The 115343-nt window shown below is 53.8% G+C and carries 117 protein-coding genes and 1 pseudogene (1 of these 118 running past the window's edge); 77 read left to right on the forward strand and 41 right to left on the reverse strand.

All coding sequences use genetic code 11. The features are described 5' to 3' along the window. The 12 genes and pseudogenes from Q0X64_RS01135 to Q0X64_RS01190 all read left to right on the forward strand — a co-directional run. Positions 1-184: pseudogene (locus Q0X64_RS01135) on the forward strand (PQQ-dependent dehydrogenase, methanol/ethanol family); the annotation flags it as partial. A 464-nt stretch (positions 185-648) separates the two neighbouring features. Further along, on the forward strand, positions 649-720 hold the full coding sequence (pqqA, locus tag Q0X64_RS01140; protein ID WP_297808801.1) for a pyrroloquinoline quinone precursor peptide PqqA: 72 nt from the start codon (positions 649-651) through the stop codon (positions 718-720). A 106-nt stretch (positions 721-826) separates the two neighbouring features. Continuing rightward, a complete protein-coding gene (pqqB, locus tag Q0X64_RS01145) occupies positions 827-1741 on the forward strand; it encodes a pyrroloquinoline quinone biosynthesis protein PqqB (protein ID WP_297807891.1) in 915 nt (304 codons plus the stop codon). Positions 1742-1773: 32 nt separating this feature from the next. Further along, positions 1774-2511: a pyrroloquinoline-quinone synthase PqqC gene (gene pqqC / locus Q0X64_RS01150; RefSeq protein WP_297807894.1), complete on the forward strand. Its 738-nt coding sequence runs from the start codon at positions 1774-1776 to the stop codon at positions 2509-2511. Further along, positions 2508-2792 (forward strand): pyrroloquinoline quinone biosynthesis peptide chaperone PqqD, encoded by a 285-nt coding sequence (gene pqqD, locus Q0X64_RS01155; RefSeq protein WP_297807898.1) that lies wholly within the window; start codon positions 2508-2510, stop codon positions 2790-2792. The genes pqqC and pqqD overlap by 4 nt, the downstream gene beginning before the upstream one ends. Continuing rightward, entirely contained in the window at positions 2764-3957 is a 1194-nt protein-coding gene (gene pqqE / locus Q0X64_RS01160; protein WP_297807901.1) for a pyrroloquinoline quinone biosynthesis protein PqqE, read from the forward strand. Before pqqD ends, pqqE begins: the two co-directional genes overlap by 29 nt. Further along, positions 3947-4879: an ATP-binding cassette domain-containing protein gene (locus Q0X64_RS01165; RefSeq protein WP_297807903.1), complete on the forward strand. Its 933-nt coding sequence runs from the start codon at positions 3947-3949 to the stop codon at positions 4877-4879. The genes pqqE and Q0X64_RS01165 overlap by 11 nt, the downstream gene beginning before the upstream one ends. After that, positions 4876-5664, forward strand: a complete 789-nt coding sequence (locus tag Q0X64_RS01170) for an ABC transporter permease (protein ID WP_297807906.1) — start codon at positions 4876-4878, stop codon at positions 5662-5664. The genes Q0X64_RS01165 and Q0X64_RS01170 overlap by 4 nt, the downstream gene beginning before the upstream one ends. Before the next feature lie 162 nt (positions 5665-5826). Further along, a complete protein-coding gene (locus Q0X64_RS01175; protein WP_297807908.1) occupies positions 5827-6483 on the forward strand; it encodes a protein-L-isoaspartate O-methyltransferase in 657 nt (218 codons plus the stop codon). A gap of 15 nt (positions 6484-6498) precedes the next feature. Further along, a complete protein-coding gene (locus Q0X64_RS01180) occupies positions 6499-6822 on the forward strand; it encodes a rhodanese-like domain-containing protein (protein WP_297807910.1) in 324 nt (107 codons plus the stop codon). A 161-nt stretch (positions 6823-6983) separates the two neighbouring features. Continuing rightward, positions 6984-8309 carry a TolC family outer membrane protein gene (locus Q0X64_RS01185; RefSeq protein ID WP_297807913.1) on the forward strand — a complete coding sequence of 442 codons (1326 nt, stop codon included), beginning with the start codon at positions 6984-6986 and terminating at the stop codon, positions 8307-8309. Next, positions 8310-8876 (forward strand): hydrolase, encoded by a 567-nt coding sequence (locus tag Q0X64_RS01190; RefSeq protein ID WP_297807916.1) that lies wholly within the window; start codon positions 8310-8312, stop codon positions 8874-8876. A 2-nt stretch (positions 8877-8878) separates the two neighbouring features. Here the strand turns inward: Q0X64_RS01190 and Q0X64_RS01195 are convergent, their stop codons facing one another. From Q0X64_RS01195 to hemL, 5 genes are all read right to left on the reverse strand, one after another. After that, positions 8879-9067, reverse strand: a complete 189-nt coding sequence (locus Q0X64_RS01195; protein ID WP_297807919.1) for a DUF1289 domain-containing protein — start codon at positions 9065-9067, stop codon at positions 8879-8881. A gap of 573 nt (positions 9068-9640) precedes the next feature. After that, positions 9641-11164, reverse strand: a complete 1524-nt coding sequence (locus Q0X64_RS01200; protein WP_297807922.1) for a B12-binding domain-containing radical SAM protein — start codon at positions 11162-11164, stop codon at positions 9641-9643. A 104-nt stretch (positions 11165-11268) separates the two neighbouring features. Beyond that, entirely contained in the window at positions 11269-13392 is a 2124-nt protein-coding gene (locus Q0X64_RS01205; RefSeq protein WP_297807924.1) for a TonB-dependent receptor, read from the reverse strand. A gap of 124 nt (positions 13393-13516) precedes the next feature. After that, positions 13517-14959, reverse strand: a complete 1443-nt coding sequence (gene sbcB, locus Q0X64_RS01210) for an exodeoxyribonuclease I (protein ID WP_297807927.1) — start codon at positions 14957-14959, stop codon at positions 13517-13519. Between the two features lie 116 nt (positions 14960-15075). Then, on the reverse strand, positions 15076-16356 hold the full coding sequence (gene hemL / locus Q0X64_RS01215) for a glutamate-1-semialdehyde 2,1-aminomutase (RefSeq protein WP_297807930.1): 1281 nt from the start codon (positions 16354-16356) through the stop codon (positions 15076-15078). Between the two features lie 83 nt (positions 16357-16439). On the opposite strand from hemL, the gene Q0X64_RS01220 reads away from it, so the two are divergent. The 12 genes from Q0X64_RS01220 to Q0X64_RS01275 all read left to right on the forward strand — a co-directional run bounded on the left by Q0X64_RS01220 (position 16440) and on the right by Q0X64_RS01275 (position 28007). Further along, positions 16440-17864: a LapD/MoxY N-terminal periplasmic domain-containing protein gene (locus tag Q0X64_RS01220; protein ID WP_297807933.1), complete on the forward strand. Its 1425-nt coding sequence runs from the start codon at positions 16440-16442 to the stop codon at positions 17862-17864. Further along, positions 17773-18408, forward strand: a complete 636-nt coding sequence (locus Q0X64_RS01225) for a response regulator transcription factor (RefSeq protein WP_297807935.1) — start codon at positions 17773-17775, stop codon at positions 18406-18408. The genes Q0X64_RS01220 and Q0X64_RS01225 overlap by 92 nt, the downstream gene beginning before the upstream one ends. 333 nt (positions 18409-18741) lie before the next feature. Continuing rightward, positions 18742-19518, forward strand: a complete 777-nt coding sequence (locus tag Q0X64_RS01230) for a DUF3450 domain-containing protein (protein WP_297807937.1) — start codon at positions 18742-18744, stop codon at positions 19516-19518. Beyond that, positions 19515-20870, forward strand: coding sequence for a MotA/TolQ/ExbB proton channel family protein (locus Q0X64_RS01235; protein WP_297807940.1), 1356 nt, complete (start codon positions 19515-19517; stop codon positions 20868-20870). Before Q0X64_RS01230 ends, Q0X64_RS01235 begins: the two co-directional genes overlap by 4 nt. Further along, positions 20854-21378 (forward strand): MotA/TolQ/ExbB proton channel family protein, encoded by a 525-nt coding sequence (locus Q0X64_RS01240; protein ID WP_297807943.1) that lies wholly within the window; start codon positions 20854-20856, stop codon positions 21376-21378. The genes Q0X64_RS01235 and Q0X64_RS01240 overlap by 17 nt, the downstream gene beginning before the upstream one ends. Positions 21379-21387: 9 nt before the next feature. Beyond that, complete coding sequence (locus Q0X64_RS01245) at positions 21388-21795, forward strand: biopolymer transporter ExbD (protein ID WP_297807945.1); 408 nt, start codon at positions 21388-21390, stop codon at positions 21793-21795. A gap of 11 nt (positions 21796-21806) precedes the next feature. Continuing rightward, the gene (locus Q0X64_RS01250) at positions 21807-22472 is read left to right on the forward strand and encodes an energy transducer TonB (protein WP_297807948.1); all 666 of its coding nucleotides are present in this window, start codon (positions 21807-21809) and stop codon (positions 22470-22472) included. After that, complete coding sequence (locus Q0X64_RS01255) at positions 22469-23698, forward strand: tetratricopeptide repeat protein (RefSeq protein WP_297807951.1); 1230 nt, start codon at positions 22469-22471, stop codon at positions 23696-23698. The genes Q0X64_RS01250 and Q0X64_RS01255 overlap by 4 nt, the downstream gene beginning before the upstream one ends. Beyond that, on the forward strand, positions 23682-24257 hold the full coding sequence (locus tag Q0X64_RS01260) for a class II aldolase/adducin family protein (RefSeq protein ID WP_297807952.1): 576 nt from the start codon (positions 23682-23684) through the stop codon (positions 24255-24257). Before Q0X64_RS01255 ends, Q0X64_RS01260 begins: the two co-directional genes overlap by 17 nt. A gap of 94 nt (positions 24258-24351) precedes the next feature. Then, positions 24352-26487 (forward strand): 5-histidylcysteine sulfoxide synthase, encoded by a 2136-nt coding sequence (ovoA, locus tag Q0X64_RS01265; protein WP_297807955.1) that lies wholly within the window; start codon positions 24352-24354, stop codon positions 26485-26487. A 7-nt stretch (positions 26488-26494) separates the two neighbouring features. Beyond that, complete coding sequence (locus tag Q0X64_RS01270) at positions 26495-27664, forward strand: MalY/PatB family protein (protein WP_297807958.1); 1170 nt, start codon at positions 26495-26497, stop codon at positions 27662-27664. Positions 27665-27809: 145 nt separating this feature from the next. Next, the gene (locus Q0X64_RS01275; RefSeq protein WP_297807961.1) at positions 27810-28007 is read left to right on the forward strand and encodes a winged helix-turn-helix domain-containing protein; all 198 of its coding nucleotides are present in this window, start codon (positions 27810-27812) and stop codon (positions 28005-28007) included. A 6-nt stretch (positions 28008-28013) separates the two neighbouring features. Here the strand turns inward: Q0X64_RS01275 and Q0X64_RS01280 are convergent, their stop codons facing one another. After that, entirely contained in the window at positions 28014-28592 is a 579-nt protein-coding gene (locus Q0X64_RS01280) for a DUF3365 domain-containing protein (RefSeq protein ID WP_297807964.1), read from the reverse strand. A 198-nt stretch (positions 28593-28790) separates the two neighbouring features. Here Q0X64_RS01280 and parE point away from each other — a divergent pair, with 198 nt between their 5' ends. From parE to Q0X64_RS01385, 21 genes are all read left to right on the forward strand, one after another. Next, positions 28791-30692: a DNA topoisomerase IV subunit B gene (parE, locus tag Q0X64_RS01285; RefSeq protein ID WP_297807967.1), complete on the forward strand. Its 1902-nt coding sequence runs from the start codon at positions 28791-28793 to the stop codon at positions 30690-30692. An 18-nt stretch (positions 30693-30710) separates the two neighbouring features. After that, positions 30711-32954 carry a DNA topoisomerase IV subunit A gene (gene parC, locus Q0X64_RS01290; RefSeq protein WP_297807969.1) on the forward strand — a complete coding sequence of 748 codons (2244 nt, stop codon included), beginning with the start codon at positions 30711-30713 and terminating at the stop codon, positions 32952-32954. A 79-nt stretch (positions 32955-33033) separates the two neighbouring features. Next, entirely contained in the window at positions 33034-33468 is a 435-nt protein-coding gene (locus tag Q0X64_RS01295) for a DUF3305 domain-containing protein (protein WP_297807972.1), read from the forward strand. After that, on the forward strand, positions 33465-33902 hold the full coding sequence (locus Q0X64_RS01300; RefSeq protein ID WP_297807975.1) for a DUF3306 domain-containing protein: 438 nt from the start codon (positions 33465-33467) through the stop codon (positions 33900-33902). The genes Q0X64_RS01295 and Q0X64_RS01300 overlap by 4 nt, the downstream gene beginning before the upstream one ends. Beyond that, positions 33874-35445 carry a 4Fe-4S binding protein gene (locus Q0X64_RS01305; protein ID WP_297807978.1) on the forward strand — a complete coding sequence of 524 codons (1572 nt, stop codon included), beginning with the start codon at positions 33874-33876 and terminating at the stop codon, positions 35443-35445. The genes Q0X64_RS01300 and Q0X64_RS01305 overlap by 29 nt, the downstream gene beginning before the upstream one ends. Before the next feature lie 8 nt (positions 35446-35453). Beyond that, on the forward strand, positions 35454-36020 hold the full coding sequence (locus Q0X64_RS01310; protein ID WP_297807981.1) for a molecular chaperone TorD family protein: 567 nt from the start codon (positions 35454-35456) through the stop codon (positions 36018-36020). A gap of 162 nt (positions 36021-36182) precedes the next feature. Next, on the forward strand, positions 36183-36389 hold the full coding sequence (locus Q0X64_RS01315) for a Tat pathway signal protein (protein WP_297807983.1): 207 nt from the start codon (positions 36183-36185) through the stop codon (positions 36387-36389). A gap of 18 nt (positions 36390-36407) precedes the next feature. After that, positions 36408-39299 (forward strand): formate dehydrogenase subunit alpha, encoded by a 2892-nt coding sequence (locus Q0X64_RS01320; protein ID WP_297807985.1) that lies wholly within the window; start codon positions 36408-36410, stop codon positions 39297-39299. 18 nt (positions 39300-39317) lie between these two features. Next, positions 39318-39902, forward strand: a complete 585-nt coding sequence (fdh3B, locus tag Q0X64_RS01325; RefSeq protein WP_297807988.1) for a formate dehydrogenase FDH3 subunit beta — start codon at positions 39318-39320, stop codon at positions 39900-39902. A gap of 3 nt (positions 39903-39905) precedes the next feature. Then, on the forward strand, positions 39906-40085 hold the full coding sequence (locus Q0X64_RS01330; protein WP_297807992.1) for a hypothetical protein: 180 nt from the start codon (positions 39906-39908) through the stop codon (positions 40083-40085). A gap of 10 nt (positions 40086-40095) precedes the next feature. Then, positions 40096-41106 (forward strand): formate dehydrogenase subunit gamma, encoded by a 1011-nt coding sequence (locus Q0X64_RS01335; RefSeq protein WP_297807995.1) that lies wholly within the window; start codon positions 40096-40098, stop codon positions 41104-41106. Between the two features lie 380 nt (positions 41107-41486). Next, positions 41487-43187, forward strand: a complete 1701-nt coding sequence (locus Q0X64_RS01340; protein ID WP_297807998.1) for an NAD(P)H-dependent oxidoreductase subunit E — start codon at positions 41487-41489, stop codon at positions 43185-43187. After that, on the forward strand, positions 43187-45985 hold the full coding sequence (fdhF, locus tag Q0X64_RS01345; RefSeq protein WP_297808000.1) for a formate dehydrogenase subunit alpha: 2799 nt from the start codon (positions 43187-43189) through the stop codon (positions 45983-45985). The genes Q0X64_RS01340 and fdhF overlap by 1 nt, the downstream gene beginning before the upstream one ends. A 113-nt stretch (positions 45986-46098) precedes the next feature. Further along, on the forward strand, positions 46099-46845 hold the full coding sequence (gene surE, locus Q0X64_RS01350) for a 5'/3'-nucleotidase SurE (RefSeq protein WP_297808002.1): 747 nt from the start codon (positions 46099-46101) through the stop codon (positions 46843-46845). A gap of 1 nt (position 46846) precedes the next feature. Then, positions 46847-47506 carry a protein-L-isoaspartate(D-aspartate) O-methyltransferase gene (locus Q0X64_RS01355; RefSeq protein ID WP_297808005.1) on the forward strand — a complete coding sequence of 220 codons (660 nt, stop codon included), beginning with the start codon at positions 46847-46849 and terminating at the stop codon, positions 47504-47506. Further along, positions 47506-48081, forward strand: a complete 576-nt coding sequence (locus tag Q0X64_RS01360; RefSeq protein WP_297808008.1) for a VTT domain-containing protein — start codon at positions 47506-47508, stop codon at positions 48079-48081. The genes Q0X64_RS01355 and Q0X64_RS01360 overlap by 1 nt, the downstream gene beginning before the upstream one ends. Positions 48082-48084: 3 nt before the next feature. Beyond that, positions 48085-48885, forward strand: a complete 801-nt coding sequence (locus Q0X64_RS01365) for a peptidoglycan DD-metalloendopeptidase family protein (protein WP_297808011.1) — start codon at positions 48085-48087, stop codon at positions 48883-48885. A gap of 67 nt (positions 48886-48952) precedes the next feature. After that, a protein-coding gene (gene prfB, locus Q0X64_RS01370; protein WP_297808014.1) for a peptide chain release factor 2 occupies positions 48953-50048 on the forward strand; the annotation gives its coding sequence in 2 pieces (ribosomal slippage) (positions 48953-49024 and positions 49026-50048; 1095 coding nt in all). Between the two features lie 2 nt (positions 50049-50050). After that, on the forward strand, positions 50051-51550 hold the full coding sequence (lysS, locus tag Q0X64_RS01375) for a lysine--tRNA ligase (RefSeq protein WP_297808017.1): 1500 nt from the start codon (positions 50051-50053) through the stop codon (positions 51548-51550). A gap of 690 nt (positions 51551-52240) precedes the next feature. After that, positions 52241-52561 (forward strand): hypothetical protein, encoded by a 321-nt coding sequence (locus tag Q0X64_RS01380; RefSeq protein WP_297808019.1) that lies wholly within the window; start codon positions 52241-52243, stop codon positions 52559-52561. A 33-nt stretch (positions 52562-52594) separates the two neighbouring features. Then, entirely contained in the window at positions 52595-53017 is a 423-nt protein-coding gene (locus Q0X64_RS01385; protein WP_297808021.1) for a hydroxyisourate hydrolase, read from the forward strand. On the opposite strand, the gene Q0X64_RS01390 is transcribed toward Q0X64_RS01385, so the two are convergent. From Q0X64_RS01390 to Q0X64_RS01405, 4 genes are all read right to left on the reverse strand, one after another. Further along, positions 53014-53433, reverse strand: coding sequence for a DUF3617 family protein (locus tag Q0X64_RS01390; protein WP_297808803.1), 420 nt, complete (start codon positions 53431-53433; stop codon positions 53014-53016). The genes Q0X64_RS01385 and Q0X64_RS01390 overlap by 4 nt on opposite strands. Positions 53434-53454: 21 nt before the next feature. Further along, positions 53455-53901 carry an NlpC/P60 family protein gene (locus tag Q0X64_RS01395; protein ID WP_297808023.1) on the reverse strand — a complete coding sequence of 149 codons (447 nt, stop codon included), beginning with the start codon at positions 53899-53901 and terminating at the stop codon, positions 53455-53457. Between the two features lie 133 nt (positions 53902-54034). Further along, on the reverse strand, positions 54035-54541 hold the full coding sequence (locus tag Q0X64_RS01400; protein ID WP_297808025.1) for a recombinase family protein: 507 nt from the start codon (positions 54539-54541) through the stop codon (positions 54035-54037). A gap of 135 nt (positions 54542-54676) precedes the next feature. Then, entirely contained in the window at positions 54677-55522 is an 846-nt protein-coding gene (locus tag Q0X64_RS01405) for an HDOD domain-containing protein (RefSeq protein ID WP_297808027.1), read from the reverse strand. Positions 55523-55616: 94 nt separating this feature from the next. On the opposite strand from Q0X64_RS01405, the gene alaC reads away from it, so the two are divergent. Genes alaC through Q0X64_RS01425 form a run of 4 tightly spaced genes read left to right on the forward strand, consistent with a single transcriptional unit; the run spans position 55617 to position 59818 of the window. Next, positions 55617-56795 carry an alanine transaminase gene (gene alaC / locus Q0X64_RS01410; protein ID WP_297808029.1) on the forward strand — a complete coding sequence of 393 codons (1179 nt, stop codon included), beginning with the start codon at positions 55617-55619 and terminating at the stop codon, positions 56793-56795. An 8-nt stretch (positions 56796-56803) separates the two neighbouring features. Then, positions 56804-58117: a homoserine dehydrogenase gene (locus tag Q0X64_RS01415; RefSeq protein ID WP_297808032.1), complete on the forward strand. Its 1314-nt coding sequence runs from the start codon at positions 56804-56806 to the stop codon at positions 58115-58117. Positions 58118-58150: 33 nt separating this feature from the next. Next, complete coding sequence (gene thrC / locus Q0X64_RS01420) at positions 58151-59296, forward strand: threonine synthase (protein WP_297808035.1); 1146 nt, start codon at positions 58151-58153, stop codon at positions 59294-59296. After that, positions 59297-59818 carry a hypothetical protein gene (locus tag Q0X64_RS01425; protein WP_297808038.1) on the forward strand — a complete coding sequence of 174 codons (522 nt, stop codon included), beginning with the start codon at positions 59297-59299 and terminating at the stop codon, positions 59816-59818. Here the strand turns inward: Q0X64_RS01425 and Q0X64_RS01430 are convergent. The 6 genes from Q0X64_RS01430 to rph are packed head-to-tail and all read right to left on the reverse strand — an operon-like array spanning position 59809 to position 63962. Beyond that, entirely contained in the window at positions 59809-60462 is a 654-nt protein-coding gene (locus Q0X64_RS01430; protein ID WP_297808040.1) for an MOSC domain-containing protein, read from the reverse strand. The two genes, Q0X64_RS01425 and Q0X64_RS01430, sit on opposite strands and share 10 nt — an antisense overlap. A gap of 5 nt (positions 60463-60467) precedes the next feature. Beyond that, positions 60468-60764, reverse strand: coding sequence for a hypothetical protein (locus tag Q0X64_RS01435; protein ID WP_297808043.1), 297 nt, complete (start codon positions 60762-60764; stop codon positions 60468-60470). Positions 60765-60797: 33 nt separating this feature from the next. Beyond that, positions 60798-61958, reverse strand: coding sequence for a radical SAM family heme chaperone HemW (gene hemW / locus Q0X64_RS01440; RefSeq protein WP_297808046.1), 1161 nt, complete (start codon positions 61956-61958; stop codon positions 60798-60800). Next, the gene (locus Q0X64_RS01445) at positions 61958-62626 is read right to left on the reverse strand and encodes a hypothetical protein (RefSeq protein WP_297808048.1); all 669 of its coding nucleotides are present in this window, start codon (positions 62624-62626) and stop codon (positions 61958-61960) included. Before Q0X64_RS01445 ends, hemW begins: the two co-directional genes overlap by 1 nt. A gap of 14 nt (positions 62627-62640) precedes the next feature. Beyond that, positions 62641-63246, reverse strand: coding sequence for an RdgB/HAM1 family non-canonical purine NTP pyrophosphatase (gene rdgB, locus Q0X64_RS01450; RefSeq protein WP_297808050.1), 606 nt, complete (start codon positions 63244-63246; stop codon positions 62641-62643). Continuing rightward, entirely contained in the window at positions 63243-63962 is a 720-nt protein-coding gene (gene rph / locus Q0X64_RS01455; RefSeq protein WP_297808053.1) for a ribonuclease PH, read from the reverse strand. Before rph ends, rdgB begins: the two co-directional genes overlap by 4 nt. A gap of 101 nt (positions 63963-64063) precedes the next feature. On the opposite strand from rph, the gene Q0X64_RS01460 reads away from it, so the two are divergent. From Q0X64_RS01460 to Q0X64_RS01500, 9 genes are all read left to right on the forward strand, one after another. Next, entirely contained in the window at positions 64064-64939 is an 876-nt protein-coding gene (locus Q0X64_RS01460; RefSeq protein ID WP_366517468.1) for a YicC/YloC family endoribonuclease, read from the forward strand. A gap of 104 nt (positions 64940-65043) precedes the next feature. Next, complete coding sequence (gene gmk, locus Q0X64_RS01465; protein ID WP_297808056.1) at positions 65044-65655, forward strand: guanylate kinase; 612 nt, start codon at positions 65044-65046, stop codon at positions 65653-65655. Between the two features lie 92 nt (positions 65656-65747). Further along, positions 65748-66008 (forward strand): DNA-directed RNA polymerase subunit omega, encoded by a 261-nt coding sequence (gene rpoZ / locus Q0X64_RS01470; RefSeq protein WP_297808059.1) that lies wholly within the window; start codon positions 65748-65750, stop codon positions 66006-66008. A 44-nt stretch (positions 66009-66052) separates the two neighbouring features. Continuing rightward, positions 66053-68176: a bifunctional (p)ppGpp synthetase/guanosine-3',5'-bis(diphosphate) 3'-pyrophosphohydrolase gene (locus Q0X64_RS01475; RefSeq protein ID WP_366517471.1), complete on the forward strand. Its 2124-nt coding sequence runs from the start codon at positions 66053-66055 to the stop codon at positions 68174-68176. Between the two features lie 31 nt (positions 68177-68207). Further along, a complete protein-coding gene (locus Q0X64_RS01480) occupies positions 68208-68594 on the forward strand; it encodes a RidA family protein (RefSeq protein WP_297808065.1) in 387 nt (128 codons plus the stop codon). Between the two features lie 26 nt (positions 68595-68620). Further along, entirely contained in the window at positions 68621-70708 is a 2088-nt protein-coding gene (recG, locus tag Q0X64_RS01485; RefSeq protein ID WP_297808068.1) for an ATP-dependent DNA helicase RecG, read from the forward strand. A gap of 13 nt (positions 70709-70721) precedes the next feature. Next, the gene (locus Q0X64_RS01490; RefSeq protein ID WP_297808071.1) at positions 70722-71264 is read left to right on the forward strand and encodes a chorismate lyase; all 543 of its coding nucleotides are present in this window, start codon (positions 70722-70724) and stop codon (positions 71262-71264) included. Then, the gene (gene ubiA, locus Q0X64_RS01495; RefSeq protein ID WP_297808074.1) at positions 71265-72140 is read left to right on the forward strand and encodes a 4-hydroxybenzoate octaprenyltransferase; all 876 of its coding nucleotides are present in this window, start codon (positions 71265-71267) and stop codon (positions 72138-72140) included. A 42-nt stretch (positions 72141-72182) separates the two neighbouring features. Further along, positions 72183-73031 carry a thermonuclease family protein gene (locus Q0X64_RS01500; RefSeq protein ID WP_297808077.1) on the forward strand — a complete coding sequence of 283 codons (849 nt, stop codon included), beginning with the start codon at positions 72183-72185 and terminating at the stop codon, positions 73029-73031. Here Q0X64_RS01500 and Q0X64_RS01505 read toward each other — a convergent pair. The 4 genes from Q0X64_RS01505 to Q0X64_RS01520 all read right to left on the reverse strand — a co-directional run bounded on the left by Q0X64_RS01505 (position 73001) and on the right by Q0X64_RS01520 (position 75956). Further along, on the reverse strand, positions 73001-73585 hold the full coding sequence (locus Q0X64_RS01505; RefSeq protein ID WP_297808079.1) for a hypothetical protein: 585 nt from the start codon (positions 73583-73585) through the stop codon (positions 73001-73003). The two genes, Q0X64_RS01500 and Q0X64_RS01505, sit on opposite strands and share 31 nt — an antisense overlap. A 131-nt stretch (positions 73586-73716) precedes the next feature. Further along, entirely contained in the window at positions 73717-74145 is a 429-nt protein-coding gene (locus Q0X64_RS01510; RefSeq protein ID WP_297808081.1) for a potassium channel family protein, read from the reverse strand. Further along, complete coding sequence (locus Q0X64_RS01515) at positions 74145-75209, reverse strand: sensor domain-containing diguanylate cyclase (protein WP_297808084.1); 1065 nt, start codon at positions 75207-75209, stop codon at positions 74145-74147. Before Q0X64_RS01515 ends, Q0X64_RS01510 begins: the two co-directional genes overlap by 1 nt. Before the next feature lie 33 nt (positions 75210-75242). Continuing rightward, complete coding sequence (locus Q0X64_RS01520; protein WP_297808086.1) at positions 75243-75956, reverse strand: ComF family protein; 714 nt, start codon at positions 75954-75956, stop codon at positions 75243-75245. 43 nt (positions 75957-75999) lie between these two features. Between Q0X64_RS01520 and bioB the strand changes: the two genes are divergently transcribed. Genes bioB through Q0X64_RS01550 form a run of 6 tightly spaced genes read left to right on the forward strand, consistent with a single transcriptional unit; the run spans position 76000 to position 81178 of the window. Further along, positions 76000-77010, forward strand: a complete 1011-nt coding sequence (bioB, locus tag Q0X64_RS01525) for a biotin synthase BioB (protein ID WP_297808088.1) — start codon at positions 76000-76002, stop codon at positions 77008-77010. A gap of 10 nt (positions 77011-77020) precedes the next feature. Further along, positions 77021-78196, forward strand: a complete 1176-nt coding sequence (gene bioF, locus Q0X64_RS01530; protein ID WP_297808090.1) for an 8-amino-7-oxononanoate synthase — start codon at positions 77021-77023, stop codon at positions 78194-78196. Beyond that, complete coding sequence (bioH, locus tag Q0X64_RS01535; RefSeq protein ID WP_297808093.1) at positions 78186-78947, forward strand: pimeloyl-ACP methyl ester esterase BioH; 762 nt, start codon at positions 78186-78188, stop codon at positions 78945-78947. The genes bioF and bioH overlap by 11 nt, the downstream gene beginning before the upstream one ends. Further along, the gene (bioC, locus tag Q0X64_RS01540; RefSeq protein WP_297808096.1) at positions 78940-79833 is read left to right on the forward strand and encodes a malonyl-ACP O-methyltransferase BioC; all 894 of its coding nucleotides are present in this window, start codon (positions 78940-78942) and stop codon (positions 79831-79833) included. The genes bioH and bioC overlap by 8 nt, the downstream gene beginning before the upstream one ends. Beyond that, on the forward strand, positions 79830-80498 hold the full coding sequence (gene bioD / locus Q0X64_RS01545; RefSeq protein WP_297808099.1) for a dethiobiotin synthase: 669 nt from the start codon (positions 79830-79832) through the stop codon (positions 80496-80498). Before bioC ends, bioD begins: the two co-directional genes overlap by 4 nt. Continuing rightward, entirely contained in the window at positions 80498-81178 is a 681-nt protein-coding gene (locus tag Q0X64_RS01550; protein WP_297808102.1) for a transglutaminase-like cysteine peptidase, read from the forward strand. Before bioD ends, Q0X64_RS01550 begins: the two co-directional genes overlap by 1 nt. Here Q0X64_RS01550 and Q0X64_RS01555 read toward each other — a convergent pair. The 3 genes from Q0X64_RS01555 to Q0X64_RS01565 form a co-directional block, all read right to left on the reverse strand. Next, on the reverse strand, positions 81136-81831 hold the full coding sequence (locus Q0X64_RS01555; protein WP_297808104.1) for a glutathione S-transferase: 696 nt from the start codon (positions 81829-81831) through the stop codon (positions 81136-81138). The two genes, Q0X64_RS01550 and Q0X64_RS01555, sit on opposite strands and share 43 nt — an antisense overlap. Before the next feature lie 79 nt (positions 81832-81910). Continuing rightward, positions 81911-82528: a PilZ domain-containing protein gene (locus tag Q0X64_RS01560; protein ID WP_297808107.1), complete on the reverse strand. Its 618-nt coding sequence runs from the start codon at positions 82526-82528 to the stop codon at positions 81911-81913. 173 nt (positions 82529-82701) lie between these two features. Continuing rightward, positions 82702-84111, reverse strand: a complete 1410-nt coding sequence (locus tag Q0X64_RS01565; protein ID WP_297808109.1) for a PhoH family protein — start codon at positions 84109-84111, stop codon at positions 82702-82704. A 603-nt stretch (positions 84112-84714) separates the two neighbouring features. Between Q0X64_RS01565 and Q0X64_RS01570 the strand changes: the two genes are divergently transcribed. After that, positions 84715-85158, forward strand: a complete 444-nt coding sequence (locus Q0X64_RS01570; protein WP_297808112.1) for a hypothetical protein — start codon at positions 84715-84717, stop codon at positions 85156-85158. A 96-nt stretch (positions 85159-85254) separates the two neighbouring features. Here the strand turns inward: Q0X64_RS01570 and Q0X64_RS01575 are convergent, their stop codons facing one another. Then, positions 85255-86274 (reverse strand): lyase, encoded by a 1020-nt coding sequence (locus Q0X64_RS01575; RefSeq protein ID WP_297808115.1) that lies wholly within the window; start codon positions 86272-86274, stop codon positions 85255-85257. A gap of 99 nt (positions 86275-86373) precedes the next feature. Then, the gene (locus Q0X64_RS01580) at positions 86374-88089 is read right to left on the reverse strand and encodes a bifunctional protein-serine/threonine kinase/phosphatase (protein ID WP_297808118.1); all 1716 of its coding nucleotides are present in this window, start codon (positions 88087-88089) and stop codon (positions 86374-86376) included. A gap of 80 nt (positions 88090-88169) precedes the next feature. Here Q0X64_RS01580 and Q0X64_RS01585 point away from each other — a divergent pair, with 80 nt between their 5' ends. From Q0X64_RS01585 to rarD, 3 genes are read left to right on the forward strand one after another with little or no spacing between them, the layout of a single operon-like run. Further along, a complete protein-coding gene (locus tag Q0X64_RS01585) occupies positions 88170-88796 on the forward strand; it encodes a LysE family translocator (RefSeq protein ID WP_297808121.1) in 627 nt (208 codons plus the stop codon). Positions 88797-88821: 25 nt separating this feature from the next. Continuing rightward, entirely contained in the window at positions 88822-89130 is a 309-nt protein-coding gene (locus Q0X64_RS01590) for an MGMT family protein (RefSeq protein WP_297808123.1), read from the forward strand. Positions 89131-89168: 38 nt separating this feature from the next. Further along, on the forward strand, positions 89169-90050 hold the full coding sequence (gene rarD / locus Q0X64_RS01595) for an EamA family transporter RarD (protein WP_297808126.1): 882 nt from the start codon (positions 89169-89171) through the stop codon (positions 90048-90050). Here rarD and Q0X64_RS01600 read toward each other — a convergent pair. Further along, positions 90043-90513 (reverse strand): Lrp/AsnC family transcriptional regulator, encoded by a 471-nt coding sequence (locus tag Q0X64_RS01600; protein WP_297808129.1) that lies wholly within the window; start codon positions 90511-90513, stop codon positions 90043-90045. The genes rarD and Q0X64_RS01600 overlap by 8 nt on opposite strands. 306 nt (positions 90514-90819) lie before the next feature. Here Q0X64_RS01600 and leuA point away from each other — a divergent pair, with 306 nt between their 5' ends. The 7 genes from leuA (at position 90820) to Q0X64_RS01635 (ending at position 101408) form a co-directional block, all read left to right on the forward strand. After that, a complete protein-coding gene (gene leuA / locus Q0X64_RS01605; protein ID WP_297808132.1) occupies positions 90820-92520 on the forward strand; it encodes a 2-isopropylmalate synthase in 1701 nt (566 codons plus the stop codon). A 210-nt stretch (positions 92521-92730) separates the two neighbouring features. Beyond that, positions 92731-92991 (forward strand): hypothetical protein, encoded by a 261-nt coding sequence (locus Q0X64_RS01610; protein ID WP_297808135.1) that lies wholly within the window; start codon positions 92731-92733, stop codon positions 92989-92991. Between the two features lie 149 nt (positions 92992-93140). Continuing rightward, on the forward strand, positions 93141-93623 hold the full coding sequence (locus tag Q0X64_RS01615; RefSeq protein WP_297808138.1) for an LEA type 2 family protein: 483 nt from the start codon (positions 93141-93143) through the stop codon (positions 93621-93623). A 63-nt stretch (positions 93624-93686) separates the two neighbouring features. Continuing rightward, the gene (locus tag Q0X64_RS01620; RefSeq protein ID WP_297808141.1) at positions 93687-95396 is read left to right on the forward strand and encodes a potassium/proton antiporter; all 1710 of its coding nucleotides are present in this window, start codon (positions 93687-93689) and stop codon (positions 95394-95396) included. Positions 95397-95468: 72 nt separating this feature from the next. After that, positions 95469-99167: a methionine synthase gene (gene metH / locus Q0X64_RS01625; RefSeq protein WP_297808142.1), complete on the forward strand. Its 3699-nt coding sequence runs from the start codon at positions 95469-95471 to the stop codon at positions 99165-99167. Continuing rightward, positions 99167-99370 (forward strand): SlyX family protein, encoded by a 204-nt coding sequence (locus tag Q0X64_RS01630; protein WP_297808143.1) that lies wholly within the window; start codon positions 99167-99169, stop codon positions 99368-99370. Before metH ends, Q0X64_RS01630 begins: the two co-directional genes overlap by 1 nt. Beyond that, entirely contained in the window at positions 99342-101408 is a 2067-nt protein-coding gene (locus tag Q0X64_RS01635; protein WP_297808145.1) for a GNAT family N-acetyltransferase, read from the forward strand. The genes Q0X64_RS01630 and Q0X64_RS01635 overlap by 29 nt, the downstream gene beginning before the upstream one ends. On the opposite strand, the gene Q0X64_RS01640 is transcribed toward Q0X64_RS01635, so the two are convergent. The 8 genes from Q0X64_RS01640 to Q0X64_RS01675 are packed head-to-tail and all read right to left on the reverse strand — an operon-like array spanning position 101357 to position 106937. After that, positions 101357-101731, reverse strand: coding sequence for a Rieske (2Fe-2S) protein (locus Q0X64_RS01640; RefSeq protein WP_297808148.1), 375 nt, complete (start codon positions 101729-101731; stop codon positions 101357-101359). The genes Q0X64_RS01635 and Q0X64_RS01640 overlap by 52 nt on opposite strands. 2 nt (positions 101732-101733) lie before the next feature. After that, on the reverse strand, positions 101734-102591 hold the full coding sequence (locus Q0X64_RS01645) for a PfkB family carbohydrate kinase (RefSeq protein ID WP_297808151.1): 858 nt from the start codon (positions 102589-102591) through the stop codon (positions 101734-101736). Between the two features lie 37 nt (positions 102592-102628). After that, entirely contained in the window at positions 102629-103276 is a 648-nt protein-coding gene (locus tag Q0X64_RS01650; protein WP_297808155.1) for an adenylate kinase, read from the reverse strand. A 41-nt stretch (positions 103277-103317) separates the two neighbouring features. Beyond that, on the reverse strand, positions 103318-104169 hold the full coding sequence (locus Q0X64_RS01655) for an HDOD domain-containing protein (protein WP_297808158.1): 852 nt from the start codon (positions 104167-104169) through the stop codon (positions 103318-103320). Next, the gene (locus Q0X64_RS01660; protein WP_297808161.1) at positions 104160-104306 is read right to left on the reverse strand and encodes a hypothetical protein; all 147 of its coding nucleotides are present in this window, start codon (positions 104304-104306) and stop codon (positions 104160-104162) included. The genes Q0X64_RS01655 and Q0X64_RS01660 overlap by 10 nt, the downstream gene beginning before the upstream one ends. Next, entirely contained in the window at positions 104303-105286 is a 984-nt protein-coding gene (locus tag Q0X64_RS01665) for a S49 family peptidase (protein WP_297808164.1), read from the reverse strand. Before Q0X64_RS01665 ends, Q0X64_RS01660 begins: the two co-directional genes overlap by 4 nt. A 35-nt stretch (positions 105287-105321) precedes the next feature. Continuing rightward, on the reverse strand, positions 105322-105984 hold the full coding sequence (locus tag Q0X64_RS01670) for an HAD-IA family hydrolase (protein ID WP_297808167.1): 663 nt from the start codon (positions 105982-105984) through the stop codon (positions 105322-105324). Further along, the gene (locus tag Q0X64_RS01675) at positions 105981-106937 is read right to left on the reverse strand and encodes an RluA family pseudouridine synthase (protein ID WP_297808170.1); all 957 of its coding nucleotides are present in this window, start codon (positions 106935-106937) and stop codon (positions 105981-105983) included. The genes Q0X64_RS01670 and Q0X64_RS01675 overlap by 4 nt, the downstream gene beginning before the upstream one ends. Positions 106938-107551: 614 nt before the next feature. On the opposite strand from Q0X64_RS01675, the gene Q0X64_RS01680 reads away from it, so the two are divergent. Together Q0X64_RS01680 and Q0X64_RS01685 are read left to right on the forward strand one after the other, a co-directional pair. Further along, a complete protein-coding gene (locus Q0X64_RS01680; RefSeq protein WP_297808173.1) occupies positions 107552-110170 on the forward strand; it encodes an Rne/Rng family ribonuclease in 2619 nt (872 codons plus the stop codon). Beyond that, positions 110154-110438, forward strand: coding sequence for a hypothetical protein (locus Q0X64_RS01685; RefSeq protein ID WP_297808176.1), 285 nt, complete (start codon positions 110154-110156; stop codon positions 110436-110438). Before Q0X64_RS01680 ends, Q0X64_RS01685 begins: the two co-directional genes overlap by 17 nt. Before the next feature lie 18 nt (positions 110439-110456). Here the strand turns inward: Q0X64_RS01685 and kdsB are convergent, their stop codons facing one another. The 7 genes in view from kdsB to Q0X64_RS01720 are tightly spaced (at most 58 nt apart) and all read right to left on the reverse strand, a layout consistent with a single transcriptional unit that may run on beyond the window. Then, the gene (gene kdsB / locus Q0X64_RS01690) at positions 110457-111209 is read right to left on the reverse strand and encodes a 3-deoxy-manno-octulosonate cytidylyltransferase (RefSeq protein WP_297808179.1); all 753 of its coding nucleotides are present in this window, start codon (positions 111207-111209) and stop codon (positions 110457-110459) included. Further along, positions 111210-111389 (reverse strand): Trm112 family protein, encoded by a 180-nt coding sequence (locus tag Q0X64_RS01695; protein WP_297808181.1) that lies wholly within the window; start codon positions 111387-111389, stop codon positions 111210-111212. Beyond that, a complete protein-coding gene (gene lpxK / locus Q0X64_RS01700) occupies positions 111382-112365 on the reverse strand; it encodes a tetraacyldisaccharide 4'-kinase (RefSeq protein ID WP_297808184.1) in 984 nt (327 codons plus the stop codon). The genes Q0X64_RS01695 and lpxK overlap by 8 nt, the downstream gene beginning before the upstream one ends. An 11-nt stretch (positions 112366-112376) precedes the next feature. Then, positions 112377-114128, reverse strand: coding sequence for a lipid A export permease/ATP-binding protein MsbA (msbA, locus tag Q0X64_RS01705; RefSeq protein ID WP_297808187.1), 1752 nt, complete (start codon positions 114126-114128; stop codon positions 112377-112379). Beyond that, on the reverse strand, positions 114125-114550 hold the full coding sequence (locus Q0X64_RS01710) for a biopolymer transporter ExbD (protein WP_297808190.1): 426 nt from the start codon (positions 114548-114550) through the stop codon (positions 114125-114127). The genes msbA and Q0X64_RS01710 overlap by 4 nt, the downstream gene beginning before the upstream one ends. Beyond that, complete coding sequence (locus Q0X64_RS01715) at positions 114525-115181, reverse strand: MotA/TolQ/ExbB proton channel family protein (protein ID WP_297808193.1); 657 nt, start codon at positions 115179-115181, stop codon at positions 114525-114527. The genes Q0X64_RS01710 and Q0X64_RS01715 overlap by 26 nt, the downstream gene beginning before the upstream one ends. Positions 115182-115239: 58 nt before the next feature. Then, positions 115240-115343: the final stretch of a DNA internalization-related competence protein ComEC/Rec2 gene (locus tag Q0X64_RS01720; RefSeq protein ID WP_297808196.1), read on the reverse strand. The gene runs 2143 nt beyond the window's last position; the window shows 104 of its 2247 coding nt (coding positions 2144-2247); its start codon lies off the right edge, out of view; it ends in the stop codon at positions 115240-115242.

Consider the following 115343-nt stretch of genomic DNA (forward strand, 5'->3'; position numbering starts at 1 on the left):
CACTTACAAGCATGGTGGTAAGCAGTACATCTCCATCCTGTCTGGTGTAGGCGGTTGGGCTGGTATCGGTATGGCTATCCCAAGCCTGGAAAACGACACAGATGGTCTGGGCGCAGTCGGTGCATACCGTGCACTGTCTAGCTGGACCAACCTGGGTGGTGTTCTGAGCGTATTTAGCCTGTAAGACCAAGACCCAAACAGATTAAACGATTAATCTGATAAGTCTGACAAAAGGCCCGGCATCGCAAGATGTCGGGTCTTTTTTTGGGCAAAAAAAAGCCGGGCGGTGCCCGGCTAAATAACCCTTGGCATGGGGAATGAACATGCCAAAACGAGAGATATATTATGAAGCTGAAATATATCAGTTATTTATTCTACGGATGTGGCAACAGCCTGACTTGAGTCAAAAAACACTTTAAATCAGGTGTTTTTTCCCTTTTTAAGTAGAGAAAAATTTCCTGAACGCCGCCGCTGATCGAGCCGATAGTGCCAGCTAGAGGGCTGTGTTGCCTGAGATGAAATCAGGAAAATCCTGAATGGCAAGGCGGGGAATCCTGACGTCGCCCTATGCCGGGCTGTGTAGCATTATCTCGTCACCTGAATATAAGGGTGACAACAACTTTCTAATAATTTTGAGAGGAAATAACTATGTGGACTAAACCTGAATACTCAGATATGCGTTTTGGTTTCGAAGTAACCATGTACATTGCAAACCGTTAATAGCGGCTTATGATGTATGCTCGGGGTTCTGCGGAACCCCGGGCAACGTTAAACTCAATGCCATTCACCGAGTGCCATTTGGTTTAGCAGAAGGATAGAGGATTTTATGTTTGTACACGTTTTAGGGTCTGGTGCCGGCGGCGGTTTCCCGCAGTGGAACTGCAACTGCGCTAACTGCAAAGGCGTCAGAGAAGGCACCATCAAAACCAGTCCACGTACCCAATCATCGATTGCGGTCAGCGCCAATGGCACAGACTGGATTTTGTTTAACACTTCGCCGGATATCAAAAAGCAGCTGGATGACTTTCCGGCGTTGCAACCGGCACGGGAAGTGCGGGATACCGCCATCACAGCCATTGTGATCACCGATGCCCAAATCGACCATGTCACTGGCATTTTGACCCTGCGCGAACATAACAAACCGTGGGAAGTGTATACCACCAAAGCAGTGTACGAGGATTTGACCACCGGCTTCCCGGTATTCAATATTCTCGGCCATTTCCGTGGTATCAACCACCATGAAATTGCCACCGATCACAGTTCATTCACAATCCCCACTGCAGAAGGGCTGGTATTTACCGCGGTGCCACTGAAGAGTGAAGCACCGCCGTATTCGCCGCACCGTCACAACACCGTGCCGGGTGACAATGTGGGCATTAAAATAGAAGACACCCGCACCGGCAAAAATCTGTTTTATGCGCCGGGCCTGGGCGTGGCGGAACCGCATGTGCTTGAGTACATGGAAAACGCCGACACCGTGCTGGTTGACGGCACCGTCTGGACCGATGACGAAATGTCCCACGAAGGCATCAGTGACAAGCGCGCCCAGGAAATGGGGCACCTGGACCAGTCGAGCGAGGGCGGCATTATGAGCCTGCTCAATGCGATGGAAAAACCACGCAAGATTCTAATTCACATCAATAATACCAACCCGATCCTCAACGAGGAGTCGGAGCAACGGCAGATTCTGAACAAAGCCGGTATTGAAGTCGCCTACGACGGCATGGATATCGAGTTATAAAACGCTGCCCGAAGATTTAAGAGGAAGAGAGAATGGCCGACAAACCTGCACCATGGTCCCGCGAGGAGTTTGAGCAGAAGCTGCGTGATAAGGAAGCCTTGTATCACATCAATCACCCGTTTCATAAATTGATGCATGCGGGCAAGCTGAATCAAAAGCAGGTTCAGGGCTGGGTTGCCAACCGTTTTTATTACCAGACTGCGATTCCGATCAAGGACGCTGCGATTATGGCCAATTGCGAAGATGCCGAAGTGCGTAAGCATTGGGTACAACGCATTCTTGACCATGATGGCTATGACGGTGAAGAGGGGGGCATCGAGGCCTGGCTGCAATTGGGTGAGGCTGTAGGCCTGACCCGGCAAGAACTCGAATCCTACGAGCATGTCTTACCAGGTGTAAGGTTTGCCATTGATGCTTACGTGAATTTTGCCCGCCGTGCATCCTGGCAGGAAGCCGCCGGTTCATCATTGACTGAACTGTTCGCGCCCAAGATTCACAAAGCGCGGCTGGATAACTGGCCGGAATTGTACCCATGGATTGATGAAAATGGTTACCGCTATTTCCGTAAGCGTTTGAACGAAGCCAGACGCGATGTAGAGCATGGCCTGCAAATCACGCTGGATTACTGTGACACCCGTGAAAAGCAACAACGTGCGGTCGATCTGTTGCAGTTTAAACTGGATATTCTGTGGACGATGCTGGATGCGATGTGGCTGGCCTATGTTGAAAACCGTCCACCCTATTGCATGGATGTGGAAGTAGAAAAATGACAGATAAAACATTTAATGCTGACAGCGTACCGGTACTGGCACTGGGTTATCGCTTCCAGTGGGAGCCGGCGCAGGATTGTTACGTGTTGCTCTACCCGGAAGGCATGGTCAAGTTAAACCCGGCCGCCGGTGAAATCCTTAAGCGCGTCAGCGAAAAGAAACAAACCGTAGATGAACTCATCGCCGATTTGAAAGCCGCCTTCAACGGGGCTGATCTGGATGATGACGTCTATCAGTTTTTGGAGGAAGCTCATGACAACGACTGGATCAGAGCAGAATAAAGCACCCGGCAGCACCGGTGGTGCTGTTGGGGTCAATGCCAACGAAAGTATCAGACAGCCTTTATGGCTACTGGCAGAGCTCACCTATGCCTGTCCGTTGCAGTGTCCTTATTGCTCCAACCCGATGGACTACGCCAAAATCAAAAGCGAGCTGTCCACCGAAGAATGGATCGATGTATTCAAACAGGCACGGGCAATGGGGGCAACCCAGCTGGGCCTGTCAGGTGGTGAACCGCTGACCCGTCCTGATATCCTGGAATTGATACAGGAAGCCCGTAATCTGGGGTTCTACACAAACCTGATCACTTCCGGTATTGGTCTTGACGCGTCCAAGGCACAGGCATTTAAAGATGCCGGTCTGGATCATATCCAGGTCAGTTTCCAGGCCAGCTCCGCCGATTTGAACAACCTGATTGCCGGCACTGATGCCTTCCAGCACAAAATTGATATGGCACGTGCGGTCAAAGCTGCTGGCTATCCGATGGTGCTGTGTTTTGTGACCCACCGTCAGAATATCGACCAACTGGATGAGATCCTGGACCTGGCGATCAACCTCGATGCCGACTATGTTGAGTTGGCGACGACGCAGTATTATGGCTGGGCCATGCACAACCAGGATCAGCTTATGCCGCTGAAAGAGCAACTGGAACGAGCTGAAGCCACTGCTCACCGTTATCAGGAAGAGCAGAAGGGCAACATGAAGATCTACTATGTGGTGCCCGACTACTTTGAGGAACGTCCCAAAGCCTGTATGAATGGCTGGGGTAATGTGTTCCTGACCGTGACGCCGGATGGTACAGCTTTGCCCTGTCACGCGGCGCGTGAATTGCCAGGTATGGAACTACCCAATGTCCGTGATATGAGCATCAGGGAAATCTGGGAAGGGTCGAATGACTTTAACCGCTTCCGTGGCTTTGACTGGATGAAAGAGCCCTGCCGCAGTTGTGATGAAAAAGAAAAAGACTTTGGCGGCTGCCGTTGTCAGGCCTATATGCTGACCGGTGATCCGGCCATGGCTGATCCCGTCTGCACCAAATCTCCTGATCGCCACCTGGTGGATGAAGCCATTCAGCGTGGCCGGGACGAGGCCAATAAAACTGCGCAGGAAGCCAAACCTCTGGTATTCAGAAACCCGAAAAACTCAAAAGAAATCAGTGGCCTCTAAATTTGCGATACAAGCCAGCGGCCTGACCAAAATCTATGGTCAGGCCGCTGCCGTTAATAAGCTCGACCTGAATATCCAGTCCGGCCAGTTCTATGGCCTGCTGGGTCCTAACGGTGCTGGTAAAACCACTACCATTCATATGCTCACCACCATGACTTCGCCCACTTCGGGGGAAGCCAGGATTGCCGATCAATCGGTGCTCGATGATCCGGTGGCTATCCGCGCCAGCGTTGGGCTGGTGTTCCAGGATTCGGCGTTGGACCGGATGATGACGGTGGACGAAAACCTGCAATTTGCAGCCGCGCTGTACAACCTCAAGCCAGCCAAAGCCAATCAGCGTATTAACGAGCTGCTGTCTATTTTCGGCCTGGAAAAGAAGCGCCATGTGAAACTGGTGGCGCTGTCTGGCGGCCAGCGCCGCGCTGTAGATATCGCCCGGGGCGTGCTGCATAAACCACGGGTGTTGTTTCTGGATGAACCCACTATCGGTCTTGACCTGCCCAATCGTCGTGCCATCTGGCGCTTTGTTGAGCAACTGCGCAAGCAGGAAGGTATGACCGTGTTTCTGACCACCCACTATCTGGAAGAAGCTGAGGCCTGCGACCGGGTCGACTTTATCCAGCAGGGTGAGCTGCAACATGGCGGCGCGCCTTCATCGCTGATTCGGGATCTCGCCAAATATATTCTTGAAATAGACTGTGCTGATACAGAAGCCGTCAATCAAGCCCTCAGTCCCCGTTTCGGCAATCCTGTCTGGGAAGATCAGCACCTGACTTTCCGGGTTAAGGACAAAGATGTCGATTTCAGCGAGCTGCAGCGCTCGCTGGGACAATCAGTGGTCTCGATGCAATGGCGCAGGCCCAACCTCAATGATGTGTATTTATGGACGGTATGTCCGCCGGAAACCGGAGTCGTAACATGAAAAACTGGCTGGCAGTCAAAGCTGTTGCCGGGCGTGAACTGAGCAAGGTATTCCGTCAGCGTGGCCGTCTGATAAGCAGCATGGTCAGGCCACTGATCTGGTTGCTGGTTATTGGCAGCGGCGTGGGCAGTATGCTGCAGGGGCCTGAGCAGGAAGGTTACCTGGGCTTTCTGGTGCCCGGCATTGTGGCGATGACGTTGTTATTTGCTGCCCTTTTATCGGCGCTGACCCTGGTCTATGACAAGGAGTTCGGCGTGATGCGGATGATGATGATCGCGCCCATTGAGCATTACTGGATTGTCATTGCTAAACTGATTGCCGCCACCATTACTGCCATGGTGCAGGCCCTGATGCTGCTGGTGATCCTGGCACTGATAGGACTGGTGGAGGTGAAGATTGCTTTATTGCTGTTGATACCGGCGTTTGCTACCGCCATTTGCTGCGCCGCAATAGGTGGTCTGATCGCGGCTTGGTCGAAAACACTGGATAACTTTGCGGTGATCATGAACTTCTTCATCTTCCCGCTGTTTTTCCTCAGCGGCGCCTTGTACCCGGTGAGTCAACTGCCTGAGCTATTGAAATACATTGTGCTGATTAACCCGTTCAGCTATGGCGTGGATCTGATGAAACATGCTGTGCCGACGGCCACAAGCGACTTTTCTATTATTACCGATATTGCCGTATTGCTGACTTTCTCGGCCGGGGCCATTGTCATCGCCTGTTGGCGTTTTTCCCGTGAGTCAGTGCACGAACCCTTGTTTCACCGGGCCAGTAAAAAAGGCTGAACAAAAGCGGCATGTGAGCGGGAAATTTTCCGCTCTGAGTCATCTCTCCGCGTTTATTCAGAACAGGCAGGGAATTGCCTGTTTCAGTGGCTTGCACCACTCTCGTAAAGCACCTATGCTTAGTGCTCCGACCCGTTTTGCGTGATGCAACAGGACAAATCAGTGACACAGCCTCAAAAAGCCCATGCCAATATGGTGACCCAGCAGGTCCGGCCCAATGAAGTATTGGATGAGCGGGTGCTGGCGGCAATGAGCGCTATCCCGCGTGATAAGTTTGTAGCCCCTGCTTTGCAAGGCCTGGCTTATGCTGATGTGGCTTTACCCATTGGCTGTGACCAAAGCCTGTTACCGCCGACACTGGAAGGACGGTTTCTGCAGGCGCTACAAATGAATAGCAATGAGACCATACTGGAAATTGGTACCGGTTCCGGCTACATGACCGCTTTACTGGCCAGTCTCGCCGGGCGGGTGCTCACGGTGGAATATTTTGCTGAGCTCAGTGAGACTGCACAGTCTGAACTCGCTGAGTTAGACATTGAAAATGTCGAGTATGCAGTCGGTGATGCTGCCAAAGGCTGGCCACTGACAGAGCGGGTGGATGCAATAGTGATCACGGCAGCCTTCGAAAACCTGCCCGAGGCCTATCTGCACAGCCTAAAGATAGGCGGGCGAATGATCGCTGTAGTCGGCAAAGCACCGGCGATGACGGTACAATTAATTGAACGTGTGGCTGAGCGCCAGTGGCAGACAAAGTCGCTGTTTGAAACGGTGATCCCGCCCATGATTCACGCAGAACCCAAAGCCGAATTTGAATTCTAAGTCCAGAGATCAACAATGAAACAAATGACAGCAACAGAGCTGCAGGCTCTTCTCGACAGTGGCGTTAAACCACTGATGATTGATGTCCGTGAAGGTCATGAACTGAGCAACGGTGTCATAGAAGGTGCGGTGCACATACCAATGAATGAAGTCCCGGCAAGACTGGAAGACTTTGCAGCGCAACAGGATAAACCGGTCGTTTTAATCTGCCGCAGTGGCCAGCGCAGTGCCCAGGTAGGTCAGTTTATGGAACATGTGGGCTTTAATGACGTCATTAACCTGGATGGTGGGATGAATAGCTGGGCGACCGATGTCGATACCAGTATGAACGTTTACTGAGCCAGGCCATATTCAGCGGTGAAAGCGCCGCTGTAATCTGAACATGCCAAATGTCTCACGCCAGACAGCAATTGCGCCGTCGACATACCGACTGGTCGGATTGTAACAATAATGACTATTATCAGGCCGCTGTGCCCAGCAGGCAGGCTCAAGGAAAGAAGATGAAAAAATTCGTGTTAAATACGTTACTGGCATCAGTGATGATGGCCCCGCCCGTAGTGATGGCTGAAGATTTGATAGCCGTGTTTAACTTGTCGCTGGAAAGCGATCCGCAATTACTGGCTGAAGCCGCCTCTCGTCAGGCCGTGGGTGAGCTCGACGATCAGGCCATGGCCAATTTTCTGCCACAGTTAGATTTATCGGCCAATACCAATAAAACCCGGGTTGATGCTTCGGCACAGAACTTTATTGGCGGCAGCACCGAATACAACGATCATGGCTACAGCTTGAGTCTGGTACAACCTGTCTACCGGCGTCAGAATTTTGTTCAGAGTGAGCAGGCGGATATCGCTATTGAGGGCGCTGCTGCCAGTTATGCTCTTGTCGAACAGTCGCTGATTGTCAGAGTGGCCGAACGTTATTTTGGTGTGCTGGGCGCTGAAGATGATCTGACCTTTGCAGAGGCCGAACGAGAGGCTATCGCCAAACAGCTTGAGCAGACTCAGCAACGATTTGATGTGGGCATGGCCACCATTACCGATGTGACCGAAGCACAGGCGGCTTTCGATCTGGCTAATGCGGCGGTTATCGAAGCACAAAACGCGCTGGCTAATGCCAATGAACAGCTGCGCGAAACTTCCGGTACCTATATTGATGATTTATCCGGTCTGCAGGACGATTCACCACTGGTCAGTCCGGAACCTGCCAATATCAATGACTGGAGCCAGACTGCCCTACAGCAGAATCCGGCCCTGGTTGTTGCCAAAAGTAACGTCGAGAGTGCAGAGCAAACCATTGAGTTCGAAAAAAGCGGGCATTACCCCAGCCTGGATCTGGTGGCACAGAAAAACTACAGTTCGCAGAGTGATGGTAACTTCAGTGGTAGCACCAAAACTCACACCGACATCATCGGCCTGCAGTTAAACCTGCCGATTTATGCCGGCGGTGCAGTGGTATCCCGTACCCGTGAAGCAGGGTTCCGCCTCGACCAAGCCATGCAGGATGAGGAAGCACAACGGCGTGCCGTGACCCGTCAGACACGTGAGTCTTTCAATGGCGTGATGGCCGGGATCAGCCGTGTTAAAGCGCTGAAACAGGCGGTGGTATCCAACGAAAAGGCATTGGAGTCAACCCAGGCCGGCTATGATGTCGGCACCCGTACCACTGTCGATGTGCTCAACGCCCGCCGCAACCTGTTCAGTGCCCGTCGTGACTATGCGCGGTCACGTTATGACTACATTCTCAACAGTTTGCGTCTGAAGCAGGCAGCCGGTATCGTCACAATCAGCGATCTGGAACAAATCAATACCTGGTTGGGAGCATCGTAAATGGAAATCAATATGTCGATCGCCGATAGCCACAACAGTGTGCTGATGGTTATCGATATTCAGGAAAAACTGACCACTGCTATGCCCAAAGGCGTGCGTGATCGGGTTATAGAACAGGTTGAAGTGCTGCTGACCGCGGCTGAAGCGCTGTCTGTACCGGTACTGGTGACCGAGCAATATCCCCGTGGTCTGGGCCATACTGAAGCGGCACTGCGAAACAAGCTGCCGCCCGATAGTCCGGTGATAGAAAAAACGCAGTTCTCATCGGCACAGGTTGAAGGTGTCACTGATGCCCTGCAGGGGATGAAGCGTAAACAAATCTTCTTGGCAGGTATGGAAACCCATATCTGTGTTTTGCAGACTGCACTGGACTTGCTCAAACAGGGCTATGAAGTCTATGTGATTGAAGATGCGGTCAGCTCCCGCGCCAAGGGTAATCAGTTCAATGCCCTGCAGCGACTGCGACTCGCCGGTGCTGTCATTACCAATGTCGAATCTTTACTGTTTGAATGGCTGGGGGATGCCAGTCACCCTGAGTTCAAAAGACTTGCCAAGCTGATTGTTTAACGCTAACCGCGGCGGGTTCTGAGTTCACGACGCCGCTGACAGTTATCCAGTGTTTGCTGGCGCTGGTCACTGTTCATCGCTTCCCAGCCGATAATTTCCTCGATCGAACGAAAACAACCACGGCAGATCTCGCGTTCGTCGAGGCCGCATTTTCGTATGCAGGGGCTGGGGATGAAGGTTTGTTGGTTCATTGGTTGGGTATTTTACAGGTTCGGCTGTAAATTTCTGTGTAGCTTTTGGTTATCAAGTTGTTTCCGAGTTGACGAGGTAGTTCGGTTAAAGCAACTTTTCGCCTTTATGGCGAGTCAGGGATTTGCTCGCCCAAATCCCTAACAACCCTAGGGCGCCCCACTGTGCTGGCCTGACGGCTCCACTGCGTTGCTCGGTTTATCTGGGGATTGGCCGAAACTCGCTAGCGCTCAGACACTGCCCAATCCTTATCCAGATAAACCTGCGCTACTTGTCAGCACACAGGGGGTAAGGGACTACTCTTCTTCCCGTTTATTGTCGCCAAAAATTGAGTTTGGTTGATGGATTAAGTGGTCGAGTGTTTGAGCGAAGCGAGTTTTCGGCCACGCCATCAACCAAACTCAATTTTTGGAATCAAGGCAATAGCGGGTGCCGTTTTGTTTGGTTCGTTTATTTTGGGCATGCAAAATAAATGAACTCGCCATTTAGGCGAAAGTACAAACTTGGGTGTTGGTTCAGGGCAGAGGTAATTAGCTGATAGCTTGATGACTGACCCCAAGCCAAGAGAGAAACCCTCACCCATGCTGCATCTGCCGCTTATTAGCAACACCGGCCTTGGATTTTTTAGTCAGACTGGGTAAGTTCTCATAATCCGGCACACCCTTGATATTGGCACGGGCATAATCCAGTTTCAGCTGGGCTTTGACCCGTTCAGGGGCAATACCCAGTTCTTCAGTCATCACCACATAAATCATCTCAAACAGCCGCCTCAGGTTAATCTTGTAACTCTGACCGGCCAGGTCAAACAGCTTATCTGACAGTTGCATAAAGCGATTAAACGGTTCTTCACCTAATATCAGTGGCAGCGTATTGATAAAGCGGCCCGAGTTGCCAATCATGTCCCAGAAGCGGGCAAAGCGATTGACGCGTTGCATCTGCATAAAGTCGATGTCGCTAGTCGACAAAATATTGTAGGGCGCCTGCGGATTGAAACGCAGATCATAGTTCTGGTTGTGCCGGTTTAACGGCGCGCCGCGCAGTCGTTTAAGAATGCCTAACTGGATTTCATGCGGGTTCAGCGCCACCAGTTGATCAAAGCTATCGGCAAAGTTTTCCAGCGTATCGCCGGGCAGGCCGAATATCAGGTCAGTGTGCAGGTGAGCACCGGTGTGTTCGCGCAGCCAGCGGATGTTGTCGCGGGTTTTATCATTATTCTGCCGGCGGCTGATCAGTGTTTGAATCTCCGGATCAAAAGTCTGAATACCGATTTCGAACTGCAGACTGTGCGGTGGGAAACGCTTCAGCGTCTCTTTCAGTTTTTCCGGCAGGTTGTCGGGCACCAGTTCGAAGTGCAGATACAGATCGTCGCTCATACGATCAAGGAAAAACTCAAGAATGCGGATACTGGTGCTGACTTTGAGGTTGAACGTGCGGTCGATAAACTTGAAGTTACGCACGCCGCGCTGCCAGAGCTGATCCATTTCCTGCAGAAAGGCTTCCAGCGGAAACGGTGTGGCTGTTTTATCCAACGCAGACAGGCAGAACTCGCATTTAAACGGACAGCCCCGTGAGGCTTCGACGTAGATCAGCCGGTTGCGAATGTCCTCGTCGTCGTAAAAACGGTAGGGCAACACCAGTTCATCCAGCTTCATCGGCTGGCCTTCAATCAGTTTCTGCTTCGGCGGCGTGCCTGCCAGCAATTGCTTACACAGATCATGAAAACTCTGCTCGCCCTGGCCGCTGATGACATAATCGGCCTGCTCGCAGACTTCTGGCAGATCGGGGGCGTGACTGACTTCCGGGCCGCCCAGCACAATGGTGACATCAGGGGCGATTTGTTTGATTAAAGCGACGGTGTCAGTGATTTCACGCACATTCCAGATATAGACACTGAAACCGATGATTTGAGGGTTAAAGCTGAGCAAATTTTCCGCAATATTGAGTGGTCTTTCCTGAATGGTGAATTCCACAATTTCGGCTTCTGACTGTAAGGCCCCCAGATTGGCATAGAGGTAACGCAGGCCAAATGCAGTATGCATATAGCGGGCGTTTAAGGTGCTCAGGAGTATCGTCATATCAGTCAGGGCTGGCGTCATCATTTATCAGGAAGGTTCCATTCTACTGATGCTAAGGCCTGTTTTCATTCTCAACACATAAAAAAGGCCGGACTGTGCCGGCCTTTTTGACTGAAAAGCGGTCGCCTTTACCAGGATAAAGTAGCGACGATGCCAACCACACGTGGATCGCCGTAGACGGCATTGCCATAGAGTGAATTTTCATTGAAGCGCTCTGTGCGGTAATCCTTGTCGAACAGGTTGTTAGCGTACAGGTAAGCGCCCCACTGATCCTGTTCATAGCCTACTTTAAGGTTAACCAGCGCGTAGGCATCGAGTTCAGTGTTTTCAGTGCCCAGACGATCCTCACCTTTATTGGCATAAGACATATTCCCGTTGATAAACCAGCCGTTGTCGAAGCGGTAGGTACTGGCGAAGTTGGCAGTCCAGTTTCTGGAAAATTGGAACTCATCACCGGAGTAGTCAACACCATTGGCCTCAAAATCATCAAACTCGGTCTTGCTGTAACCAATACCTGCCAACAGATCCCAGTTGTTATTGACAGCGAACTTGCCTTCAATTTCAAAGCCAAAGAGTTTGGATTCAGCAGCATTGATGATAAAAACATCTAGTGGATTAAATGCACCCGGTGGTGCCACGGTGACCTGCTGATCTTTCCAGTCGGTATAGAACACGTTGACGTTCAGATTCAGGCGTTTATCCAGGTGCAGGGAACGCAGAGAAGCCTCGTAATGGGTGGTAAACTCTTCATCAAACGAACGGGCCTGGCCGCGAATCGGGTTGGTGGAAATACCGCCCGGACGATAACCACGCTGAACCACAAAACCGGTGGACAGCGTCTCAGACCACATATAGTTGAAACCCAGTTTCGGTAACAGGTTGAAGTAGCTTTCATCTCCATCCTGCTGACCGCTGAGGCCGGCGAGAAAGCCATCAATTGTTGGGTCAAAAGGCCCATAAGACGCATTTCGTTCAATCAGCGTTTCGACATTACTGTCCCGCTTTTCATAATCAGCACGCAGGCCGGCCAGCAGGGTCAGTTTATCAGTCAGGTCGAAGTCAACGTCGGCAAACAACGCAGCGGTTTCAAATTCCTCATCAATAGCGTTGATTGAGTTGACAACGATGTCAAAGCCCAGGAGTCCAGTTGTCGGTGCCTGCACATTATCAGTGTTGTAGGCATCCTCCAGCTTTCCTTTGGCGAAAAATGCTCCGGCGACCGCCCGGACACGGTCCTTATCATATTTCAGCAAAAACTCCTGATTGAATTTGTACTCGTCGGTTTCCTGAGACAGCAGTGCATCCCCCGGACTGCCATCGAAGTCGGTATCGCGTTCAAAATCGCTGTTTACATAGCCGGTTCTGGATTCAAATGTCAGCACCTCATTGAGAGGCTGGATGATATCCAGTGATACGGTGTTGCTCTCGGTTTCCCAACTACTGGGAAAATTCAGCCGACTTTGATGACCACTCTGACGATCATCGACTGCACCGTCACCATGCTCATAGAAGCGATTGTTGTTGACAGTCAGCATAATCTCACCATCATTGGGGGTGAGGTAAAGTAACTTACCACGCATATTGGCGTTGTAGTTCCGATTAAAGTCGCTGTCGCCCAGAATATCGTTATCAACAAAACCATCTGTGCTTTGATAATCACCAGTGATTCGGTATGCCAGATTATCGGTGATCGCACCGGTCTGCATAATCGCTGTCTGGTAGGTATTGTCCTCACCGTAAGCGACTTTGGCTTTACCGTTACTGATGAATTCCGGATCTTTGGTTTTCAGTCGAATCTCACCAGCCAAGGAGTTACGGCCTGAAGTTGTTGACTGAGGACCACGCAGAACCTCCACGCTCTCCAGATCCCAGGTACTGATGGCATTATCCTGAATGCTTCGCGCTGTCAGCAGCCCATTGTCGATATAGATACCGATGGTGCCGGCACCACTGTCAGCCCCGGTAGCACCGGCATTGGCGATGCCGCGGATCGCCAGGCTATTAAAACCACTGGTGTTGGTGACATTGGGCAGCATCTCTATCAGCTCATAAAGGTTGTCATTGCGGGTGCCGTTTTCCAGTTCCTCACTATCGACAACGCGGACACTCGACACCGTCTCCATCTGGCTGCGTTCTATTTTCTGGCCGGTGACAATAACGGGAGAGAGTTGTGTGGGTGATTCTGCCGAAAGTGCTGCGGCAGGGGTGAGCGCAGCGAGAATTAAACAGCAGAGAGTGCGCGGTTTATACATTTCCTTGTGTTCTTCGTATTGATGAGGCTCAAACTTTCACAAAGTTTACACAAGAAAATCAAAAATGTTAATGATTATGAGAATTGTTTCTATTTGCTTTTTAGTGTTTTATTCTGGAAAACGTTCAGATGTTATTCACTTCTTTCTTCAGCGACATACCGTATGATTCGAGTTGCTCCAGTATTTGTTGCTGTTCCGGCGACAGTGGCTGTTGTCGACTCTCGCTGAGCGCCTCGGCAAAACGATTGAAGTTCAGTATCTGAGCAGGCGCCTCATCACCCAGTCGCTGCTGTCTGTACTGTTGCCAAATGGCCTGTTCCTCGGCATTCAATGTGTGTGGCCAGTTACGCGCCCGGTAGCGGAATAACAGTTCCGGCAGACGGCTATCTTCGAAAGGAATGGAAAGGGTCTGCAGCATCTCCGGTTCAGCACTGCGGATCACTTCCATTTTGCGCTTGTCACTGTCGCTGAAAAAGCCACCGCCATAGAGGCTGGCATCCGGATCATCAATAGCATCAAACTGGGGTTTGGTGAAGATGGCATTGAGTTTGGCGCTTAAATCCCCAGCGACGTTAAGTTGCTGCAAATGCAGGTCGTGCTGTTCACGATCAATCTGCAGCCTGTCGGCGGCAGCATCATCCAGTGTGGCCGCCGGTACCACCACCGGACATTTATTGATATGCAGGGTCTTTAATGCGGGCCGTGTGACGCCTTCAGGCAGATCAGCGCTGGCGGTAAACAAACGCTCGCGCAGGGTGTCTGCATCAAGATTAATCAGATCGGAAGGGTCATAACGCAGATCATAGACGATAATGCCGTTGCTGTTATGCGGGTCTTTGGCCAGCGGCACCACCAGGGCTGTACCGCAGTAGTCACTGGGATACATGCGCGAGACATGAATCACCGGTTTGCGCTCATGCAGGTTTAGTAAGGGCGCGACATCGTGTTTACGGCGGTGGTTAAAGACAAAGTCATACAGCTTGGGCTGGGCTTTTTTAATCAGTTTTGCCATTTCAATGGTGGCATACACGTCGGCCAGCGCATCATGCGCACCGCTGTGTTCAATGCCATTGGCGGCAGTCAGTTCCTCCAGCCGGAAGCTGGGGTTGCCATCCTCGCGATCAGGCCAGTTGATACCTTCCGGCCGCAAAGCCCGCGTCAGCCTGACCATATCAATAATGTCCCAGCGGGAGTTACCGTTTTGCCATTCTCGCGCGTAGGCATCGTAAAAATTACGAAACAGCGTGAAGCGGGTGAATTCGTCATCAAAACGCAGACTGTTGTAACCCACCCCGCAGGTACCGGGCTCGGCCAGCTCCTCATGAATACGGGCGATAAACTCGGCCTCGTTCAGCCCTTCTTTTTCGGCAAGTTGTGGTGACAGCCCTGTGACCAGCGCAGCTTGTGGATGGGGGAGAAAGTCACCAGCCGGTTTGCAGTAGATCATCAGTGGCTCACCGATGATATTTAAATCTTCATCAGTGCGGATGCCGGCAAACTGCAAAGGCCGATCAAAACGCGGATCGATGCCGGAAGTTTCATAATCGTGCCAGTAAAGCGTGGTCATAGTGTCTGTCCGGGAAGTGAAGGGTCTAACTTAACCGAGTGATCAGCAGCGAACAAGGTGATAACAAAAAGCCATACATCGCAAAACGATGTATGGCTAATGCACCAGGCTCAGTTTCAGAGGCTGGCAAATGCTTCGCGAGCTGCAGTCAGGGTCGCTTCAATTTCAGTATCGCCGTGTGCCGCCGAAATAAATCCGGCTTCAAAAGCGGAAGGCGCCAGATAAACACCGCGATCAAGCATGGCATGGAAGAATTTTTTGAAGCGTTCCTGATCGCTGGCAGCCACCTGTTCAAAATGACGTACCTTTATATCTTCAGTGAAGAACAGGCCGAACATGCCACCGACATGGTTGGTGGTCATGGCAATGCCATTATCATCAGCAGCTTGCTGCAGACCTTTGACCAGTTTATCGGTAGCAGCACTCAGCTCGTCATGAAAGCCGGGAGACTGCAGCAGTTTCAGTGTGGCAAGACCGGCGGCCATGGCTATCGGGTTACCCGACAAGGTACCGGCCTGATAAACCGGGCCTAGTGGTGCGATATGCTCCATGACTTCACGTTTGCCACCAAACGCGCCCACAGGCAGACCGCCGCCAATGACTTTACCGAAAGTGGTCAGGTCGGGGGTGACGCCATAATGCGCCTGAGCGCCGCCCAGTGCTACGCGAAAACCAGTCATCACTTCATCAAAGATGAGTACGGTGCCGTACTCGTCACAGATCTCGCGCAGGCCCTCGAGGAAACCGGGCTCGGGTGGAATACAATTCATATTACCGGCGACCGGTTCGATAATGATGCAGGCAATCTCGTTACCAGCTTCGCGGAAGCAGTCGCGCACTGAATCCAGATCATTAAATCGCAGGGTCAGGGTGTGCTGGGCCAGAGACTCGGGCACACCAGCAGAGGAGGGCACGCCCAGTGTCAGCGCACCGGAACCGGCCTTGACCAGCAGCGAGTCAGCGTGGCCGTGGTAGCAGCCTTCAAACTTCACAATCTTATCGCGTCCGGTATAACCACGGGCCAGACGAATCGCGCTCATGGTGGCTTCGGTACCGGAACTGACCATACGCACCAGTTCCATTGATGGCACCAGTTCACAGACCAGATCAGCCATTTCGGTTTCAATCTGTGTCGGGGCGCCAAAACCCAGACCATGCTGCACCGCTTCTGTCACTGCGCTGAGCACCTCTGGATGGGCATGGCCCACGATCATCGGCCCCCAAGAGCCGATATAGTCAACGTACTGCTTGCCCTCGGCATCGGTCAGCCAGGCACCTTTGCCTTCGCGGAAAAAGACCGGGTCGCCACCCACGCCTTTGAAGGCTCTTACGGGTGAATTCACGCCGCCGGGAATGTGTTTTTGTGCGTTTTGAAACAGTGACTGATTGGTTTGCATGCCGCTCCCTAATTCTCTCCGAATAATGTGTAGAAACAAGATATGCGATAATTCTAACTTATCTATGCAATAAGCAAATGATCATGAGTTTAAAATTACGATTGTTGATCATCGTGACGATTATCCTGCTGATTAACTTCGCTGCTGCGGGGTATCTGATGGTACAGAATGCCCGCCAGGCGCTGGCGCAGGAAATGGCTTCCAGTACTCAGCTGGCAAAAGGTCTGTTGGTCAATGCCTTACCGACATTACGTTTTTCCAATGATTTGAGCGAACGCCTGACACTGATCGTCGACAGTGTGCGCCACACCCGCCATATTCGAGCCTGGTTTGAAGATATGAACGGTATGCCGCTGATCGGCCAGGAAGATCAGACCGGTTTTTTCAACAAGCCGGATGCGCCCGACTGGTTTATCCGCATGATGGAGCCGGAGGCCGTGGCGTTCAGGCGACTGATTACCAAGGGCAGTAAATCCTATGGCTATCTGGTGGTGGAAGCCGATCCCAGCGATGAGGTGACCGAGGTCTGGCAGGATATCAACACCCTGTTCTGGCTGGGCTTTGCCTTCCTGCTGTTGATCCTGGCACTCATCTATCTGGCATTGCGGCAGGGCCTGAAACCCTTGTCACAGCTCTCCAATGCCTTGGGTCACCTGGAGCAGGGCGATTTTTCGGCGCGCGTCGATACCTCGGCGGTAAAAGAGCTTAACCCGATTCAGATCCGCTTTAACCATATGGCCAGTGTGTTGGAAAAAACCATGGCGGAAAACCATGCGCTGGCCGGTAATATGCTCAGCCTGCAGGAATCCGAACGCCGTGATCTGGCGCGTGAGCTGCATGATGAATTGGCACCGTGCCTGTTTGGTATCCGCGTCGATCTGGGCGAAATTGAGCGCCTGGCCGGTGACAATGAGGTGCCGCAAATCGAAGAAAAAGTCGGCTCGGTCAAACTGATAACCAATCACATTCAGTCGCTGGTGCGTAAAATGCTCAGTCGGCTGCGGCCGATGACTTTGGATGATCTGGGGCTGGCTGAAGCATTGCGAGATATGTTGCACAACTGGCGCGACCGGCAGCCGGAGATTGACTGGGAATGGGACTTTGTCGGTGATTTTCATGATCTGCCCGACACGCTTCAGGTCACGGTGTACCGGGTGGTGCAGGAATGTACCACCAACTGCGTACGCCACGCCGAGGCCAGCCACGTCAAAGTCGAGGTCAGACGTGAGGATGAAGCCATGAAAGTGGCCGTGACCGACGACGGTAAGGGGCTGGACTCCAACCTGGTGCGCGGTTTCGGCCTGATTGGTATGCGTGAACGGGTATCGGCTTTGGGCGGCCGCATTGCGTTTGATACGGAAGAGGGACACGGCCTGCAGGTGCGGGTATTAATTCCATTGAAAGGTGAGACAAACAATGAAACAGGCAGTAACGATATTGGTGGTGGACGATCATCCGATAGTCAGGGCGGGCTGTCGACAGCTGATACAGCAAATTCCCACGGCTAACGTACTGGAAGCAGAAACCGGCGAAGAAGGCTATCGTCTGTTTCAGGAGCAGTATCCGGATATGGTGTTGCTCGATATTACCCTGCCGGGCATGGGCGGGCTGGAAGTCTTACGACGCATCCGCGCGAACCGCGAAGATGCCAAGGTGCTGATGTTCAGCATGCATGAAGATCCGGTGTTTGCCTCACGGGCAATGCAGTCCGGCGCCAAGGGCTATATCACCAAGAATAATGCCGCTGATCACCTGGTGGAAGCAGTGGAAAAAGTACTGGACGGCAAAATCTACCTGAGCCCGGATATGGCGCAGCAACTGGCCATGCTCAATATCGATGCCGGCACCAGCGCGCTCAGTGACCTCTCGCGGCGCGAGCTGGAAATTCTGCGCCTGCTGGGTGAGGGCAAGAGCATGAATGAGATTTCCGACGTGTTGGGGATTAGTTATAAAACTGTGGCCAACAACCTGACGCAGATTAAGAGCAAACTGGATATCAACAAAACCGCTGAATTAATGCGTTTTGCTATCAGTCATGGTCTATCGTCATAGGCGCCGCTAAATGACTGATTTAGAAGGAAGAGAAACGCAGGAATAAATTCCCGTTTTATTGGGATAAGTCGCTCATTCCAGAAAGACTTGCAAGCTGTAACATTTACATCAAGTTATAGAAATTTCAGCTTCTATAGTCTTATATTTCTCTCTCCTTCTATGAAGGTTGGCCGGGTACCCTGTTACCCGGCTTTTTTTTGCCTGAAATCTGGCTACTTCCTCTCTAATTGCGAATCTTTATCATTTACGCCGCTGATCATCTCTTGTTAAGATAGCAAGCCTTAGCAAATTTTTGTCATGCCGGGACTCCGGCGAATATAGGACCTAAAGTCTATGCAGTTGAAGCAGATGATAAGACGGTACTGGCCGTTGGCGGTGATCACCGCGCTTCCCCTCGTGGCCACTGCCGGTGCCCTGGATGAAGCCATTGATACCCAGGTTGACACCGATGTGGCTGCCCAGCAGTCACAGGAAAAGATCGACAACCTGGCCGATGAAACCACCGATATGCTGGCCGAGTACCGTGATATTTTGCGCCAGACCCAGAGTCTGCGGGCCTATAACGATCAACTCGAGCAACTGGTCAGCTCGCAGCGCAGTGAGCTGGATTCAATCGACCGCCAACTCAATAATATTGAAACCACCCAGCGCGATATCGTGCCGCTGATGACCAAGATGATCGATGTACTGGAACAGTTTGTCGCGCTTGATATCCCCTTCCTGCAGCAGGAACGGAATAGCCGCATTGTTGCACTCAAAACGATGATGGGCCGGGCTGACGTCACCTTGTCAGAAAAATACCGCCGCATTATGGAGGCCTATCAGGTTGAGACTGAATATGGCCGCACTATTGAAGCTTACCAGGCCGATCTGAGTCAGGGCGGTGATAACCGCACCGTCGATTTTCTCCGTATTGGCCGCGTCAGTCTCTATTATCTGACGCTGGATGGCCGGGAGGCTGGTGTCTGGGATGCTGAAAGTCAAAGCTGGCAGCAGCTCTCTGATGAGTATCTACAGCCGGTGGCAGATGGCCTCAAGGTGGCGCGTAAACAACTACCGCCCGATCTGCTGACCCTGCCGGTTAAAAAAACATCAGGAGGTGAACAATGAAAACCTTAACCTCGCTGATGTTAATGCTCAGCCTCAGCCTGCCGCTGATGGCCGTTGACAAACCCGCCAACCTGGATGAACTGCTGGATCAGGTCAAGCGTGAACGGGTGTTGGAGCAGCAACAGAACAAAATGCGTGAAGCCGAGTTTGTCGAAGCTCACGATCAACAGGCACAACTGCTTCAGCAAGCCCGTGAACAACTGGCCAACGAAGAACAGCGCAGTACCCGCCTCAATGAGACTTTCACCGAGCAGGAGCAGACCCTGGCAGAGCAGCAAAGCCTGCTGGATGAACGCTCCGGGTCGCTCGGTGAACTGTTTGGCACGGTCAGACAGGTGGCCAACGATAGTCGCGGTACGCTGGAAAGCTCAATGACTTCAGTACAGAAGACCGAACGACTGGGTTTTTTGAATAAACTGAGCGATAGCAAACAACAACCCACCATCGACGAATTGCGCCAGTTGTGGCTGACCCTGCAGGAAGAGATGACCGCATCCGGTAAGGTTGAAGAATTTGAAGCACCGGTGATTACCGTCAGCGGTGAAGTGGCACAACAGCCGGTCACTCGTATTGGTGTTTTCACCGCCTTCAGTGATGGCAAATTCCTGCGCTATCTGTCCGAGACCGGCAATCTGGTCGAACTGGCTCGCCAGCCGGTGGACAGACTGCAGAATCTGGCACGTGATTTTGAACAGGCGGGGGCCGGTGAACTGCTACCCACCGTCATCGATCCTACCCGTGGTGCGATTATGGCGCTGCTGGTGCAAACACCGACAGTGAAAGAGCGCATTGCGCAGGGTGGCTGGATTGGCTACATCATTCTGGTGCTGGGGGCGGTAGGCTTATTGGTGGCCTTGCTGCAATTCCTGTCTTTACTGCGTGCCGGTCGCGGCGTCGCTAAGCAGCAGAAACAGGATGAACCCAGTCAGAAAAACCCGCTGGGTCGCATCCTGTCAGTTTACAACGCCAAACTGGCGGAAGATGTGGAAACCCTGCAGCTCAAGCTGGATGAAGCCATCCTGCGTGAAATGCCCAAGCTTGAACGCGGTCTGATTACACTGGCGATTCTGGCAGCGATTGCACCGATGCTGGGCCTGCTGGGCACCGTCTCGGGCATGATTGAAACCTTCCAGTCGATCACCCTGTTCGGAACCGGTGATCCGAAGCTGATGTCCGGCGGTATTTCACAGGCGCTGGTGACGACAGAGCTGGGGCTGGCGGTGGCTATTCCACTGCTGCTGATCCACAGCGGTCTGTCCAGTAAGTCTAATCGCCTGATCCAGATCCTGGATGAGGAAAGTGCCGCCATTGTTGCCCGTAACGCAGAAAAGCACCATGGAAACACTGACTGACGGTCTTTTCCGAATTCAATTGCTGATGGAGAGCGGCGGCTTCGTGCTGTGGCTGATCCTGCTGGCTTCGATCATGATGTGGTCGCTGATCATTGAACGCTATCTTTTTGTTTATGTTCAGCACCCGCGTCAGGTCCGCAAACTGATCGATGAGTGGCATCAGCGACGTGACCGCACCAGTTGGTATGCCCATCAGATCCGTCAGGGCATGATCGCAGAAAGCCGGGTGTCGCTGTCGCGCTACCTGATGCTGATCAAGACCCTGACCGTGGCCCTGCCGATGCTGGGGCTGCTGGGCACCGTCAATGGCATGATTCAGACTTTCGATGTCATGACCGTATTTGGCACTGGTAATACCCGCGGCATGGCCGGGGGGATTTCGGTGGCATTGATTACCACCATGGGCGGCTTGTTGACGGCTTTATCGGGCCTGTATTTCAGCACCCAACTGAGCCAGCGGGTGTCACGGGAAGTGGATAACGTGGCCGACGCACTGCGCAGAGACTAGGAATTAGAGATGAGAACGCGACATTCACGCCGACAAAGCGGTGGTATTGCAGATATCAACATGACGCCATTGATCGATATGGTGTTCATTCTGCTGATCTTTTTCATCGTCACCACCTCCTTTGTCAAGGAAACCGGGGTTGATGTAAACCGGCCCACGGCCAAGACTGCGGTCAAGAAAGAACGGGCCAATATTCTGATTTCCATCCGCGCCAATGACGAAATCTGGATGGACAAACGCCAGATTGATCGCCGAGCCGTGCGCGCCAATGTTGAGCGCATGCATGCCGAAAACCCGGAAGGCTCGGTCATTATTCTGGCCGATGAAGAAGCCAAGACTGGTCTGCTGATTGAAGTCATGGACCAGGCGCGGTTGGCCGGCGTGGCCAATGTGTCGATCGCGGCTGAGCGGGAATAACGGCAACGGCTATGAGATTGACGATAGGGATCATTCTGGCGCTGCTGGTCAACTTCGGCCTGTTTATGCTGATGCAGCACATGACCAGCAATAAAGAAGTCGACAAGCAGGTCATCGAAGAGGTGCGCCTGCTTGACTTTGTGCGGGTCAAACGCGAGGAAGCCCAGCCGGAAACCAAAAAACGGCAAATGCCTAAAAAGCCGCCACCACCGGATGAGCCACCGCCACCGCCGGAAACCCCAGCGCCTCAGACACCGAAACCGGATGCACCCACCCCCAAAATGGATGTGCCCAATGTTGATGTGCCGATGGATATTACCGGTGGTCCCTACCTGGGTGACTTTGCCAAAGCGCCGGCGCCAGCCCCGGCACCGGCGCCTGCGCCAGTGGAAGGGCCGATTATTGATAATGAAGTGGTGCCTTTGGTGCGCATTCCGCCCAAGTATCCGCGGGTTGCTGCAAGGCGTGGTATCGAGGGCATCGTTACCGTGCGCTTTATCATTACCAAAGACGGCACGGTCAGGGACGCCCAGGTCATCGAAGCCAAGCCGTCCAATGTATTCAATGATGAGGCCATTGAAGCTGTACTTAAATGGAAGTTCAAGCCGAAACTGGTTGAAGGTCAGCCAGTCGAAAGACAAGCGACCCAGGATATCGAGTTTAAACTGTCACGATGAAAATAACGCTGCTACCTCTTTTTCTGTTGGTATTGAATCTGGGCCTGCTGCCGTCGGTACAGGCGCAGGACAGTGAATACCTGCTGACCGAGAAAACCTACAACGCGCTCAACGAAGCCCAGGAAATGATGGCCAATGAGCAGTATCGCCAGGCTGGGCAGCGGCTGACCCAATTGCTGGGACAGACCGATGAGGGCAGTTATGACCGGGCGGTGGTGCAGCAGACTATCGGTTATCTGTACTCAGAACAGCAGCAGTACGACAAGGCCGCTGCAGCATTTGAAAAAGCGCTCGATGCCGATGCCCTGCCTGAAGATGTCACACACAATCTGCGTTACAACCTGGCGCAGATCCTGATTGCAGATGGTCAGTACCAACGCGGTATCGGCCTGATGGAAAGCTGGCTGGCCAATGAAGCCAAGCCGCAAAACAGCGTTTATGTGCTGCTGGCCAGTGCCTACTACCGCCTGGATAACCACAGCAAGGTCATCGAGTATATCCGCACGGCTATTAAAAACGATCCCGATCCCAAGGAAGACTGGTACCGGATGCAACTGTCGGCGCATATGTCTCTGCGTCAGTACAAGTCGGCCATCAATGTGCTGGAAATTCTGATTCCGCGCTATCCGCACCGCAAGGTCTACTGGGATCAACTGGCAGCGCTATATCAGGAACAGGATAAGGAATTCACCTCGCTGGCCGTACGGATGCTGGCTGACCGTCTGGATCTGGGCGATGCCGAAACCCTGGTCAATCTAGCCGATATGTACCGTTATCTGCGTGTGCCCTACAAATCCGGCAAGTTACTGCAAAAAGCCATGGATGACGGCGTCATTCGCAGTGATTTCAAACACCTGCAGAAACTTGCCGATAGCTGGATGGCAGCCCGGGAGCAGGAACTGGCTGCTCAGACGCTGAACCGCATGTTGTCAATGGACAGCAGCGGTGAGACGCATCTGAGGCTGGGGCAGGTCTACGTCAGCATGGAACAGTGGCAGCAGGCCATTGAAGTGCTGAACCAGGCTGTGCAGAGATTAGAGGGCGGCCAGCAAGGCCGGGCTCATCTGCTAATGGGCACCAGTCATTTTTACCTGGATCAACTGGAACAGGCCAAAGCGGCGTTCGGCCGTGCCATTGCTTACGAGGACCTGAGCAGCCAGGCTGGTCAGTGGTTACGGCATATTGAAGACCTGCTGGAGAGGCAAAGCGATGAAGAGGCTGCCTGATCTGCAGCAGTTGAAGCAGGATCTGGTGCAGCACTATCAATGGCTGCGCCAATATGGTTGCAATGACTCGCACAGTGGCAATGCTTCTTTTCGCTGGCATGACGAAGTTTGGGTGACGCCCACCGGTTGTTGTGCTGACACGCTGAGCGTTGATGATCTGGTTCGCTGCCATATCAGCGGCGATAGCGAAGCCGGTGCCTCGCTCGATGCGCCTTTGCATATCGAGGTCTATCGCCACAACCCGGAGGCGCGGGCGATATTCCACAGTCACGGCCCGCATGCCGTGGCCTTGACGCTCAATGGTGAGGATTTTGTCCCGGTCGATTTTGAAGGCCAGTATTATTTCCCGTTTGTGCCGGTTATCAGCATTCCCTATGATGATTATGTGAGCCGTTCACCACGCGCTGTGGCCGAACAACTGGCGACACACAAAGTTGCTGTGGTCCGTGGTCACGGTGTCTATGCCTGTGCAGAAAGCATCAATCTGGCGTATAAATGGAGCTGTTCGCTGGAATTATCTGCCAAAACCGCCTGGCTGGCGAAGCAGATAGGTCCTTAAATTAGACAGGGCCATCTTTTCGCAACAATTTCACGCTTGAATAGTCAGTAATATTCCACCGAAACAACACTCGCCTTTTGTGATGGAGTACCGAATGACTGCTGATAGCACGCTCAAAAAAGCACTCACTGAAAATATTCATCTGCGCACGCCGTTGCTGGATGGCAGAGATGCGGCTGCCAAACGCCAGCAGATCGCGGATTATTTCAACTTTACTTATGAGCGCTACGAGTCGCTGTTTGAAACTCTCAGATCGGATGAGGCGTTTTATCAGAAGTCGATTCCGCTGCGTCACCCGCTGATCTTCTATTACGGCCATACCGCCACATTCTTCGTCAATAAAATGCTGCTGGCCGGGCTGATTGATAAACGCATCAACCCGAAGTTCGAATCGATGTTTGCTGTCGGTGTCGATGAAATGAGCTGGGATGATCTGGATGAGGCGCATTACGACTGGCCGCCGGTGGCGGAGGTCACGGCCTATCGCCAGCAGGTCAAGGCGATGATCAACAAAATTATCCATAAAGCACCGTTGAAACTGCCGATTGACTGGGATAACCCCTGGTGGGCAATCCTAATGGGGATTGAGCATGAGCAGATTCATCTGGAAACCTCATCGGTGTTGATCCGCCAACAGCAACTGGACTTGGTCAAACCCCACCCGGACTGGCGTCCGTGCAGCGAATATGGTGATGCGCCGGAAAACAGTCTGGTTGAGATTCCCGCAGGCCAGGTCAAGATCGGCAAGACCTTTGATGACCGCATCTACGGCTGGGACAATGAATACGGTGAACATGAAGCGGAGATTGATGATTTCCAGGCTTCACGCCTTTTGGTCAGCAACGGTGAATTCTTGCAGTTTGTGGAAGCGGGGGGCTATGACCATGATGCTTACTGGGAAGAAGAAGGGCTGGCCTGGCGTCAGTTCACCAAAGCCCAACATCCTACTTTCTGGCACAAGGACAAACAGGGCTGGCAGTTACGATTGATGACTGAGCTGGTGGCTATGCCCTGGAATTGGCCGGTGGATGTCAACTATCACGAAGCCAAGGCATTTTGTCACTGGAAAGCTGAACAAACCGGACAGCCGGTGCGCATGCCTAGCGAGGATGAGTGGTACCGAATCTATGATCATGCCGGCATTGAGGAACTGGGCGAACAGCAGGCGCCAGCTAATATTCATCTGGATTACGCTGCTTCATCCTGTCCGGTCGATCAGTTTGCTCATGGCGATTTATACGACGTTGTGGGCAATGTCTGGCAGTGGACAGAAACCCCGACCTATCCGTTTGATGGCTTCAAGGTGCACCCTATTTACGATGATTTCACCACGCCCACCTTTGATGGTCAGCATAACCTGATTAAGGGTGGTTCATGGATTTCCTGCGGTAACGAAAGCCGCCGGGCATCGCGCTATGCTTTCCGCCGCCATTTCTTCCAGCATGCCGGTTTTCGTTATGTTGTTTCGGACGCCGAGGTGGAGCAGCACAGCTCCAATTATGAAACCGACAGCATGCTGTCGCAGTATGCCGAGTTTCATTATGGCGAAACCTATTTTGATGTGCCCAACTTCCCGAGAACGCTGGCAGAGCTGGCGGTTGAGGTGATGGGCGACCAGCCCAAAACTAAAGCCCTGGATCTGGGGTGCGCGGTTGGCCGTGCCAGCTTTGAACTGGCCCGGCATTTTGACCAAGTCACTGGTATTGATTTCTCGGCGCGCCTGATTAATCTTGGCGTACAAATGGCCCAGGAAGGCGTGATTCGCTACACCATTACCGATGAAGGTGATCTGGTGCATTATGAGGAGCGCCGACTCGACCAACTGGGGCTGGCCGAAGTGGCCAACAAAGTTGAGTTTCTGCAGGGCGATGCCTGTAACCTCAAATCCTTGTTCCGTGGCTATGATCTGATCCTGGCTGCTAACCTTATCGACAGGCTTTACAACCCGGCCCAGTTCCTGCGCAGCGTGCATGAGCGCATCAACCAGGGCGGTATTCTGATGCTGGCCTCACCCTATACCTGGCTGGAAGAACACACTGACAAGGAAGACTGGCTGGGCGGTTTCAAAAAAGACGGTGAGAGCTTCACCACGCTGGATGGCCTGAAGGCGATTCTCGAATCCCATTTCGAACTGGTTCGTGGTCCGGAGTCAGTGCCGTTTGTGATCCGTGAGACCAGCCGCAAATTCCAGCATACCCTGTCCGAGGTCACTGTCTGGAAGCGCAGGTAAGCACGGGATGAGTTTCGATTTTGACCAAGCCGTTGATCGCAGCGGTTCATCCAGTGTGAAGTTTGATGCCCGCAAGGCTTACTTTGGACGCGAAGATGTGATGCCAATGTGGGTGGCAGATATGGATTTCGCTGCGCCGGCCGAGGTGAGCGAGGCACTGGTGGCACGGGCCAGGCACCCGGTATATGGTTATACGCTCTATCCCGACAGTCTTTACCAGTCACTGATTGACTGGTGTGACAGACGCTATAACTGGTCGCTTAAGCGCAATCAGATCATGATGTGCCCGGGGGTTGTGCCATCGATTCATGCTGCAATCCAGGGCGTGACGCAGCCCGGTGACAAAGTGATTGTGCAACCCCCGGTCTATTTCCCGTTTTTCAGCGCCGTGACCAAAACCGGAAGGGAGTTGGTATTAAATCCGCTCAAGCTGGAAAACGGCCATTACTCGATGGATCTGAACCATCTGGAAGACTGCGCCCGCCAGGGTGCCAAAATGCTGCTGTTGTGTTCACCGCACAATCCGGTCGGCCGGGTCTGGCGCCGCCAGGAACTGGAAGCTTTGCTGTCGCTGGCCGAACGTTACCAGATGACCATTATTTCCGACGAGATTCATGCGGATTTGATTTATCCGGGCGAAACGCATTTACCACTGGCTGATTTGAGCGATTCGGTGAATGTGCTGACCACGGTTGCGCCCAGCAAGACTTTCAATATTCCCGGGTTGGGTCTGTCTGCGCTGGTGGTGCCTGACAAAGCCGATAGAAAGGCAATCAAACAGGTTTTTGATAGCTGGCATGTCAGTGCCGCTAACCCGTTCAGCATCAGTGCTTTCGAAGCGGCCTACAATTATGGTGAAGCCTGGCTAGATGCACTGATGCAATACCTGCAGCAAAGCCGCGATGAGGCGGCACAGTTTATCGACGAGGCGCTGCCTGATATCAAGCTGATCCAGCCGCAGGGTACCTACCTGTTATGGCTGGATTGTCGGCAGATGGGGCTGGATAATCCGACCTTGAGACAATTTTTTATTGAACAGGCCGGGGTGGGCATGAATCCAGGCTATGTGTTTGGCGACAATGGCAGCGGTTTTATGCGGCTTAATATAGGCACCCCGCGTGCCCGCGTTGAGCGGGCATTGCAGAAAATCGCCGTGGTCATGCCTGTCAGTCGCTGAATGGGTGCATCCGGGCAGCATCATGCTCTGTAATAGTGCGCTATACTGTCATTTCATTGCAAAAAACGGTCACTAACATGGGGAGAGAATTGGCATAAAGATTGCCGATTATTCATGGAACACACCCCATTCCAAGGAGATAACAATGACCGATCCCATTGGCCCGGCTGCGGGTAAAATCTGGCATTACCTGCAACAGAACGGTACGGCCTCAGCCAGCCGCATTGGCAAGGATACTGAGCTGGACAGCAAAGTCTTGCAGCGTGCCATCGGATGGCTGGCCAAAGAAGAAAAGCTCAGCTTTGAGAATAAAGGCCGCAATGAACTGATCAGCCTGAAATAAAAGACTTTACTGGTCCTCGACTTCACGGCTGACAGTGAAGGCACCACGGATGTCGCCCAGTTTGAAGCCAGTCGCCATATCTTCCGGATAATACTGATCGATCATCGCCTGCACCGGCTCAGCAATTTTGCTGCCGTGACAGGACAAGCAGAGCTTGTCGGTGGGTATGGCTTTCATCATGCGTCGGTTGCTGCCCAGTTCAGTCTCAACTTTCTCACTGAAAGTCAGTTTCTGTATCGCCTCGCCACCGTTGAGCCGGTTCTGAAACTGTTGCAAAACACTGGTTTCCCAGACATCGGCTTCATTGGCAGGGTTTCGAACACGGAGGCTGGTGCGGCCGATTTCCATCCCGTACTTTTTCGACATTTCGGCGGCAATGGTGGGTGCCACCAGATTACACACGGCTATCGACTCAATCGGGCCGCCATCTTTCATGGCTTCCATCAAGGCATTTTTAAGGCTGCTGGCAAATTCCTTGATGGCGACAGCAGCCTGCTGTTCAAACTCTTGTTGTGCATCGTTGTTCGCCTGCAGGCTGAGCGGAACAGACAAAAGCAAGGTCAGCAGGGTGGGTAAGACTCGCATTGCAGCATCCTCGACTTGAAAAATGTTCAGCCTGCTTCAGTTTGCAGACTGTCAATGATTGGACAACGGCAAATCCACATTATCATCCGCCACCGCCACTGGGAAGAGCGACGGGGCACTGACAGATAGTTGCCAGTTGTGTGTTAGGCTTTGATGCTGATAATCTTCGTGACAATAATTCAACTTGATTTGTAAACGATGACAAATATTTACGATGCTTCGGCCATTGAAGTCCTGACAGGACTGGAACCTGTCCGTAAAAGACCGGGCATGTACACCGACACCACGCGTCCCAACCATCTGGCCCAGGAAGTCATCGATAATAGTGTTGACGAGGCGATTGCTGGTCATGCCCGCCAGGTTCAGGTGGTGCTCCACAAGGATCAGTCGCTGGAAGTCAGTGATGATGGCCGTGGCATGCCGGTGGATATTCATCCGGAGCAGGGCGTGCCGGGGGTCGAAGTCATTCTGACCCGATTACATGCGGGCGGGAAGTTTTCCAATAAAAACTACAAGTATTCCGGCGGCCTGCATGGCGTTGGTGTGTCGGTCGTTAACGCCTTGTCATCTAGGCTGGAAGTGAAAATCAAACGTAATGCCACCGAATACAGCATTGCCTTTGAACAGGGCGCTCTGAAAGAATCACTTAACGAAATCGGCACGGTGGGTAAACGCAATACCGGCACCAATGTGCGTTTCTGGCCGGAAGCCGAGTTTTTCGATACCGCCAAATTCTCAGTGGCCCGCCTGCGCCATGTGCTGCGTGCCAAAGCGGTACTTTGCCCGGGCTTGGTGGTCACCTTTACCGACTTATCGGGCAAGGAAAAAGTCGAAGATCGCTGGTGCTATGAAGACGGACTCAAGTCCTACCTCGCATCGGCCATGACTGACGAGCCCTGCGTACCCGCCACCCCGTTTATCGGCAGCATCGCCGAAGATGATGAAGAAGTCGACTGGGCAATGATGTGGCAGTTGGAACCCGGCGAAGTGCTGGCAGAGAGTTATGTCAATCTGATCCCGACCGCCCAGGGTGGTACTCATGTGAACGGTTTACGCAGCGGCGTTCTGGATGCTTTGCGTGAATTCTGCGAGTTCCGCAACTTGCTGCCGCGCGGCGTGAAGCTGACCCCGGAAGATGTCTGGGAGCGTTGCTGCTATGTGCTGTCGGTCAAGCTGGAAGATCCGCAGTTCTCTGGCCAGACCAAGGAACGCCTGTCCTCACGCCAGTGCGCCGGCTTGGTCTCGGGCGTGGTCAAGGATGCCTTCAGTCTCTGGCTCAACCATCATATTGAAGACGGTGAAAAGATTGCCGAACTCGCTATCAGTAACGCCCAGTCACGCCTGAAACAGGCCAAGAAGGTGGTGCGAAAACGCGTACAGTCGGGGCCGGCTTTGCCCGGTAAATTAGCTGACTGCACCTCGCAGGAACCGACCCGCACCGAACTGTTTCTGGTAGAAGGTGATTCTGCTGGCGGTAGTGCCAAACAGGGCCGCGACCGTGAGTTCCAGGCGATTATGCCGCTGCGGGGCAAGATCTTGAATACTTGGGAAGTCGAACCTACCCAGGTATTGGCCTCACAGGAAGTGCACGATATTGCGGTGGCGATTGGGGTTGACCCCGGCTCCAGTGATTTAAGCGGTCTGCGCTATGGCAAAATCTGCATTCTGGCGGATGCTGACTCGGATGGCGCTCATATTGCCACGCTCTTGTGTGCCTTATTTGTGCGTCACTTCCCGGCGCTGGTGTCAGCCGGCCATATCTGTGTGGCGATGCCACCCTTGTACCGGGTTGATGTCGGCAAGCAGGTGTTTTATGCGCTGGATGACGAGGAACGCGAGATCATCCTCGAGCGTATCGAACGTGAAAAAATTAAAGGCAAGGTCAGCACCCAGCGTTTCAAGGGCCTCGGTGAAATGAACCCGATGCAGCTGCGTGAGACCACGATGGCACCGGACACGCGGCGACTGGTTCGGCTCACCACCAGTGCCGAAGACGACACCATGATGATCCTGGACAAGTTGCTGGCCAAGAAACGCGCCAGCGACCGTAAAGCCTGGCTGGAACAACACGGGGATCTGGCTGATGTGGCCGCCCTTTAAGCAACAACAGAGAAACTTATGACTGCCATTGTCGATGATTTGGAACAACTGCCGCTAAGCGACTTTACCGAGAAGGCATATCTGGATTATTCGATGTATGTCATTCTCGATCGCGCCCTGCCGCATATCGGCGACGGTCTGAAACCGGTTCAGCGCCGCATTATCTATGCGATGTCAGAACTGGGCCTGAGCGCCCTGTCCAAGCATAAGAAATCGGCCCGTACCGTCGGTGATGTCCTGGGTAAATACCATCCGCATGGCGACTCGGCCTGTTATGAAGCCATGGTGCTGATGGCGCAGCCATTCTCTTACCGTTACACGCTGATTGATGGTCAGGGTAACTGGGGCTCGATTGACGATCCCAAGTCCTTCGCCGCCATGCGCTATACCGAGGCGCGTCTGGCCCCTTACGCCCAGGTTTTGCTGAGCGAACTGGGGCAGGGCACCGCCGACTGGGTGCCGAACTTTGATGGCACCATGGAAGAACCTTCCCTGCTGCCAGCGCGCTTGCCCAATCTGCTGTTAAACGGCACTACCGGGATTGCGGTGGGCATGGCCACCGATATTCCGCCGCATAATCTGCGTGAAGTGGTGGCAGCCAGCCTCAAATTGCTCAAGTCCTCACGCACCACGCTGGATGATCTGCTGGAGGATATTCAGGGCCCGGATTTCCCCACCGGTGCTGAAATCGTCTCCAGCCAGAGCGAAATCCGCAAGATTTACGAAACCGGTCACGGCTCAATCAAACAACGTGCGTCCTACAGCAAAGTCGATGGTGAGATCATCATTGATGCGCTGCCTTACCAGGTGTCGGGTGCCAAGATCCTGGAACAGATCGCTGCCCAGATGCAGGCCAAGAAACTGCCGATGGTCGCCGATTTACGTGACGAATCCGATCATGAGCACCTGGTCAGACTGGTGATTGTGCCGCGCTCCAACCGGGTTGATATCGAAGGCCTGATGTCGCACCTCTTTGCCACTACCGATCTGGAACGCGGTCACCGCGTCAACATGAACATGATTGGCATGGACGGTCGGCCGCAGGTCAAAAACCTGCGTGATATGCTGCAGGAATGGCTGCAGTACCGTATCGAAACCGTCCGCCGCCGACTGCAGTACCGGCTGGATAAAGTCCTCGACCGCATGCATGTGCTGAAAGGCCTGCTGATTGCCTACCTCAATATTGATGAGGTCATTGCCATCATCCGCAACGAGGACGAGCCCAAGCAGGTGATGAAGGAACGTTTCGGTATCACCGACCGTCAGGCTGAAGCCATTCTGGAACTGCGCTTGCGGCATTTGGCTAAGCTGGAAGAGATGAAGATCCGCGGTGAAATGGATGAACTCACCAAGGAACGCAAGCAACTGGAACTGCTGCTGGGCTCCGAGACCCGGTTGAAAACGCTGATCCGTAAAGAGCTGACTGCCGATGCCGAGAAATATGGCGATGATCGCCGCTCGCATATCGTTGAGCGCCAGGCAGCCAGGGCTATGGATGCTACCGAACTGTTGCCCACCGAGCCGCTGACTATCGTCTTGTCGGAAAGTGGCTGGGTGAGGGCGGCCAAGGGGCATGATGTCGATCCGGTGTCTTTGAACTATCGCACCGGTGACCGCTACTTTACCTCGGTCAAGGCGCGCAGTAATCAACAGATTGTGTTCCTCGACGAGACCGGCCGCAGTTACTCGCTGTCGGCGCATAGTCTGCCATCAGCGCGCGGCCAGGGTGAGCCCCTGAGCGGTCGACTACAGTCAGCAGCGGAAGTGCGTTTTGTCGCGGTGATGGCGGTCGATAATCCTGACAAACCGGTGTTGCTAACTAATACTGCCGGTTACGGTTTTGTCACCACGCTGGAGAACCTGCTGGCCAAGAACAAGGCCGGTAAGGCGGTATTTAATCTGCCTGATGGCGCTAAAATTCTGCCACCATTGTTACTGGATAAGCCCGAACAGGACCAGGTCGCAGTCGCCTCCGGTGATGGCCGTTTGCTGGTGTTCCCGGTTAGCGACATTCCGCCGCTCAACAAAGGCAAGGGCGTGCGTCTGATTAATATTCCGCAGGCCCGCTTCAGTGGCGGTCAGGAATGGCTTCAATCGGTGATTATTGTGCCCGAAGGCCACAGTCTGACCCTGCATGCCGGCCGTCGTCATCTGACCCTGAAACCGGCTGACCTGACGCATTATGCGGGTGAACGTGGCAAGCGCGGTCACAAGCTGCCACGCGGTTTGCAGAAGGTGAGCGGGGTCGAGGTCGCTGACTGACAGCAAAAAACTTTCGCTTGGCCCCATCAGTCGAAATAACATGCAGGCATTTCCCTCAGATCGGTTTACGGTAAGCGCTGTGTTGCTGCGAAAACCCAGCAGCCATCGTTGGCTCAAGGCATCTTGGCAGTTACTGGGCTTTGTACCGGGGCTGGAACAGGATGAGTTGCAGCGGGCTGCAGCGCAGGGCGAATTAATCTATCTCACCGATCTGGAGTTCAGGCTGCATAAAGAATTCTGCGATGCCTATTATCACAACCTGATGTCACCACAGCCCAAGGGCTATCTAATCTGCAGTGAAGAAGGCGAAAACCTGGCGCCAATGCGGGCGACCGTCGATTTTGACGAAGCCGCTTCCTTTATGGAAACCGATGAAGTGGTTTTCGATGCGCCGCTGGCCGATGCTTTATGCGTCTGGCTGGAGCACTTCGTTGTTGCCTACTACAAACCGGCGCCGCCCAAGAAACGCAAACGCCGTAAATGGCATGATGCGGAGAAGGGGGACGCAAAATGACCCAGGAACAAGATGGCTTTCTGTCACGCTGGTCCAGGCGCAAGCTGGATGCCGACGAGGCCGAGCAGCAAGCTGAAGAAACCAGGCCGGAGCAGGACGCGGCGCCCGACATCAGCGAGCCGGAGGCTGCTTCCCAGGCTGAGGAAAAACCGATCTGGCAGCGTGATGATGTCGATGCCGACACCAAAAAGGCTGCACTGAGAAAGCTGTTTCATAAACCGGAATTCAATCTGCGTGACGGTCTGAATGAGTACGATGATGACTTCACCCAGTTTGCCGGTCTGGGCAGTGTGGTGACTCACGAAATGAAACGTATGCTGAAACTGGCCGAGGAAAATACCCGCCCCTCAGAACAAACACCGGCCAAAGAGGCGAAGACCGAACAGGACAACAGCCAGAGCAACCGTGACAAAGAGGATAACGATCTTGCTTAATGCCGTGTTACAAGCCGGACAGATTGATATTGAACCGGAAGAGCCCATTGTCTTCGAGTCCCGGGGGCGTTGCCTGTTGATTGGCCCGGCTGTTGTGCTGAACAGCATTGTGCCGCGTCTGTCTGAGCTCACTCTGTATTGCCTGGCCAGTGATGATGAGACGCTGGAGCTTGATGCATCGGTCACCGTCATCAAACAGCCGCTTAAGTCCTTGTCCGGTTGGCTGGGGGCTTTTAAAGCCCAATTCGGCGAACATGAGTTAACGCTGGATCTGGTGCTGGATTTAAGCGAGTCGCCGTTTATCAGCAGCAAGGTGGCGCCGCTGGGTTACTTTGCCCCCGGTGACAATCAACAGGCCCTGGCTGAAGCCCTGCAGCAACTGCCGGATTTGGTGGGCGAGTTTGATAAACCGCGCTTTTTCAATTACCAGGCTGATATCTGCGCCCACAGCCGCCGCGGTGTTCAAGCCTGCAGCAACTGTATTGATGCCTGCCCGGCTGAAGCTATCAGCAGCGGCGATGATTTAATCAACGTCAACCCCAACCTGTGTCAGGGCTGCGGCAGTTGTACCGTGGTGTGCCCGTCGGGGGCTATCAGCTATGCCTTGCCGACACTGGATAAAAGTATCGACCGGCTGCGGCAGATGCTGGATCGTTATGCAGAACTTCACAGCGGTCCAGTGCAGTTGCTGATCCATGATGAAACCAGCGGCCAGGAACGCCTGGAAGCCTATGACTATCCGTTTGCCGATGATGTCGTGCCATTTTCGATCGAGGAAATTGGCGCTCTGGGCCAGCCGTTCTGGCTGACCGCATTGGCCTATGGCGTCGCCCGCATCGTGATCTGGGATTCTGGCAGCCATGATGATCATGACTGGCAGGAATTACAGGCCAGTATCAAGGAAACCAACAGCATGGTAGCCGAACTGGGCCTGGGGTCGCAGCGGCTGCAGTTTCTCCAAAGCCGTGATATCAATAGCCTGAAACAGGTCTTTGCTCAAGCAGATGATGTGATGGCTGTCACGCCAGCCCGCTTTGCCGGGGTCGATGATAAACGCCGTATGACCACGATGGCTTTGACTCATCTGCACCAACAAGCCCCACAGCAGCCCGAAAAGATGGCGCTGGATCAATCTGCCGCTTTTGGTGAAATCGAGGTGGATAAGCAGGCCTGCACCCTGTGCATGTCCTGCGTCTCGGTGTGTCCGGTGGGAGCGGTGATTGACGGCGTGGATCAGCCGCAGCTCAACTTTATTGAGGATATCTGTGTACAGTGCGGCATGTGCGAGACCGCCTGTCCCGAAGATGCCATCAATCTCCAGCCGCGTTATCTGTTTGATCGCAATCAGGCCCGGCAGAAACGGCTGCTACATGAAGAGCCGATCTTCCACTGCATCAGCTGCAATAAACCGTTTGCGACCCAGAAAATGATCGATACCATGATTGGCAAACTGGCCGATCACCCGATGTTCCAGGACGGTAAGCTGGATACCCTGAAAATGTGCGAGGATTGCCGAGTCAAGGCAATGTTCAAAAACGCCTAGGAAGCAACATGACTGAACAGGAACAGTGGCGGGCGCAGGTATACGCCTTGCTGGCAACATTATTGTCGGCGCCGCCGGAACAGGCTTTGCTGGACAATATCAGCCAACTACAGGTGACCGAGCCGGATTCATCGCTGGGCCAGGCCTGGCAGCAATTGAAGCAGGCCGCGGCTGAGGCAGAGATTGCTGCCGTCAACCAGGAATATCATGCCCTGTTTATCGGCCTGACACAGGGGGAACTGGTGCCCTACGGATCCTATTACCAGACCGGCTTTCTAAACGAGGAACCGCTGGCTGAACTAAGACAGGATCTGGGCCTGCTGGGGCTGGAACGCCAGCAGGATAAAAGAGAACCAGAAGACCATATTGCTGCCGAATTAGATGTGATGCGTTTGATCCTGACTGCGCAGGGTACGCCGGTGGTGGATGCCAAAACATTCTTCAGCCGACATATTTCGCCCTGGGCACAGCGGTTTTTCAGTGATCTGGAAAAGGCTGGCAGTGCAAACTTCTACCGGGGCGTAGCCGGATTGGGGCAGGCTTTCATCCACAGCGAGACGCAGCAGTTCAAATAAGCAAAAAACAACATATTTTATCGATAAACCCTTGATAGACCTGCATAGCTGCGCGATACTCTGAGTTAACACTATAAAAACATTAATGCGGGCTCGAAAGCGCCGCCATAATGACTAATTGGGGCTCACCCCAGTAAATTAACTCGGTTTTTCGGAGGCGATATGAATTCGCAACATTCCCGCTCGCGTCGGGACTTTATCTCCAAATTTACTGCTGTTGTCAGCGGCGGCGCTGCTCTGGCTACCACCTCCGGCATGGTGCAGGCAGCTCCGGAGCCTGATCCGGCGCCCGTGGCCGAAAAACCTGCGTCCAAGGGTTATCAACGCACAGAACATGTTGATACCTATTATCGCCTCGCCGATTTCTAACCCCGCTGAGTTGCTGCCATGAAACTGACCAAACGCTCTGCTACGTCCGTTAACAGCGATGGCGTTAATCGCCGCGCCTTCCTCAGAGGCTCCGGTATCGCAGCCGGTGGCGCCGCTTTTATGTCGATGTTACCGCCGGCGATGATGCAAAAGGCCGATGCCGCCGAGGGCAAACGCCATAGTTACGATGAAGGCGAAATCACTACCAAACGCAGTGTTTGCACTCACTGTAGTGTCGGCTGTGGTGTCGTTGCCGAAGTACAAAACGGCGTCTGGATTGGTCAGGAACCCAGTTTTGAGCATCCCTTCAACCTCGGTTCGCACTGCGCTAAAGGCGCCTCGGTGCGTGAGCACGGCCATGGCGATAAACGGCTTAAATACCCGCTGAAAAAAGTTGCCGGCCAATGGCAGCGTATTTCCTGGGAACAGGCGATTGAAGAGATCGGCGACCAGATGCTGTCGATCCGCGAAGAATCCGGTCCTGACTCCGTCTACTGGCTGGGCAGTGCCAAGTATTCCAATGAACAGGCATATCTGTTCCGAAAATTTGCTTCGCTGTGGGGCACCAACAATGTCGACCATCAGGCGCGGATCTGTCACTCGACCACCGTTGCCGGGGTAGCCAATACCTGGGGCTACGGGGCGATGACCAACTCCTACAACGATATTCATAATTCCAAGGCGATCTTCATTATCGGTGCCAATCCGGCCGAGGCGCATCCGGTATCGCTGCAGCATATCTTCCGCGGTAAAGAGCGCGGCGCACCGCTGATTGTGGTGGACCCGCGGATGACCCGCACCGCGGCGCATGCTGATCAGTTTATCCGTATCCGTCCCGGTACTGATGTACCGTTTGTCTGGGGCATGCTCTGGCATATCTTTGAAAACGGCTGGGAAGATAAGGAATTTATCCGCCAGCGGGTGTACGGCATGGACGAAATCCGCAAGGAAGTCGCCAAATGGACGCCATCCGAAGTGGAACGCGTCACCGGTGCCAAGGAAGAAGCCGTTTATCAGGCGGCTAAAACCATGGCCGAGCATCGTCCTGGCACCTTTGTCTGGTGCATGGGCGGTACCCAGCACACCATTGGTAACAACAACACCCGTGCCTACTGCGTATTCCAGCTGGCACTCGGCAACATGGGCGTTTCCGGCGGTGGTACCAATATCTTCCGCGGTCATGACAATGTGCAGGGGGCGACTGACCTGGGTGTGTTGTCACACACTTTACCCGGCTACTATGGCCTCACCGAAGGCGCCTGGCAACACTGGGCCAGGGTCTGGGATATCGATTTTGACTGGCTGAAAAACCAGTTTGACCAGAAAGTGCATGAGCCTGAGGCCGGTATGGGCGAAGAGGGCCCGACAGCACCCGGCCAGTCACCGATGTATACTAACGGTATTCCGGTTTCACGCTGGATAGACGGGGTGCTGGAAGACAAAGAAAACATTGCGCAGAACGAAATTATCCGTGCCATGGTATTGTGGGGGCACGCGCCCAACAGCCAGACCCGCGGCCCGGAAATGAAAGCAGCCATGGAAAAGCTGGATATGTTGGTTATTGTCGATCCGTATCCAACGGTATCGGCGGTAATGAATGACCGTACCGACGGGGTTTACTTACTACCTGCCGCTACCCAGTTTGAAACTTACGGTTCAGTGACTTCATCCAACCGTTCGGTTCAGTGGCGTGAGCAGATTATCGATCCCCTGTTCGAGTCTCTGCCCGATCACACCATCATCTACAAGTTTGCCAAGAAATTCGGCTTTGCCGACAAGCTGTGCAAACACATTGCGGTCAATGGTGAAGAGCCGCTGGTGGAGGATATCACCCGCGAATTCAACCGTGGTATGTGGACGGTTGGCTACACCGGTCAGTCACCGGAGCGGATGAAACTGCAGCAGCAAAATCTGCATACCTTTGATAAAACCACCTTACGTGCCCAGGGTGGGCCTTGTGATGGCGAGTATTACGGTCTGCCGTGGCCTTGCTGGGGTACACCGGAAATGAAACACCCGGGCAGCCCGATTTTGTATGACACCTCGGTGCCGGTGAAAGAGGGCGGTCTGCCATTCCGCGCCCGTTTCGGTGTTGAGCGCGATGGTGTCAACCTGCTGGCTGAAGACTCATTCACCAAAGACTCTGATATCGAGGATGGTTATCCTGAGTTCACCGCCGATATGCTGAAAGAACTCGGCTGGTGGAATGATTTAACGCCGGCAGAACAACAGGCTGCCGAAGGTAAAAACTGGAAAACCGACTTGTCCGGCGGTATCCAGCGGGTGGTGATCAACCACGGCTGTGCACCTTACGGTAATGCCAAGGCCCGCGCGATTGTCTGGCAGTTCCCGGATCCGGTGCCGATTCACCGTGAGGCGCTTTACACCAACCGCTATGACCTGGTGAAAGAATTCCCGACCTATGAGGATCGCCGTAGTTTCTATCGTCTGCCAACCCGTTACGGTTCGATCCAGGCCAAGGATTTCAGCCAGGACTTCCCGCTGCTGATGACCAGCGGCCGCCTGGTGGAATATGAAGGTGGCGGTGATGAAACCCGCTCCAACCCCTGGCTGGCGGAACTGCAGCAGGATATGTTCATTGAGATGCATCCTGCCGATGCCAATAACGTCGGCGTCACGCACCAGGATATGGTCTGGGTGGATGGCCCCGAAGGCGGTTCCATCAAGGTCATGGCGTTTGTCACTGAGCGGGTCAGCCGTGGTGAAGTATTTATGCCCTTCCACTTTGGTGGCCATTACCAGGGGCAGGATTTGCGGGATAAATATCCGGAAGGCACCGATCCGCATGTGCTGGGTGAGTCCTGTAACGTTGTGTTCACCTACGGCTACGATTCCGTGACCATGATGCAGGAGACCAAAGTGTCGCTGTGTCGGGTCAGAGCAGCTTAAGACTGAAGAGGTTTAATCATGGCTCGAATGAAGTTTTTATGTGATGCCGAACGTTGTATCGAATGCAACGCCTGTGTCACAGCCTGTAAAAACGAGCATGAAGTGCCCTGGGGGGTAAACCGTCGCCGGGTGGTGACCATCGACGACGGCTTGCAGGAAGAAAAGTCCATTTCAGTGGCTTGTATGCATTGTACTGATGCGCCCTGTCAGGCGGTTTGTCCGGTGGATTGTTTCTACACCACCGAAGACGGCCTGGTGCTGCATGACAAAGATATCTGCATCGGTTGTGGTTACTGCTTCTACGCCTGTCCGTTCGGCGCACCGCAATATCCACAAGAAGGCGCTTTTGGTGCCCGCGGAAAAATGGATAAATGCACTTTCTGCGCTGGTGGCCCGGAAGAGGATAATTCCCAGGAAGAACTGAATAAATACGGTCGCAACCGCCTTGCCGAGGGGAAGTTGCCGCTGTGTGCCGAAATGTGTTCCACCAAGGCCCTACTCGCCGGTGATGGTGATATTGTCGCTGATCTTTTCCGCAGCCGGGTCGTGCGCCGGGGCGGGCGTCCTGACAACTGGGGCTGGGGAACAGCCTACAAGGCCTGAGCCATGAGATTGTTACTGACTGTTTTCTTATTTTTGGGGCTGACAGCCTGTTACGAAGACACAGATGTCACGCTGCACGAGCCGGGTGTCTACAAAGGCAGCGAGGATGAGCACGCGATGTCGGCTGAAGAGCGGGCTGATATTCTGGCAAAACGATTCAATCAGGTTCAAACCGATCGCTAGCGGAGGCGCAATGGCAGGGGCAGGCGCATTGAATAAACGCAAGAAATTGATGCTCTGGACCAGCGTGCTGATGCTGCTGGCCATTTTTGTATTGCCAATGAGTGGTTATCTGTTCACTGCCACCCAGGCCGAACAGCAGGCTGAAGCCACCAATCCGCGGTCTGACACCTGGCGTCAGGTTAGGCAGGGCAATGAAGGATATACCGCGGTTCAGGGACGGGAAACGAATGAACTGATCCAGGGCAGTGGTGAAACCTGGCGCCAGGTGCGCAACGGGCCGCTGGCGACCTATGGCAGCTGGTTACTGGGCTTTATATTACTGGCCATCCTCACATTTTATATTGCCCGTGGCCGGGTTGAACTGACGCATCCTCGCACCGGTGAAACCGTCGAGCGCTGGACCCTCAATGAGCGTCGTCTGCACTGGACCACGGCGATTCTGTTTATCGTTCTGGGTATCACCGGCCTCAGTTTGCTGTACGGCCGTCATGTCCTGATTCCGCTGATGGGCTATCCCGGTTTTTCTGTTTATGCTGCCGGCGCCAAGTGGCTGCACAACATTCTGGGCCCGGTATTCATGATCGCTTTGTTCACCATTCTGGTGAAGTTTTTCAGACATAACTTTATCAACAAGGTGGACATCGAGTGGTTCAAGGCTTTCGGTGGCATGGTGGGTGATAAGCACCCCTCAGCCGGCCGCATGAATGGCGGCGAAAAAGTCTGGTACTGGACGCTGGCCACCGCCGGTGTGGCTCTGTGTCTGTCCGGGCTGGTGCTGGATTTCCCCAACTTTGATCAGGAACGCGAAGTGATCCAACTGGCCCACGTCATCCACCTGGTGACGGCGCTGGTGTTGCTGGCATTCTCTTTCGGCCACATCTACATCGGCACTATCGGCACTGAAGGTGCACTGGAAGGAATGACCAGCGGGCAGGTGGATGTGACCTGGGCCCGGCAACATCACGATCTGTGGCTGGAAGAAAAACAACAAGCCGAGCGGCAAAATCAGCAAAAAGACTAAATTTGCGCAAAATGACATAAATGACTAGTGTTCACGGCCAAATATGTCGTCACTGTGCCACTTATTTTGCTAGATAAATCAGTTTTTTGCCGCGAACCCGGCAGAACTACCACTTTTTAGTAGTATCAATGACTTACAAAATCCACTAGTTTTTGAATATGCACAAGAAAGGTGCTTTAACAGCTTTATGCATGAAATAGGTGCACCGTTGCCACTGAACAAAGCATTGAAAATGCACCAAAAAAAGGCAAATGGTTGTTTTAAAATAAGTTATAGGGCATAGATGACTTCATTGTAAAACTAAGTCGTGCTAGCTTTTGTCTGTTTAACTAGTACTAGAAATGCCAATGAAGGCATAGATTGAGAGAGAGACCTTATCCATGAGTGGTCAGCAGCGTATCAGTGCACAGAAGCTGGGCAAAGAGCTCAAACTTCCACGCGCCGTCAATAAGGGCAGACAGGTTGAACCCAAGGCTTTGGCCGAGGTTCAGGCCCTGCTGGGTGAGGAATCCCGGCAAAAAGACCTGTTAATCGAACATTTGCACAAAATACAGGATACTTATAAATACATTTCGGCAAGCCACCTTGTAGCGCTGGCCCATGAAATGAAATTATCCCGTGCCGAGGTCTACGAAGTCGCCACCTTCTATCATCATTTTGATGTCATCAAAGAAGATCAGACACCGCCCCCACAACTGACCGTCAGAGTCTGTGATTCGATGACCTGCGAGATGTTGGGCGCTGATGAATTGGTTGATTCGCTGGAGCAAGGCTTGGGTGAGGATGTGCGGGTGCAACGTGTCCCCTGCATTGGCCGTTGTGACAGCGCTCCGGTCGCAGTCGTCGGCATGAATCCTGTGCCCCACGCTGACACCGCAAAAGTCGCTGAACGGGTCGAACAGAAACAGATACAGCCGGAAACCATCGAGCCGATCCTTTTTGAGCCATACATCGCCCAGGGCGGTTACAACACCTACAAGCTGTGCATGGAAGGCCAGTTTGATGTAGAGAAAGTACTCGACACCATGGACGACTCTGGCCTGCGTGGTCTGGGTGGTGCCGGTTTCCCGGTCGGGCGTAAATGGCGCATTGTCAGAGACCAGCCGGCGCCCAAGCTGATGGCCGTCAATATCGATGAAGGCGAGCCCGGCACTTTCAAAGATAAATATTTCCTCGACCGCGACCCGCACTGTTTCCTGGAAGGCTGTTTGATTGCTGCATGGGCAGTAGGGATTGATGAAATTTATATTTACCTGCGTGATGAATACGCCGCGATCCGCGAAATGCTGGAAAAGGAAATGGCAAAACTGATTGCCAACCCGCCAGTGGAGAATATGCCCAAACTGCATCTGCGCCGCGGTGCCGGTGCCTATATCTGCGGTGAAGAATCGGCCATGATTGAGTCGATTGAAGGCAAGCGCGGCATGCCGCGTCTGCGTCCGCCCTACGTGGCCCAGGTTGGCCTGTTTGGCAGACCGACGCTGGAACACAACATGGAGTCACTTTACTGGGTACGCGATATCCTGGAAAAAGGGCCGCAATGCCTGACTGATCACGGCCGCAATGGCCGCACCGGTCTGCGTGCGTTTTCGGTCAGTGGCCGCGTCAATAAGCCGGGCGTGCATCTTGCACCTGCCGGTATCACCATGCGCGAGCTGATTGATGAATACTGTGAAGGCATGCAGCAAGGCCATGAGTTTTACGGTTACTTCCCGGGCGGTGCCTCAGGCGGCATCCTGCCAGCATCGATGGGCGATGTTCCGCTGGATTTCGATACCCTCAATGAGTATGGCTGCTTTATCGGCTCAGCCGCGATTGTGGTGTTTTCAGATCAGGATAAAGCGCGGGAACTGGCGGTGAATGCAATGCGATTCTTTGAAGATGAATCCTGTGGCCAGTGCACCCCATGCCGCGTGGGCACGGCCAAGGCAGTCACCCTGATGAAAGAGAAACAATGGGATCAGGACTTGCTTGAAGAGTTATCACAGGTAATGGTTGATGCCTCTATCTGTGGCCTCGGCCAGGCAGCACCAAACCCGCTGCGCTGTGTAATCAAGTACTTCCCTGAGGAGTTGAAATAATGGCTATCAATCCGGAAATTGAAAGCGAACTGATTGCCTTTGATCTCAACGGCAAAAAAGTCTTTGCAGAAGAAGGTGAAACCATTCTCCAGGCCGCCGAGCGCCACGGTGTGGAAATCCCCCACCTGTGCTACTCCGAAGCGCAGGGACAGGACGGTAACTGCCGCGCCTGCATGGTGGAAGTCGATGGTGAACGCGTATTAGCGCCTTCCTGCTGTCGCTATCCCAGCGAGGGCATGAAAGTCGACTCTCAGAGCAAACGTGCGCTGCATTCACAGAAAATGGTGCTGGAGATGCTCAAGGCAGATGTCTCCGAGCAGCCGCACACACTAAATTCAGAGCTCGATTACTGGGCCGGTAAACTGGATATCAGCACGCCGCGTTTCAAACCGCGTGAAAATCCTCAGGCCGATCTCTCGCATCCGGCGATTGCCGTCAATATGGATGCCTGTATCCAGTGCACCCGCTGTGTGCGCGCCTGCCGTGATGAACAGAACAATGATGTTATCGGTCTGGCTCAGCGTGGCCATCATACCGAGATCGTGTTTGACCTCGATGATCCGATGGGTGACAGCTCCTGCGTTGCCTGTGGTGAGTGTGTTCAGGCCTGTCCGACCGGCGCCCTGATGCCGGCCAATGACGTGGCGATGGTCGAACCTGATAAAAAAGTCGATTCGGTCTGCCCTTATTGCGGTGTCGGTTGTCAGCTCACTTACAACATCAAAGATAACAAGATCCTGCATGTCGAGGGCCGCGATGGCCCGGCTAACCACGGCCGCCTCTGTGTCAAAGGCCGCTATGGTTTCGACTATGTGCATCATCCGCATCGCCTGACCAAACCGTTGATCCGCCGGGAAGATGCGCCCAAGTATCCTGATTTTGAAATGGATCCCAACGATATCGACAAGGTCTTCCGTGAAGCGAGCTGGGAAGAGGCGCTGGAATGTGCGGCCAAGGGCCTGGTTGATATCCGCGATAACAATGGCCCGCATGCGCTGGCTGGTTTCGGCAGTGCCAAAGGCAGTAACGAAGAAGCCTATTTGTTCCAGAAACTGATCCGTGTTGGCTTTAAAACCAATAACGTCGATCACTGCACCCGACTGTGTCACGCCTCATCGGTGGTGGCCCTGCTGGAGTGTCTGGGTTCCGGTGCGGTATCCAATCCGGTAGCCGATGTGGAGAAAGCCGAGGTCATCGTGCTGATCGGTGCCAACCCGACGGTGAACCATCCGGTCGGTGCGACCTGGATGAAAAATGCCATTCGTAACGGCACCAAGCTGATCCTGATGGATCCGCGTGGCACTGAGTTACGTCGTGAAGCCAGCTATCACCTGCAGTTCAAGCCGGGCTCCGACGTGCCCATGCTCAATGCCATGATGCATACCATCGTCGAAGAAGGCCTAGTGGATGAAAGCTTTATTGCCGAGCGCACCGATGGCTTTGAGGCGATGAAGCAGCATCTGGAAAAATACACACCGGAGCTGATGGAGTCGGTCTGCGGTATTCCCGCTGAGACCCTGCGTGAAGTAGCGCGGGTTTACGCCAAGTCCAAAGGCTCAATGATTCTCTGGGGCATGGGCGTTTCCCAGCATGTTCACGGTACCGACAATGCCCGCTGCCTGATTTCGCTGGCTCTGATGACCGGTCAGATTGGCCGTCCGGGTACAGGTCTGCACCCACTGCGTGGGCAGAATAACGTGCAGGGCGCGTCCGATATGGGCCTGATCCCGATGTGTCTGCCTGATTATGCAAGAGTGGAAGACAAGGCGGCCCGTGAAAATATGCAAAAATTGTGGGGCGGTGAAATCAGTGACCAGACGGGGCTGACCGTGGTGGAGATCATGGATCAGATCCACGCCGGCAATCTGCATGGCATGTACATCATGGGTGAAAACCCGGCGATGTCGGATCCGGATGTGGATCATGCCCGTCAGGCCTTGTCTGAACTCAAACACCTGGTGGTGCAGGACTTGTTCCTGACCGAAACCGCCTACCTGGCTGATGTTGTATTACCGGCTTCTGGCTTCCCCGAAAAAACCGGCACCTTCACCAATACCGACCGTCTGGTGCAACTGGGCCGTCAGGCCATTGATCCGCCGGGCGATGCCCGCCAGGATTTGTGGATCATCCAGCAGATTGCCAACCGCATGGGGCTGGACTGGCATTACAACGGCCCGGCCGATGTGTTTGCCGAAATCCGCAAGGCGGTGCCGTCTATGGCAGGCATCAACTGGGAACGTCTGGAAAATGAACATGCGGTGGTTTACCCCTGTGAGCAGGAAGGCGATCCCGGTGATCCGATTATCTTTACCGAGGACTTTCCGACTGAAAGTGGTCGCGGCAAGTTTGTGCCGGCCGATATTGTGCCGCCGGATGAGCGCCCCGACGAGGAGTTCCCGTTCGTACTGATTACCGGCCGCATGCTGGAACACTGGCATACCGGTTCCATGACCCGTCGTTCGAACGTGCTGGACTCACTGGAGCCGGAAGCGGTAGCGACCGTCAACCCGATTACCCTGGATGAAATTGGCGTTGAACCAGGTGAACTGATCACCATGTCCACCCGCCGGGGCAGTGTTTCGGCTATTGCCCGCGCTGATATTGGCGTGCCCACCGGGGCCGTGTTCATGGCGTTCTGCTACTACGAAGCCGCGGTCAATAAACTGTCCAACGCGGCGCTGGATCCGGCAGCCAAGATCCCCGAGTTCAAGTACTGTGCGGTGAAAGTCACGCCGGGTGGTGAACCGATGCAGTTTTACAGCTACGGTGGCGGTCAGTCGAATAACGTGCTGCTTTAAGTGGCCACTTCCTCCAAAAAAGGCATCTTCGGATGCCTTTTTTTTAACCCGAAGTGCTTATTCTTGCTAAGATATGGAGCGTATTTTGAAGCTCCAAACAGGCTACAACTATAATGAAAATCCTGATCAGCAATGATGATGGTTATATGGCCCAGGGAATTCGAACCCTGGCCGATGCATTAAGCAGTTTTGGTGATATTACCGTGGTGGCGCCGGACCGCAATCGCAGTGGTGCCAGTAACTCCCTGACCCTGGAGAACCCGCTGCGTCTGGACAAGCAGGATGACGGCGTCTATCGCGTAGAGGGCACGCCCACTGATTGCGTGCATCTGGCAATAACCGGCCTGCTCGATGATGAACCTGATATGGTGGTTTCAGGCATCAATGCTGGTGCCAATCTGGGCGACGATGTGCTCTATTCGGGCACGGTGGCAGCGGCGATGGAAGGACGTTTTCTGGGCCTGCCGGCGATTGCGATTTCACTGGCTTCACACACCGGTACCCATTACGAAACCGCGGGCTGGGTTGCGCAGAAGCTGGTATCAAGGCTTAAAGATTCGGCGCTGCCCGCCGACACGATTCTCAACGTCAATGTCCCGGATCTGCCGATAGAGCAGATCACTGGCATTGAAAGTACCCGTCTGGGACATCGTCACAAGGCAGAGCCGGTCATTAAAGAATTTGATCCACGTGGCCGTCCGATGTACTGGATCGGCCCGGCTGGTGGCGAGGAAGATGCCGGGCCCGGCACTGATTTTGATGCTATTCGCAGAGGCGCCGTGTCAGTTACGCCCCTGCAAATCGACCTGACCCGCTATGATGCTATTGATGGCGTCTCTGCCTGGTTGAAAGATTGCTGATATGAACATGGATCCCCGCGGTATAGGCATGACCTCACAACGGACTCGCGACCGGCTGGTCGGACGTCTGCTTGAGCGCGGTATCAGTAACTCGGATGTACTCAGTGTGATTCGTGAAATGCCGCGTCATTTATTTGTTGATGAGGCACTGGCCAGTCGTGCTTATGAGGACACGGCCCTGCCCATCGGTCACGGTCAGACCATCTCCCAGCCTTATATTGTGGCTAAGATGACCGAGATTCTGCTGGAAGGCGCAGCACGTGGCAAAGTGCTGGAAGTCGGCACCGGCTCCGGTTATCAGACAGCCGTATTGTCACAACTGGTAGAGCGGGTTTTCAGCGTCGAGCGCATCGCGCCCCTGCAGAACCAGGCGCGTGAGCGTTTCTATCAACTCAAGCTTAATAACATCAAACTCAAACACAGTGACGGCAATTGGGGCTGGGAGTGGTATGCGCCCTATGATGGCATTATCGTCACTTGTGCACCGGAACAGGTGCCTAATGAACTGTTACTACAACTCGCACCGGGTGGCCGGCTGGTGATACCGGTGGGAGGCAGCAGTGGTCAGTCACTGCGGGTGATTGACCGGATTGAAGATCGTTACGAAGAAGTGGAACTGGACGCAGTCAGTTTTGTACCGCTGTTGAGCGGTCAGGTCTGATGCAGCTGTTTTCCCGATTGTACGCCCGGGTTATGATCTGGGCCCGCCATAAACATGCTGCTTTCTGGCTGGCATTGGTCAGCTTCAGCGAGTCTTCCTTTTTTATCGTGCCACCTGATGTAATGCTGGCGCCGATGACGCTGGCCAGGCCCGATAAAGCCTGGTTTTATGCAGGGCTGACCACGGTCATGTCGGTACTGGGGGGCCTGCTGGGCTATCTGATTGGCCTGTTTGCGTTTCACCTGGCGGAACCCTGGTTGATTTCTCTTGACTATATGCATGCTTATCAGCAGGCGTCGGCTTGGTTCGACGAGTGGGGCTTCTGGGCAATCTTCGTCGCCGGTTTTACCCCGATTCCCTATAAAATTTTTACTATCGCTGCCGGGGCTGCCAATATGATGTTGCTGCCGTTTGTGATCGGCTCAATCATCGGTCGTGGTATGCGTTTTTTCCTGGTCGCCGGCCTGATGCGCTGGGGTGGCCCGCAACTGGAAGCGAGTCTGCATATCTGGGTCGATCGGCTGGGCTGGCTGACAGTATTGATTTTGATAATAGGCTATCTGCTACTGGCTTGACCGATGAAATGGATTGTACCGCTACTGCTGATGATCACCCTGACCGCATGTGGCGGTGGCGGAAGAGCTGTGGCGCCGGTTGGCAACTACGATTATGACCGTGATCAGCGAAAAATAGCCACGCCGCCCAGCTATTACACGGTCAGAAAGGGCGATACTTTGTATTCCATCAGCTGGCGCTACGGCATGGACTACAAGGATGTGGCACGCATGAACGGCATCCGCTCGCCTTATACCATTTATGTAGGACAGAAAATTCGATTCAAACCCGGCAGTCGCAGTACTTCAAGCAGCAGGGCCAGCAGCCAGAGTTCAACGACCCGCTCGGTAAAACCGGCACCGGCGCCAAAACCGGTGGCCAAACCCAAAACCACTAGCCCTAAATCTCAAGCCAAGCCGGCTCCAGCCCAGCAAACCTTCGTTGGCAATCAGAACCTGCAGTGGCGTTGGCCGACCCAGGGACGTGTGGTGTCGACCTATTCCAACAGCAGTCCGGGGCGCAAGGGTATTGATATTGCCGGTAAAGCGGGTCAGTCAATCATTGCCGCCGCATCGGGCAAAGTGGTTTATAGCGGCAACAGCCTGCCGCGCTATGGCAACCTGCTGATTATCAAGCATAATGATGTTTATCTCAGTGCCTATGCGCACAGCGATAAACTGCTGGTGAAAGAAGGCCAGATCGTCAAAGCCGGTCAGAAAATCGCCTTAATGGGCCGCACCGGCACCCAGCGTGATCAGCTGCATTTCGAGATCCGCCGCAACGGCAAACCAGTCGATCCGATCCGCTTCCTGCCGAAACGCTAAATCCGTTACAATATAGCGTTTTGCCGGTTTCTGACCGGAACTCAAATCATTTATTCAGAGGTTTACCTTGGAACTAGGCGCACCATTGCAACGCATTAAAGACCTTCGGGATCGCAGTGACGATCTTAGGGGGTATCTTTGACTTCGATGAGAAGTCAGAACGCTTAACCGAAGTCACCCGTGAACTGGAAGTCCCCAGCATCTGGGACGATCCCGAGTATGCCCAGAAACTGGGTCAGGAACGGGCCAGCCTGGAAAAAATCGTCACCACCTTGTCGCAGCACCGTGACACGCTGGACGATGCCCAGGATCTGCTGGAGCTCGCTGCCGAGGAAGAGGATCAGGACACTTTCGATGCGGTGATTGCCGATCTGGACGAACTGGAAAAAGGTCTGGAAAAACTCGAATTCCAGCGCATGTTCTCCGGCGATCTGGATAAAAACAGTGCCTATGTGGATATCCAGTCCGGTTCCGGTGGTACTGAAGCCCAGGACTGGGCCAATATTCTGTTGCGCATGTACCTGCGCTGGGGTGAGTCGCATGACTACAAAGTCGAGCTGATGGAAGTCTCGGCCGGTGAGGTGGCCGGTATCAAAAGCGCTACCGTCAGACTGGAAGGTGAATACGCCTTTGGCATGCTGCGCACTGAAACCGGCGTCCACCGGTTGGTGCGTAAATCGCCATTTGATTCCGGCGCCCGCCGCCATACCTCTTTTGCCTCGGTCTTCGTTTACCCGGAGGTGGATGACACGATTGAGATTGATATCAACCCGGCCGATCTGCGGGTCGATACCTACCGCTCCAGTGGCGCCGGTGGTCAGCACGTCAACACCACCGACTCGGCAGTGCGGATTACCCACATCCCTACCAACACAGTGGTCCAGTGTCAGACCGAGCGCTCTCAGCATCAGAACCGTGACCGGGCGATGAACCAGTTACGGGCCAAGCTCTACGAGCTGGAATTGATGAAGCAGAACGAGGTCAAACAGGCGGCCGAGGAATCCAAGTCCGATATTGGCTGGGGCAGTCAGATCCGCTCCTATGTTTTGGATCAATCGCGTATCAAAGACCTGCGTACCAATGTAGAAACCGGCAACACCCAGGCGGTGCTCGATGGTGATCTGGATCAGTTCATCGAAGCCTCGCTGAAATCAGGATTATAAGAATGAGTAATGAAAACGAAACCGAATTCGACGAGAACCGCCTGATTGCGCAGCGCCGCGAGAAACTGGCCGAATTGCGCGAGCAGGGCAATGCCTTCCCCAACGATTTTCGTCGCAACGTCATGCATGCTGAGCTTAGCAGCGAGTATGAAAACTGGTCAGCCGAAGAGCTCAAGGACAAACCGCATCGGGTCAAGATTGCCGGACGCCTGATGACCAAGCGGGTGATGGGTAAAGCCAGCTTTGCCAATATCCGTGATATGTCCGGTGATATGCAGCTTTATGTCAGACGTGATGATCTGCCGGAAGGCGTCTATGCCGAATTCAAACGCTGGGACCTGGGCGACATTATCGCTGCCGAAGGTGTCATGTTCCGCACCCAGAAAGGCGAACTATCGGTACTGGTGGATAATATCCGCCTGTTGACCAAGTCGCTGCGACCGCTGCCGGAAAAATTCCACGGCCTGTCCGATCAGGAAACCCGCTATCGCCAGCGCTATGTTGATTTGATCATGAATGAAGCCAGCCGCGATATTTTCAAATTGCGGACCCGCATTATCGACGGTGTGCGTCGTTATCTGATGGATAACGACTACCTGGAAGTGGAAACACCGATGATGCAGGCTATTCCCGGTGGTGCCACTGCCAGACCGTTTACTACGTATCACAACGCGCTGGATATGGACCTGTTCCTGCGCATTGCCCCCGAGCTCTATCTCAAGCGCCTGATTGTCGGCGGTTTCGAACGGGTGTTTGAAATCAACCGTAACTTCCGTAATGAAGGCCTGTCGACGCGGCATAACCCGGAATTCACCATGGTCGAGTTCTACCAGGCTTACGCCGATTACAATGACCTGATGGATCTCACCGAAAACATGCTGCGTCATGTCACCAAGGACGTGCTGGGCACTTCACAGGTGCATTACCAGGGCCTCGATATCGACTTTGAAAAGCCATTCACCCGCATGAGCGTTAAGGATTCGATCCTGCACTTCAACCCGGATCTCAAGCCTGAACAACTAGAATCGCTGGAGGAGGCGCGTCAAGTGGCCGAAGGTCTGTCGATTCCGCTTAAAGACAGCTATGGTCTGGGCAAGGTGCAAATCGAAATCTTCGAAAAAACCGTCGAACACCGCCTGATGGACCCCACCTTCATCACTGAGTACCCGACCGAAGTCTCACCGCTGGCCCGTCGCAGCGATGACGATCCGTTTGTTACCGAACGTTTCGAGTTCTTTGTCGGTGGCCGTGAGATCGCCAATGGTTTCTCGGAGCTCAATGATGCCGAAGATCAGGCTGAGCGCTTCCAGGCACAGGTGGCTGAAAAAGATGCCGGTGATGATGAAGCCATGCATTTTGATGCCGACTATATCCGCGCGCTGGAGTACGGTATGCCACCGACGGCCGGTGAGGGGATTGGGATTGATCGTTTGGTCATGCTGTTGACTGACTCACCGTCGATTCGGGATGTGCTTTTGTTTCCGCATATGCGGCCGGAATAAGTTTTCATAAAAAACTTTTTCTAGAAACGGGCAGGGGATTAATTCTCTGCCCGTTTTTTTATGGCTTTTTTCGCCTGAAAGTCGAGTTCATTTATTTTGCATGCCCACAAATTCATTGGTAATGAATTTGGACGCCGCGGGCGCCCGCAGGGTGAGTGACAGGGAAGTCACGAATCAAATTAAACTAACCAAACAAAAGGGCAGCCCACTGCTTGCCCTTCGGGTCCCCTGTGCTTCTCAATCATTTTGTAACACGACGAAAACTCGCTACGCTCAGACACTCGTCATGTTTGATCCAAACTGATTTGCGATGCTCGGCTGCGCACAGGGCGGTGACACCCTCACCCCAGCCCTCTCCCATCAAGGGAGAGGGTGACGAGAACAGGATTGGCGGCGAACACCAAGTATCCCCTTTTGTGCTGACGAGTAGCGCAGGCTTATCTGGATAAGGATTGGGCAGTGTTTGAGCGTTAGCGAGTTTTGGCCAATCCCCAGATAAGCCGAGCAACGCAGTGGAGCCGCAGGCCAGCACAATGGGGTGCCCTAGGGTTGTTAGGGAAATGGGCAAGCATTTCCCTGACTCGCCATTAAGGCGAAACATAAGACTGTGAAATGAAAATAAGCTTTAAAACCAAACACCCAATATAATCAGCCAATCAATCAATCAACACGTCTTGATGGAGGCTTAAAATGAACAAACTCACAACCACCGCCATAGTGATGGCAATCACTTTCTTATCCGCCTGTGGTGTCAAAACCTCCGGCGTCCGCAGCCTCAGCCCGGACACCTACACCATCTCCGCCGATGATCTGGATGAAGCGGTAGCCAAAGGCACCGCACTAGGCCTGGCTGAAAACCACTGTAATGAAATAGGTAAAAAGATGCTGGTGACCCAGGTCTATAAACAGCATCGGGTTCGTTATACCTATGACGTGAAGTTCCAGTGCCTGGAGTCGGGTGACCCCCGGCTGGATAATCCCGAGTATGAAACGATTTACCGTTCAGAATAATGCTAGGGTAGCGGTTTTGGGTGATGACAAGTCATGATGCAAAAACTGCTGCCTCTGATATTTATGTTGTTGTGCGTGCCGCTTCAGGCACAACAGGCGGATTCCCAGTTATCGCTTCAGGTCACGGATACTGAGCAGAGCCTGACTGTAGAGGGGATGACGGCGGTGCTGTACCGCTTTTCTGATACCAGTGGTGCCTGGCAGCACATTGATACCAAAAAGACGGATACTTCAGGGCGCATAGACGATGTGCTGCAGGGCGTGCAGCATGAGGGTGTGTATCGTCTGGTATTACGCAGCCGGCAGTATTTCAGACAACAGGAAATCGCCCGCTTTTATCCGCTGATTCCGATTGTTTTCAGTCTGGAAAAAGGCCAGCCGCTGCATTTATCGCTTGCCCTGACTGAACAGGGGTACCGCATTTCCCGGGGTGAGCCGGGACAGACTGAGCCTTAACAGTCTCCCACGCGTTTGGCATTGAAAGTCATATTCATCAGCATTTTACCCAGCGGCGTGTCAGTCTCACTGTGCATTTGACCCTGCAGCGTGTCGCCATTGAAATCGGTGTGGCCCTCGTAGCTGGATGTCATACCGCCCATATTACAACTGGCGGCAAAGTCTGCCCGATCGCGTTTGATATCGACCCGGGTCAAGGTGCATTGCTCGGGAATATTGAGCATATCCACCCCTTTGTCCAGATCCTGCTGTTGCAGGCATTCCTGATTTTTACTCGACTGCGGGGGCAATGACACCGCGCCTTCAATGGTGGTCACATGGGTATAAGCCCACAGGCCCGGCTGCAGGTTAGGTGTCTCAGCCTGAACCAGGCTGGTAAACAATGAAAGGGCTATTACAGAGAGAACATTACGCATCACGGTCAGAGCTCCTAGAGATCAGCGATTACTGTTTGCTGATTGTACCCGAATTGATCGCCAGTATTTGCGTGCCCAATAGATATTATTCATATCGGAAATGGTGACGCCAAGGCGGGTTGAGGCGTGCAGAAACTTCTCATTTTCCAGGTAAATACCGACATGACGACCACCCCGGAAAAATACCAGATCACCGGTTTGCAGATCCGACTTGCTGATTTTCTGGCCAACATGGACTTGCTGGCTGGTGGTGCGCGGCAATCTGATGCCAAACAAATCATTAAAAGTGAGTTGCACAAACGCGGAACAGTCAATACCGCTGCGGCTCTGTCCGCCCAGCCGGTAAGGCGTGCCCTGCCACAGAGCATGCTGCTGGTAGAGTTTTGTTAGCGCATGTGGCTGGCCCGGCCTGGCATCAATGGCAGGGATCGTTTTGGGGTTGCTGCCACAGGCAGAAAGCAGGAGCACGCTACATACAGTCAGCAAGCGAAGAAGTTTGAGGTAAACAAGTTCAGTTTTTGGCATCAAGCAGGGCACATTAAAACGACATACTCAGCTTACCGCAGATCTGCCACAAAAGATCATGAGCGCATCACAGGCCCTACTCAGTCAGTCGGTAAAAGGTTTCAGTGCTGATATTGTACTCATCACAAAGCTCCGACACCGTGCCGCCGCAGGCAATGCGGTACTGCATTTCTTCGATCTGGTTATAGGAGAGCCGGGCTTCTTTGTCGCTGGATTGCGCCTCGCTGTCAGCCGCCTCTGTGTCACCGTCAAGCTGAGCAATAGCCGCCATCAGCGAATAAAAATTATCCGTACTTTGGCGGGTATCAATGTCCTGTTCCAGTACTACCAGATCAACGCCCAAGCGCTGCAGTTTATCCGTCACGCTGGTTAGAAAACGGGTGGAGGAGGCCAGTCGATCCAGGCGGGTGACGAACAGGGTATCGCCATCATTAAGAATCGCCAGGCAGGCTTTTAGTTTGGGCTGAGACACAGCAGAGTCTGCTGCCTTGTCACTGAATACCGTATCGCACTGCTCAAGCGCCTCGAGTTGGATTTCCAGCGCTTGTCCGCGGATACCTTGTCGTGCGTAGCCAATTTTCATTACATGCACTCCCTGTTGATTTCATCATGCCCATTTATGTAATAGTCAACATTGCGGGTGTGGCTTATCCACGCGCGTGGGTAACACAGTTTCAGCTTAACAAGATTCAGCGGCCATTGTCAGATCCAACCAGTCTTAGCTCATATTAAACAGCGCCAGCGCTTCGCGGTATTCCTCGCTGTCTTCATCCAGTTCTTCGACGCTGAATCCGGTATCGGCGCCCACCTGTTTAAAGGCCATCACTTTATTGAGCGAGGTCGGATCCAGCGCTTTTTCAGTACCACTGAAGTGTTGCAATACCGCAACCTGAACCACATCGACCAGGTCCGGGCCGTTAGCGCCGCTGTTGCGGTTGAGGTTACGGTGTTCGGCCGCGACAGCGATCAGATTTTCCGGGAAATCCCAGTCTTTGAGGATGCTGGCACCCAGTCGGGGATAGAGATTATCAATTAGTTGATCCAGTTTTTTACTGTCTTTGTTAAGATCGCCGTCAGCATCAGCTTTCATCAAGATAGGCAAAACGCCGATAGCGTGGATCAGGCCGGCCAGCATGGCTTCATCATTTTTGATGCCCGGCAACTTGGCTGCAATGACTTGCGAGGCGGCGGCCACTTGCGTGCTTTGTTGCCACAGCTCCCGCAGTCTTTTGTCGAGGCGGTTGCTGGTGGCCTGGAACATTTGTTCCATCACCAGGCTGGTGACCAGATTGCGAACTAATGACAGGCCCAGGCGGGACACCGCCATTTGCACACTTTCGATAGCCACGCGGCCACGATAGAGCGGACTGTTGGCAACTTTCAGCAAGCGTGCTGACAAGGCGGCATCAGTGGTAATGATGTCGGCCAGTTGTTTGGCGGTGGCATCGGGGTCATCGACGACTTCCCTGACTTGCAGCGCCACTTCGGGAAGCGTTGGCAGAACGAGCTTGCCGCTCTCCATGTCTTTAAGAATGGTATTGTAAAATTGGTCTTGTTCGCTCATGAGTTTCGCTTTCGATAAATGAATTTGAAGTGTTGATGAATTTCAGTTATTTTGCTTAGTTTGCCGACAGTTTTAGCTATTCACAGGTATTGAGTTGAACGACGAGTTTCCGAGAATCAAGCGCCTCCCGCCCTATGTTTTCAACATTGTAAATGATTTGAAAGCAAAAGCACGTGCTCGTGGCGAGGACATTATCGACTTTGGTATGGGTAATCCGGACAAGCCGGCACCGGCCCATATTGTTGATAAACTGGTCGAGGCCGCACAACGTCCCGATACCCATCGCTACTCGGTGTCCAGAGGCATTCCGCGTCTCAGAAAAGCCTGCTGCGACTGGTACAAACGTAAATTTGACGTTGATGTCGATCCCGATTCCGAGTGTATCGTGACTATCGGCTCAAAGGAAGGCCTGGCGCATCTGGCGCTGGCCACCATGAGCCAGGGCGATGCGGTGATGGTGCCTAATCCGGCCTACCCGATTCATCCTTATGGTTTTGTGATTGCCGGCGCTGATATCCGCCACGTGCCGCTGACGCCGGATGTGGATTTCTTTGCAGAGCTGGAAAAGTCGGTCAAGGACTCCTGGCCAAAGCCCAAAATGCTGGTGCTCAACTTCCCCGGCAACCCGACTACGCAATGTGTCGATCTGGAGTTCTTTGAACGCATCGTCGCCTTTGCCAAGGAACATCAAATCTGGGTGGTGCACGATCTCGCCTACGGTGAAATCTGCTTTGACGGCTATCAGGCGCCGTCTATTCTGCAGGTACCGGGTGCTAAAGAAGTGGCAGTCGAGTTTTATACCCTGTCGAAAACCTATAATATGCCCGGCTGGCGGGTCGGCTTCATGTCCGGCAACCCGACGCTGGTGGCCGCATTGGCACGGATGAAGTCCTACCTCGACTACGGCATGTTCACGCCGATTCAGGTGGCGGCGATCAGTGCCTTGGAAGGCCCGCAGGACTGCGTTGAAGACATCGTCGCGACTTACAAAAGCCGCCGTGATGTACTCTGCGACGGCCTCAATGCCATCGGCTGGGAAGTGGAAAAACCCAAGGCAACCATGTTTGTCTGGGCCAGAATTCCCGAGCGTTATCGTGAAATGGGCTCGCTCGAATTCAGTAAAAAATTACTCAAGGAAGCGAAAGTGGCTGTTTCTCCCGGCGTGGGTTTCGGTGAGTACGGCGATGACTACGTTCGCTTTGGCTTGATTGAAAACGAACATCGTACACGTCAGGCGATCCGCGGGATCCGTGACATGTTTAGAAAAGCTTAGGGGGCTGTGTGCAATCAGTAAAAATCGGCATTCTGGGACTGGGCACCGTCGGTAGCGGTACCGTTAATGTCTTGACCCGGAACTCGAGAGAAATCAGTCGTCGTGCCGGTCGTGACATCGAAGTCTACCGCGCTGCTGACCGGGATCTGGATAAACCCAAGGATTGCGATGTTTCCAACATCAATCTGACTGAGGATGCGTTCGAGGTCATCAACGATCCTGAGATTGAAATTGTCGTCGAGCTGATCGGCGGTACCGGTATTGCCAAGGACCTGGTGATCAAAGCCATTGAGAGCGGCAAGCACGTGGTCACGGCCAACAAGGCGCTGATCGCCATGCACGGTAACGAGCTCTTCGAATTGGCGCAGCAAAAGGGCGTGACCATTGCCTTTGAAGCAGCGGTGGCCGGCGGTATCCCGATTATCAAATCCATGCGTGAAGGTCTGGCCGGTAACCGTATCGAGTGGTTGGCCGGTATTATCAACGGCACCGGCAACTTTATTCTCACTGAGATGCGTGAAAAAGGCCGTGATTTTGCCGATGTGCTGGCTGAAGCGCAGGCACTGGGTTATGCCGAAGCCGACCCGACTTTTGATATTGAAGGCATTGATGCCGCGCACAAGCTGACCATCATGGCGTCTATCGCCTTTGGTATTCCGCTGCAGTATTACAAATGCTTCACTGAAGGTATCAGCAAAGTCTCGCAGGAAGATGTGCAGTACGCTGCCGAGCTGGGGTACCAGATCAAACATCTGGGGATTGCCAAGAAAACCGCTGAAGGGGTGGAACTGCGCGTGCATCCGACCCTGATTCCACATCGTCGCCTGATTGCCAATGTGAACGGGGTGATGAATGCCATTGTGGTAAAAGGCGATGCGGTGGGCCCAACCCTATATTACGGTGCCGGTGCAGGCTCTGATGCCACGGCGTCTGCGGTCGTGGCTGATATCGTGGACATCGTTCGCGCGCTGACCACTGATCCGGAAAACCGGGTGCCGCACCTGGCTTTTCAGCCCGATGCGTTGCGTGACACGCCGATTCTGCCGATGACGGAAGTCGTCACCTCCTATTATCTGCGCATCCATACCCTGGATAAGCCAGGCGTGCTGGCCGACATTACCCGCATTCTCAGCAAGGAGGGCATCAATATTGAAGCCATCCTGCAGAAACAACCGGAAGAGCACGAAGGTATGGTGCCCATCATCATGTTGACTCAGGCCGTGGTCGAGAGAAACATGGATCGCGCGATTGCCGAGATTGAAGCGCTGGACAGCGTACCTGATTCCATTATGCGGATCCGCATGGAATCTCTGGGCGGCTAGCCCACACAGCATTTAGTTTAGAGGAAAACCACTATGTCTTTTCGACCCCGTTACACTGGACTGATTGAACGTTACCGCGATCGGTTACCGGTCAATGACGATACTCGCCTGATCAGTCTGGGCGAGGGCAATACACCGCTTATCAAGCTCAATCACATCACCAAGGAGCTGGGTAAGGATGTTGATATTTACGTCAAATACGAGGGCCTGAACCCGACCGGTTCGTTCAAAGACCGTGGCATGACCATGGCGGTGACCAAGGCGGTGGAAGAGGGCAGTAAAGCCATTATCTGTGCCTCCACCGGTAACACTTCAGCAGCGGCTGCGGCCTATGCCTCACGTGCCGGTATTGCAGCCTTTGTCCTGATTCCCGACGGTAAGATTGCCCAGGGCAAACTGGCCCAGGCGATGATGCACGGTGCCACCGTGATTCAGATCAAAGGCAACTTTGATGAAGGTATGCGCCTGGTTAAGGAGGTCGCTGAACACGCACCGGTCACTATCGTTAACTCGATTAATCCTTACCGCCTGCAGGGCCAGAAAACCGCGGCTTTTGAAATTGTCGAAGAACTGGGCCGGGCACCGGATTATCACTGCCTGCCTGTGGGCAATGCCGGCAATATCACTGCGCACTGGATTGGTTACAGTGAGCTCGCTTCAGAAGATGGCGCCCATGTGACGGAGTCCTGCTCGTATTGTGGTGGCAAATGTAAATATGCCGGTGGTGCCATCGTTGGAAGCAAGCCGGTGATGGTCGGTTATCAGGCATCCGGCAGTGCACCGTTTATGCGCGGTGAAATGGTCGATGATCCGGAAACTGTCGCCACTGCCATCCGTATCGGTCATCCGCAGAGTTGGGATAAAGCCTGGCAGGTCAAAGAAGAATCCGGCGGCTGGTTTGATGAGTGCTCGGATGAAGAAATCCTGGCGGCGCAGAAACTGCTGGCGGAAAAAGAAGGCGTGTTCTGTGAACCGGCTTCGGCGACCTCACTGGCTGGCGCACTGCGTGATGTGAAATCGGGCAAGATTCCGGAAGGCAGCAGCATCGTATGTACCCTGACCGGTCATGGTCTGAAAGATCCGGATACTGCGATCAAACAGAGCACCTCATCCGTAGTCACCGTCGATGCCAACCTGGAATCGGTGCGTGATGCCATTATCAACAATATGGTTGAATAAATGAGTCAACTGCCCGAGCCGGATGAGCAGGAGATATCAGCAGCTAAGATTCCGCATGATATTTTCCTGAGTAACCTGATCGGTAACCACATTTTGTTGTTTACCGCGATTGCCACCTTCGGTTCGGCTTATATGAAGTATCTGGTCATTGTGCCGCTGATTTCGATGGCGGTGCTGGCCTTTACTTATTTTCGCTCCAGCCGGGTCAGACGTGAAGACAGTGAGTTTGTCTGGGCCCACTGGCAACTGGCCCGCCGCTGGAGCAAAATGTTTTTTTTCATGCTACTGCTACTGCTCAGCGTATCGTTGCTGGGCTGGCTGGGGAAAACCTACCTGGGCGTGATGAAAGAAGCTGTTTACGGCATGATCGGTGGTCTGGGCATTCTGCCCACCCTGGTCAGTGTGTTGATTCTTATCGTCATTGAGTCAGATTCCCTGCACCATGCCCGTGTGGGAACCTTGCCCAAGTGGGCGCTGCAGCGTTTTCTGGGGATTGAAGCCGAGCCTGCGCCTCAGGACTGAGCCAGTCGCTTTTCCAGTTGCTGTCGCCACTCACCGGACAAGGCTGTAATCTCCAGCGCCTGTTCCAGCACCGGGTTTTTGTCTTCAGCAGGCAGGGATTTATCAAAATACGCGCGGAACAAGCGCTGTACGCTAAGCCGGGCCGGATGGGCTTTTAGCAGGCTGACGTTGTCACCGGCTTTCACTGCACCGGTTTCTATCACCCGGAAATAAATACCGGTCGCCGCATGCTTCACGAACAGTCTGGGCATATCATCACGTTCAAAAGCCAGTCCCAGCTTGAAGCAGGGGACTCTGGGCTGGGTGATTTCCAGTACCGTTTGTCCTGCCTGTAGTTGATCGCCGATGCAGAGTCGGCGCTCATCAAGGCCGGAAATGGTCAGATTCTCGCCGAACTTGCCAAAAGGCAGGGTCTGCAGCTCAAGTTTGTCCTGCCAGAACGGATAATGATCGGCGGAAAACCCATAAACGGCTTTGTGCTCACCGCCATGGTTGACTTGATCGACTTGCTGGTCGCCTTTCAGGTTGAGCCTGCTGACCGATACAGCGCCGCTGATAGGCTGTTTGAAAATGCCGGTGGAGACCGTTTTGTTTTTGTGCTGAACCTGTTTGGGCAGGGAAACGTTAACGCTGCGGATGATCACAAATATCAGGGCTGCTCATCACGGATGATGACTGAGTGCAGTACCTTGTCATATTCGAAAAAGACTTCAAAGTCCTGATAGATCCAGCGGCTGATCGGCGGATCGCCCACCGCCGGTTTTTTGCTTTGCGGTGCGCCGAAATGCTGTTCCACTGAAGCCATATTCATGCCCTGTTTGGGCCGCATCACGCCGTTGCTGCTGTTGGGCACATCGTAACGCGGGTCGGCAATCGACAGCACGTCGGCCTGAGCAGTGGTTATGGTAAACAGCAACCCTGCTAAAAATAGGCTGAACTTAGGCATCGCAACGCTCCTTGAATCATTAAACACAGAATACTACGCCGTCAGAAATAGCTCAATCAGACTATTGAGATAGAGTTGGCCTTTTTGTGTAGGCCGCAGCCGTTCAATGGTATGTTCCAGTAAGCCCAGTTCTTCTGCCCGGGCCAGCGGCTTTTTAATGGATGAGATAGGCACGCCGGTGTGCTGCTGAAACAAGGGAGTGGGCACGCCCCCGGTCAGGCGCATGGCATTGAGGATAAATTCAAAGCCCACTTCTTCATCACTGACCTGGGTTTGTTCCAGCAGACAGGCATCGCTACCGGCGGTGTCGATATAAGCCTGAGGCTGTTTCTGCTTGACCCGCCGCACAATCTGTTGCGGGGCAGCGCTGCTGATCTTGCCGTGTGCCCCGGCGCCGATACCGATATAGTCACCGAACTGCCAGTAATTGACGTTATGACGACAGCGCTTCCCGTGTCGGGCATAGGCAGAGGTTTCGTATTGCTGGTAGCCGGCTTCAGCCAGTCGCGTCTGGCTGGCAAGCTGCCAGTCAAAAATCGGATCCTCCGGCGGCAAGGTCGGTGGCTGCGCATAAAACAGGGTATTGGGCTCAATAGTGAGCTGGTAGTAGGAGATATGCGCCGGTGCCAGGGCGATGGCCGTGTCCACATCCTGCCGTGCTTTAGCAGCATCCTGCCCCGGCAGGCCGAACATCAGATCCAGATTGAAATTGTCGTAGCCGGCCTGCTGGGCGGCTTCCACGGCTTTGACAGCCTGGCCGCTGTCGTGAATTCGACCCAGTAACTTGAGCGCCTCGTTATCAAAACTCTGTATGCCAATCGACAGCCTGTTAATGCCCAGCGCACGGTAGTCCTGAAAGCGGCCGGCTTCCACGGTGCCGGGGTTGGCTTCCAGCGTAATTTCGGCATCGTGATGCAAGGGCAGCAGCGCGCGGATGGCGGAAAACAGCCGATCATAGGCCTCAGCTGACAACAGGCTGGGCGTGCCGCCACCGATAAAGATGGTTTGCACCGAGCGGCCCCAGATCAATGGCACTTCCTGTTCCAGATCGCGAATCAGCGCATCGACATACGCCTCTTCGGGAATATCCTGCGGGCTGTTATGCGAGTTGAAATCACAATAGGGGCATTTTTTCACGCACCAGGGCACGTGGATATAAAGGCTCAGCGGCGGTAGGGCAGTAAAATTAAACATCAGTTCTCTGGCTCGGGTTGCCAGCCTTGTTTCCATTCTGACATCAATACAATGGCCGGTGGTTGGCCATTGGCGAAATACCAGGAGTCCACAGCATAACGCTGCCGGCTCTGAGTATCGATAATACTGGCCGTGTTATGGGGAGCCTGTCCGCTCAGCGGGCCGCGCGACGTGCGGGGCGCACTCTGGTGCCAGTACAGCAGGTCTTCCGATTCCATCATGCGTAGATAAACAGAGGTATTGGTGGCTTCATCAATACAATCCAGTTGTCCCTGGCGGCTAGCGGTCAAAACATTCTTGGCATGGTCACCGCCAGTGCCGGTTTTGTTTCCCACCAACTGTTCCAGCAGGGCGACGGCTTGTTTTATTTGCAGACGTTCAGTCTGAGCTGAGTCAGCTTGAGGTTCAAATAATAGACGAACTTGCTGCCATTCAGACTGATTCAGACTGACCTCGGAGACGCGATGACAGCTCAAATCATGGCACACAGAAAAGGCGTCGGGTGTGGGGAAACCGATAAAATTCCGATGCGATGACTGCCAGCTTTGATGCAGGTGTTGCTGTAAAAAAATGGGTTTGATCGCCACTTCACTATAGGGCTGGCTGCTACAGGCTGCTTGCAGCAAAACCATCAAGGCTATCGAAGCGAAACCAGCTGTTTGCCGCATCAAAAAACGACAGCTCAGGGCAGGTGCCGGATATACTGAAATTCTTGGATAAAGCGACGCATGGCCTGGCCCCGGTGACTGATGGCGTGTTTTTGCTGTGCCGATAGTTCCGCTGCACTGCAGTCGGTCTCCGGCACAAAAAACACCGGGTCGTAGCCAAAGCCGCTGTCGCCGGTCGGTTCACTCATGATCTGGCCGTGCCAGGTTCCCTGGCAAATCAGCGGCGTCGGATCCTCGGCATGGCGCATAAAGACCAGCACACACTGAAAGCGGGCACTACGCTCGCCCTCAGGGGCGCCATCCAACGCTTTGAGCAAGGCCTGAACATTGTCTTCGTCACTGGCATCGAGCCCGGCATAGCGTGAGGAATAGATGCCGGGTGCGCCGCGCAGCGCATCGACTTCAATACCGGAATCGTCGGCAATCGCCGGCAGTCCGGTCTGGTCACAGGCATTACGTGCCTTGAGGATAGCATTCTCAACAAAGCTCAGCCCGGTCTCATCCGCTTCGATCACGTCGAGCTCGGACTGTGTGACGATGTCGATATTAAGTGGTGCCAGCAGTTGCGCGAATTCGCGCAACTTTCCCTGGTTACCACTGGCCAGTACGATTTGGCTCATGATGTTGCCAACGCTTCCCGTTGTTTTTCCATCAATTGCTCAATCCCGTGTTTAGCAAGGTCCAGCATGGATTGCAGCTCATCAGCACGGAAGGCATGACCTTCTGCCGTGCCTTGTAATTCAATATACGCCCCGGCTTCGTTCATGACTACATTCATATCGGTTTCGGCAGTGGAATCCTCGGCATAATCCAGATCCAGCACCGGGGTGCCGTCAAAGATACCCACCGAAATCGACGCTACCTGGCCAAACAGCGGGCTGGATTTGATCTTCTTCTTTTTGAGCAGGAAGTTAACGGCATCCTGCAGCGCGACATAAGCACCGGTAATGGAGGCGGTGCGGGTGCCACCGTCAGCCTGGATGACATCGCAGTCGATAGTAATGGTGCGTTCGCCCAGCGATTTTAAATCGATAGCGGCGCGCAGAGAGCGACCAATCAGGCGCTGAATTTCCATGGTGCGGCCACCCTGTTTGCCGCGGGCCGCTTCACGGCCCATACGGGAACCGGTGGAGCGGGGCAGCATGCCGTACTCGGCGGTGACCCAGCCTTCGCCAGTGCCGCGCAGAAATGGCGGGATACGTTCCTCTACCGAGGCATTACACAACACTTTGGTGTCGCCGAACTCAACCAGCACCGATCCTTCAGCATGTTTGGTGTAATTGCGGGTGATGGTAATTTGTCTTAATTCGTTGGTTTGACGACCACTTGGACGCATAATCTGAATCTCTCCCAGTCAAATTTGCCACATTATACTGATCGTGACTGTCAGCCGCAGGGGGATTTGGGTAAGATCAGCCATTCACTAACGAATTTGGAATGAAATCAGTGACTCGAAGTCTGACCGCGTTTGCCCGTCATGAGGCGCAAACAGAACTGGGCACCCTGAGCTGGGAAATCCGCTCGGTCAATCACCGTTATCTGGAAGTCGGTTTCCGGCTGGAAGAAAGCTTCCGTCCGCTGGAAATGGCGATGCGTAAACGCATTAGTGAACTGCTGAGCCGCGGCAAGGTGGAAGTGGCGCTGCGCTACAAAGCCCCGGAACAGCAACAGGAAAACATTGATATCAACGAGTCACTGGCGCAGACCGTGATTGCGCGTTACCAGCAACTGGCCGGCAGCGCCCAAGACCCGGCGCCACTGGATATGATGAAAGTCCTGCACTGGCCCGGTGTGATTCAGACTGAGAGTCTGGATCAGGACGCCTTGAGCGAATGCGTGATGCAATCACTCGAGCAGGCACTGGCTGATCTGCTGGCCACCCGCGAACGTGAAGGCGAAGCGCTGCAGGCGATGATTGAACAGCGCTGTCAGCAGATCAATGAGATTGCCGAATCAGTGCGTGAACTGATGCCGGAGATTCTGGAAAACCAGCGTCAGAAACTGCGCGAGCGGGTAGCGGACTTGCAGGTCAATCTGGAGCCGGAGCGCCTGGAACAGGAAATGGTACTGATTGCCCAGAAAAGCGATGTCGCAGAAGAACTGGACCGCTTGCAAAGCCACGTCAAAGAAGTCGAGCATGTACTGACAAGAGATGAGCCCATTGGTCGCCGGCTCGACTTTCTGATGCAGGAACTCAACCGTGAAGCCAATACGCTGGGCTCTAAATCCATCGATACCGGCACCACCCGTTTTTCGGTTGATCTCAAGGTGCTGATTGAGCAGATGCGCGAACAGATTCAGAATATTGAATAAAACGCGGAAGGCCGGCACCGGTATAATGCTGGCTTAATCAATTTTTGACAGGCAGGCTGGGCATAGCGGCTTGTTACAAAGCAGGAATCTTTAAGGTCAGACAGATGATGGGAAGTTTGTTTATCGTAGCCGCGCCCTCCGGTGCCGGAAAAACCAGCCTGGTTAATGCCCTGGTGGCGCGCCACGATGATATCCGGCTGTCGGTATCGCACACCACCAGACCGCCACGTGAAGGTGAGCGGGATGGGGTCGATTATCACTTTGTCAGCCAGCAGACTTTTGCCCAGATGCGCGATAATGGTGACTTTCTGGAATCGGCCACCGTGTTTGACAACAGTTATGGCACCTCAGCCAGGGCGGTCGAAAGCTTATTGGCGGCGGGTTATGATGTGATCCTGGAAATTGACTGGCAGGGAGCAGCTCAGGTACGTCGCAACTTTAAGGATTCGACCGGCATCTTTATCCTGCCACCCTGTAAAGCCACGCTGGAACAACGTCTGCGCAACCGGGGTCAAGATAATGACGACATCATCGCCCGCCGCATGCGTGATGCCGAGAATGAAATCTCGCATTACATCGAATTTGACTATCTGATCGTCAATGACGATTTTGAGCAGGCCTTGTCGCAACTGACCGCCATCATCCAGAGCAAGCGACTTGGGCTGTCAAGGCAAAAACACAAACAGGCAGCATTGATCAGCGAACTGCTGGGTTGAGATCAAACCGGGCCCACCAGCGGGCCCAGATAAATTAGCGTAACGCGCTGATATTCCGTAAAATTAATTCTTTAACTGACAGGAAAAAAGATATGGCTCGTACTACCGTAGAAGATTGTTTAGAACACGTCGATAACCGTTTCCAACTGGTGCTGGTTGCGGCCAAACGTGCCCGCGAAATTGCGCTGGGTGATGATGCGCTGGTTGAAATCGATAACGACAAGCCCACTGTGCTGGCGCTGCGTGAGATTGCCGAAGGTCTGACCACTCCCGATATCCTGACCAAAACCTCTGCCCGTGAGCATGCAGAAGAAACCCTGGTCGGTGAAGAAGAGCTGCAAAACGAAGAATAAACGCTGTGAGCGCTAAACCTTCAGTCGCCTCTGAACTGGATTTCATCCAGGAGTCAGAGCCGAAACTCACCATTGATGATCTGTGTTTCGCCACTTCCAATTATCTGGATGCAAAACACGTAGATAGCATTCGTCGTGCCTATCACTTTGCTGATAACGCACACGAAGGCCAGACCCGCCGCAGTGGTGAACGTTATATCACTCACCCGCTGGCGGTTGCGCATGTGCTGGCGATGATGCACATGGATTATGAATGCATCATGGCCGGCCTGCTGCATGATGTGATTGAAGATACTGCGCTTACCCGTGACGATCTTACCGCTGAGTTCGGCGAGGAAGTCGCCGAACTGGTGGAAGGCGTCACTAAACTGGCCAAGGCGGCGTTTGAAACCACCAAACATGCCCAAGCGGAAAACCTGCGCAAAATGCTGTTGGCGATGTCGCGCGATATTCGCGTCATTATCGTTAAGCTCGCTGACCGCCTCCATAACATGCGGACCCTGGGTCATCTGCGCCCGGAAAAGCGCCGCCGGATTGCCCACGAAACCCTGGATATTTACGCACCGATAGCCCAGCGTCTGGGTATGAACCTGATGCGCTGTGAGTTGGAAGATCTGGGTTTCCATGTCCTGTATCCGATTCGCTACCGAGTGCTGCAGGGCGCGGTCAGAAAAGCGCGCGGCAACCGTAAAGAGATCGTCAGCCAGATTACTGCGTCAATCCTCAACCGGATGGAGCAGGAAGGCCTGACCGCGGATATTCAGGGCCGCGAGAAAAATCTCTATAGCCTCTACAAGAAAATGGTCAGCAAGCAGTTGTCGTTTTCCGAGGTCATGGACGTGTATGCCTTCCGCATCATCGTCGATGATGTCGATGCCTGCTACCGGATGCTGGGCGTGGTGCATAACCTCTACAAACCAGTGCAGGGCAAGTTCAAGGACTATATCGCCATCCCCAAGGCCAACGGCTACCAGTCGCTGCATACTGTACTGTTTGGCCCATACGGTGTGCCGATTGAAGTGCAGATCCGCTCGCGTGATATGGACCATATGGCCGAAGCCGGCGTGGCCGCGCACTGGCTCTATAAAACCGGCGAATCATCCGGCGGAGACAGCCTGGCCCACCGTAAAGCCCGTCAGTGGTTGCAAGGTATTCTGGAAATGCAGAAAGGCTCTGGCGACTCAATGGAGTTTCTGGAAAACCTGCGCATTGACCTGTTCCCGGATGAAATTTATGTTTCGACACCAAAAGGCGAGATCCTGACGTTGCCTCGTGGCGGTACTGCGGTCGATTTCGCTTATGCGGTGCATACCGATGTCGGCAATAACTGCGTCGCCGCCCGCGTTGGCCGTCATCTGGTGCCGCTGAGCACGCAGTTGGAAACCGGTGAGTCGGTCGAGATTATTACTTCGCCTAACTCGCATCCGAACCCGGCCTGGCTCAATTTTGTAGTGACCGCTAAAGCGCGCACCAGCATTCGCCACTATCTGCGTCATCTGCAGACCGAAGAGGCGATCCTTCTGGGGCGTCGCCTGCTCAATAAACATCTGAATGCGTTTTCAACACATCTGGATAATATTCCGGTCGAGCGTTTTAACGAGCTGGTCAATGAGTTCGAGCTTAAGCAGTTCGATGATCTGCTGGAAGATATCGGTCTGGGTAATCATTCAGCCTTGCTGATTGCCCAGAAGCTGGTCAATGAATCGACCCCGGATAAAGAGCCTCAGGCGCTGATGATTGCCGGTACCGAAGGCATGGTAGTGAGTTTTGCCCGCTGCTGTCACCCTATTCCGGGCGATCCGATCCACGGTTATGTCAGCACCGGACGCGGCATTATCATTCACCAGCGCGGTTGTAAGAACACCTCACACCTCAGGGTGCAGAATGAAAAATGGCTGGATGTGACCTGGGCGCCGGATGTTGAACGTGACTTCCCGGTCGATATCATGGTGCACGTCAAAAACCAGCGCGGCGTGCTGGCCACGGTGGCTGCTGTGGTTTCAGAAGCTGATTCCAATATCGACAACGTCGTGGTCGACGAACGCGATGGCGGCTATTCTGATTTGCGCCTGACCATCGAAGTGCAGAGCCGACAACACCTGGCGCGTGTGATGCGTCGTCTGCGTCTGCTGGATATGGTCGAACGTATTACCCGTATTCTTAATTAATGCCGCTCAGCGGCCCAAGATGGAGAACTCAATGACACGCGAAATTATTCACAGCGCCGATGCGCCGGAAGCAATCGGTCCGTACTCGCAAGCAGTTAAAGTCGGTGACACGGTTTATCTGTCGGGTCAGATCCCGCTGGTGCCGGAAACCATGACTGTGTTGGACGGTGACTTTTCCGCCCAGGTACGTCGCGTGTTCGATAACCTGTCAGCGGTGGCCAAGGCTTCCGGTGGCAGCCTGCAGGATGTGGTTAAACTCAACATTTTCCTGACTGATCTCAGCCATTTTGGCACCGTTAACGACATTATGACCGAGTATTTTGAGCAGCCTTATCCAGCGCGTGCTGCCATCGGTGTGGCTTCTCTGCCCAAAGATGTGCCGGTAGAAATGGATGCCATCCTGCACCTGGATAATTAATTTAACGGTTAACGGAGTAGCCGGTTGTGGTGGCGGGTGAACTTTTATCACAGCCGGTAACAGCACTGAAAGGCGTCGGCGGCAAAGTCGCCGAGCGCCTGACTAAAATCGGTATTCAGCAGGTCCAGGATCTGCTGTTTCATCTACCGCTACGCTACCAGGATCGCACGCGATTAATGCCGCTGGGCAGCCTGCGACCCCAGCAGGAAGCACTGGTTGAAGGCACCATTCAACTATCCCAGGTTAAGTTCGGCCGCCGCCGCTCCTTGCTCTGCCATGTCTCCGATGGCACGGGTGCTATCATCCTGCGCTTTTTTCATTTTTCCAAAGCCCAACAACAGCAGCTGGCCAAGGGCCGGCGCATTCGCTGTTTCGGTGAAATCCGCAACGGTCCATCATCGCTGGAAATTGTGCATCCCGAATATCAGTTGCTGGCGACCGAGGGCATCGTGCCGGTCGATAATGAGATGACGCCGATTTATCCGACCACCGAAGGGCTGCACCAGCTATCGCTACGTAAACTCATGAAACAGGCGCTGGCGATTCTGGATCAGGATTCCATGCCGGAATTGCTCACCGAATCCTCGCGCCTGCATCAGGCGGCAGAATTTTCGCTGGTCGATGCGCTGAAATATGTACATCAACCGCCGCCCGATGCAGCGGTAGACCAGTTACTCGAGCGTAAACACCCGGCGCAGAAACGGCTGGCCTATGAAGAATTGCTGGCACAGCAACTGACGATGAAAAAATTGCGGGCCCAGACCCAGCATCACACCGCCCCCGTCCTGAAAAGCGATAGCAAACAGCGACAGCAGTTGCTGTCAGCTTTGCCGTTTCCGTTAACCGCGGCCCAGGACAGAGTGATCAAGGAAATCCTGGATGATGTCGCCGAAGCCCATCCGATGCAGCGGCTGGTGCAGGGCGATGTTGGCTCGGGCAAAACCGTGGTAGCGGCACTGGCCGCTGTCGAGGCCGTGGCTGCTGGTTGTCAGGCAGTGATGATGGCACCCACTGAATTACTCGCCGAGCAGCATTACCGCACGTTTGATAACTGGCTGACACCGCTGGGCATAAGGGTCGGCTGGTGCGCCGGTAAGCAGACTGCCGCTGAGCGTAAACAGGTGTTGGCGGAATTGCAGTCGGGGGATATCAAGGTCGCGGTCGGTACGCATGCTTTGTTTCAGGATGAAGTCCTGTTCAACAATCTGGGCCTGGTGATCATCGACGAGCAGCACCGCTTCGGCGTGCATCAGCGGCTGGCATTGCGCGACAAGGGCAGGGAGACAGATTCGCTGCCCCATCAATTGGTAATGACAGCAACACCGATTCCTCGGACGCTGGCGATGACCGCCTATGCCGATCTCAATGTGTCGGTGATTGATGAAATGCCTCCGGGGCGAACTCCGGTGTCGACCGTAGTGCTGCCTGACAGCCGCCGTCAGGATGTCATTGACCGGGTGCATCATGCCTGTCAGCAACAACGGCAGGTCTATTGGGTCTGCACCCTGATTGAAGAGTCTGAGCATCTGCAATGCCAGGCGGCAGAAGATACGGCTACCGCGCTGCAGGACAGTCTGCCCGATCTGAAAATCGGTCTGGTACATGGCCGGATGAAAGCGGCCGACAAGGAACGGGTGATGCAGGCCTTCAAAGCCGCTGAGCTGGATATGCTAGTGGCGACCACGGTCATCGAGGTTGGCGTGGATGTGCCCAACGCCAGTCTGATGGTGATTGAAAACGCCGAACGCCTGGGACTGGCACAATTGCACCAGCTCCGCGGCCGGGTCGGGCGAGGCCAGGTCGAGAGCCACTGCGTATTGATGTACCATCCGCCCTTATCCGAAAATGGGCAGGCAAGATTAAGCTGTCTGCGTGAGACCAATGATGGCTTTAAAATAGCGCAGCGCGATCTGGAAATCCGTGGCCCCGGCGAAGTGCTGGGCACCCGCCAGACCGGGTTGCCACAGTTCCGCGTCGCCGATCTGGTAGAAGATCAGGCCTTACTGGCAGTCATGGATCGCGCGTCGCGGGTGCTGCTTAAACAGGCGCCCCGGCAGGCCGATGCGCTGATAACGCGCTGGTTTGCGCACAAAATCAATTTCGGCAACGTTTGATAATGGACTTTTAATGAAACTGTGGACTCACTGGCAGACACCTGAGCTGGCGCCCATACCGGCCGCCTTGCGCGACTGGCTGACGGATACCGGATCGCTGACCCGTCAGTTGCAGCAGGCCTGCCAGCAATCATTTTCAGTGGCTTTATTGCATAGCGGCTGGCAGCGGCCGCTGCCCGATGAGTCTTTGCTGCTTGGTCAGCCGCTGGGGCAACTGATGTTCACGCGCGAGGTGCAATTGCTGGATGGTGAGCAGCCACAGGTTTATGCCCGCAGTCTGGTACCGGTCAACACTTACCATGCCAAGCGGGCCCGCTTTGATGCACTGGGCAATCAGTCGCTGGGTGAGATGCTGTTTAATGATCCGCAATTACAACGGGGGCCCATTCAGGTGGCCTGCCTGCGGCCGGGACAGCCTTTGTTCAAGCAGGCAAGCCGGTATCTGCAGCAAGCGCCATTAACATTGTGGGCCCGGCGCTCTTGTTTTTATCTGGCCGGTAAAGCAATGCTGGTCAATGAAGTGTTTCTGCCTAGTGATAACTGGAGTGATCAGTAAGTGAACAAAATAAACCGCGCGCTGGATCCTTATATCCGCTTGATGCGTCTGGATCGGCCAATCGGTATTTTATTGCTGATGTGGCCGACCCTGAGTGCGCTGTGGATTGCTGCTGAAGGCAGGCCCGATCCATTGGTTCTGGTGGTGTTTGTGCTGGGCGTGATTATTATGCGTAGTGCCGGCTGTGCGATTAATGATTTTGCCGATCGCAATGTCGATGGCATGGTCTGGCGAACCAATAGCAGGCCACTCGCCACTGGCGAACTCAAAGCCCGTCATGCGGTGATGGCTTTTGTACTGATGGCACTATTGGCGCTGGGGCTGGTGCTGTTACTCAACACACTGACTATCCTGCTGTCACTGGTGGCGCTGGTGCTGGCCGCCAGTTATCCGTTTATGAAGCGCTACACTTATCTGCCGCAACTGTTTCTGGGCATGGCTTTTGGCTGGGCGATACCGATGGCATTTGCCGCTCAGACTGAGTCGGTGCCGGTGATTGCCTGGCTGCTGTTTCTGGCCAATATTATCTGGACCACGGTTTATGACACCTTTTACGCCATGGCCGACCGCGAAGATGATTTGCTGGCCGGCATTAAATCGACGGCCGTGTTGTTCGGTGATGATGATCTGAAAATACAGGGCCTGCTGCAGGGCGCTTATATCGTGGTAATGCTGCTGATCGGCCAGCAACTGGAACTGAGCGTGTTTTATTACCTGGGGCTGCTGATCGCTGCCGGGTTGTTTGTCTACCAGCAGTACCTGAGCCGCCACCGGGAACCCAAAGCCTGCCTGCGCGCTTTTCTCAATAATCACTATGTCGGTCTGGCTATTTTCGCCAGCCTGGTTTTGCATTACCTGCTGGCCGGTAGCGGATAACATAATCAAACCAGCCAGGACCGAATTTTCAGGGATGACTTTATGACGACAGCGATAAGGATTATCGGGCTGATATTGTCTATTGCCAGCAGCGTACAGGCAGACATTTACCGCAGTCAGGATCAGCATGGCAACACGGTTTTTTCTGATCAGCCCGCCCGGCATGCAGAAAAAATTGAACTCAACAACGAGCCCTATCGCTATAAGGTGTCGCTGAAACGGGTCATTGATGGTGACACGCTGATATTGGAGAGCGGCGAAACCATCAGATTGATTGGTATTAATACTCCCGAGATTGACAGCCGTTTCAGTGAGGCTCAGCCCGGAGGCAAAGCGGCGACAGAATGTCTGCAGCAAACCCTCAGGGACAGCAGCATCTGGGTGGAATACGATGCTGAACAGTTCGACAAATACCAGCGCCGGCTGGCGCATGTGTTTCTGGACTCCGGGGAGTACCTGAACGCCATGTTGCTCAGGCAGGGCCTGGCGATGCTGACTTTGAGGCCGCCGAATCTGCGCTATAGCGATCGCTTGATCGAGGCCCAGCAACAGGCAGAGCAAGCTGGACTAGGCGTCTGGGCAATGGCGGCGTATCAACATAAAACCCTGGCTGACTTTGAGCCGGGGCGGAGTTATCGCGGCTGGCAGCGCTGGCAACTGATGCCACAGTCAATCAATGCCGGTCGTAAATATATGCATCTTGAGGTCAGCGATAAGCTGTCGATTCACATTCCCAAAACACGGCTGGCTGACTTTATGCCGCTGGAAGCGTACCTCAATAAACCGCTGGAAGTGCGAGGGTGGATGCGCCGCCGCGGCAATGCGCATCATATTCTGGTCAGGCATCCCAGTGCCCTGATTCAGCTATCCTCGGCCAGTTTGTCGCGATAGCTTTGCAGCCGCTGATGATAGGACTCGGCATCGCCGTACTCGATAAAATACTGATAGCGTTCATGGGTGCCCAGTACTTTGCGCGCATGTTTTATCGGGCAGAAATACTGCTCGGTGCGGGCCAGAATCTCACGGATATAGGCGACCACGCCGTTACCGTAAGCACAATAAATGCAGTGGAAGCGCTCAAAAAAGTTCAGGTAGTGGAGATGATGGCGATCCAGCACAATGTAATCCCGCCGCCGCACCAGCTTGATCCGGTAAATCGGGAAGCAGCTTAACTGGTAAAAACTGACCAGCAGATCAATGGCGAGCAACGGCACAATCATGGCGTAGATGATGGGCATGGTGATGATATTGACGGGCCGCACGCCCAGCCAGCGCCATAAGCTGATTTTCAGTTTCTTATGGGTTTTTTTGATCGATTTTTCGAACTCGACCCGTTTGCCGCGGATGGTAAAGCCTATCACCTGGCTGCGCTGATTGAGTTCAGCCCGCAGTTCTTCTTCTAGCTGGCGGATCTGTTGTAGCAGTTGGTCGATTCTGGTGTTCATTCCCACCACCTCTGTTTTAAGGCTTGCTGATCCCTCGTCTCCACCTCTGCTGGCGGCGACACTTCATACTTTACGCCTTGTTTAAGGCTTTTTCAGTCTCATCTGAGGCGGCGCCGAGCGGGCTATACGTCCTAGCGTTTGGGCCAGTATTTCTGCATTTCCAGGAACACAAAGGAGGCTGACCAGGTAATCATCACCAGGCCGGTCAGTGATTCCAGACCGGTCAGGAATCGCAGATATCCACTGGGTTCAATATCGCCGTAGCCCAGGGTGGTGAAAGTGGTGAAAGAGAAATAACTGCAGTCGAGCAGGCTCAGGTTGATATTGCCGCTCAATGTGCCGAACTCGCCGCTGTGAATCATTAGGTAGTAGCCCACGGCAAACAGCCAGATTTCAACAATATGCGCCAACATGATCACCACCACGGCCAGCAGCACCCGGTAGCGATGAATCACCTGTAAGGCAGGCAGCTTTTTGGCCAGCAGGTACAGTGTTTCGTAGTGAATGATGACGGTGGCGAGCACCAGTAAGGTATTAATGCAGAAGGTCGCCAGCAGCATCAGCCGGCCTGTTTGACCCGGTTCCGGCCTGACAGCTTGGCAGCATAAACCGCCTGATCCGCTGCGGCCAGCAGTTGTCGGCCTTCTTCAATATCATTGTCCGCAGCCAGGCTGGCGACACCGATAGACAGGGTCACATGCAGCGTTTTGCCTGATGGAATAGTGAAATGCGATTTGGCTACCCGGTCACGGATCTGCTCGGCAATCAATGCGGCATCGGCCTGGCTGGTATCGGCCAGTAGAATGACAAACTCCTCGCCACCATAGCGGGCCAGCACATCATTTTCCCGCAGCCGGGCGCTGAGCAGGCCGGAAACCTGTTTCAATACGGCATCGCCGGCCTGATGACCATGGTGATCATTCACGCGCTTGAAATAGTCCAGGTCAATAAACAGACAGGACAAGCTGCTGCCGCTGCGGCGGGCACGACTGACTTCTTCGCTGAGGCGCTGGTCAAAAAAGCGCCGGTTATTAATACCGGTCAAAGCATCGCGCAGTCCCACCAGCTTGATATGTTCATGCAGCCGGGCATTTTCAATGCAGGCGGAAACCACCGCAGCCAGGTGTTCGAGAAACTTGGTGCCGATTTTCTGCTGGAAACGTGAGGGGTTGCGGCTGCCCAGGTTGAGGCTGCCAATCAGCATGTTCTGCCTGACCAATGGCAGCAGGGCCACCGAGCCCAGTTCATCGCAGTCCGGGAACAAATAAGCATGCTGATGCGGGGAATATTTCATCAGCCGGGGCTGCTGCTGGGGGCTGAAATGTTGATTGAGCAGATGCGCCGACTCGGTAAACAATAAGCGCCGGCGCCAACTGGCATGATCGATTTTAGCGGTGATCAGACGCTGCATTTCGTATTCCGGGTCATACAGCATCAGGGTGACTTCGGTGAGCTGAAAGCGGTCTTTGTGCTGATCCAGGATAATGCTGAGCAATTGCTCCAGGCTGGTGCTTTGCAGCAGGGCCAGTTCGTACTGCTGGAAATTCTCTTGTTTCCGCTCATTGCTTTTCGCGATACGCAGCAGTTCATCCAGGCGGGCTTGTAAAATGGCGATGTCTTGCATTCAAACGCCTTATGAGCGGAATGTTATCTGGCCCTAATAATGGCTTATTGCGCGTGCAATTGTCCACACTTCAATGATTTGAACGCCGCGACCTTGCAGGATTCTGGCTGCTTCAGCAACGGTCTGCCCGGTAGTCATCACATCATCAAGCAGGGCAACATGAGGGGGTAAAGACGCTGCTGTCGAGGCAAAGGCATGGCGGATATTGCGTTGACGTTGGCGATAGTGCAACTGACTCTGTGACGGGGTATTTCTGACCCGCTGCAGTAATTCGGGTCGGCAGCGGATCCCCAGCTGCTGAGCCAGGCGGGTGGCGACTTCCAGTGACTGGTTAAAGCCCCGGCTGCGCAGACGCCGTGGATGCAGCGGGATAGGAATCAGGCAAGCCGGCAGGTCCTGTCGTTGCTGTAACTGTTTGGCCATGTGCCCGGCAAAAAAGTCGGCAAACTGTAATTGCTGATGAAACTTAAAGCGGGTGATACAGCGCGGCACGGCGGCCTGATAACGCAGCAGGCTGAAACTGTGCTGCTGGATCGGTGGGCTGTGCAGGCAGTGACCGCAAATTTGCGCAGATTGCAGGGGCATGGCACAGCGCGGACAAGCTGTCTCCAGCCACGGTAACTCCCCGATACAGGCCTGACAGAGCGGTGCCTTATGGGCAGGCAGGCCACAGAGCAAACAAGGTATCGGAAACAGTTTCCTGTATAATTCCACAGATCGATGAGTCAAAGCGCTGATAACAGCCATGACCGTCACCTTATTTAATCCATTAAATCAGTGAAGAGTCATCATGCCTGAGAATGTAGCAGAAACCCAAGCGACGATTCGTCAAGACTGGAAGCAGGATGAGGTTGAGGCATTATTTGCCCTGCCTTTCAACGATCTGCTCTATCAAGCTCAAACCGTTCACCGTGAGCATTTCGATCCCAATGCCGTGCAAATCAGCACCCTGCTGAGCATCAAAACCGGCGGCTGTGCCGAAGACTGTGGTTATTGCCCGCAAAGCGCGCATCACCCCTCGGCCGTGAAAGCGGAACCGCTGATGCCTTTGGAAGAAGTGATGAAGTCGGCCAATGACGCCAAAGAAGCCGGTGCCAGCCGTTTCTGCATGGGCGCAGCCTGGCGTAACCTGAAAGACCGTGATCTGGAGCGTGTTGCCGATATGGTCGAGGGCGTGAAAAGCCTGGGGCTGGAAACCTGTGTGACGCTGGGCATGCTGGAAGAGCACCAGGCCAAGCGTCTGAAAGATGCCGGTCTCGACTACTACAACCATAATCTGGATACCTCGCCTGAGTTTTATGGTGAGATCATCACCACCCGTACCTACGAGGACCGTCTCGATACCCTGAGTCATGTCCGCGATGCCGGCATCAATGTCTGCAGTGGCGGTATTGTCGGTATGGGCGAGAGTCTGAAAGACCGCGCCGGTCTGTTGATCAGCCTGGCCAATCTGCCGACTCAGCCGCAGAGTGTGCCGATTAACCTGCTGGTGCAGGTAGAAGGCACGCCGCTGGATGGCATCGATAACCTGGATCCGATTGAGTTTGTCCGCACGATTGCCGTGGCCCGCATCATGATGCCTAAATCGTTTGTGCGCCTGTCAGCGGGACGTGAGCATATGACTGATGAAATGCAGGCCATGTGTTTCCTCGCCGGTGCCAACTCGATTTTCTACGGTGAAAAACTGCTCACCACCGACAACCCGGATACCAACCACGATCAGCAGTTGTTCAAACGTCTGGGCATCACCCCCTGGGTGGGCGAAGAAAAAAGCGAAGACAAGCAAAGTTCGGCGGCCTGATTATCCGCGAGTGTCTCAGCTACCCTGGCATGATGAACTCTCTGCCGCTTTAGCCGACCGCAAAGCGGCAGGGCTTTACCGCTCACCGCGCTTACGTCTGGGTGAACAGGGCGTCAATATCACGGTGGACGGCAGGCCGGCACTGTCATTCTGCAGCAATGACTATCTTGGCCTGGCCGCGCATCCTGATATCAAAGCCGCCTTTCAGCAGGCGGTGGATAAAGAAGGTGCGGGCAGCGGCGCCGCCCACCTGCTGACCGGCCACAGTTTTTATCATCAGGCTCTGGAAGAGGCTTTGGCCGAGTTCACCGGCCAGCCCCGTGCCTTGCTGTTTTCCACCGGCTATATGGCTAATCTGGGCGTGATTGACGCTTTGCTGAGCCGTGGTGATGCGGTGATTCAGGACAAGCTCAACCATGCTTCGTTGCTCGACGGCGGCCGGCTCACCGAGGCAGAACAGCTCCGTTACCCCCACGCCAATATGGATTTGCTGCACAAGCGCTTACACAATGCTGCCAGGGCCAGGCACCGGATGGTTGTCAGCGATGGCGTGTTCAGCATGGATGGTGATATCGCGCCCTTGCCCGATATCATGGCCCATGCCCGCCAACACCGGGCGGCGGTCTTAATCGACGATGCCCACGGCTTTGGTGTGATTGGCAAAAATGGTCGTGGCAGTGTTTCCCATTTCAATATCGCGCCGGCATCGGCACCAATTCAGGTGGGCACGCTGGGTAAGGCTTTTGGCACCGGCGGCGCTTTTGTCGCCGCTGATGAAACCGTGATTGAAACCCTGATCCAGCAGGCGCGCAGTTATGTTTACACTACGGCGCAGCCGCCGGCGGTGGCGGCGGCAACGCTGACCAGTCTCAAGCTGGTGGAGCAGGAAGACTGGCGGCGTGAACAGTTGCAGGCGCTGATCCGGCAGTTCCGCCTTGGCGCAGCGCAACTGGGTTTAGATCTGATGCCATCCGAGACACCCATACAGCCGGTGGTCATCGGTGATGATAAAAAAGCGCTGGCTGTCGGCCAGGCACTGGAGGCGCAGGGCATCCTGGTCGGCGTGATCCGGCCGCCGACCGTACCCAGAAACAGTGCGCGTCTGCGTATTACTTTGTCTGCCAGTCACAGCGAAAAAGATGTGGATAAGTTATTAAGCGCATTGGAGCAGGCCGGTGCACATTGAACAGCGAGGCAGCGGCCCGCACCTGGTGATGTTGCATGGCTGGAGCATGCACAGTGGCGTCTGGCATGATCTGGCTGAGCGATTGGCACAACGTTACACGCTGCATCTGGTCGATTTACCCGGCCACGGTCAAAGCGACTGGCATGATGGTGATCTGGCACTGGATAATTTTTTGCCAGCATTGGCACAGCTTATCCCGGATAAAGCGTTGTGGTTAGGCTGGTCTCTGGGCGGGTTGTTGAGCCTGGCATTGGCGCAGCGTTATCCGGATAAAGTCGCTAAACTGAGTCTGATCGCTGCCACGCCCAGCTTCGTGCAGAAAAACGACTGGCCCTGTGCCATGCAGGCAGCCATATTCGAAACCTTTGCTGCCAGTCTGGATGTCAATCAGGCGCAGACCCTGCAGCGTTTTTTAATGTTGCAGGCCAAAGGTGCAGACAAAAGCCGTGACAGTATCCGCCTTATCAGCGAACAATTGGCGACCCGGCATACACCGGAGCCGGCAGCGCTGGCGGCGGGGCTCTATTGCCTGCTGAAGCTGGATATGCGCGATGCGCTGGCTGCACTGTCCTGCCCGGTGCAAATGATATTGGGGGGCCGCGATACGCTGATCCCGGCAGAGATGCCTGATTGTGCCCGCCAACTGCAGCCGCGGCTGCAGACAACAATGCTTGAAGGTGGCGGACATGCGCCCTTTATCAGTCACCCCGAATGGTGCCAACAACAGATAGAACAGTTTTTCGATGGTTGATTATCGTCCCGACAAATCCAGTATGGCGAAGTCTTTTGCCGCTGCCGCATCGCAATATGACGATGTGGCTGTATTACAGCGCCAGACCTCTGATGAATTGCTGGACAGGCTGTCGCTGATGAAAATCAGCCCGGAGACCATCCTTGATCTGGGTACCGGCACCGGCCGTAATCTCTCTCTGCTGCAACAGCGTTATCCGCAGGCACGTTTGATAGCCATGGATATTGCGCCCGGCATGCTCAGACAGGCACAAAAGCGTTATCGCCATGATCTGGGCCTGAAACGCTGGTTGCCCGGACAGCACCGGCTGCAACTGGCGGCCGGTGATGCCGAGGCGATACCGCTGGCTGATAACAGCGTGGATCTGGTGTTTGCCAACCTGGCCCTGCAATGGTGTGAGCCCCAGCTCAGTTTTAAGGAAATTCAGCGGGTGATGCGGCCCGATGGTTTGCTGATGTTTACCTCGCTGGGCCCCGACACGCTGACTGAACTGCGTCAGGCCTGGGCAGCGGTTGATGAGTATCCGCATGTGAATGTGTTTTACGATATGCATGATGTGGGTGATGCCATGACTGCCAGCGGTTTGCAGGATTGTGTACTGGATATTGAGCCCTACACGCTGAACTACCCGACAGCGATGGCGATGATGCGGGATTTAAAGATTCTGGGTGCGCATAATGTTAATCAGGGCCGCCGCCGCGGGCTCACCGGCAAGCAACTGATGAAAGACGTGATTGCCGCCTACGAAACATTCCGCACCGCAGGCCAGCTCCCGGCCAGCTATGAGGTGGTGTTTGGCCATGGTTGGAAAGCGGCCCGTTCCGGCCAGCATACCGAGGCTGATGGCAGTGTGCGTATTCCAATGGAAGAGATTCAACGCCGATGATTCCTAAACACCTATTTGTGACCGGCACCGATACCGAGGTCGGTAAAACCCGCATCAGTACCGGCCTGATGAGCGTTATACAGCAGCAGGGGCTGAAGGTGGCGGGCATGAAGCCGATAGCCAGCGGCTGCGAATGGCAGCAGGATCAGTGGCAAAATGAAGATGCACTGGCAATGATTCAACAAAGCAATGTGGATCTGCCCTACAGCACAGTGAATCCCTATGCCTTTGAGCCGGCGATTGCCCCGCATATTGCCGCCGAACAGGCGGGGGTTGAGGTTTCGGTGTCTGTTATCCAGCAACAACTTGAGCAGATCAAAGAGCAAAGCGATGCCGTCATCGTGGAAGGCGCTGGTGGCTGGCTGGTCCCCCTCAATCAAACGCAAACCATGGCCGATCTGGCGCAGGCACTGGATTTACCGGTGGTGCTGGTGGTCGCCGTCAAATTAGGTTGTATCAATCATGCCTTGCTCAGTGTGCAGGCGATTGAAAACAAGGGGCTGAAACTGGCCGGCTGGGTCGCCAATCATCTGGAACAGCAGAGCGAGTCAGCCGACATTATCGAGACCCTGAAACAGCATATTCACGCCCCCTGCCTAGGCGTGGTGCCCGCTTTGCAGCCAGCGCAGTCGGCAGCAGATTTTCTGTGCCGGGAGCAGCCGTAATGAAGTGGCTACCAGTGCTGTTGCTGGCCTTGTTGGTGGGCTGTTCTTCCTCACCGAAAAAAGACAGCGCTATCAGCCCTGCAGTCGAGGCGCGTGTCCAGGCCTGGCAGTCGCTGATTGACGAGGGTAAGAGCTGGTCTGATCAGCGCCGGCTCAAAGCCGCCAATGACTTTATCAATCAACTGGTGTTTGTCGATGATATCCAGCACTGGAAGCAGGAAGACTATTGGGCGACGCCGTTGGAAACGATTGTCAGTGGCGGCGGTGATTGTGAGGATTTTTCGCTGGCCAAGTTTTTTACTTTGACCGGCATGGGCATGGCGGAAGATAAGCTGCGGCTGACCTATGTTAAAGCGCTGACTATCAATCAGGCCCATATGGTGGTGAGTTATTACCCCACAAAGAAAGCCACGCCTTTATTGCTGGATAACCTTAATACCCGGGTGCTGCCGGCATCAGAGCGTGATGATTTATGGCCGGTGTACAGCTTTAATGGCGAGGGCCTTTGGCTGACCAAGCGTGACCATCAGGCGGACCGGCTGGATGATGCCGAAAGAATCAGTCTGTGGCAGCAACTGCTGAAGCGTATCGATGTGGAAGCCGCGGACAGGCAGACCATGATCTGCCGTTACCAGTATTATGATCTGCCGGCGTCTGAAGCCAAAGCGCGTTGCCCCTGAGGGAATATCACCGCCTCATCCCCCGGTTGCCATTGTGCATATTTCGGCATAATGGATTTGAATAACTCACTGTCCAGAAAGTCTTCCAGCCAATCCCTGACCAGCGGGTAGGGTGCCTGATCAAACCAGCCTTTATCAACGAAGGCAAACTGGCGGATGAACGGCAGTAAAGCGATATCGGCGAGCGTCCAGTCTTCTGCAATCAGGCTACCATTGTCATCCAGCAGGGTTTCCAACTGGGCCAGGGTTTTCTCGCCTTGCTGACGGTAATAATCCTGCGACTGATCGGGATAACGATCAGCGTACTTATAACGATCCAGGAAATATTTAAACTCACCGTCATTCTGCTCAATCAATGCCAGCATCTGCTGATGCTGTTCATTGCTCAAACCCTGGTACCAGTTCTTCGGATCAGATTGCGCCAAAGCCCACAGCGCAATATCAATGCTTTCATCAATCACCTTGCCGTCAATAGTTTGCAGAACCGGTACCGTGGCTTTGGGTGACAGAGCAATCAAGGCCTCTGGTTTATCCTTGAGTACAACCTCTCTAAGTTCACAGCGGATAGCACTGCTGGCGATAGCCAGTCGGGCGCGCATGGCATAGGGACAACGGCGGAAACTATAGAGAACAGGAAAAAAACTGTCAGACATAAAAACGATAGGGCGATAATAAAAGCCGCCAGTATAAAAGAACCGTCGCTGACAACAAACCCGGCAAACGGGTGCAGAGTTAAAACTCGCGCAGACTCATGCTTTCATTAGCGACACCGCCACGCAGCATTTCTGCCTGACGGTTGAGGGTGTGTTTGACCAGTTGGTTGCGGTCCTGCTCATCCATATGGGTAAAAACCATACGCAGATGGTAGGGCTTGTCGGGGCTGGCGCCCATCAGACGCTCACAGGAAATCACCGTGGCGAGTGCATGAATGGTGTTGGCCGTGGGCAACAGTTGCAGGTGCAGCTCGACATGATCACGAATAGGGACAGCTTCATCGACCATAAAGGCAATACCGCCGCCACTCAGGTTGGCTTCGGTCAGATCGTCCGGATTAATCGGGTTGTTGTAGCGCTGCATACTCTGTGAAACCAGATTGATTTTGTCATCCAGCATGCGCAGTGCACGAGCCACTTCGCGATCATGATGATTGATTTGGTCTACCAGATGACTAAAAGCATTCTGGATCGCACGCAGCTGCGCTTTTTCGTTGGTTTCATCATCCACTGATGCCCGTGCCACCCGATCGGCCGCTTGAGCAACCTGTTGCTTTTCGATGACCTTGTAGTCAACAACAACCGTGTCGTTTATGCGAAAAAATTCGCGCCTGTCTGAACCTGCGTAGTGCATCATGCCTGTCCGATTTCTATCGTCATTATTATTTCCCCCTGGCGTGGGAACTCAGGGACAACCTTCTTTATATCATGTTCAGACCGGTTTGCCAGCATTCCCTGCAGTAAAACACAACAAGGATCAGGCCTCACCTCAGGCAGGGAGCCATTGTTCATCGCTGTACATCATTGCTGCTAGAGATGCTCGGAAGCAAAGTCAGCCAGTCTCGAGCGCTCACCGCGCATCAGGGTGATGTGACCGCTGTGCTGCCAGTACTTAAAGTGGTCAACGACATAGGTCAGACCCGAGGTCGTCTCACTCAGGTAAGGCGTATCGATCTGCGCAATATTACCCAGGCAGACAATCTTGGTGCCGGGGCCGGCGCGGGTGATCAGCGTTTTCATCTGCTTGGAGGTCAGGTTCTGCGCCTCATCGATAATAATAAAGCGGTTGAGGAAGGTGCGGCCACGCATAAAATTCAAAGAGCGGATCTTGATCCAGCGTTGCAGCAAATCATTGGTAGCCTGACGGCCCCACTCACCGCCTTCGGTTTTATTGAGCACTTCCAGGTTGTCCATCAACGCGCCCATCCACGGCGTCATTTTTTCTTCCTCGGTGCCGGGCAGAAAGCCGATATCTTCGCCTACAGGCACCGTGACCCGGGTCATAATGATTTCGCTGTAGCGCTTGTGTTCAACGGTCTGGGTCAGCGCGGCGGCCAGTGTCAGCAGGGTTTTGCCGGTACCGGCCTGACCCAGCAGGGTGACAAAATCAATATCCGGGTCCATCAGCAGGTTGAGGGCAAAGTTCTGCTCGCGGTTGCGCGCGGTGATGCCCCAGATGGCGTGGTTTTCCTTGCGATAATCCTGCACCAGTTGGATGTCGGCACTGGACTCACTGACCGATCGCACAGCGGCCTCGATGGTGTTGTTCTCGCCCGGTGAATAAATCAGTTGGTTGGGATACCAGTCTTTCACTACGTCGCCTTCTACCTGGTAAAAGGTCTGGCCGTCAGCAGTCCAGGACTCCAGCCGGTTCAAATCATCCCAGAAATCGGCAGCCAGTTCAGCCGAGCCGCGATAGAGCAAATCGACATCATCCAGCACTTTATCGTTGTAGTAGTCTTCGGCGCAGAGTCCCAACACGGTGGCCTTGATGCGCAGATTGATATCCTTGGAAACCAGAATCACAGTGGCATCAGTGACTGTTTGCTTAAGGGCAATGGCCACGCCCAGAATCGCATTATCCCCCTGGTGGCTGGGCAGCTCCTTGGGGATTTCATGTTTCATTTGTGTGGTCTGAAAAAACAGACGACCACTGGCCTGCGGCATATCGCCATTATTAACGCTGGGCAGGGGAATGCCGTTATTGATGGCCTCGTTGTCTATGGCCTGTAACAGCAGCTCATCAAGAAAGCGACTGACTTGGCGTACGTTACGTGAGACTTCGGATAAACCTTTTTTGCCGCGATCCAACTCCTCCAGTACCACCATGGGTAAATACACATCGTGCTCATCAAAGCGGAACAGGGCAGTGGGGTCGTGCATCAGCACATTGGTGTCCAGAACGAACAGGCGTCTGCCGGCGGCGGGTCTCTTAATCATCTGCAAGAAGTCCTCTTGTTGATTGTCACGGTGCCTGAGTCGATTATGATCAAACAAATACCCCTTGGAAAGGGTTGGCAGCAGAATTTCTTGTAGCCAAAATGCGGGCCGCCAAAATGCCGCTTCCAAAGCGGAAAATTAGTGTTAAGATGACAAATCTACCCGTTCAAAACAGCCCTTTGCTCCGCTCGCCAATGTTCAAGCCTGGTGCCTTTCATCCCCCAAAACGATTTCTGGAACCACAGCAAGTATTTACTTGTAACGCTGGTGCGTCCGGGCTTGTCCTGATCGCTTCCCTGTTAGTGGATACCTGACCGCAGCGTCTTGTTTTTATTCGGCCTGCAGCTATCACAGACAACAGCCATTATTTTTTTGAATAAATCTTTTCTGCTTGTATTCGGACAGCGCAAAAAGCCGATATTTGTGTTGGACTGCGCTGGATAGGAGCATGCTTGGGATTTTCTCCCGACTATAACTGTGAGTGCTTGTGAGCCCCTCTAAACCAGCATAGTGTGGGCAGACATTTGCGACTTGCTGTGGCCTGCCCGGCCGCCTCAAATGTCGCGATAATTCAAATTATTAGTCATACAAGTCGAGGTCATCATGCGCTTAACTCATCAAATTTTTCTGGCTACTGTCACCGGCCTGCTGTTAGCTGCGTCGGTTCAGGCCGCTCCTGACAGCGAAGAGCTGGTGGGCACTTGGTACAGCGAACGACAACAGGACGGTGAAACCATGAAATGGCTGACCCGGCGTATGGATAACCAGAAATATGCCGCCTTGTTTCTGGTATGCAACGGCGAAGATTTGTCCTGGGTACAGAAAGAAATCGGTGAGTGGCAGTTCAAAAACGGTGAGCTGGTTGAGACCATGATGTCGATGGAAGACATGAACGGCAAAAAACAGGCGCCGCAAGGGGAAGGGGTTGATACCACTTATGTCGATCTCAGCATTGAGGGTGATGCCTTGCACTACCAAAAGAAAAACAGTGACACCGAATTTAATTTCGATCGGGTAGCAGACGGCTATCAGATAAAATGCAAGTAATGTCAGTGATTTGCTGATTTATCCGCCTGGCAGGCATCGGAAAATCAGCAAAAATCTGGACTGGGCTCCCGCCGCTGGCGGGAGCATCAGTTTAGATTAGTCGGGCACGACGGCTTTACCCACCGTGTTGGCGTCGGTGGCAAACCAGATAGCATTGCTGTCCGGATCAAACACCATATGCCGGATAGTAATGCCGCCTGAGGGCACGGCATCAATCGAAATAAACTGCTCGCTGTGGCTGTCAAAACCCACAAAACGATTGGGTTGCAGGCCGGTTTCCACGTACCAGATTCGGTCTTTGTTATCGACAGCCATAGCATAGATACCTGCCCCTTCACCGCCTGGTGTTGACCACTCCTGCATGGTTTGTTGCTGTGGGTCATAAACGCCCACATGCCCCAAAGCATTATCTCCCCACCAGATGCGGCCATCTGAAGTCATACCGATGCGGCGGATCAGACTGTCTTCAGTTGGCGTTTCAATCACATCCAGTTTCATCGTCTCTGGGTTGACCGTGCCGATGGCATTGTCACCCATAAATGCGATCCAGGGTCTGTCATCGGGCCCGACCACGAGGCCATAGGGGCGCATATTTTTGCGGGGTAAAGTGACTTTTTCTACAATACCGGTCTCGGTGTTGAGTTTGGCAATATAGTTAGACCACTGCGCGGTAAACCAGAGATTGCCCTCTGAGGTCCAGCCCATTGTGTGCGGATCATCAATGCCCTCAGGCATGGTAAACAGGGTGACTTCACCGTTTTCCGGATTCATTTTGCCGATATGTTTGTCCTTGTTACCGGCATACCAAGGCGTGCCGTTGTCACTGACCACCACGGTATGCGGGCCGGCACCGGGGATATCAAACTTTTTCATCTCTCCGCTTTCCGGATCGAGCTTGCCGACATAGTTGCCGACCTGACCCACAAACCAGACCGTTCCGTCCGGGGCCATATAGGGATCACGAGGTCGGGTATCTTGCCAGGGCACGGTCCACTCCTGGAATTCCAGCAGACCGGGTAAGGCCGCAGCTTTATTTTCAGCTTTGAGGTTCACGCTGAAAGACAAAATCAGCGTGAGAAAAACGGCAGAAAAGCGGCTTTTGCAGGATGCTGACATCAGATGGCTCCTCTATCTGTGGTGTCAGATAATGACAATAAAAAACACTGGCTTAGTTCCCTGCGCGGCGCTATTCCTGCTTAACTGATGTGATGAATGTCAGGCAAGCTGCTGATAAATCAATGCCGCCAGCAACAACAGGGAAATGCATTGCCAGAACAGAACCGGATTGCGCTCCATCAATGGCGGTCGGGCCTTATTCACAAAGGCTTTATTGGGATGGCTCAGATCATAAACAAACTCGGCCACCTCCTGGTAACGTCGGTGTGGCTGCACATGCACGGCTTTGCGGAGGGTGTCATCGACCCAGAACGGAATTTTGAGGTCCTCGCCAAGCAATGACTGATAGCTCAGCTTGCGCTGGGCAGCAACATTGTAGGCGCTGGAGACTTTGGTGCCATAGGGCAGGGCATGGGTTAACAGGTGATAGGTCAATACGCCCAAAGAAAAGATATCGGATTGATTGGTGCCTTCGTAGCCGAGAAAGTACTCGGGCGCGGTGAACTGGGCGGTGCCCAGAATCAGCTGGGTTTCGGCACCGAGTTCAGCGATGCCGGCAATCCGGGTCGAACCGAAATCTAAAATTTTCACCGTGCCGGATTTATCAAGCAGGATATTGTCGGGACGAATGTCCTGATGAATCATTTCCTTGCGGTGCATGGCCTGAAGGCCGTGGCCGATTTGCTCGACAATGCGCCGCACTTCATCCAGGCTCGGCTCGGGGTTGTCGTGCATCCACTGGGTCAGCGTCTGCCCTTCAATATATTCAGTAACGGTATAGAGATACTGCCGCTGGCGACCGTTATCAATAGCTTTAAGACAGTGCACGTTATCCAGCCGATGCGCGATCCAGTCTTCCATCAGAAAACGATCGATGGCCTCAGGGTCGTCTTCCAGGTCGGTGGACAGGGTTTTGAGCGCGACCAACTCGTCGCTATCCCGGTCTTTTGCCAGAAATACATGGCTGCGGCTGCTGGCATAAAGCTGGCGGATAATATCAAAGCCGTCAAATAGCATGCCCGGTTCCAGGGCCGGTGGCAGCGGCAGTTGTGCCGCTTCTGACTGTAATTGTGCCTCGCCTTGAGCCGGCAATTGCTCAATACGAATGATCTGCACAGTTAGGTTGTCATCACTGCCAGCATTCAAAGCTATTTCAATTAACTGCTCTGCCGCAGCCTGGAGATTATCCGGTTGAGCATGAATCACATCGCTGATTTGCTCGGGGCTTACAAAATCATAAACACCATCCGTGGTCAGCAAAAAGGTGTCCCCGACCTGAGTCTCAATAGTCCGGCAGTCACAGCGTAGCTGCTGTTCCAGGCCCATGGCCCGGGTCAGGTAGCTGTCCTGTTCGTTATCAGATTGCCGATGATCGGTGGTGAGTGCTTCCAGTGCCGGGTTAGAAACCCGGTAGATGCGGCTGTCTCCGGCATGAAACAGGTGCGCCTTGTCGGCCTTCAACACCAGGCCGCTGAAGGTGCAGATATAGCCCTTATCCGGTTCGTAGCGGTATGCACTGTTACGGCTCAGACCGTATAGCCAGGCATTAATGGATTGCAGCACGCGACTGGCGGCGGTATTCACCGACCAGGAATTGGGGGTGGCGTAATAGTCATCAATAAAACTGGCAATGGCAGTGCTGCTCGCCTGCTGACTGACGTCGCTGCTACTGATGCCATCGGCTATGGCGGCCACAATACCTTTGGTTAATAACTCGCTGCCACCAGGGATATAGAGGCCATAATGATCCTGGTTGACGGGCTTGCGTCCTGCGCGGCTGTGCTGACCGATGCTGATCGATAAGGTCTGTGTCATGCAATACTGTCTTAGACGGATGATTCATTATCATGCAGCATATCGAGATGATTGGAAAATCAGCCTGACAGGATTGCAATATGGGCTTAGACACCCTGATCGGTTTTTTCGTCGCTTCAGTGATACTGGCTTTGGCGCCGGGGCCGGATAATATTTTTGTAATGACCCATTCAATGATGCGAGGCCGGGAGGCTGGTCTGGCGGTCGTGATGGGCTTATGCACCGGCCTGCTGGTGCACACCACCGCGGTGGCGCTGGGCATCGCCATTCTGTTTCAGACTTCGGACTGGGCTTTCACCGCTTTAAAAACTGTGGGCGCTGCTTATTTGTTGTACTTGTCTTGGCAGGCATTGACGACCTCATCGGTGATGGACAGCAATGAGGCTGATCATCAGCCCAGTCTGTTCTGGTCATACCGTCGCGGCATTATCATGAACATCACCAATCCCAAGGTCACGCTGTTTTTCCTAGCATTTTTGCCCCAGTTTATCGTGGAGGAGTCCGGGCAGGTGACCGGGCAGATCATTTTTCTCGGCGCTTTATTTATTGTCGCGACCATCGTGGTTTTCGGCACCATGGCCTTGCTGGCCGGCAGGGTCTCGGATTTTCTCAGACGTTCGCCTTTGTTTGAGAAAAATATTCACCGCCTGGCGGGGGGTATTTTTATCGGCCTGGCTGGTCATTTGTTACTGATAGAAGTTGGCTGAGATGGCTTGTGAAGAATTAAAAGCCATGATCTGGCAGCTAATTGCGGCAATTTCGCGAGGAAAAGTCGCGACGTATGGCCAAATTGCCAGACTTTGCGGTTATCCCGGCTACGCCCGCTATGTCGGCAGCGTATTAAAGCAATTGCCTCCCGGCACATTATTGCCCTGGCAGCGCGTGATAAACGCAAAAGGTCAGATTGCCTTTCCACCCGGCAGCGAGGCTTATCAGATTCAGCGCGGCCGTCTACAGCAGGAGGGGATTGCGTTTGAGGGCGATACAGTTAGCCTGCGCCGTTATCAGTGGGATGGCATCAGCAACGATAACGACGGCTAATATTGCTAAACTAGCCGTTTAAAAATCGCAGGATATCTATGCAAGGTCTGGCCCTGGCCGTTCTGGCCTACTCCATCTGGGGCATCTTCCCACTGTTTTTCAGCTACCTGAACCATGTGTCTCCGGTGGAGGTATTGTCGCACCGGATCATCTGGTCGCTGGTGGCCACCTTATCGCTGGGCTTGTTGCTGCAACGAGGGCGTTTGCTGGTGAAAGCCCTGCAGGATAAGAACACGCTAATCTGGCTGGGTGTGTCATCGTTACTCATCGCGGTTAACTGGCTGGTGTATATCTGGGCGGTGGGCAATCACCGGGTGCTTGAAGCCAGTCTGGGCTACTTTATTATGCCGGTGGTCAGTTTGCTGATGGGGCGGCTGATCCTGAAAGAATCCCTGCACCCCTTACAGGCCTGGGCCGGTGTCCTGGCGGCGGTTGCGGTGTTGTGGGAGTTGTGGAGTTTCGGCGCTTTGCCCTGGGTGGGCGTGGTGCTGGCTTTTGCCTTTGCTTTTTATGGTCTGGTGCGCAAGGTGCACCCGATTGATGGGCTCAATGGGCTGACCATTGAAACCCTCTGGTTACTGCCGATGGCGCTGGGCTTTGTGGCCTGGCAAAGCATCACGGCTGATCCTGATATGGGGTTTGGTCTGAATAACTCAACCACGCTGCTGCTGATTTTCTCAGGGTTTCTGACCGCATTGCCTTTGGTGCTGTTTGCGATGGCAACGCGACGGATCAACCTGTCGATAGTCGGTTTTATTATGTATATCAACCCGACGATTCAGTTTCTGATCGGGGTGTATGTGCTTAATGAACACTTCCCGCAGGAACGGCTGGTGACCTTTGTTCTGGTCTGGATTGCCTTGCTGTTTTTTGTGGCCGGTATGTGGCAGCAGATCCGGCAAAAAGCCGAGTCTAGCTGACCGGCAATGCCGTTGAATGAATCGGTGACTTCATCACAAACGAGGTATGCACGCCGGTCACGCCCTCGATCCGCGTCAGCTTATTGAGCAGAAACTGCTGATAAGCGTCCATATCACGGACGATCACTTTGAGCAGATAGTCGGCATCCTGGCCGGTGATCAAGTGACATTCCAGCACTTCCGGGTAACCGGCCAGCGTCGATTCCAGTTTTTCAAAGCGTTCGGGAATATGTTTGTCCATGCTGATGCCGATAAATGCCATCAGCGTCAGGCCCAGCTTTTTGGCATTGAGCAATGCCACATAGCCATCGATCAGTCCATCTTCTTCCATCTGCCGAACCCGGCGCAGCGTGGGGGAGGGCGACAACTTGATCGCCTCCGCCAGTTCCTGGTTGGTAATACGGCCGTTTTTCTGCAGGATATCGAGGATGGCATGGTCATAGCGATCCAGCTTATCTGACATGACCTTTCTCCATAATTATTTAATGAAGCATATTATTCCATTAAATGGTTACTTGTGGCAATAAAATGCCTTTAAGAAAGATTTTAATGCAATATTGGCAATTTAATTCTGTTGCAACCTCTCTATACTATTGTTCATAGCTGAAACCGGCAGCGGACGAGCCATAAGCTCTCGCTGGCACGAGTGGTCCCACATCATCAAAAGTGATGGTCGATGCTCGTCAGCCTCCAGTTAACCCGGCTGGAATGGTCAGTGAATCGCCAAAGTTATCAGCTAGCCATATTTATTTATTGTCAGGAGTCAGCAATGATTAGCCATCCCGCTCAGAAATATCGCCGCTTTGAGCCTATCCAACTGCCCGTTCGGCAGTGGCCCAATGCCGTGCTGGATAAGCCACCCACCTGGATGAGCACCGATCTGCGTGATGGTAATCAGGCGCTGATTGACCCGATGTCGGTGGACACCAAGCTGCGTTATTTCGATGAGCTGGTGCGTATCGGCTTTAAAGAAATTGAAGTAGGTTTCCCATCGGCTTCTGATACTGACTTCACCGTGGTGCGTCGCCTGATTGAAGAAAACCGCATTCCGGATGACGTCACCATTGAAGTGCTGACTCAGGCGCGGGAAGACCTGATTGCCCGCACCGTTGAATCATTGAAAGGGGCACGCCGCGCAATCCTGCATATGTATAACCCGGTATCACCGACATTCCGTGAAGTGGTCTATCGGACTGACAAAGCCGGCGTGAAAGCCATTGCCGAGCGTGGCACGCGCTGGGTGAAAGAGATGACGGCCAAACAGCCGGACACCGAGTGGGTCTACCAGTATTCACCGGAAGTCTTTTCCAGCACCGAAGTCGAGTTTGCCAGAGAGGTCTGTGATGCGGTGTCGGCTATATGGCAGCCGACGCCGGAGCAGAAAATGATCCTGAACCTGCCGGCTACGGTGGAAATGTCGACGCCCAATACCTATGCCGACCAGATCGAATGGATGCACCGCAACCTCAATAATCGCGACAGCATTATTCTGAGTGTGCATCCACATAATGACCGTGGCACCGCCGTGGCGGCTGCTGAACTGGCGGTGATGGCGGGAGCCGACCGGGTGGAAGGTTGCCTGTTTGGTAATGGCGAGCGTACCGGTAATGTCGATCTGGTCACCCTGGCATTGAACCTGTACTCACAGGGCATTGATCCGGGCCTGGATTTCACCCAGATCGATCAGATCCGCCAAATGTACGAGGAAACTACGCAGTTGCCGGTCCACCCGCGTCATCCCTATGCCGGTGAACTGGTGTTTACCGCCTTCTCCGGCTCGCATCAGGATGCCATCAAGAAAGGCTTTGCGGTGCAGAATGAGGCCAGTCACTGGCAGGTGCCTTATTTGCCCATCGACCCTGCTGATCTGAACCGTAGCTACGATGCTGTGGTGCGGGTCAACAGCCAGTCCGGTAAGGGCGGGGTCAGTTTCCTGTTGCAGCAGTCCGCGGGCTTTGAATTGCCGCGCCGTTTGCAGATTGAGTTCAGCAAAATCGTGCAGAAAGTCAGTGATGCCACCAGTAAGGAAGTTGATTCAGCCAATATTGTCAGTCTGTTTGAAGCTTCTTACTTGCAGGTGCAGGCGCCTTATCGCTACCTGAGCAGTCATGTGATTGATGAGGAAACCAGTGATGTGGTGACCAGAATGGTGATTGAACATGACGGTCAGCGCCTGGAGTTAGGGGGCCACGGCAATGGGCCGCTTGATGCTGCTGCCAAAGGGATTAGCGAACATCTCGGACAGGAAGTGACGGTGGCGGATTATCATGAACACGGTATGAGCGCTGGTTCTGACGCCGCTGCTGTGAGTTATGTTGAGGTCAAAGTCGGCGATAAAGCCACGGTTTTCGGTGTGGGCCAGGATAAAAATATCACCACGGCGGCGATCAAGGCCTTGATTAACGGCGTCAACCGGGTGATTACCAGCGATGCTAATGATGTTGAGCAACTGGAGCAGGCCATTTCCTGATACGGGAGGAAGGCTGTCACGGGAATTGTCAGTATAATCCTGAGTGAAGCCTAAATTAAAAGTTAAGTATATGATTTAAAATGTAAAAATATTAATTTTAACGTGTTTGAACAGGTCGAACCATTTCGTTAGAGTGAACTCGAACTCGACAGCACCAGAAAATAATTAGGTGCAAATTATCATGTTTGAGCCATCAAACAAGGAGGAAACATGTTGAAACAAAGCTTAATGACACTACTGGTTTCGCTGCTGTTCGCGATGACGCCAGCATTGGCAGAACATCACAATGCCGATGAGCATAAAGGCAGCGAGCATCCCGCCCACGAAATGGGCGAAGCTGAAAATCAGGCTGCAGAAGGTGAAAAAAAGCTGAAAGAGGATTACAAGGAAAACCTTGAAGAGGCTGAAGACGCAGCTAACGCACCCCATCCCGCTCACGAAATGGGCGAAGAGGATGTACTTGATGAGTAGTTAATACCTGCTGATCACCTTCTATTGAAAGCGCGGCATGCCCGTTGGGTATGCCGCGTTTTTTTATGTCATCAGGAAATTGATATCGATCATGCCGCCAATCCTGGCAACTTGCTAAACTGAGCGCCATGTTTAACAGAGAGCCCCTTATGCCTTATTTCAAAAGACTGTTGCTGGTATTGATGCTGATGGCCTTATCAGCCTGTGCCAGTCTCTGGTCGAGTTATGAAAAACCGCAGGTCAGTATTACCTCTTTCAGTGTGGCCCCCGGAACGACCGGCGCCACACCCACTTTCCTGATTGGGTTGCGGGTGGTGAACCCTAACCGCAAAGCGCTGCCGTTGCAGGGTATGAGTTACAGCCTTGAAGTTGAAGATCAGCGTGTGCTCAGCGGCGCTGAACCCAATCTGCCCGAACTACCGGGCTATGGTACTGCCGAGTTCACCATTAATGCCGTCCCTGATTTGCTGGGCAGCGCCCGTCTTCTCAATCAATTGTTGTCGAGACGGCAAGAAAATCTTGGCTATCGTTTTAAAGCCAAGTTTGATGTTGGCGGACTGCTACCCTACCTCACACTGGAAGAGCGCGGTGAGTTTGGTTTGAGCAACAGCGACAGGAATTCTGCCTATTAGCCGCGAGCCCCGGTTTTCGTGGTGGTTATAATAATCTGAAAACAGGTTTCTGACTGGTTGTCTATGGATTCGATTAATACTTTATTTTTGTTAAGCGGTTTTCTGATCGCGCTCAGCATTCTGGCCAGCCGCCTGTCTTCGTTGTTTGGTTTGCCGCTGCTGATTATCTTCCTGGCGCTGGGCATGCTTGCCGGTGAAGACGGACTGCTGGGCATTCAGTTTGATGACTATTCGAAAGCTTTTCTGATTGGTCACCTGGCGCTGGCGATGATTCTGCTGGATGGTGGACTGCGCACGCGGCTGAAAACCTTCCGTGTCGGCTTCAAACCGGCTTTATCTATGGCGACACTGGGCGTGTTTGTCACCAGTGGCATCGTCGGCCTGATCGCCACTTGGGTGTTTGAACTCAGCTTGCTGGAAGGCCTGCTGATAGGGGCCATTGTCGGTTCAACGGATGCCGCTGCGGTGTTTTCCATGCTGCGCGGTCAGGGCATCAATATCAATGAGCGGGTGGCCGCCACCCTGGAAATTGAGTCCGGTACCAATGATCCGATGGCGATCTTCCTGACGCTGCTGTTGATTGAAATGCTGGTGGGCGACTTTCAGACACCGCTGGACTCGGTGGTATTTTTCTTCCAGCAGTTTGGTCTGGGCATTGCGGTCGGTCTGGCCGGGGGTTGGTTGACCACAAGGATGCTCAGCAAAGTGGAACTGGCACCGGCCCTGTATTCTTTGCTGGCACTGGCCATGGGCTTTTCCAGCTTTGGTCTGGCCAGTTTTATCGGTGGTAGTGGTTTCCTGGCGATTTATCTGTGCGGTTTGTTGATCGGTAATCATCCGGGCCGCCATGTGCAGCATATTCTGCCCGTGCATGACGGTCTGGCCTGGCTCAGTCAGATTGGCTTGTTCCTGGTGCTGGGTTTATTGGTGACCCCCAGTGAAATGCTGCAGTTTGCGCTGCCATCCTTACTTATCGCGCTGGCTTTGATTTTTATTGCCAGACCGCTGGCGGTGCTGCTGACCATTACCCCGTTTTTTAAATTCCGTAAGCGTGAGCTGGGCTTTATTTCCTGGGTCGGACTGCGCGGTGCGGTGCCCATTGTCTTGGCGATTTTTCCGGTGATTGGCGGTGTGGAAAATGCCAGTCTGTATTTCAACGTGGCTTTTGCCGTGGTGCTGTTATCTTTATTGATTCAGGGCGGAACCCTGTCACCGATGGCAAGACTGATGCGGATTCAGGTCCCCAAAGGCGTGGCGCCGCAGCAACGCGGTTCGCTGGGGATCCTGCCAGAAAATGATTACGAAATGTATGTCTACAAGGTGGAAAACCCCAGCCTTGACGATCAGCCTATTCAACTGTTGCAGTTCCCGTCAGGCGCGCTGATTTCGGGCCTGTTCCGCGGCCGGGTAATGCTGCACCCCAAGGGCAATACCCGGCTGCGTATCGGTGATGTGTTGTGCGTGATCAGCCGCGAAGAGGATCTGGAGCAACTCAACCTGATCTTTAATGGTGAAACCAAACTGGCTAAAGCCCAACAGGCCTTCTTCGGCGCTTTTGTGCTCAATGGTGATGCGCCGCTGATTGAGGTTGCCAAGGCGTACGGGCTGACAGTCAGTGGTCGTCAGCAGCATCTGACCCTGGGCGAGTTTATCTCCCGCCGCGTGGGCGGTCACCCAGTGGTAGGCGATGATGTCCACTGGCACGGCATTCACTGGGTGGTCAAGGAAGTAGAAGGCGATAACATCATTAAAGTCGGCATGCGGCTGTACTGACAACGGCACTGACTGGTCGAGGATCTGCTATAATTTGCTGTTTTTTCGACCCTAATCCGGAACACCGACTGCATGACCGTTTACCACCAACTCCACGCCTTGCTTGAAGAAAAAATCCTGATCCTCGATGGCGGGATGGGGACGCTGATCCAGAGCTATCAACTGGAAGAGAAGGATTTTCGTGGGGAGCGCTTTGAAAACCATCCTTGTGATGTCAAAGGCAATAATGACCTGCTGTCGCTGACCCAGCCCGATATCATCCGGGATATCCACCGCGCCTACTTTGAAGCCGGCGCCGATATTGTTGAGACCAACACCTTTAACGGCACCTCGATCGCGATGGCCGATTACCAGATGGAAGATCTGGTCTACGAACTCAATAAAGTCTCAACCGAACTGGCCCGCGAAGTCGCCGATGAATTCACCGCGGCCAACCCGGACAAACCGCGCTTTGTAACCGGTGTTTTAGGCCCCACCAACCGCACCGCCAGTATTTCACCGGATGTGAATAATCCGGGTTTCCGTAACGTCACTTTTGATGAGCTGGTCGAGGCCTATACCGAGGCGATACGTGGTCTGGTCGATGGCGGCGTGGACCTGCTGCTGGTGGAGACGGTGTTCGATACCCTCAACGCCAAAGCCGCCTTGTTTGCTATCGACAAGTTCTGTGAAGACCATGCTATCCATCTGCCGGTGATGATCTCCGGCACCATTACCGATGCCAGTGGCCGTACCCTGTCGGGTCAGACGGCTGAAGCCTTCTGGAATTCGCTGTCGCATATCAAACCCCTCAGTATTGGCCTGAACTGTGCCTTGGGTGCCGAGCAGTTGCGTCAGTACGTGGAAGAATTGTCCAACGTCGTCACCACCTATGTCAGCGCCCACCCCAACGCCGGCCTGCCCAATGAGTTCGGTGAGTACGACGAATCCCCGGAAGTAATGGCGGCGCAAATCAAGGAATGGGCCGAGTCAGGCTTTCTGAATATTGTCGGTGGCTGTTGTGGTACCGCGCCGGCACATATCAAGGCGATTGCCGAAGCCGTTGAAGGCATCAAACCCCGTCAGCCGGTGGAAGACTTGCATCATTGCCGCCTGAGCGGACTGGAACCACTTAATATCACCGAAGACAGCCTGTTTGTGAACGTCGGTGAGCGGACTAATGTCACCGGTTCAAAACGTTTCGCCCGCCTGATCAAAGAAGGTGATTACGACACGGCGCTGGAAGTCGCCCGGCAGCAGGTCGAAAACGGTGCCCAGATCATCGATATCAATATGGATGAGGGCATGCTGGAGTCACAGGAAGCGATGGTGACCTTCCTCAATCTGCTGGCGGCCGAACCTGATATCAGCCGGGTGCCGGTGATGATTGACTCATCCAAATGGGAAGTTATCGAGGCCGGTCTGAAATGTATCCAGGGCAAGGGCATCGTTAACTCCATCAGTCTCAAGGAAGGCGAAGACAAGTTTATCGAGCAGGCCAAGTTGGTGCGCCGTTATGGTGCTGCTGTGATCGTGATGGCCTTTGATGAAGTAGGGCAGGCCGATACCCGTGAGCGTAAACGCGAAATCTGTACCCGCAGTTATGAAGTGCTGACCGAGAAAGTCCATTTCCCGCCGGAAGATATTATTTTCGACCCCAATATCTTCGCGGTCGCTACCGGTATTGAAGAACACAATAACTATGCGATGGACTTTATCGAGGCCACGCACGATATCAAGCAGAGCCTGCCGCATGCCAAGATCAGCGGTGGTGTGTCCAATGTGTCGTTCTCGTTCCGCGGTAATAATCCGGTGCGCGAGGCGATTCATGCCGTGTTCCTGTATCACGCCATCAAAGCCGGTATGGATATGGGTATCGTTAATGCCGGTCAGCTGGCGATTTATGACGATCTACCGGAAGAACTGCGTGAAGCCGTTGAAGACGTCATTCAAAACCGCCGCGACGATGCTACAGACCGCCTGCTGGAACTGGCAGAGAAATATAAGGGCGAGGGCGGCACTGCGGCGAAACAGGAAGACCTGAGCTGGCGTGAACTGCCGGTCGCCAAAAGACTGGAACATGCGCTGGTCAAGGGCATTGCCGATTACGTCGAAGATGATACCGAAGAAGCCCGCCAGGCTTTTGCTAAGCCTTTGGAAGTGATCGAAGGGCCGCTGATGGACGGCATGAACGTGGTCGGTGATCTGTTCGGCGAGGGCAAGATGTTCCTGCCGCAAGTGGTGAAATCAGCGCGGGTGATGAAAAAAGCCGTGGCCTATCTGATGCCGTTTATCGAGGCCGCCAAGGAAGAAGGCGATACCAGTAAAAATAACGGCAAGATCCTGATGGCCACCGTCAAAGGTGACGTGCACGATATCGGCAAAAACATTGTCGGCGTGGTGTTGCAGTGTAATAACTTCGAGGTCATCGATCTGGGCGTGATGGTGCCGGCGCAGACCATTCTCGATACCGCCCGCGAACAGAATGTCGATATTATCGGCCTGTCGGGTCTGATTACGCCGTCGTTGGATGAAATGGTGCATGTCGCCAAGGAAATGGAGCGACTGGGCTTTGAAATGCCGCTGATGATTGGTGGTGCCACCACTTCATTGATCCATACCGCGGTCAAGATTGAGCCTAACTACCACGGCTGCAGCATTTATGTGAAAGATGCCTCGCGCGCGGTGGGTGTGGCGCAGAAACTGGTCAGTAAAGATGCCCGCGACGGTTTTGTCGCCGACGTCAAACAGGATTACCAGGAAAAACGCGCCCGCCATACCGGCCGCAAAAGCACCCGTCGCCAGTTGCCGATTGGCGAAGCCCGGGCCAATAAAACCAAGATTGACTGGCAGGCTTATCAGCCCACTAAACCGGCCAAACTAGGACTGGAAGTCTTTGACGACTACCCGCTGGATGAGCTGGTGGATCGCATTGACTGGACGCCGTTTTTCCAGTCCTGGGAACTGGCCGGTAAATTCCCGCGCATCCTGGAAGATGAAATTGTGGGTGAACATGCGACCCATCTTTTCGAAGATGCTAAGAAAATGCTCAAACAGATCGTTGATGAAAAGTGGCTGAAAGCCAAGGCTGTGATCGGCCTGTTCCCGGCCAACAGCGTCAACGACGATGATATCGAGGTATACACCGATGATGAGCGCGGTGGAGTCCTGATGACGCTGCACAGTCTGCGTCAGCAGACCGAGCGGCCGCCGGGTCGGCCCAATGCGGCTTTGGCCGACTTTGTCGCGCCCAAAGACAGCGGCGTTAATGATTACATCGGCGCCTTTGCGGTCACGGCCGGGATCGGCATTGATGAGCATGTCGAGCGCTTTGAAGAAGATCATGATGATTATCACAGCATCATGCTCAAGGCGCTGGCCGATCGCCTGGCCGAAGCCTTTGCCGAGCGCATGCATGAACGGGTGCGCAAGGAATTCTGGGGCTATGCCAAAGATGAGGCGCTCGACAACGATGCCCTGATCGATGAAAAATACCGTGGCATTCGTCCGGCGCCGGGCTATCCGGCCTGTCCCGATCACACCGAGAAAGCCATGCTGTGGGAACTGATCGATCCGGTGACCCATGCCGATATGACCATTACCGAGTCATTCGCGATGTTGCCCACCGCCGCAGTAAGTGGCTTTTATTTTGCTCACCCGGAATCGCGTTATTTCGGTCTGGGTAAAATCGACCAGGATCAGGTGGAAGACTATGCCCAGCGTAAAGGCTGGGATATGCCTACCGCGGAACGCTGGCTGGGCCCGGCTTTGTCCTATGATGGGGATGATTGATGAACGACGAGATTGTTGATTTACAGACCCGCGTCGCGTTTCAGGATGGGCTGCTGGAAGACCTGAATCAGGTCGTGACCAGCCAGCAGCAACAGATTGATCGGCTGGAAAACCAGCTTAAAGCCCTCAAGTCGCAGCTGGAAAGCCTGCAACACACACAACTGGTGCAGCAGGGTGACGAACCGCCACCGCCTCACTACTGATTCGATGAACCTGCCCCAGCGACAATGTTGGATTCTGCAGGGGGAGCCGCTGATAAAGCAGGCTAGCCTGCTTTATCAGCAAGCTGATCACACTTCACGCTGCTGGTTATCCGATGAGGCTGATCGGCCTGACACAGCAATAGGCCACAAGCAAGCGCAGCAACAACTGGGCCGCGACAACCAGCTGATCGTGTTTGATGCTCGCCAGGATTTTTACGCTGATGCCTTTGGCGCCCTGGTGGGCACACTGCAGGCCGGCGGGCTAATGCTGATCCTGCTGCCAGAGCAGGCAGGGCCGTCACCCTGGTTACAGCGTTTTCTGCATATCGCCGATCAGCACGCTGCAGTCAGATTTTTCAGCGGGGATGAATCTCTGCCCGAGATCACATTGCCGGCCAAGCGGGGTCAGGCGCAAGCGATAACAGCCACCACGGAACAAACTCAGGCGATTGAGGCCGTACTGCGGGTGGTGAAAGGCCATCGACGACGGCCGCTGGTGATTTCAGCTGATCGCGGTCGCGGTAAAACGGCACTGCTGGGGATGGCAGCAGCGCAGTTGCTGCAACAGGGGAAACACCACATCCTGGTCACCGCACCCTCGGTTAATAATATTCAACCCTTAATTCAGCATGCACAGCAGGGCCTGGAAGGGGCTGTCAGCCACCGAACCGGACTGGACTGGCAGCAAGGGAAAATCCGCTTTATGGCCCCGGATACCTTGCTTGAGAATAAACCACAGACCGATCTGCTGATTGTCGATGAAGCAGCCGCGATCCCGGCCGCGATGCTGACAAAGATGCTGGAAAGCTATTCCCGCATTGTGTTCGCCACGACTTTGCATGGCTATGAAGGCACGGGCCGTGGTTTTGCCTTGCGCTTTCAGAAAACCCTCGATGAGATGACGCCTGACTGGCGCGCTATCAGTCTTAAACAGCCAGTCCGTTGGGCTGAGGATGACCCACTGGAAGCCTTCAGCTTTGATGCCCTGTTGCTTGATGCTGAACCGGTTGCAGATGCACGAATATCAATGGCCGAACATGCTGAACTCGACTTTGATCTGATTGATCGTCACAGCCTGGCCGAAGATGAAGTTTTGCTGCGGGAAGTGTTCGGTTTAATGACGCTGGCCCATTACCGGACCCGGCCCTCGGATCTGCAAATGCTGCTGGATCGCGATGATATTTCTATTGCGGTGCTGCGCTATCGTGGACATGTCCTTGCCAGTGCCTGGCTGGTGGATGAACCACCACTGGATGATGCTTTGGCGGAACAGGTTTTTGCCGGACAGCGCCGGCTCAAGGGCCAGCTTTTGCCACAATCGCTGCTGGTTCATAGCGGTCTGCCTCAGGCCGGGCAATATCGTTATCAGCGCATTATTCGTATTGCTGTGCACCCTGCCTTGCAATCACGGGGGCTCGGTAGCCTGTTGCTGGCGCAGTTGCAAAACCAAATCGCCGAGCAGGGCGATGTGCTGGGCACCAGTTTTGCCATGGAAACCCGTTTGAACTGCTTTTGGTTGAATAATGGCTTTGTGCCGGTGCGTCTCGGCCAGCACCAGGATGAAGTCAGCGGCAGCCGCTCGTTGATGCTGTTAAAGGCCATCACCGATGATGGCGCGGATCTGGTTGAGTCTGCGCGCAACCGTCTGAGCAGGGAGTGGCCGTTTTTACTGCAGACACAATTGACTGAGCTTTCGAGCGACAGTGTGGTGTTATTGTCATCGGCGCTCAAGCCGTTCGGTACAGAGCCGGATAAAGATTATCAGGCGCAGGTTCAGGCCTTTGCCCATGCCCTGCGACCGCTGGCATCCAGCCAGTTTGCCTTATGGCAATGGTTACAGCAGCAACTCACCTCAACAGCATTTCAGCAGCTTCCCCCCGATCAGCAGCAGTTGCTGGTGAAGCTGATCCTGCAACAACAGTCGATTGAAAAGGTCGCTGATAGCCTGGCTTTATCGGGCCGGGCCGAGGTGGTGAGGGCGCTGCGTCAGGCGGTTTTTGACTGCTTGTCGTCAAACTCACCGGTGGAGACCAGGTAAATCTCGTCGCTGTCGTTGATGTCGATATTCAGTGGCGTCAGGCTCTCACCGCGGCAGGGCCCGGAAAAGCAGTAGCCGTCTTCCAGTTGAAACAGCGCGCCGTGGGTTGAGCACTGGATATGCGTGCCTTCCATCGACATAAATTCATCCGGCTGCCAGTTAAGCGGAATACCCAGATGCGGACAGAAGTTCAGATAGGCACGGATGTCCCCATCCTGTTTAAGCAGGAAAAAGTTGAGCGAGTCTTCACCGATTTCAACGGTGAATTCCCGGGTCTGATATTCTTCAAGTTCGCCAGTTTGGCACAGATAAATCTTTTTCATAATCAGTGGGATAAATGTTCAAAACCATGCTGGCCACATTTCTGACCGGCCAGCCGACAGGCTGATTCCAGCGCCTGTTTGGGCGTCTGGTCATTAACCAAGGCCGAGATCAGTCCGGCATTAAAAGTATCGCCCGCACCCAGCGTATCAACGACCCGCGCTGGCGGAAAGGCCGGGCTGTGCATAATAGCTTCACCTCGGCGCAGCCAGGCACCGTCTTCGCCCCAGCTACAGGTCATCAATCCGGGCGCGGATTGCGCTTTCAGCAGGGCCTGGGCGTTGTCAAAACCACGGCTGCGGGCATAGGGCCGGGAAAACATCAGCACATCAGGCAGGTTGAACAAGTCCTCAATACCTGCACGTGGCTTTTCCACCTCCAGCGAGCAGGGGATCCCCGGGTAATGCTGACGCAGCCAGTGCAGCATCTGCCCCAGCTCTTCAACATTACGGCCCTCAAAATGAATCCAGTCAAAATCAGTCACTGCCAGATTTTTGAAATGGGCAAAAGGCAGCTCCGGACAGTCGCGGTGATGCACGATAGTGCGGCTACCGCTTTCCTCACTGACACTGATATAGGAGGTGGGCATTTTGCCCTGATTCAGACGAAGTGCAGAGCGGTAATCGATCTGGTGTCGATCAAAGTCCTGTTCCACCACGGTGGCATCGGGTTCGTTGATTAATACGCCTGCCCAGGCGCATTGGTGGCCAAGCTGGCTGAGTACCACCAGGCTATTGCTGGCATTGCCGCCACGCACCTGCTTTTGCGATAAAGCCCGGACCTCATCGTCTTCAGCCGGATAATGGCTGACCCGGTTAATGATATCGATAGTGGCGATGCCGACGGCGAGAATACGGGCCATAGGGAGAGCCGGCTCCCGCAGGAGCCGGAATCACGGTTTAGATCTTGTCGAACACGGCGCCGACCTGGTTGGTGATATTCTCGATATCACCGGTGCCGGGAATAGTGTGCAGCTTGGACTGTTCCTGGTAGTAACCGATCAGGGGCGCTGTCTGTTCTTCGTAGACTTTCAGGCGATTGCCAATAGTCTCTTCATTGTCGTCTTCACGCTGGAACAGTTCACCGCCACAGCGATCGCAGTGACCTTCGGTTTTCGGAGGTGACAAATGAATGTTGTAGATGGCGCCACAGTCCTTACAGGTACGACGGCCGGTCAGACGCTGCATCAGCTCTTCAAAAGGCACGTCCAGCAACACTACGCCCTGCAGCGGCTGGCCCAGTTCTTCCAGCATACTGTCCAATGCTTCAGCTTGCGGGATGTTGCGTGGGAAGCCATCCAGAATGTAACCATTTTTGGCGTCGTCCTCGGACAAGCGTTCGCGGATCAGGCCAATCACGATATCGTCAGATACCAGCGCGCCGGCATCCATCGCACTTTTGGCTTTTTTACCCAGTTCACTGCCGGCTTTGACCGCGGCACGCAGCAAGTCACCGGTGGAAATTTGCGGGATATTGAACTTCTTTGACAGCACCACGCCTTGAGTGCCTTTACCGGAGCCAGGGGCGCCGAGGAGAACCGTTCTCATTGTTAGCCTCTTGTTAAATTCATGAATAATGGGAATACGGGTTAATCCTGACTCAGCATCACAGCGCTGAGATCATCAATTTTCTGATCGACCTGCTCCATCAGCATCGGCATCTGAAGTTCGTTCAAAGCCAGCAGGTCCCAGGCGGTCTCATCCAGTGGTGGCACATGATTGTCGCCACTGTGGCCGAAAGGCACGGAAGATACCAGAATATCGGCGATATGGATAATCGCGACATCCACCGGGAAGTCTTCGGCCTGGGCCGGCGTGTGATGGTAGCGGGCCACTTCCTGCAATGAGTGGGGCAGGTGCCAGGCCCGCGCCAAAGCATAGCCGACTTCGGTGTGGTCAAAGCCGATCACACGTTGCTCCGCACGGAATAACACTTCATGGCCGAACTCAGCACTGCGGATGGCCTCACCGGCCAGTTCCGGCATCGACTGATACATGACCAGACTGCCGATATTATGCAGCAGGCCGGCAATAAAGAAACGCTCGGTGGCGTTCTGCCCGCATTCTTCTGCCAGCAGTCTGGCAGTGATGGCGGTGGCAAAACTGTGACGCCAGAATTGATCCATATTAATCAGAGAAGCAGGGATGCCTCTGAACGCATTGATCACCGAAGTGGCCAGCACCAGGTGAGTCAGCTCCCGTGTGCCAATAATGGTAATCGCCCGCGATATCGTATTGATTTCAGAAGGAAAGCCGTAAAACGGGCTGTTAACGATACGCAACAGGCGCGTTGCCAGCGCTGGATCGGTGTTGATCACCACGCTGATATCATCAATCGCACTGTCTGGATCCTGAATCAGTTTGTTGAGTTGAATATAGGTACTGGGCGGGGAGACCAGATCCAGTGATTTGTTGACCAGAGATTGTGCTGTCAGTCCCATTGCTCAGCCCCCGGTTTTTTATCGGCGGAAAGCTGCATATTAAACAATACTTGCATTAGCGGGTGACTCAGATCGACATAGCGAAAACGTTCTTCCCGCTTTTTGCGCTCTTCTTCACTCAGCGTTGCTTGACTCATTGCAGGCTCCATTTGCTTTTTTCGCTGATCAGGTTAGCAATGCTGCTACCCAGTTTGCCAGTGAACTGGTCAAGATAATTGGGACGCGGTGTGTAATCGATAATTTCTTCAGCACCAACCAGATCACGGGCGACCTTGCCGGAGCCGGCCAGGCCGTCAATCAGGCCCAGATCGACAGCGGTTTCACCCGACCAGAACAGGCCGCTGAATAATTCGTCGTTATCCTGCAGCCGATCGCCACGACCCGCTTTAACCACATCGATAAACTGCTGATGAATGGTATCGAGCATTTGCTGCGCGTGTTCAACATCGTCTGATTTCATCGGCAGGAACGGGTCCAGGAATGCCTTGTTGTCACCGGCAGTCAGCGAGCGACGTTCAATGCCGATTTTGTCGATCAGGCCGGTGAGGCCGAAACTGTCCATGCGCACGCCAATAGAACCGACGATGCTCGCCTTGTCGGCATAAATTTCGTCAGCCGCCACTGCAATATAGTAACCACCGGATGCGCAGACATCCTGAACCACAGCATAAACCGGGAAGTCGGGTCGTTCGGCACGCAGCCGTTGGATTTCATCATTGACCAGGCCGGCCTGAACCGGACTGCCGCCGGGCGTGTTAAGACGCAGGATCAGGCCCTTGGCAGTTTCCGATTCAAAGGCTTCGCGGATGCCCGTCACCAGTGCATCGGCATTGGCTTCGGAGTCGGCTGAAATAATGCCGCGGATATCAACCAGTGCGGTGTGTGATTCAGCGGCTGAAGACAGCTTGCCGGGTGAGTAGGCCAGGATCATAAAGCCCACCAGGTAAAGCAGAATCAGCAGTTTGAAGACATAGCCCCAGCGACGCTTGGCCCGTTGTTCCTTAATCGCCGCAAACGCCAGATCCCTGAGCACGTCGCGCTCCCAACTATTGTCGCCGCTGGCGGATTGGTTTTTTTTAGTCCCGCTTTCCGGCGGGAAGTCTCCAAATGTGGCCATCTTTTTTCTGCCCTGAATCAAAAAATACCATCATATCAAAACTCGGTGACGGCGCGACGTAACCAATGCTGAACTTGATGCAGATCATGCACGATTGCCTGAGGCTCACAGGCCAGAAGCTTGGCTTCATCATGCGCGCCGTGGGTAATGCCCAGACTGTGAGCACCGGCATTTTTGGCCATCAGCAGATCGAATTCGGTGTCACCAATCATCAGCGCATCACTGCCACTGACGCCGGTAAAGTCCATGATTTCACTGACCATTTGCGGGTGTGGCTTGGAATGACATTCATCGGCGCAGCGGGTGGCGACAAACAGGTCACCCAAGCCGGTGGCTTTCAATACCTTGTCCAGACCACGGCGGCTTTTGCCGGTGGCCACGCCCAGAAATAATTCCTGCTCGGCCAGTTCGGTCAGGAGTTCACAGGCATTGTCGAATAGCGGTGTATCGACCGGACTGTCGAGCCAGGTCTGGCGATAGCAATCGGCCAGGCTGGTCCACATGGCCGCGTTGCCGTTGGGATAGAGCGTTTGTACCGCCTCCTGCAGGCCCAGACCGATAATATGGCTGATTTGCTGGTCTTCCAGTGGGGCCAGGTCCAATTTAGTGATGGCGTGGCGCATGCAGTTGACGATATGACCGGTGGAGTCCATCAGGGTCCCATCCCAGTCAAAGATGATTAATTGGTATTGACTCATGTTGCGTCTAATTGTGTGATCAAGGTGTTGAGCGCTTCCGGGAGCGGCGCTTCCAGTTGCAAAGCATCCCCGCTGAGCGGATGTTGAATACCCAGCCGCCAGGCATGCAGGAACATGCGTTTGAGGCCGACGGTTTTCATGCTTTTATTGAATTCACGGTCGCCATATTTGTCATCACCGGCGACCGGTTGACCCAAAGATGCGGCATGCACCCGGATTTGATGGGTGCGGCCGGTGTAGAGTTTGACCTCGGTCAGTTGGGCCTGCTGCCAGCCCTGTTTTTTTATAAACAGGGTTTTGGCTTTTTTACCGGTTGGATCGATGCGCACCATGCGCTCGCCGGAAGACAGGGTATTTTTCTGCAAAGGCTGCTCCACCAGTTTTTCCAGTTCCGGCATTTCACCCTTAAGCAGGGTCAGATAGCGTTTATCAATGTCGTCCGACTGCATCTGCTGCTGCAGCTTGAGCAGGCTGTCACGGCTCTTGGCCAGCAGCAGGCAGCCCGATGTGTCGCGGTCGAGACGATGAACCAGTTCCAGAAACGGCAATTCCGCTTTGATAATACGCAATGCCTCAATCACGCCCAATTGAATCTGGCTGCCGGCATGCACGGCAAGGCCGGCGGGTTTGTTAATTGCCAGCATACAGTCATCTTCGAAAATGATATTCTCTAACAGTTGCTGTTTAAGTGAGTCTTTAACCTGGCTCGGCGGCTTTTTCTCACTGACCCGTAGCGGCGGAACGCGGACGGTATCGCCGGCCTGCAATCTATAGGTTTGTTTGATGCGTCCCTTGTTGACCCGCACTTCACCCTTACGCAAAGCCCGGTAGATACGGCTTTTAGGCACGCCTTTTTCCAGGCTGAGCAGGAAATTATCAATCCGCTGGCCGGCTTGCGGAGCAGAGATTTCGATAAACTGAACTTTTTGCGACTGCGGTTTATGGCCTGTCATTTTCCTGATCTGCCGGGGTTGAAGGCGCGTTAAGGCTGCAATAAGCTACCGCTTGAGAAAGCCACGCCAGTAAAAGCTCTATTCTACAGCATTTGTAGAAATTATCAGTTGCTGACATAGCCCGGGACTGCTATATTCGCACGTTGGTTCGTGCGTAAAATGAGGTCAAAGTACTGGCCTGCGCTATGAAGACCAAAAACAATGTGTCGCTCCCTCCTGTGAGGTTGATGCGGCGCCTGGTAAAGAAATGAATTCAGCTGAACAGGGGTTCAGCGGGTGGGCTCATTGGGAGTCCAGGAAGAACATCAGGTTCCCATGTCTTGATTGCCATCAGAACGAATAGAAAGACGCAACAGACAGGACGACAAGTAATTAATAAAGCGCCGCAGGCAATCTGTTGCCACGGCCACAGCATAATCGCAGAAATCCTATTGCGATGACATTGAACTGAAACAGAAACTCATGACCTGACGATGGGTGCATGAATGGCAAATAACACTAACAATTAATTACTGAACACAGACACAGTCGCTCTGTACGGCCCGGTTGGCCGAAGCGTCCACATCAGTGGTGTGCGGCAGGATATGCGGGAACCTCAAATTTGAGGTTAATGCATGAAACGAATTTTGATTAACGCAACCCATGAAGAAGAGTTGCGTGTGGCAATGGTTGACGGCCAGCGCCTGTTTGATTTGGATATCGATACCCCTTCCAGGGAACAGAAAAAAGGCAACATCTACAAAGGCAAAATTACCCGGGTTGAACCCAGTCTGGAAGCTGTTTTCGTTGATTACGGCTCCGAACGTCAGGGCTTTCTGCCGCTCAAGGAAATTGCCAAAAGCTACTTCAAGAAACGCGACGGCAGCGATGACAAAAGCGGTCGCATCAACGTCCAGGATGTGCTCTCCGTCGGCCAGGAACTGGTTGTACAAATCGAGAAGGAAGAACGCGGTAACAAGGGCGCAGCGCTGACCACCTTTATCAGCCTGGCCGGTCGTTACCTGGTTCTGATGCCTAACAGCCCCCGTGCCGGAGGTATCTCACGCCGTATTGAAGGCGATGACCGCGCTGAGCTGCAGGAAACCCTGCGCCATCTGGAAGTGCCCGATGATATGGGCATGATCGTGCGCACCGCCGGTGTCGGCAAACAGCCGGAAGAACTGCAATGGGATCTGGAATACCTGATCCAGTTGTGGACTGCGATTGATGTCGCCACCAAAGACCGCAGTGCGCCGTTTCTGGTCTATCAGGAAAGCAATATCATTATCCGTGCGCTACGTGACTATCTGCGTAAAGATATCGGCGAAATCCTGGTGGATTCGCCCGAGGTCTACCAGACCGGTTACGACTTTATGCGCATGGTGATGCCGCATGAACTGAGCAAGTTCAAGCTGTATCAGGACAAGGTGCCGCTGTTTACCCGCTACCAGGTAGAAAGCCAGATCGAGAGTGCCTTCCGTCATGAAGTACGCCTGCCTTCCGGCGGTGCGCTGGTGATTGACCCGACCGAAGCGCTGATCTCCATTGACGTGAACTCGGCCCGTGCCAACAAGGGCGGGGATATCGAAGAAACGGCGCTCAATACCAACCTGGAAGCGGCCGAAGAAATCGCCCGCCAATTGCGCCTGCGCGACCTGGGTGGTCTGGTGGTGATCGACTTTATCGATATGGGCCCCAGTCGTAACCAGCGCGAAGTCGAGAACCGTCTGCGTGATCACCTGAAAGCGGACCGTGCCCGCGTGCAGGTCGGCCGTATTTCCCGATTCGGTCTGCTGGAAATGTCACGTCAGCGTTTGCGTCCGGCCTTGGGAGAAGCGCATCAGGAAATCTGCCCGCGTTGTGCCGGTCTGGGTCATGTTCGCGGTGTTGAATCTCTGGGCCTCGCTGTCCTGCGCCTGGTTGAAGAAGAAGCCACCAAGGACAAAATCACCCAACTGGTAGTGCAACTGCCGGTGCCGGTGGCGACCTTTATTCTCAACGACAAGCGGCTGCAGATCGAAGCGATTGAACAACGTCATAACGTCAAGATTGTGCTGATTCCGAACCCGCATCTGGACACACCGCATTACGATATTGAGCGCATTAAAGATGGCAACGCACGCAGTGAAGTCAGTCATCAGATGATCTCCACACCGGAAGCGGAAACGCCCGTGGTGCTGCGTGACAAACCGGCGATGGAACAGCCCGCAGTGACTGGCGTGTCACCGGCAGCACCGGCACCGGTTGTGGTGCGGGACAATAAAGAGCAGGAACAAAAACCGAGCCTGCTGAAACGCCTGCTGAATGTGCTGACCGGCAAGCCGGAGGCGGAGGAGAGGGAAACCTCGTCAAAAGAAGAAAAATCTTCACAGCCACAACGCGGCCGCTCCCAGAATCGCGGTGGTGGTAATAACAATCGTGGTGGTCGCGGCAATGGCGAGCGCCGTAAGCCCCGTCGCCGTAACGACAATAGCAACAATAATAAACAGAGCGGTGATGATAAAAAGCCGGCGACTGACAACAAGAAAACCGACAATAATGACGACAGCAGTAACAACAACGGTAAGCCACGTAGTGGTAATGGCCGTCGTTCACGCCGCGGTGGTCGCCGTCGTCGTTCTTCACGGCCTGAGACTCAGGATCAGGCAGTACGTCAGGAGCAGGAAAAAGGCAATGTGGCACCGCAGCCAGAACCTGAGGTCAATGGTAATGCTATCCCCCAGCCTGAACCTGAAGTAAATGGCAATGTCGTCAAGGAGGATAAAGGCAACGAAGTGGATGGCAACAAAGCGCCATCATCCAAGCCTAAGCGCAGCCGTTCTTCATCTGGTAGCAGTAACCGCCGCCGTCGCAGTGATGCCAGACAAAAACCGGAGACAGGGGAGAACAACAGCGAGTCCTCGGACAAGCAGTCTGCTGAGACCAAAGCGTCGCCTGCAGCAGATGACAAGCAGGATAGTGCCAACAAAAAGCCGCGTGCGCCAAGAAGCCGTCAGAATAAAGCTGACAGCACAGCGCAGAAGGGTGAGGCGAAAGCAGAGCCAAGCACTGAGAAGGCAAAAGCAGCATCTGCTGATAAGCCTGATCAGAGCGGTCAGTCGGCAGCCCCGGCTGAAAGCCAGACTGCGAAGTCTGAGCCCAAAGCGCCGCAAACCGGTGTAGAAAAAAAGCTGGCTTCGGTTGATAATGGCAAGGAAAGAAAACCCAAGGCCAAAACCGAAGCGAGTGCAACAACTGATGCCCCGGAACAGTAATATTCCCTGTGAAGATCTGCTGGCCTTAATCGGCCAGCAGGTCAGTTACCATCATCATCGCTGCGAGATCATTGAATTACTGGATGGTAGTGAGTTGGTGCTGCAGGTACTGGAAGATAATCACAGTATCCAACCGACCCAGTATGGCGAGGGTCACCGTAATGTGCCCAAGACTTATACACTGCCGGTATTTGATGGCGAAGGTAATTTACACGCCGAGCTGGTGGCGGCTGGGCTGGACAGGCTGCTGCCGACCCAGCAGGACTAAGCGGCTTCAGCGATTCAGTTAGGCCAGCAAAGCTCTGGCTGCCTCAAGATCATCCTCAGTATCGACCCCATGACCGGCGCTGACCAGCGCTTCCGACATATGAATCCTTTTGCCATGGAATAGGGCACGAAGCTGTTCCAATGACTCGTCGGTTTCCAGCAGGCAAGGTGTCAAATCACTGTAATGCTTAAGAAAACCGGCCCGGTAGCCGTAGAGACCGATATGCCGGTAATGCGGCAGTTCCGGTGGTAGAGGCGTGTCTTTATTGAAATGCTCGCGCATCCAGGGAATCGGCGCACGGCTGAAATACAGGGCAAAGCCCTCGGCATCCATCACCACTTTGACCACATTGGGATCAAACACCTGCTTTTCCTGCTCGATACGGCTGAATAAGGACGCCATATCAGCCTGCGGGAATTCCGCCAGATCGGCAGCCACCTGGTTAATCAATAAGGCCGGCAGGGTCGGCTCGTCGCCCTGCACATTGAGTACGATATCGTTATCGGCAAAGCCACGCTGTTTGGCGACTTCGGCCAGCCGGTCAGTGCCGGAACGGTGACTGTCAGCCGTCATGCAGACATCGGCGCCGAAATTACCGGCCACATCGGCGATTTGCTGATTATCGGTGGCGATGATGACTTCTGCCGCATCGCTTTCAGTGGCGCGTTCATAGACATGCTGAATCATCGGTTTGCCGGCAATATCCAGCAGCGGTTTACCCGGTAGCCGGCTAGAGGCATAGCGGGCCGGAATAACGATTTTAAAACTCATTTATACCTCTTCGTCAGCCGCCAGTTCACGTGCCTCATCGGTCAGCATGACCGGAATATCATCGCGGACAGGATAGGCCAAACGACAGCCGCGGCAGATCAGTTCCTGCCGATCTTTGTTCAGTTGCAGGCTGCTTTTGCAGGCCGGACAGGCCAGAATTTCCAGTAATGCTTTATCCATTGGCAGGATCCTTCAGTTTATTCAAAATAGCCTGAGCCAGACTGGCATCAAGTGTTGCCGACACGGGCAAATACCAGTGATGAGGCTGGGCGAATGACTGGCATTTTACCGCATCTTTTTCGGTCATCAGTACCGCTTCGCCGTCAGCAAAATGGATATCATCGGCAGTAAAGCGGTGATGATCGGCAAAAGCATGCGGGTGCACGACTTTGATGTGCTCGCTGAGCAGGTCAAAAAAGCGTTGAGGATTGCCGATGCCGGCAATAGCGTGAACTTCCTGCGCAGCAAAAGCATCCAGCGGTCGGGTCTGGCTCGGATCGGCCAGATTCACCCACTCAACGGCGTTTAGCTGCATCTGGTAGCGCTGGCTGGCGGCTTCGCCGTTATAAACCACAAAGTCAACGCTTTGCAGGCGTGAAAGCGGTTCCCGCAGCGGCCCGGCCGGCAGACACAGCCGGTTACCGAAGCGCCGCTGGCTATCGACCAGCACAATTTCGATATCACGTTGCAACGCATAATGCTGCAAGCCGTCATCACAAACAATCACATCACATTGCTGTTGACTGAGCAGATGAACAGCCGCGCTGCAGCGATCCGGATCCACCACCACCGGACAAGCAGTACGGCGGGCAATGAGAACCGGCTCGTCACCGGCTTCGCTGGTTGCGGTATCAGCACTGACATCCAGCGGGTAATGGCCACTGCGGCCACCGTAACCGCGGCTAATAACGCCTGGTTTGTAACCGGCCCGTTGCAACTTCTCACAGAGCCAGATAACAAAAGGGGTTTTACCGGTGCCGCCGACGCTTATATTACCGACGATGATGACCGGCACCCGCATTTTATGGCGGGTCAGCCAGTCGCGCTGATAGGCCAGTGTGCGTAGTTTGATGATCAGCCGGTAAAGCAGGCTCAGCGGCAGCAGCAGCCAGCGCACCGGATGCGGTTGATACCAACTGTCGCTCAGCCATTTCATAGACCTTATCTTTACTCCTGGAACTGCAGGCGGTGCAACTCGGCGTAATGATTATCACGGGCCAGCAGCTCCCTGTGGGTGCCAGTTTCCAGCACTTCACCGTTATGCATCACCACGATCAGATCAGCATTTTCAATGGTCGACAGCCGGTGGGCGATGACCAGGGTAGTGCGTTGTTGCATCAGTGCTTCCAGGCCGGCCTGGATATGGCGTTCGGCTTCGCTGTCCAGCGCCGAGGTCGCTTCATCCAGAATCAGGATCGGTGCATCACGCAGCAGCGCACGGGCAATCGCCAGCCGCTGGCGCTGACCGCCGGATAGTAACACACCGTTTTCACCGACCTGGGTTTGCAGGCCATCGGGCAGACGCTGGATAAAGTCCCAGGCGTGGGCTGACTTGGCCGCCTCGATAATCGCCTGTTCATTGACCTCACCGGCCTGACCATAGCTGATATTGTTGGCAATGGTGTCATTGAACAGTACTACCTGCTGGTTAACCAGCGATAGTTGACGGCGCAAATCAGTGAGTTTGAGCTCCTTAATATTGATACCGTCGATCAGGATTTGGCCACCATCAATGTTGTAGAAGCGTGCCAGCAGGCTGACCAGCGTGGTTTTACCGCTGCCGGAGTGACCAACAAAGGCCACGGTCTGCCCCGGTCTGGCTTCAAAAGACACCCGATCCAGCACGTTGCCCTTGTCTGGATTATAGGCAAAGCTGACATCGCGGTATTCGATATGGCCTTCAGCGCGGCTGATGCTGCGCGGGCCGTCATCGATTTCCGGACGTTCATCGAGTAGTCGGAAGATGCTCTCCGCTGCCGCGATACCGGCCTGCAGTTTGGCATTGACCTTGGTCAGCCTTTTCATCGGCGTCAGCAGCATCATCATCGCTGTAACAAAGGAAATAAAATCCCCCACGGTAATTTCATCCAGCATACGCGGCAGGGTAGCGATATAAATAACCAGCGCCATGCCTACAGCAGCAATCAAAGCGGTCAGCGGCTGACTGATAGCGTCGGTGGCGATCTTTTTCATCTGCTGGCGGCGATTGTGCTGGTTGACCCGGTCGAAACGTTTGATTTCATAATCCTGACCACCGAAGGTCTTGACCTCGCGATGGCCTTCGATAATTTCCCCGGAGACATGGCTGACATCGCCCATCGAATTCTGAATATGTTTACTGATACGACGAAAACGAATGCTGACGTAATACACCAGCAGGGCGATAAAGGGCACGGTAATCAGAATCAACAGCGATAGAAAGCCACTCAGGTAGAGCATCCAGGCCAGCAGCCCGATAATGGTCAGACTGTCGCGGATAATGGTCAGTACCGCATCGGTCGCGGCAGAGGCGACCTGCTCCACGTCATAGAGTAGCTTCGACATTAACTGGCCTGAAGTACTGTGATCGTAAAAAACCGACGGCAGCATCAATAATTTATTAAACATCTGCTCGCGCAGCGTTTTGATGACATTGCGGGCAATCCAGCCCAGGCCATAAGTGGTAAAGAAATCCGCCAGGCCGCGCACAATAAACAAGCCAATAATCGCCAGTGGCAGCAGTTGAATGACTTCAGGATCACGACCGACAAAGCCCTCATCCATCAGCGGTTTCATGATCATCGCCACCCCGGCCTCGGTGGCGGAGTAGACGACCATCGCAATGATGACCGCGATAAACGCCCGCCAGTACGGTTTGGCATAGTGCAACAGGCGCTTGTACAACTGTACAGCGCTCATTTCGGCATGGTTATCTGTCATTCGTTGTCTTTTTGAGTTTGCCGGGTGGCCAGGGTCAGCCGCGTGTAGCCCATCTGCTGGGCGGTATCCATGGCGGTGACAATATGCTGGTACTGGGCATCAGCATCGGCGCTGATAATAATATGCGGATCTTCGCGGTCGCCGACAGCCAGCTTAAGCGCATTTCGCAGGACTTCGCTGCTGACTACCGGAATCGCTTGATCGTTGATAAGAAAACCGCCATCAGCCTGAATTACGATATCGACCGGTTGTTCCTGCTCTACCATCGCTTCACCGGTCGCCTCCGGCAGGTTCACTTTGAGTGAGCTTTCGCGGATAAAGCTGGTGGAGACCATAAAAAACAGTAGCAGCAGAAAAACGACGTCAATCATCGGCGTCAGATTGACATCGGGTTCCTCAGACCGTTGTGGTGACAGATTCACGTCGGGTTTCCTCGTCGACATCAAATTGACGTTCGCCGTGCAGGATTTCTATAAGCTGCATGGCCTGCTCTTCCATCCCTACGACCAGTTTGTTGATCTTACCGCGGAAATAGCGGTAGAAAATCAGGCTGGGAATGGCCACCACCAGACCGGTTGCGGTGGTGATCAGGGCTTCAGAAATACCACCGGCCAGGGTTTCCGGGTTGCCAACGCCTTCGGCGGTAATCACGGCAAAGACCTTGATCATGCCGATCACGGTGCCCAGCAAACCTATCAGCGGGGAAATAGCGGCGATGGTGCCCAGGGTATTAAGATTGCGTTCCAGCGCTACGGTCACATGGCGACCGATATCCAGAATGCTTTCCTTGGTAATATCACGTGAACTGTTGCGGTTAATCAGTCCTGCAGCCAGGATTTGTCCCAGTGGCGAGTTGTTTTGCAGCGCCTTGATGCGGCTCTGATCCACCTGATCAAACTTGAGCCACTGCCAGATTTGGGTGACCAGCTCGGTGGGGGCGATACGCTTTTGCTGCAGACTCCAGAAACGCTCGGCAATGATCGCAATCGAGATCACCGAACAGATAAATAGCGGTATCATCAACCAACCGCCTGCTTTGAACAATTCCAGCATAATGATTCAGTCTCTGTTGATTCCGTGATGACAGCGCTCATCATACGTGAAAATCATGTCACTCAGTAGTTCCTGCTGTCCATAAATGATCCCGTTGCCGGCGCCAGCGAATGGGCTGAGCGCTGCCGTCAAACAGCAAAGCACCATCATAATCAGTGCGCA

The organism is uncultured Methylophaga sp. (assembly GCF_947259025.1).
In the GTDB taxonomy this organism is placed as follows: Bacteria; Pseudomonadota; Gammaproteobacteria; order Nitrosococcales; family Methylophagaceae; genus Methylophaga.

Excerpts from the sequence above, each read along its gene's own strand:
- Q0X64_RS01425 (WP_297808038.1), top strand. The coding sequence starts at position 59,297 with ATGAGTCAACTGCCCGAGCCGGATGAGCAGGAGATATCAGCAGCTAAG.
- Q0X64_RS01435 (WP_297808043.1), bottom strand. The coding sequence starts at position 60,764 with ATGCCTAAGTTCAGCCTATTTTTAGCAGGGTTGCTGTTTACCATAACC.
- Q0X64_RS01575 (WP_297808115.1), bottom strand. The coding sequence starts at position 86,274 with ATGTCAGCATCCTGCAAAAGCCGCTTTTCTGCCGTTTTTCTCACGCTG.
- Q0X64_RS01220 (WP_297807933.1), top strand. The coding sequence starts at position 16,440 with ATGAGTTTAAAATTACGATTGTTGATCATCGTGACGATTATCCTGCTG.
- Q0X64_RS01670 (WP_297808167.1), bottom strand. The coding sequence starts at position 105,984 with ATGAGTCAATACCAATTAATCATCTTTGACTGGGATGGGACCCTGATG.
- Q0X64_RS01235 (WP_297807940.1), top strand. The coding sequence starts at position 19,515 with ATGAAAACCTTAACCTCGCTGATGTTAATGCTCAGCCTCAGCCTGCCG.
- Q0X64_RS01655 (WP_297808158.1), bottom strand. The coding sequence starts at position 104,169 with ATGGGACTGACAGCACAATCTCTGGTCAACAAATCACTGGATCTGGTC.
- Q0X64_RS01390 (WP_297808803.1), bottom strand. The coding sequence starts at position 53,433 with ATGCGTAATGTTCTCTCTGTAATAGCCCTTTCATTGTTTACCAGCCTG.
- rdgB (WP_297808050.1), bottom strand. The coding sequence starts at position 63,246 with ATGAGCCAAATCGTACTGGCCAGTGGTAACCAGGGAAAGTTGCGCGAA.
- Q0X64_RS01590 (WP_297808123.1), top strand. The coding sequence starts at position 88,822 with ATGATCTGGCAGCTAATTGCGGCAATTTCGCGAGGAAAAGTCGCGACG.
- Q0X64_RS01480 (WP_297808065.1), top strand. The coding sequence starts at position 68,208 with ATGACACGCGAAATTATTCACAGCGCCGATGCGCCGGAAGCAATCGGT.
- Q0X64_RS01555 (WP_297808104.1), bottom strand. The coding sequence starts at position 81,831 with ATGTCTGACAGTTTTTTTCCTGTTCTCTATAGTTTCCGCCGTTGTCCC.
- Q0X64_RS01300 (WP_297807975.1), top strand. The coding sequence starts at position 33,465 with ATGACCCAGGAACAAGATGGCTTTCTGTCACGCTGGTCCAGGCGCAAG.
- Q0X64_RS01660 (WP_297808161.1), bottom strand. The coding sequence starts at position 104,306 with ATGAGTCAAGCAACGCTGAGTGAAGAAGAGCGCAAAAAGCGGGAAGAA.
- Q0X64_RS01640 (WP_297808148.1), bottom strand. The coding sequence starts at position 101,731 with ATGAAAAAGATTTATCTGTGCCAAACTGGCGAACTTGAAGAATATCAG.
- Q0X64_RS01365 (WP_297808011.1), top strand. The coding sequence starts at position 48,085 with ATGAAATGGATTGTACCGCTACTGCTGATGATCACCCTGACCGCATGT.
- metH (WP_297808142.1), top strand. The coding sequence starts at position 95,469 with ATGACCGTTTACCACCAACTCCACGCCTTGCTTGAAGAAAAAATCCTG.
- Q0X64_RS01270 (WP_297807958.1), top strand. The coding sequence starts at position 26,495 with ATGAGTTTCGATTTTGACCAAGCCGTTGATCGCAGCGGTTCATCCAGT.
- Q0X64_RS01630 (WP_297808143.1), top strand. The coding sequence starts at position 99,167 with ATGAACGACGAGATTGTTGATTTACAGACCCGCGTCGCGTTTCAGGAT.
- Q0X64_RS01205 (WP_297807924.1), bottom strand. The coding sequence starts at position 13,392 with ATGTATAAACCGCGCACTCTCTGCTGTTTAATTCTCGCTGCGCTCACC.
- Q0X64_RS01620 (WP_297808141.1), top strand. The coding sequence starts at position 93,687 with ATGGATTCGATTAATACTTTATTTTTGTTAAGCGGTTTTCTGATCGCG.
- Q0X64_RS01330 (WP_297807992.1), top strand. The coding sequence starts at position 39,906 with ATGAGATTGTTACTGACTGTTTTCTTATTTTTGGGGCTGACAGCCTGT.
- pqqE (WP_297807901.1), top strand. The coding sequence starts at position 2,764 with ATGACAACGACTGGATCAGAGCAGAATAAAGCACCCGGCAGCACCGGT.
- Q0X64_RS01715 (WP_297808193.1), bottom strand. The coding sequence starts at position 115,181 with ATGCTGGAATTGTTCAAAGCAGGCGGTTGGTTGATGATACCGCTATTT.
- Q0X64_RS01505 (WP_297808079.1), bottom strand. The coding sequence starts at position 73,585 with ATGAACACCAGAATCGACCAACTGCTACAACAGATCCGCCAGCTAGAA.
- lysS (WP_297808017.1), top strand. The coding sequence starts at position 50,051 with ATGAGTAATGAAAACGAAACCGAATTCGACGAGAACCGCCTGATTGCG.
- Q0X64_RS01315 (WP_297807983.1), top strand. The coding sequence starts at position 36,183 with ATGAATTCGCAACATTCCCGCTCGCGTCGGGACTTTATCTCCAAATTT.
- Q0X64_RS01685 (WP_297808176.1), top strand. The coding sequence starts at position 110,154 with ATGCCCCGGAACAGTAATATTCCCTGTGAAGATCTGCTGGCCTTAATC.
- rarD (WP_297808126.1), top strand. The coding sequence starts at position 89,169 with ATGCAAGGTCTGGCCCTGGCCGTTCTGGCCTACTCCATCTGGGGCATC.
- Q0X64_RS01180 (WP_297807910.1), top strand. The coding sequence starts at position 6,499 with ATGAAACAAATGACAGCAACAGAGCTGCAGGCTCTTCTCGACAGTGGC.
- Q0X64_RS01190 (WP_297807916.1), top strand. The coding sequence starts at position 8,310 with ATGGAAATCAATATGTCGATCGCCGATAGCCACAACAGTGTGCTGATG.
- Q0X64_RS01340 (WP_297807998.1), top strand. The coding sequence starts at position 41,487 with ATGAGTGGTCAGCAGCGTATCAGTGCACAGAAGCTGGGCAAAGAGCTC.
- Q0X64_RS01185 (WP_297807913.1), top strand. The coding sequence starts at position 6,984 with ATGAAAAAATTCGTGTTAAATACGTTACTGGCATCAGTGATGATGGCC.
- Q0X64_RS01520 (WP_297808086.1), bottom strand. The coding sequence starts at position 75,956 with ATGGCTGTTATCAGCGCTTTGACTCATCGATCTGTGGAATTATACAGG.
- Q0X64_RS01255 (WP_297807951.1), top strand. The coding sequence starts at position 22,469 with ATGAAAATAACGCTGCTACCTCTTTTTCTGTTGGTATTGAATCTGGGC.
- Q0X64_RS01550 (WP_297808102.1), top strand. The coding sequence starts at position 80,498 with ATGAAGTGGCTACCAGTGCTGTTGCTGGCCTTGTTGGTGGGCTGTTCT.
- bioB (WP_297808088.1), top strand. The coding sequence starts at position 76,000 with ATGCCTGAGAATGTAGCAGAAACCCAAGCGACGATTCGTCAAGACTGG.
- pqqB (WP_297807891.1), top strand. The coding sequence starts at position 827 with ATGTTTGTACACGTTTTAGGGTCTGGTGCCGGCGGCGGTTTCCCGCAG.
- Q0X64_RS01310 (WP_297807981.1), top strand. The coding sequence starts at position 35,454 with ATGACTGAACAGGAACAGTGGCGGGCGCAGGTATACGCCTTGCTGGCA.
- Q0X64_RS01240 (WP_297807943.1), top strand. The coding sequence starts at position 20,854 with ATGGAAACACTGACTGACGGTCTTTTCCGAATTCAATTGCTGATGGAG.
- pqqC (WP_297807894.1), top strand. The coding sequence starts at position 1,774 with ATGGCCGACAAACCTGCACCATGGTCCCGCGAGGAGTTTGAGCAGAAG.
- Q0X64_RS01335 (WP_297807995.1), top strand. The coding sequence starts at position 40,096 with ATGGCAGGGGCAGGCGCATTGAATAAACGCAAGAAATTGATGCTCTGG.
- Q0X64_RS01565 (WP_297808109.1), bottom strand. The coding sequence starts at position 84,111 with ATGATTAAGAGACCCGCCGCCGGCAGACGCCTGTTCGTTCTGGACACC.
- fdhF (WP_297808000.1), top strand. The coding sequence starts at position 43,187 with ATGGCTATCAATCCGGAAATTGAAAGCGAACTGATTGCCTTTGATCTC.
- Q0X64_RS01570 (WP_297808112.1), top strand. The coding sequence starts at position 84,715 with ATGCGCTTAACTCATCAAATTTTTCTGGCTACTGTCACCGGCCTGCTG.
- parC (WP_297807969.1), top strand. The coding sequence starts at position 30,711 with ATGACTGCCATTGTCGATGATTTGGAACAACTGCCGCTAAGCGACTTT.
- Q0X64_RS01355 (WP_297808005.1), top strand. The coding sequence starts at position 46,847 with ATGAACATGGATCCCCGCGGTATAGGCATGACCTCACAACGGACTCGC.
- Q0X64_RS01615 (WP_297808138.1), top strand. The coding sequence starts at position 93,141 with ATGCCTTATTTCAAAAGACTGTTGCTGGTATTGATGCTGATGGCCTTA.
- bioC (WP_297808096.1), top strand. The coding sequence starts at position 78,940 with ATGGTTGATTATCGTCCCGACAAATCCAGTATGGCGAAGTCTTTTGCC.
- Q0X64_RS01460 (WP_366517468.1), top strand. The coding sequence starts at position 64,064 with ATGAAATCAGTGACTCGAAGTCTGACCGCGTTTGCCCGTCATGAGGCG.
- Q0X64_RS01645 (WP_297808151.1), bottom strand. The coding sequence starts at position 102,591 with ATGGCCCGTATTCTCGCCGTCGGCATCGCCACTATCGATATCATTAAC.
- Q0X64_RS01385 (WP_297808021.1), top strand. The coding sequence starts at position 52,595 with ATGATGCAAAAACTGCTGCCTCTGATATTTATGTTGTTGTGCGTGCCG.
- Q0X64_RS01675 (WP_297808170.1), bottom strand. The coding sequence starts at position 106,937 with ATGACAGGCCATAAACCGCAGTCGCAAAAAGTTCAGTTTATCGAAATC.
- rph (WP_297808053.1), bottom strand. The coding sequence starts at position 63,962 with ATGCGTCCAAGTGGTCGTCAAACCAACGAATTAAGACAAATTACCATC.
- Q0X64_RS01200 (WP_297807922.1), bottom strand. The coding sequence starts at position 11,164 with ATGATGACGCCAGCCCTGACTGATATGACGATACTCCTGAGCACCTTA.
- Q0X64_RS01585 (WP_297808121.1), top strand. The coding sequence starts at position 88,170 with ATGGGCTTAGACACCCTGATCGGTTTTTTCGTCGCTTCAGTGATACTG.
- Q0X64_RS01445 (WP_297808048.1), bottom strand. The coding sequence starts at position 62,626 with ATGCGGCAAACAGCTGGTTTCGCTTCGATAGCCTTGATGGTTTTGCTG.
- thrC (WP_297808035.1), top strand. The coding sequence starts at position 58,151 with ATGTCTTTTCGACCCCGTTACACTGGACTGATTGAACGTTACCGCGAT.
- lpxK (WP_297808184.1), bottom strand. The coding sequence starts at position 112,365 with ATGAAATGGCTGAGCGACAGTTGGTATCAACCGCATCCGGTGCGCTGG.
- Q0X64_RS01250 (WP_297807948.1), top strand. The coding sequence starts at position 21,807 with ATGAGATTGACGATAGGGATCATTCTGGCGCTGCTGGTCAACTTCGGC.
- Q0X64_RS01610 (WP_297808135.1), top strand. The coding sequence starts at position 92,731 with ATGTTGAAACAAAGCTTAATGACACTACTGGTTTCGCTGCTGTTCGCG.
- Q0X64_RS01560 (WP_297808107.1), bottom strand. The coding sequence starts at position 82,528 with ATGATGCACTACGCAGGTTCAGACAGGCGCGAATTTTTTCGCATAAAC.
- Q0X64_RS01195 (WP_297807919.1), bottom strand. The coding sequence starts at position 9,067 with ATGAACCAACAAACCTTCATCCCCAGCCCCTGCATACGAAAATGCGGC.
- Q0X64_RS01360 (WP_297808008.1), top strand. The coding sequence starts at position 47,506 with ATGCAGCTGTTTTCCCGATTGTACGCCCGGGTTATGATCTGGGCCCGC.
- Q0X64_RS01510 (WP_297808081.1), bottom strand. The coding sequence starts at position 74,145 with ATGCTGCTGGCGACCTTCTGCATTAATACCTTACTGGTGCTCGCCACC.
- Q0X64_RS01665 (WP_297808164.1), bottom strand. The coding sequence starts at position 105,286 with ATGGCCACATTTGGAGACTTCCCGCCGGAAAGCGGGACTAAAAAAAAC.
- Q0X64_RS01380 (WP_297808019.1), top strand. The coding sequence starts at position 52,241 with ATGAACAAACTCACAACCACCGCCATAGTGATGGCAATCACTTTCTTA.
- Q0X64_RS01650 (WP_297808155.1), bottom strand. The coding sequence starts at position 103,276 with ATGAGAACGGTTCTCCTCGGCGCCCCTGGCTCCGGTAAAGGCACTCAA.
- Q0X64_RS01490 (WP_297808071.1), top strand. The coding sequence starts at position 70,722 with ATGAAACTGTGGACTCACTGGCAGACACCTGAGCTGGCGCCCATACCG.
- Q0X64_RS01245 (WP_297807945.1), top strand. The coding sequence starts at position 21,388 with ATGAGAACGCGACATTCACGCCGACAAAGCGGTGGTATTGCAGATATC.
- Q0X64_RS01580 (WP_297808118.1), bottom strand. The coding sequence starts at position 88,089 with ATGACACAGACCTTATCGATCAGCATCGGTCAGCACAGCCGCGCAGGA.
- Q0X64_RS01260 (WP_297807952.1), top strand. The coding sequence starts at position 23,682 with ATGAAGAGGCTGCCTGATCTGCAGCAGTTGAAGCAGGATCTGGTGCAG.
- Q0X64_RS01600 (WP_297808129.1), bottom strand. The coding sequence starts at position 90,513 with ATGTCAGATAAGCTGGATCGCTATGACCATGCCATCCTCGATATCCTG.
- parE (WP_297807967.1), top strand. The coding sequence starts at position 28,791 with ATGACAAATATTTACGATGCTTCGGCCATTGAAGTCCTGACAGGACTG.
- Q0X64_RS01275 (WP_297807961.1), top strand. The coding sequence starts at position 27,810 with ATGACCGATCCCATTGGCCCGGCTGCGGGTAAAATCTGGCATTACCTG.
- Q0X64_RS01695 (WP_297808181.1), bottom strand. The coding sequence starts at position 111,389 with ATGGATAAAGCATTACTGGAAATTCTGGCCTGTCCGGCCTGCAAAAGC.
- msbA (WP_297808187.1), bottom strand. The coding sequence starts at position 114,128 with ATGACAGATAACCATGCCGAAATGAGCGCTGTACAGTTGTACAAGCGC.
- bioD (WP_297808099.1), top strand. The coding sequence starts at position 79,830 with ATGATTCCTAAACACCTATTTGTGACCGGCACCGATACCGAGGTCGGT.
- sbcB (WP_297807927.1), bottom strand. The coding sequence starts at position 14,959 with ATGACCACGCTTTACTGGCACGATTATGAAACTTCCGGCATCGATCCG.
- kdsB (WP_297808179.1), bottom strand. The coding sequence starts at position 111,209 with ATGAGTTTTAAAATCGTTATTCCGGCCCGCTATGCCTCTAGCCGGCTA.
- gmk (WP_297808056.1), top strand. The coding sequence starts at position 65,044 with ATGATGGGAAGTTTGTTTATCGTAGCCGCGCCCTCCGGTGCCGGAAAA.
- rpoZ (WP_297808059.1), top strand. The coding sequence starts at position 65,748 with ATGGCTCGTACTACCGTAGAAGATTGTTTAGAACACGTCGATAACCGT.
- Q0X64_RS01225 (WP_297807935.1), top strand. The coding sequence starts at position 17,773 with ATGAAACAGGCAGTAACGATATTGGTGGTGGACGATCATCCGATAGTC.
- Q0X64_RS01170 (WP_297807906.1), top strand. The coding sequence starts at position 4,876 with ATGAAAAACTGGCTGGCAGTCAAAGCTGTTGCCGGGCGTGAACTGAGC.
- leuA (WP_297808132.1), top strand. The coding sequence starts at position 90,820 with ATGATTAGCCATCCCGCTCAGAAATATCGCCGCTTTGAGCCTATCCAA.
- Q0X64_RS01405 (WP_297808027.1), bottom strand. The coding sequence starts at position 55,522 with ATGAGCGAACAAGACCAATTTTACAATACCATTCTTAAAGACATGGAG.
- ovoA (WP_297807955.1), top strand. The coding sequence starts at position 24,352 with ATGACTGCTGATAGCACGCTCAAAAAAGCACTCACTGAAAATATTCAT.
- hemW (WP_297808046.1), bottom strand. The coding sequence starts at position 61,958 with ATGTTTAATTTTACTGCCCTACCGCCGCTGAGCCTTTATATCCACGTG.
- Q0X64_RS01230 (WP_297807937.1), top strand. The coding sequence starts at position 18,742 with ATGCAGTTGAAGCAGATGATAAGACGGTACTGGCCGTTGGCGGTGATC.
- pqqD (WP_297807898.1), top strand. The coding sequence starts at position 2,508 with ATGACAGATAAAACATTTAATGCTGACAGCGTACCGGTACTGGCACTG.
- Q0X64_RS01500 (WP_297808077.1), top strand. The coding sequence starts at position 72,183 with ATGACGACAGCGATAAGGATTATCGGGCTGATATTGTCTATTGCCAGC.
- Q0X64_RS01280 (WP_297807964.1), bottom strand. The coding sequence starts at position 28,592 with ATGCGAGTCTTACCCACCCTGCTGACCTTGCTTTTGTCTGTTCCGCTC.
- hemL (WP_297807930.1), bottom strand. The coding sequence starts at position 16,356 with ATGCAAACCAATCAGTCACTGTTTCAAAACGCACAAAAACACATTCCC.
- fdh3B (WP_297807988.1), top strand. The coding sequence starts at position 39,318 with ATGGCTCGAATGAAGTTTTTATGTGATGCCGAACGTTGTATCGAATGC.
- Q0X64_RS01400 (WP_297808025.1), bottom strand. The coding sequence starts at position 54,541 with ATGAAAATTGGCTACGCACGACAAGGTATCCGCGGACAAGCGCTGGAA.
- surE (WP_297808002.1), top strand. The coding sequence starts at position 46,099 with ATGAAAATCCTGATCAGCAATGATGATGGTTATATGGCCCAGGGAATT.
- Q0X64_RS01515 (WP_297808084.1), bottom strand. The coding sequence starts at position 75,209 with ATGCAAGACATCGCCATTTTACAAGCCCGCCTGGATGAACTGCTGCGT.
- Q0X64_RS01680 (WP_297808173.1), top strand. The coding sequence starts at position 107,552 with ATGAAACGAATTTTGATTAACGCAACCCATGAAGAAGAGTTGCGTGTG.
- Q0X64_RS01320 (WP_297807985.1), top strand. The coding sequence starts at position 36,408 with ATGAAACTGACCAAACGCTCTGCTACGTCCGTTAACAGCGATGGCGTT.